This is a genomic window from Spirosoma aerophilum, from assembly GCF_054782495.1.
The window spans coordinates 467894-583236 of sequence record NZ_BAAGSJ010000009.1 but is presented as its reverse complement, the minus strand read 5'-3'; the positions used below and the strand labels follow the sequence as shown (position 1 = coordinate 583236).

93 protein-coding genes and 1 pseudogene (2 of these 94 running past the window's edge) are annotated in these 115343 nt (G+C 51.4%); 52 read left to right on the top strand and 42 right to left on the bottom strand.

Annotated elements, in window-relative coordinates; all coding sequences use genetic code 11:
• On the top strand, positions 1–101 hold the 3' end of the coding sequence (locus ACYVK4_RS10125) for a nucleoside-diphosphate kinase (protein WP_461127378.1). The gene continues 319 nt to the left of window position 1, outside the view; the window shows 101 of its 420 coding nt (coding positions 320–420); its start codon lies beyond the left edge, outside the window; the stop codon is at positions 99–101.
• A gap of 92 nt (positions 102–193) precedes the next feature.
• Here the strand turns inward: ACYVK4_RS10125 and nth are convergent, their stop codons facing one another.
• From nth to ACYVK4_RS10110, 3 genes are all read right to left on the bottom strand, one after another.
• Positions 194–850: an endonuclease III gene (gene nth, locus ACYVK4_RS10120; protein ID WP_461127377.1), complete on the bottom strand. Its 657-nt coding sequence runs from the start codon at positions 848–850 to the stop codon at positions 194–196.
• A gap of 76 nt (positions 851–926) precedes the next feature.
• Entirely contained in the window at positions 927–1178 is a 252-nt protein-coding gene (locus tag ACYVK4_RS10115) for a hypothetical protein (protein ID WP_461127376.1), read from the bottom strand.
• On the bottom strand, positions 1153–1752 hold the full coding sequence (locus ACYVK4_RS10110; RefSeq protein ID WP_381504354.1) for an RNA polymerase sigma factor: 600 nt from the start codon (positions 1750–1752) through the stop codon (positions 1153–1155). Before ACYVK4_RS10110 ends, ACYVK4_RS10115 begins: the two co-directional genes overlap by 26 nt.
• Positions 1753–2270: 518 nt before the next feature.
• On the opposite strand from ACYVK4_RS10110, the gene ACYVK4_RS10105 reads away from it, so the two are divergent.
• Positions 2271–4451, top strand: coding sequence for a tetratricopeptide repeat-containing sensor histidine kinase (locus ACYVK4_RS10105; RefSeq protein ID WP_461127375.1), 2181 nt, complete (start codon positions 2271–2273; stop codon positions 4449–4451).
• Positions 4452–4456: 5 nt separating this feature from the next.
• Here ACYVK4_RS10105 and ACYVK4_RS10100 read toward each other — a convergent pair whose 3' ends face one another.
• Positions 4457–5026 carry a hypothetical protein gene (locus tag ACYVK4_RS10100; RefSeq protein WP_461127374.1) on the bottom strand — a complete coding sequence of 190 codons (570 nt, stop codon included), beginning with the start codon at positions 5024–5026 and terminating at the stop codon, positions 4457–4459.
• A gap of 230 nt (positions 5027–5256) precedes the next feature.
• Here ACYVK4_RS10100 and lpdA point away from each other — a divergent pair, with 230 nt between their 5' ends.
• From lpdA to ACYVK4_RS10080, 4 genes are all read left to right on the top strand, one after another.
• Positions 5257–6657 (top strand): dihydrolipoyl dehydrogenase, encoded by a 1401-nt coding sequence (lpdA, locus tag ACYVK4_RS10095; protein ID WP_461127373.1) that lies wholly within the window; start codon positions 5257–5259, stop codon positions 6655–6657.
• A 101-nt stretch (positions 6658–6758) separates the two neighbouring features.
• A complete protein-coding gene (locus ACYVK4_RS10090; protein ID WP_461127372.1) occupies positions 6759–6965 on the top strand; it encodes a DUF4160 domain-containing protein in 207 nt (68 codons plus the stop codon).
• Between the two features lie 69 nt (positions 6966–7034).
• Positions 7035–7280 carry a DUF2442 domain-containing protein gene (locus tag ACYVK4_RS10085; RefSeq protein WP_461127371.1) on the top strand — a complete coding sequence of 82 codons (246 nt, stop codon included), beginning with the start codon at positions 7035–7037 and terminating at the stop codon, positions 7278–7280.
• 137 nt (positions 7281–7417) lie between these two features.
• Complete coding sequence (locus tag ACYVK4_RS10080; protein ID WP_461127370.1) at positions 7418–8782, top strand: M20/M25/M40 family metallo-hydrolase; 1365 nt, start codon at positions 7418–7420, stop codon at positions 8780–8782.
• 78 nt (positions 8783–8860) lie between these two features.
• Here the strand turns inward: ACYVK4_RS10080 and ACYVK4_RS10075 are convergent, their stop codons facing one another.
• The 4 genes from ACYVK4_RS10075 to ACYVK4_RS10060 form a co-directional block, all read right to left on the bottom strand.
• On the bottom strand, positions 8861–10054 hold the full coding sequence (locus ACYVK4_RS10075; protein WP_461127369.1) for a Gfo/Idh/MocA family protein: 1194 nt from the start codon (positions 10052–10054) through the stop codon (positions 8861–8863).
• A gap of 218 nt (positions 10055–10272) precedes the next feature.
• Positions 10273–11697 carry a glucoamylase family protein gene (locus tag ACYVK4_RS10070; RefSeq protein ID WP_461127368.1) on the bottom strand — a complete coding sequence of 475 codons (1425 nt, stop codon included), beginning with the start codon at positions 11695–11697 and terminating at the stop codon, positions 10273–10275.
• A gap of 354 nt (positions 11698–12051) precedes the next feature.
• Complete coding sequence (locus ACYVK4_RS10065) at positions 12052–13551, bottom strand: RagB/SusD family nutrient uptake outer membrane protein (RefSeq protein ID WP_461127367.1); 1500 nt, start codon at positions 13549–13551, stop codon at positions 12052–12054.
• A gap of 12 nt (positions 13552–13563) precedes the next feature.
• Entirely contained in the window at positions 13564–16584 is a 3021-nt protein-coding gene (locus ACYVK4_RS10060; RefSeq protein WP_461127366.1) for a SusC/RagA family TonB-linked outer membrane protein, read from the bottom strand.
• Positions 16585–16921: 337 nt separating this feature from the next.
• Here ACYVK4_RS10060 and ACYVK4_RS10055 point away from each other — a divergent pair, with 337 nt between their 5' ends.
• Positions 16922–18280, top strand: a complete 1359-nt coding sequence (locus tag ACYVK4_RS10055; protein WP_461127365.1) for a sulfatase family protein — start codon at positions 16922–16924, stop codon at positions 18278–18280.
• Positions 18281–18294: 14 nt separating this feature from the next.
• On the opposite strand, the gene ACYVK4_RS10050 is transcribed toward ACYVK4_RS10055, so the two are convergent.
• The 4 genes from ACYVK4_RS10050 to mscL form a co-directional block, all read right to left on the bottom strand.
• Positions 18295–19965 (bottom strand): hypothetical protein, encoded by a 1671-nt coding sequence (locus ACYVK4_RS10050; RefSeq protein WP_461127364.1) that lies wholly within the window; start codon positions 19963–19965, stop codon positions 18295–18297.
• A 76-nt stretch (positions 19966–20041) separates the two neighbouring features.
• Positions 20042–20533, bottom strand: coding sequence for an NADH-quinone oxidoreductase subunit C (locus ACYVK4_RS10045; RefSeq protein WP_461127363.1), 492 nt, complete (start codon positions 20531–20533; stop codon positions 20042–20044).
• Positions 20534–20667: 134 nt separating this feature from the next.
• Positions 20668–22617 carry a M1 family metallopeptidase gene (locus tag ACYVK4_RS10040; protein ID WP_461127362.1) on the bottom strand — a complete coding sequence of 650 codons (1950 nt, stop codon included), beginning with the start codon at positions 22615–22617 and terminating at the stop codon, positions 20668–20670.
• Between the two features lie 129 nt (positions 22618–22746).
• A complete protein-coding gene (mscL, locus tag ACYVK4_RS10035) occupies positions 22747–23226 on the bottom strand; it encodes a large conductance mechanosensitive channel protein MscL (RefSeq protein WP_461127361.1) in 480 nt (159 codons plus the stop codon).
• A gap of 388 nt (positions 23227–23614) precedes the next feature.
• On the opposite strand from mscL, the gene ACYVK4_RS10030 reads away from it, so the two are divergent.
• From ACYVK4_RS10030 to ACYVK4_RS10005, 6 genes are all read left to right on the top strand, one after another.
• Positions 23615–25204: an N-acyl-D-amino-acid deacylase family protein gene (locus ACYVK4_RS10030; protein ID WP_461127360.1), complete on the top strand. Its 1590-nt coding sequence runs from the start codon at positions 23615–23617 to the stop codon at positions 25202–25204.
• A 151-nt stretch (positions 25205–25355) separates the two neighbouring features.
• On the top strand, positions 25356–27368 hold the full coding sequence (locus ACYVK4_RS10025; protein ID WP_461127359.1) for a hybrid sensor histidine kinase/response regulator transcription factor: 2013 nt from the start codon (positions 25356–25358) through the stop codon (positions 27366–27368).
• A gap of 382 nt (positions 27369–27750) precedes the next feature.
• A complete protein-coding gene (locus ACYVK4_RS10020) occupies positions 27751–28839 on the top strand; it encodes a DUF6089 family protein (RefSeq protein WP_461127358.1) in 1089 nt (362 codons plus the stop codon).
• Positions 28840–28852: 13 nt separating this feature from the next.
• Positions 28853–30193: a hypothetical protein gene (locus ACYVK4_RS10015; RefSeq protein WP_461127357.1), complete on the top strand. Its 1341-nt coding sequence runs from the start codon at positions 28853–28855 to the stop codon at positions 30191–30193.
• 126 nt (positions 30194–30319) lie between these two features.
• Positions 30320–32551: an nSTAND1 domain-containing NTPase gene (locus tag ACYVK4_RS10010; protein ID WP_461127356.1), complete on the top strand. Its 2232-nt coding sequence runs from the start codon at positions 30320–30322 to the stop codon at positions 32549–32551.
• A complete protein-coding gene (locus ACYVK4_RS10005) occupies positions 32548–33873 on the top strand; it encodes a hypothetical protein (protein ID WP_461127355.1) in 1326 nt (441 codons plus the stop codon). Before ACYVK4_RS10010 ends, ACYVK4_RS10005 begins: the two co-directional genes overlap by 4 nt.
• A gap of 7 nt (positions 33874–33880) precedes the next feature.
• Here ACYVK4_RS10005 and ACYVK4_RS10000 read toward each other — a convergent pair whose 3' ends face one another.
• Positions 33881–35119, bottom strand: a complete 1239-nt coding sequence (locus tag ACYVK4_RS10000; protein ID WP_461127354.1) for a hypothetical protein — start codon at positions 35117–35119, stop codon at positions 33881–33883.
• Between the two features lie 461 nt (positions 35120–35580).
• Between ACYVK4_RS10000 and ACYVK4_RS09995 the strand changes: the two genes are divergently transcribed.
• From ACYVK4_RS09995 to ACYVK4_RS09965, 7 genes are all read left to right on the top strand, one after another.
• Positions 35581–38634, top strand: coding sequence for a caspase family protein (locus tag ACYVK4_RS09995; RefSeq protein WP_461127353.1), 3054 nt, complete (start codon positions 35581–35583; stop codon positions 38632–38634).
• 48 nt (positions 38635–38682) lie between these two features.
• Positions 38683–40662 carry a DUF5995 family protein gene (locus ACYVK4_RS09990; RefSeq protein ID WP_461127352.1) on the top strand — a complete coding sequence of 660 codons (1980 nt, stop codon included), beginning with the start codon at positions 38683–38685 and terminating at the stop codon, positions 40660–40662.
• A gap of 157 nt (positions 40663–40819) precedes the next feature.
• On the top strand, positions 40820–42973 hold the full coding sequence (locus ACYVK4_RS09985; protein WP_461127351.1) for a sensor histidine kinase: 2154 nt from the start codon (positions 40820–40822) through the stop codon (positions 42971–42973).
• Positions 42974–43083: 110 nt separating this feature from the next.
• Positions 43084–44619, top strand: a complete 1536-nt coding sequence (treF, locus tag ACYVK4_RS09980) for an alpha,alpha-trehalase TreF (protein WP_461127350.1) — start codon at positions 43084–43086, stop codon at positions 44617–44619.
• Between the two features lie 284 nt (positions 44620–44903).
• Positions 44904–45656, top strand: a complete 753-nt coding sequence (locus tag ACYVK4_RS09975; protein ID WP_461127349.1) for a hypothetical protein — start codon at positions 44904–44906, stop codon at positions 45654–45656.
• A 98-nt stretch (positions 45657–45754) separates the two neighbouring features.
• On the top strand, positions 45755–46375 hold the full coding sequence (locus tag ACYVK4_RS09970; protein ID WP_461127348.1) for a hypothetical protein: 621 nt from the start codon (positions 45755–45757) through the stop codon (positions 46373–46375).
• Positions 46376–46502: 127 nt separating this feature from the next.
• Positions 46503–48158 carry a glycerol-3-phosphate dehydrogenase/oxidase gene (locus tag ACYVK4_RS09965; RefSeq protein WP_461127347.1) on the top strand — a complete coding sequence of 552 codons (1656 nt, stop codon included), beginning with the start codon at positions 46503–46505 and terminating at the stop codon, positions 48156–48158.
• Between the two features lie 73 nt (positions 48159–48231).
• Here the strand turns inward: ACYVK4_RS09965 and ACYVK4_RS09960 are convergent, their stop codons facing one another.
• The 8 genes from ACYVK4_RS09960 to ACYVK4_RS09925 form a co-directional block, all read right to left on the bottom strand.
• Positions 48232–49764 (bottom strand): carboxypeptidase regulatory-like domain-containing protein, encoded by a 1533-nt coding sequence (locus ACYVK4_RS09960; RefSeq protein WP_461127346.1) that lies wholly within the window; start codon positions 49762–49764, stop codon positions 48232–48234.
• Between the two features lie 38 nt (positions 49765–49802).
• The gene (locus tag ACYVK4_RS09955; protein WP_461127345.1) at positions 49803–51263 is read right to left on the bottom strand and encodes a CsgG/HfaB family protein; all 1461 of its coding nucleotides are present in this window, start codon (positions 51261–51263) and stop codon (positions 49803–49805) included.
• A 63-nt stretch (positions 51264–51326) separates the two neighbouring features.
• The gene (locus ACYVK4_RS09950) at positions 51327–51755 is read right to left on the bottom strand and encodes a curli production assembly/transport component CsgF (RefSeq protein ID WP_461127344.1); all 429 of its coding nucleotides are present in this window, start codon (positions 51753–51755) and stop codon (positions 51327–51329) included.
• A gap of 44 nt (positions 51756–51799) precedes the next feature.
• Positions 51800–52321 carry a hypothetical protein gene (locus tag ACYVK4_RS09945; RefSeq protein WP_461127343.1) on the bottom strand — a complete coding sequence of 174 codons (522 nt, stop codon included), beginning with the start codon at positions 52319–52321 and terminating at the stop codon, positions 51800–51802.
• 4 nt (positions 52322–52325) lie between these two features.
• Positions 52326–52919 (bottom strand): hypothetical protein, encoded by a 594-nt coding sequence (locus ACYVK4_RS09940; RefSeq protein ID WP_461127342.1) that lies wholly within the window; start codon positions 52917–52919, stop codon positions 52326–52328.
• Positions 52920–53193: 274 nt separating this feature from the next.
• Entirely contained in the window at positions 53194–54228 is a 1035-nt protein-coding gene (locus ACYVK4_RS09935) for a hypothetical protein (RefSeq protein WP_461127341.1), read from the bottom strand.
• A 1495-nt stretch (positions 54229–55723) separates the two neighbouring features.
• The gene (locus tag ACYVK4_RS09930) at positions 55724–56656 is read right to left on the bottom strand and encodes an RraA family protein (protein ID WP_461127340.1); all 933 of its coding nucleotides are present in this window, start codon (positions 56654–56656) and stop codon (positions 55724–55726) included.
• 199 nt (positions 56657–56855) lie between these two features.
• On the bottom strand, positions 56856–57794 hold the full coding sequence (locus ACYVK4_RS09925) for an RraA family protein (protein ID WP_461127339.1): 939 nt from the start codon (positions 57792–57794) through the stop codon (positions 56856–56858).
• A 305-nt stretch (positions 57795–58099) separates the two neighbouring features.
• On the opposite strand from ACYVK4_RS09925, the gene ACYVK4_RS09920 reads away from it, so the two are divergent.
• Positions 58100–59524 (top strand): mandelate racemase/muconate lactonizing enzyme family protein, encoded by a 1425-nt coding sequence (locus tag ACYVK4_RS09920; RefSeq protein WP_461127338.1) that lies wholly within the window; start codon positions 58100–58102, stop codon positions 59522–59524.
• Between the two features lie 96 nt (positions 59525–59620).
• Here ACYVK4_RS09920 and ACYVK4_RS09915 read toward each other — a convergent pair whose 3' ends face one another.
• Complete coding sequence (locus ACYVK4_RS09915) at positions 59621–60532, bottom strand: TIGR01777 family oxidoreductase (RefSeq protein ID WP_461127337.1); 912 nt, start codon at positions 60530–60532, stop codon at positions 59621–59623.
• Between the two features lie 391 nt (positions 60533–60923).
• On the opposite strand from ACYVK4_RS09915, the gene ACYVK4_RS09910 reads away from it, so the two are divergent.
• Genes ACYVK4_RS09910 through ACYVK4_RS09900 form a run of 3 tightly spaced genes read left to right on the top strand, consistent with a single transcriptional unit; the run spans position 60924 to position 62595 of the window.
• Positions 60924–61538: a hypothetical protein gene (locus ACYVK4_RS09910; RefSeq protein ID WP_461127336.1), complete on the top strand. Its 615-nt coding sequence runs from the start codon at positions 60924–60926 to the stop codon at positions 61536–61538.
• Positions 61539–61558: 20 nt separating this feature from the next.
• On the top strand, positions 61559–62242 hold the full coding sequence (locus ACYVK4_RS09905) for a hypothetical protein (protein WP_461127335.1): 684 nt from the start codon (positions 61559–61561) through the stop codon (positions 62240–62242).
• Between the two features lie 38 nt (positions 62243–62280).
• Complete coding sequence (locus ACYVK4_RS09900; RefSeq protein ID WP_461127334.1) at positions 62281–62595, top strand: hypothetical protein; 315 nt, start codon at positions 62281–62283, stop codon at positions 62593–62595.
• 208 nt (positions 62596–62803) lie between these two features.
• Here ACYVK4_RS09900 and ACYVK4_RS09895 read toward each other — a convergent pair whose 3' ends face one another.
• From ACYVK4_RS09895 to ACYVK4_RS09865, 7 genes are all read right to left on the bottom strand, one after another.
• Positions 62804–62962: a type II toxin-antitoxin system RelE/ParE family toxin gene (locus ACYVK4_RS09895; RefSeq protein ID WP_461127333.1), complete on the bottom strand. Its 159-nt coding sequence runs from the start codon at positions 62960–62962 to the stop codon at positions 62804–62806.
• Positions 62947–63186, bottom strand: coding sequence for a hypothetical protein (locus ACYVK4_RS09890; protein ID WP_461127332.1), 240 nt, complete (start codon positions 63184–63186; stop codon positions 62947–62949). Before ACYVK4_RS09890 ends, ACYVK4_RS09895 begins: the two co-directional genes overlap by 16 nt.
• Positions 63187–63221: 35 nt before the next feature.
• Positions 63222–63776, bottom strand: coding sequence for a hypothetical protein (locus ACYVK4_RS09885; RefSeq protein ID WP_461127331.1), 555 nt, complete (start codon positions 63774–63776; stop codon positions 63222–63224).
• A 133-nt stretch (positions 63777–63909) separates the two neighbouring features.
• Positions 63910–64818 (bottom strand): 30S ribosomal protein S6--L-glutamate ligase, encoded by a 909-nt coding sequence (gene rimK / locus ACYVK4_RS09880; protein WP_461127330.1) that lies wholly within the window; start codon positions 64816–64818, stop codon positions 63910–63912.
• 53 nt (positions 64819–64871) lie between these two features.
• On the bottom strand, positions 64872–65360 hold the full coding sequence (locus ACYVK4_RS09875) for an ATP-dependent zinc protease family protein (RefSeq protein WP_461127329.1): 489 nt from the start codon (positions 65358–65360) through the stop codon (positions 64872–64874).
• A 102-nt stretch (positions 65361–65462) separates the two neighbouring features.
• Entirely contained in the window at positions 65463–66578 is a 1116-nt protein-coding gene (gene holB, locus ACYVK4_RS09870) for a DNA polymerase III subunit delta' (RefSeq protein ID WP_461127328.1), read from the bottom strand.
• A gap of 143 nt (positions 66579–66721) precedes the next feature.
• A complete protein-coding gene (locus tag ACYVK4_RS09865; protein ID WP_461127327.1) occupies positions 66722–67909 on the bottom strand; it encodes a putative sugar nucleotidyl transferase in 1188 nt (395 codons plus the stop codon).
• A gap of 83 nt (positions 67910–67992) precedes the next feature.
• On the opposite strand from ACYVK4_RS09865, the gene ACYVK4_RS09860 reads away from it, so the two are divergent.
• The 5 genes from ACYVK4_RS09860 (at position 67993) to ACYVK4_RS09840 (ending at position 75258) form a co-directional block, all read left to right on the top strand.
• Complete coding sequence (locus tag ACYVK4_RS09860; protein WP_461127326.1) at positions 67993–69051, top strand: hypothetical protein; 1059 nt, start codon at positions 67993–67995, stop codon at positions 69049–69051.
• Positions 69052–69332: 281 nt separating this feature from the next.
• Positions 69333–70778, top strand: coding sequence for a TlpA family protein disulfide reductase (locus tag ACYVK4_RS09855; RefSeq protein WP_461127325.1), 1446 nt, complete (start codon positions 69333–69335; stop codon positions 70776–70778).
• 38 nt (positions 70779–70816) lie between these two features.
• Complete coding sequence (locus ACYVK4_RS09850) at positions 70817–73267, top strand: alpha-L-rhamnosidase-related protein (RefSeq protein ID WP_461127324.1); 2451 nt, start codon at positions 70817–70819, stop codon at positions 73265–73267.
• A 387-nt stretch (positions 73268–73654) separates the two neighbouring features.
• Positions 73655–74725, top strand: coding sequence for an acyltransferase family protein (locus ACYVK4_RS09845; protein WP_461127323.1), 1071 nt, complete (start codon positions 73655–73657; stop codon positions 74723–74725).
• A gap of 122 nt (positions 74726–74847) precedes the next feature.
• Positions 74848–75258, top strand: a complete 411-nt coding sequence (locus ACYVK4_RS09840) for an iron chaperone (RefSeq protein WP_461127322.1) — start codon at positions 74848–74850, stop codon at positions 75256–75258.
• A 99-nt stretch (positions 75259–75357) separates the two neighbouring features.
• Here ACYVK4_RS09840 and ACYVK4_RS09835 read toward each other — a convergent pair whose 3' ends face one another.
• Both ACYVK4_RS09835 and ACYVK4_RS09830 read right to left on the bottom strand, forming a co-directional pair.
• Complete coding sequence (locus ACYVK4_RS09835; RefSeq protein ID WP_461127321.1) at positions 75358–76122, bottom strand: SDR family NAD(P)-dependent oxidoreductase; 765 nt, start codon at positions 76120–76122, stop codon at positions 75358–75360.
• A 107-nt stretch (positions 76123–76229) separates the two neighbouring features.
• Positions 76230–77123, bottom strand: coding sequence for a ChaN family lipoprotein (locus tag ACYVK4_RS09830; protein WP_461127320.1), 894 nt, complete (start codon positions 77121–77123; stop codon positions 76230–76232).
• A 90-nt stretch (positions 77124–77213) separates the two neighbouring features.
• Here ACYVK4_RS09830 and ACYVK4_RS09825 point away from each other — a divergent pair, with 90 nt between their 5' ends.
• The 5 genes from ACYVK4_RS09825 to egtD all read left to right on the top strand — a co-directional run bounded on the left by ACYVK4_RS09825 (position 77214) and on the right by egtD (position 82908).
• Positions 77214–78632: a sensor histidine kinase gene (locus ACYVK4_RS09825; protein WP_461127319.1), complete on the top strand. Its 1419-nt coding sequence runs from the start codon at positions 77214–77216 to the stop codon at positions 78630–78632.
• Between the two features lie 8 nt (positions 78633–78640).
• Positions 78641–80302: an FAD-dependent oxidoreductase gene (locus ACYVK4_RS09820; protein ID WP_461127318.1), complete on the top strand. Its 1662-nt coding sequence runs from the start codon at positions 78641–78643 to the stop codon at positions 80300–80302.
• Between the two features lie 88 nt (positions 80303–80390).
• Positions 80391–80663, top strand: a complete 273-nt coding sequence (locus ACYVK4_RS09815; protein ID WP_461127317.1) for a UBP-type zinc finger domain-containing protein — start codon at positions 80391–80393, stop codon at positions 80661–80663.
• Positions 80664–80740: 77 nt separating this feature from the next.
• On the top strand, positions 80741–81937 hold the full coding sequence (egtB, locus tag ACYVK4_RS09810) for an ergothioneine biosynthesis protein EgtB (protein WP_461127316.1): 1197 nt from the start codon (positions 80741–80743) through the stop codon (positions 81935–81937).
• On the top strand, positions 81901–82908 hold the full coding sequence (gene egtD / locus ACYVK4_RS09805) for an L-histidine N(alpha)-methyltransferase (protein WP_461127315.1): 1008 nt from the start codon (positions 81901–81903) through the stop codon (positions 82906–82908). Before egtB ends, egtD begins: the two co-directional genes overlap by 37 nt.
• A gap of 59 nt (positions 82909–82967) precedes the next feature.
• Here egtD and ACYVK4_RS09800 read toward each other — a convergent pair whose 3' ends face one another.
• Both ACYVK4_RS09800 and ACYVK4_RS09795 read right to left on the bottom strand, forming a co-directional pair.
• The gene (locus tag ACYVK4_RS09800; RefSeq protein ID WP_461127314.1) at positions 82968–84500 is read right to left on the bottom strand and encodes a SusD/RagB family nutrient-binding outer membrane lipoprotein; all 1533 of its coding nucleotides are present in this window, start codon (positions 84498–84500) and stop codon (positions 82968–82970) included.
• A 42-nt stretch (positions 84501–84542) separates the two neighbouring features.
• On the bottom strand, positions 84543–87728 hold the full coding sequence (locus ACYVK4_RS09795; protein WP_461127313.1) for a SusC/RagA family TonB-linked outer membrane protein: 3186 nt from the start codon (positions 87726–87728) through the stop codon (positions 84543–84545).
• Between the two features lie 461 nt (positions 87729–88189).
• On the opposite strand from ACYVK4_RS09795, the gene ACYVK4_RS09790 reads away from it, so the two are divergent.
• The 9 genes from ACYVK4_RS09790 to ACYVK4_RS09750 all read left to right on the top strand — a co-directional run bounded on the left by ACYVK4_RS09790 (position 88190) and on the right by ACYVK4_RS09750 (position 95174).
• Positions 88190–89011, top strand: coding sequence for a phytanoyl-CoA dioxygenase family protein (locus ACYVK4_RS09790; protein ID WP_461127312.1), 822 nt, complete (start codon positions 88190–88192; stop codon positions 89009–89011).
• Between the two features lie 90 nt (positions 89012–89101).
• Complete coding sequence (locus ACYVK4_RS09785; protein WP_461127311.1) at positions 89102–90325, top strand: sterol desaturase family protein; 1224 nt, start codon at positions 89102–89104, stop codon at positions 90323–90325.
• A gap of 34 nt (positions 90326–90359) precedes the next feature.
• Positions 90360–90983, top strand: coding sequence for a redoxin domain-containing protein (locus ACYVK4_RS09780; protein ID WP_461127310.1), 624 nt, complete (start codon positions 90360–90362; stop codon positions 90981–90983).
• Positions 90970–91902 (top strand): DUF1684 domain-containing protein, encoded by a 933-nt coding sequence (locus ACYVK4_RS09775; protein WP_461127309.1) that lies wholly within the window; start codon positions 90970–90972, stop codon positions 91900–91902. Before ACYVK4_RS09780 ends, ACYVK4_RS09775 begins: the two co-directional genes overlap by 14 nt.
• 113 nt (positions 91903–92015) lie before the next feature.
• Positions 92016–93182, top strand: a complete 1167-nt coding sequence (locus ACYVK4_RS09770) for a methionine aminotransferase (protein WP_461127308.1) — start codon at positions 92016–92018, stop codon at positions 93180–93182.
• Between the two features lie 56 nt (positions 93183–93238).
• Positions 93239–93547 carry a hypothetical protein gene (locus ACYVK4_RS09765; RefSeq protein ID WP_461127307.1) on the top strand — a complete coding sequence of 103 codons (309 nt, stop codon included), beginning with the start codon at positions 93239–93241 and terminating at the stop codon, positions 93545–93547.
• A gap of 63 nt (positions 93548–93610) precedes the next feature.
• Entirely contained in the window at positions 93611–93805 is a 195-nt protein-coding gene (locus tag ACYVK4_RS09760; RefSeq protein WP_461127306.1) for a hypothetical protein, read from the top strand.
• Positions 93798–94601 carry a mycofactocin-coupled SDR family oxidoreductase gene (locus ACYVK4_RS09755; protein WP_461127305.1) on the top strand — a complete coding sequence of 268 codons (804 nt, stop codon included), beginning with the start codon at positions 93798–93800 and terminating at the stop codon, positions 94599–94601. Before ACYVK4_RS09760 ends, ACYVK4_RS09755 begins: the two co-directional genes overlap by 8 nt.
• A 171-nt stretch (positions 94602–94772) precedes the next feature.
• Positions 94773–95174, top strand: coding sequence for a hypothetical protein (locus tag ACYVK4_RS09750; RefSeq protein WP_461127304.1), 402 nt, complete (start codon positions 94773–94775; stop codon positions 95172–95174).
• Positions 95175–95387: 213 nt separating this feature from the next.
• Here ACYVK4_RS09750 and ACYVK4_RS09745 read toward each other — a convergent pair whose 3' ends face one another.
• Together ACYVK4_RS09745 and ACYVK4_RS09740 are read right to left on the bottom strand one after the other, a co-directional pair.
• The gene (locus ACYVK4_RS09745) at positions 95388–96455 is read right to left on the bottom strand and encodes a PLP-dependent cysteine synthase family protein (protein ID WP_461127303.1); all 1068 of its coding nucleotides are present in this window, start codon (positions 96453–96455) and stop codon (positions 95388–95390) included.
• An 80-nt stretch (positions 96456–96535) separates the two neighbouring features.
• Positions 96536–97672: a redoxin domain-containing protein gene (locus ACYVK4_RS09740; RefSeq protein ID WP_461127302.1), complete on the bottom strand. Its 1137-nt coding sequence runs from the start codon at positions 97670–97672 to the stop codon at positions 96536–96538.
• A gap of 122 nt (positions 97673–97794) precedes the next feature.
• On the opposite strand from ACYVK4_RS09740, the gene ACYVK4_RS09735 reads away from it, so the two are divergent.
• On the top strand, positions 97795–98472 hold the full coding sequence (locus ACYVK4_RS09735; protein WP_461127301.1) for a hypothetical protein: 678 nt from the start codon (positions 97795–97797) through the stop codon (positions 98470–98472).
• A 224-nt stretch (positions 98473–98696) separates the two neighbouring features.
• On the opposite strand, the gene ACYVK4_RS09730 is transcribed toward ACYVK4_RS09735, so the two are convergent.
• The 3 genes and pseudogenes from ACYVK4_RS09730 to ACYVK4_RS09720 all read right to left on the bottom strand — a co-directional run.
• The gene (locus tag ACYVK4_RS09730; RefSeq protein ID WP_461127300.1) at positions 98697–98921 is read right to left on the bottom strand and encodes a hypothetical protein; all 225 of its coding nucleotides are present in this window, start codon (positions 98919–98921) and stop codon (positions 98697–98699) included.
• Entirely contained in the window at positions 98918–99124 is a 207-nt protein-coding gene (locus ACYVK4_RS09725) for a hypothetical protein (RefSeq protein ID WP_461127299.1), read from the bottom strand. The genes ACYVK4_RS09730 and ACYVK4_RS09725 overlap by 4 nt, the downstream gene beginning before the upstream one ends.
• Positions 99125–99697: 573 nt before the next feature.
• Positions 99698–100224 (bottom strand): annotated as a pseudogene (locus ACYVK4_RS09720) (hypothetical protein); the annotation flags it as partial.
• Positions 100225–100386: 162 nt separating this feature from the next.
• Between ACYVK4_RS09720 and ACYVK4_RS09715 the strand changes: the two are divergent.
• The 4 genes from ACYVK4_RS09715 to ACYVK4_RS09700 all read left to right on the top strand — a co-directional run bounded on the left by ACYVK4_RS09715 (position 100387) and on the right by ACYVK4_RS09700 (position 104393).
• Positions 100387–101463, top strand: coding sequence for a ligand-binding sensor domain-containing protein (locus ACYVK4_RS09715; RefSeq protein WP_461127298.1), 1077 nt, complete (start codon positions 100387–100389; stop codon positions 101461–101463).
• Between the two features lie 334 nt (positions 101464–101797).
• A complete protein-coding gene (locus tag ACYVK4_RS09710) occupies positions 101798–102535 on the top strand; it encodes a phytanoyl-CoA dioxygenase family protein (protein ID WP_461127297.1) in 738 nt (245 codons plus the stop codon).
• 267 nt (positions 102536–102802) lie between these two features.
• Positions 102803–103672, top strand: coding sequence for a formylglycine-generating enzyme family protein (locus ACYVK4_RS09705; RefSeq protein WP_461127296.1), 870 nt, complete (start codon positions 102803–102805; stop codon positions 103670–103672).
• A 22-nt stretch (positions 103673–103694) separates the two neighbouring features.
• Positions 103695–104393 carry a 3-keto-disaccharide hydrolase gene (locus ACYVK4_RS09700; RefSeq protein ID WP_461127295.1) on the top strand — a complete coding sequence of 233 codons (699 nt, stop codon included), beginning with the start codon at positions 103695–103697 and terminating at the stop codon, positions 104391–104393.
• Between the two features lie 171 nt (positions 104394–104564).
• Here ACYVK4_RS09700 and ACYVK4_RS09695 read toward each other — a convergent pair whose 3' ends face one another.
• The 3 genes from ACYVK4_RS09695 to ACYVK4_RS09685 all read right to left on the bottom strand — a co-directional run bounded on the left by ACYVK4_RS09695 (position 104565) and on the right by ACYVK4_RS09685 (position 109915).
• Positions 104565–105473 (bottom strand): NAD(P)/FAD-dependent oxidoreductase, encoded by a 909-nt coding sequence (locus ACYVK4_RS09695; protein ID WP_461127294.1) that lies wholly within the window; start codon positions 105471–105473, stop codon positions 104565–104567.
• 420 nt (positions 105474–105893) lie between these two features.
• Positions 105894–107921 carry a c-type cytochrome gene (locus tag ACYVK4_RS09690; RefSeq protein ID WP_461127293.1) on the bottom strand — a complete coding sequence of 676 codons (2028 nt, stop codon included), beginning with the start codon at positions 107919–107921 and terminating at the stop codon, positions 105894–105896.
• A 92-nt stretch (positions 107922–108013) separates the two neighbouring features.
• Entirely contained in the window at positions 108014–109915 is a 1902-nt protein-coding gene (locus tag ACYVK4_RS09685; protein ID WP_461127292.1) for a family 16 glycoside hydrolase, read from the bottom strand.
• Positions 109916–110036: 121 nt separating this feature from the next.
• On the opposite strand from ACYVK4_RS09685, the gene ACYVK4_RS09680 reads away from it, so the two are divergent.
• A complete protein-coding gene (locus ACYVK4_RS09680; protein ID WP_461127291.1) occupies positions 110037–110843 on the top strand; it encodes a 3-keto-disaccharide hydrolase in 807 nt (268 codons plus the stop codon).
• An 8-nt stretch (positions 110844–110851) separates the two neighbouring features.
• Here ACYVK4_RS09680 and ACYVK4_RS09675 read toward each other — a convergent pair whose 3' ends face one another.
• Positions 110852–111016, bottom strand: a complete 165-nt coding sequence (locus ACYVK4_RS09675) for a hypothetical protein (protein WP_461127290.1) — start codon at positions 111014–111016, stop codon at positions 110852–110854.
• A gap of 13 nt (positions 111017–111029) precedes the next feature.
• Here ACYVK4_RS09675 and ACYVK4_RS09670 point away from each other — a divergent pair, with 13 nt between their 5' ends.
• From ACYVK4_RS09670 to ACYVK4_RS09660, 3 genes are all read left to right on the top strand, one after another.
• Entirely contained in the window at positions 111030–111536 is a 507-nt protein-coding gene (locus ACYVK4_RS09670; protein WP_461127289.1) for a SixA phosphatase family protein, read from the top strand.
• 131 nt (positions 111537–111667) lie between these two features.
• Entirely contained in the window at positions 111668–112159 is a 492-nt protein-coding gene (locus ACYVK4_RS09665) for an FAD-binding oxidoreductase (RefSeq protein WP_461127288.1), read from the top strand.
• 137 nt (positions 112160–112296) lie between these two features.
• On the top strand, positions 112297–115343 hold the 5' portion of the coding sequence (locus ACYVK4_RS09660) for a M4 family metallopeptidase (protein WP_461127287.1). 244 nt of this gene lie beyond the right edge of the window; only the first 3047 of its 3291 coding nucleotides appear in the window; it begins with the start codon at positions 112297–112299; its stop codon lies beyond the right edge, outside the window.

Here is a 115343-nt window from a genome sequence, read left to right as displayed (position 1 = left end):
TCGCCAAGTCGATGGAAGCCAACGCCATCCACGGCTCCGATTCCGACGAAAACGCTGAAATTGAAAGCAATTTCTTCTTCGCTGGGACAGAGCAGTATTGAGTGAGTAATAAGTTACCAAGTGGTAAGTAGTAAGTGGCTGACGCATATTGAATGAGTATGCGCCAGCCACTTACTACTTACCACTTGGTAACTTACAAACTTACCAACTTACCGACTTTCTCATAATATTTACAAAACTCCTTCAGCGGGCACACGTCGCATTTGGGCGAGCGGGCGAGGCAAATGTAGCGTCCGTGCAAAATGAGCCAGTGGTGCGCTTTGGGAACGTGTTGTTTGGGAATATGCGCCATCAGCGCTTTTTCTACAGCCAGGGGCGTATTGGCCGTTAAAGGAGCCAGCCCAAGCCGGTGCGATACCCGAAACACGTGCGTATCGACGGCCATAGTCGGTTCGTTATACACGATCGACAGAATCACGTGGGCGGTCTTTCGCCCAACGCCCGGCAGTGTTTGTAATTCCTCTACCGTTGCCGGAATTTCACCCCCAAACCGATCCATGAGTGTTCGGGCCATCCCGACCAGGTGTTTGGCCTTATTGTTCGGATACGAGACACTGCGAATGTAGGCGAACACTTCATCGACCGATGCCGCAGCCAGCGATTCGGCTTCCGGAAATCGGGCGAAAAGGGCGGGGGAGATTTGATTGATCCGTTTGTCGGTGCATTGAGCTGACAAAATAACGGCCACCAGCAGTTCGTAAGGATTACTGAAATTCAGTTCAGTTTTGGGTTCCGGGTAATGTTCGGTGAAGTACTGAATAAAGCGCTGGAACCGTTCTTTTTTTTGCATGGTCATAGGGTATCGTAGCCGAATACTTAGGCCTCTAAGTATTCGGCTACGATACGCATAAAAGCCCACCTACCCGTTACGAATGTCGTACAGGAGTAGGTGGGTTTGCGGGATGGTGTTTTGAATAATCCAGAATGGACTGAACGGTATTCCTGCGGGGCTGGCGTTCAATTTTGTTCATCAAAGCACGCATTTCGAGCGCTTCGAGGAAGAACGTCATCAGATCCGGCTCCGACATCAGGGCGTCTTCAATGAGCAGATTCTCCTCTGGCGAGGTCTCCTCATAGACATACCGGATTACATCATTTTGGGTAAAGGTTTTTGTCATAACTCGGCGAACGTTTGCTTAGTTGCTTGCGTAAATTAATTAACGCGTAACGCATACGTCCCAATGCCGTGTTAATGCTGACGCCGGTTGCATCGGCAATCTCTTGGAAACTCATTTCCTCGTAGTGCCGCATGATAAGCACCTGACGCTGTTGTTCCGGCAATCGCTGAATCAATTCGCGCAAATGCTCGTGTGTTTCCTGTCGAATCTGGAGCGATTCAACTGAATCCTCCGCAAACTCAAGCGTATTGAAAACACTGCTTCCGTCTTCAAACACCACACTGGGGTAGCGTTTATCTTTTCGGAAATAGTCAATGGCCAAGTTGTGAGCAATTCGAATAATCCAGGGTAGAAATTTTCCCTCCTCGTTGTATTTACCAGACTTAATCGTATCCACGGCTTTGATGAACGTGTCCTGCATTAAGTCTTCCGCAATGTACTGATCTTTTACAATCAGGTATATAGTGGTGTAAATCTTCGATTTGTGCCGTTGCACTAATTTAGCAAAGGCTTTTTCATTACCACGGATGTACAGGGAAATCAACTCACTGTCGTTTACCTGGGCTTTTTCCATTTTCAGTAAGACAATTAGGTAACGTAGAGCAGTGTTCCGATAGTGTATGGGAGAGTTATGTTTTTAAGAAATTTTATTTTTCCAGCCTTAAAAGTAAGAAAAAAACTGGCTTAAGTGCAAGTATTTACTGCAAAAAATCTGCCAAATGATGGCTTTTTTCGTAAAAACTTAAATTTATCCAAATTAAAGAGACACCTAAGCTACGTTTTGTTAAATATGACTTATTCGCCGAATTAATTGTATTTACGTTTGATTCTTCTCTTTAGATTCCAAGTATAGTGTGTTCGTTTAATATCCGGCCGTTTTTTTTAATATATTTTTTTTAGGGTACTTACGACGCTCCCCAAAAGAGTCCGTTTGCCAATAGCGATCTGCGGGCGCAAGCTTGTATCAAACAAAATTTTATGACCGGTAACTAAACCTGGAATCGATAATTTTAAGCCAACCCATTGATTAACTGCACTAAATACTTACTTTAGAGTCTCCTATCAGCTGTTGAGTAAGTTGGTGCGCGTCCTATGAGATCACTTTGGCCTGGAGTCCTGTTGCTTGGCTGGTGCGCTACTTGCCTCGGACAAGCTTGCCCTAAACTGCCGGAACTGAACTTCGATCGGCGGGGCGATGCCATTTATATGGATAGCTTGCTGACATTAGGACGGACGCATCGCCATATTTCGGCCAGCTTGCCCCGCACTCCCCAAAACGATACCCTGCGTCTCGAAGGGCTGCGGTTCATGGCGCTGGTGTTTAAGCAAATGCGCGACTCGCAGCGCGACAGCAGCTTTCTATATGCCAGACAATTAGAAGACCAGGCATTGCGCTACCACAACACCCTGTATCGGGTGCGGGCCATGATGTTGCAGGAGTACTACTTGCGGACTGTGAAAGGCGATTTCCCTCAGGCACTGCGTATTAATCAACGGGCATCTGAACTCTGTGTCAAATTACCGAGGGAAAGTTCTCCGCGCTGGCAGGTGCAAATGAACATGGGCGATATTTATATGTTGCTGAAAGAGTATGATAACGCCCTGCAGAGTTATCAGCTTTCGCAGTCGCTGCTTGGCGTCAATACGTTGCTGACACCTAAAAATCGGAAACTACTCATTAGCCAGGCTATTACTCAAATTGGTGAAGTATATGAAATTTGGGGGCAATATGAACAGGCCCGCGAACAGTTCGAACTAAGCCGGAAAATGGCATCGGAAGCTCGCTCGCAGGTGAATGTAGCCTATACGAACGAACGCCTGGGGGATTTCTTCATTAGCCGGCACCAACCCGATCAGGCTATTACTTATTTCGAGAATGCGCTGGCCGTATGGACTCAGGTAAACGATCGGGGTGGACAGGCGGCTGTCTGGGCGCGATTATCGGAAGCCTACACATTGACTAAAAAACCAGATCTGGCGATCGATTTTGGTGAAAAAGCCATTGTCATTGCCCGGCAGGCTGGTTTTATCCGAATTCAGCAAATGGCCGCCCAGTCGCTTTATCAGGCTTATAAACTAGCTAATAAGCCCGCTCAGGCACTGGCTATGTTTGAAGAATACAGTACGCTGCGCGATAGCCTGACTAACCTTAAGCGCGTTGACGAACTGTCGGCAGTGCAGAAAAAGTACGATATTAATCAGGTACGCCTGGCTGCCGATAAAGAGCATTTTCTCCAGCAGCAACAGCTGATAAATGTTCGTCGGCAGGCGGAAATCGCTCGTTTACGGGCCGAGGCCGAACGCGACCAGTTGGCCGGCGAGACCCGGATGAACCAGCTTCAGCAGCGAATTGAAACCGAACGTCTCAAAGCCGAATCGCAGAAAAGCCGATTAGAGCAACGCGCGCATATTGCCAAACTGAGACATGACATTCAGGAGGCCAATCTTATGCGGTTAATTATGGTGGGCGGGCTGGCGATGCTGCTGGGTTTTGTTATCGTTTATTATCGAAAGAACCAGCTGATTTACCGCCAGAAACGGGAGATTGAAAGTCTGAACCTTGATCTGGAAGATAAAGTATTTGCCCGAACCGTCGAGCTGAAACTTGCCAATGATCAGTTACGGGCTAAAAACCGCGAGATCGAAGAAGCTCTTTTACGCGGTCAGACGCTCGAACGAAAGCGCATGGCGGCTGATCTGCATGATAGCCTTGGCGGATTACTGGCGGCTATCAAGACGAGTATGTCGGCCTTGAATCCGGCGCATATGGCCGAACGTGAGCAGCAGATCTATTATAACCTGCTGAACATGGCCAAAGAAGCTTTTGCGGAAATTCGTTACCTGTCGCACAACTTACAGCCCGACGAGCTGGAGAAACAAGGGCTGTCCGAGGCTTTGATTCGGCTGGTCAATAAGCTCAATCTTTCGCAGAAAATAATGTTTCGGCTGGATAATGCGGAGCTGCCCCGCCTGGATAAAACGGCGGAGTTTAATCTGTATTCGATTTGTATTGAGCTTTGCAGTAATATCCTTCGTCACTCGGAAGCCACAGAAGCTGATATTCTGTTTCGCCGGTTCAACAACGAGCTGAACATGATTGTGAAAGATAACGGCTGTGGGATGGATCCCGCCGATGCAACCGGTATGGGGCTTCATAATATTCAGGCCCGCATGGACCTGATTCGGGGTCGGTACGAAATTCACTCCGGCAAGGGTGAGGGCACCACCTTTATCTTCATCCTGCCGCTGTCATTCGATCTGGCCACGGCCTGATCGCCTTATTTCAGGCGACCGTCAACCATAAATTCATTCTTGTCGAAGTAGGGGAGCTTCTGAAAACCCGACACGGTATAGTGCTGCACGCCCCACTGCCCGTTGGCGAGGGGGCCGCTTTGTAATAGTAAATGACGTTCGGAGGTATAAAGTGGATTTTTGGTTTGTAAGACGGCTTCAATCCGGCCTGGCTTACGGGTGATGGAATCCAGCCGTACGGTAAGTGACCGAACGGTTAAGCGCTCTTCCGAATTTTTTAAGGTATACTGGTAAGTCAGCGAATCGGGGCGAGTGATCTGGTAACTGCTCCGGAGAGCGGGCTTGTTAATGTCAGCCTGCGTAAATAATTCCAGCTCACGCGTCCAGTTAATCGCCTGCGTGGTTTGTTGGTTACGCTTTTTGTTAATAGCAACAGTCTTGCTGATAAGCGGCTTTTTGGCGGATAAGACGTCAATCTGCCCCTTTACGTAGCTCAATACATCGTAATATACGTTCGGTTGATTTTGCTGATTGGGGTCGTTGCAACTGCTGATTAACAGCGTGAGGCACAGAAGAACTGGATAAACGGAACGCATAAATCGGAAAAAATAGCCTTGGATGAAGAGGGCCTTATGCAACCACCAACACGATTTTCAGGAAATCGGTTTGGGTAATCAAATTCTGAACCAAATTTGCATGCGGAATGCTTTATTTATCAGACGAAAGAGTAGGATATTCGACACAGGATAGTTTATTGAGATAACTTTGTCAATTACTGCTTTCTTTTGTCCTGCGTCTCTCTTCTCAGGTTTTTTTATCAAATTCTATGGAATACGATGTTATTGTGATTGGTTCGGGGCCGGGCGGCTACACTGGCGCAATTCGCTGCGCCCAACTCGGGTTGAAAACAGCCATTATCGAAAAGTACCAGTCGCTGGGCGGCACCTGTCTGAATGTAGGGTGTATACCGTCAAAAGCGCTGCTCGACTCATCAGAGCATTATTACAACGCTGCGCACACGTTTGCCGAACATGGCATTAAGCTGGCCGATCTGCAAGTCGACCTGGCGCAGATGATTGCCCGCAAATCCAGCGTGGTCGATCAAACAACAAAGGGCATTACCTTTCTGATGAAGAAAAACAAGATCGACGAGCTGCATGGCGTCGGTTCGTTTGTTGATCCCCACACGATCAAAATTACCAAAGACGACGGGTCGGAACAGGTCATCAAAGGGAAGAATATCATTATCGCTACGGGCTCTAAACCGATGTCGTTCCCGTCGATGCCGATCGATAAAAAACGGGTGATCACCTCGACCGAAGCCCTCACGCTTCAGGAGATTCCCAAACACATGATCGTGATTGGCGCGGGTGTAATTGGCGCTGAGTTAGGATCGGTCTATGCCCGTCTTGGCTCGAAAGTGTCGTTTGTAGAGTTCGCTGATTCGATGATCCCAACGATGGATAAAACGATGGGCAAAGAACTTCAGAAGGCCATCAAAAAACTAGGTGCTGATTTCTACTTCAGCCACAAAGTGACAAAAGTGGAGAATACCGGCGATCAAGTTGTTGTCAGTGTCGATACACCAAAAGGCGAGCAGATCACCCTCACCGGCGACTATTGCCTGGTGTCTGTAGGACGTCGGCCTTACACGGATGGGTTGAACCTGGAGGCCGCTGGTCTGAAAACGGATGCCCGTGGTAAGGTTGAAGTGGACAATTACCTGCGTACGAGCGTTCCCCACATCTACGCTTTGGGCGATGTGATCCGGGGTGCCATGCTGGCCCACAAAGCCGAAGAAGAAGGTACGTTCATTGCCGAAACCATTGTTGGGCAAAAGCCGCACATTCATTACCGACTCATTCCGGGTGTGGTGTATACCTGGCCGGAAGTGGCTTCGGTAGGCTATACGGAAGAAGAAGTAAAGCAGGAAGGTATTCCCTATAAAGTTGGGTCATTCCCGTTCAAGGCGCTGGGTCGTGCCCGCGCGAGTATGGACGTGGATGGGCTGGTGAAGGTGCTGGCGCATAAGGAAACCGACGAAATTCTGGGCGTTCACATGATTGGCGCCCGTACGGCCGACATGATCGCCGAAGCCGTTGTGGCGATGGAGTTCCGGGCATCGGCCGAAGACGTGTCGCGGATGTCGCATGCTCACCCGACCTACACCGAAGCCTTCAAGGAAGCCTGTCTGGCCGCTACGGACAACCGGGCGATCAACATGTAAGATTTGACTGATAGAAAGTAGACAGGCCCGGTTGCTGGAAAGCGGCCGGGCTTGTGTTTAGTAAAGGATTTATTTTGTGAAGTAACTTGTAATAATTTTCCATGCCCGTTATATCAATGTTTTATGGTATTATTATTCGAATGTTTTATTTCGATAATAAAGAGCACCATTTGCCGCATATTCATATAGAATATTCTGGGCAGAAAGCGGTGGTTCCGATCCCTGATGGCGTCATGCTTACGAGAGCTTTTCCCACTGGAAAATTGAAGTTAGTTCAAGCCTGGGTAGAAATACACGCAGACGAATGAATGGCAAACTGGCTACTCGCAACGGAAGGGAGTACTGTTTTTAAAATTGATGCATTAAAGTAATATACTATGAGGTTTCTTAAAAGTATAAAACCTGTTATCAACTATAGACTTGTCTGCGCATTTGACAATGGCGTTGAAAAAATTGCTGATATTACACAGTACCTGGGGTCGGAAGCGTTTAAGCCTTTAAAAGACCCTGATGTGTTCAATAATGTACAAAACAAAGAGTACTATGTTGAGTGGCTCGACGGTGAGGTGGATTTAAGTGCAGATACACTTTGGCATATTGGCGTAGTACTGCAAAATGCATGATATGTCCGTCTGGCCGCTACGGACAACCGGGCGATCAACATGTAAGATTTGACTGATAGAAAGTAGACAGGCCCGGTTGCTGGAAAGCAGCCGGGCTTTTCTGTATATTGCCCTCTTAACCAATACAACCGCCTGCCATGAAGAAAACGATTACACTTCTCTTTACCATGCTGGTTGGCTACGCCCAGGCCCAAACGGCTGATTCCGTAACCATCCGAAAGATTTATAATGAAGCGTTAGCCAATGGAAAATCTTACGACTGGCTGCGCTACCTGACCAAGCAGGTTGGCCCGCGCCTGAGCGGTTCGGAAGGGGCGCAAAAAGCCGTCGACTGGACGAAGCAAGTGATGGAGAAAGAAGGCTTCGACCGGGTGTTTTTGCAGGATGTGATGGTGCCGCATTGGGTGCGGGGTGCTAAAGAAATCGCCTATATTCAGAATGGCAAACAGAAGATAATGGTACCCATTGCCGCTCTGGGTGGTTCGGTCGCTACTGGTCCAAAGGGCGTGGAAGCGGGCGTCATCGAAGTGAAAAGCTTCCCTGAACTGCGGGCATTAGGTGCCGATAAAGTGAAGGGTAAGATTGTCTTTTACAATCGCCCAATGGACCCCACAAAGATCAACACGTTCGAAGCCTATGGCGGAGCCGTGGACCAGCGGGCCAATGGTGCTACCGAAGCGGCTAAACTGGGAGCTGTTGGAGCTATTGTCCGCTCCATGACGAATGTTCGCGATGACAATCCTCATGTTGGGGGTATGCGTTACGGGACGGGCGTTCCGCTGATTCCTACGGCAGCTATCAGCACCAATGCCGCCGATCTGTTGAGCAAATCACTAGCCGAAAACCCAAATCTGACGTTCTACTTCAAGCAGAACTGCGAAACCCTGCCCGATGCCAAGTCGTATAACGTGGTTGGTGAAATAAAAGGCAGTGAAAAGCCGGATGAGATCATTGTGGTCGGTGGTCACCTCGATTCGTGGGACCTGGCCGAAGGGGCTCATGATGATGGCGCAGGTTGTGTGCAGTCTATCGAAGTACTGCGGATTATGAAAGCACTGGGTATTAAGCCGAAGCGTACGATTCGTGCGGTGATGTTCATGAATGAAGAGAACGGCCTGCGGGGCGGTGTTGCCTATGCCGATCTCGCCAAGAAAAATAACGAGAAGCATATTGCTGCCGTCGAATCGGACAACGGTGGATTTACACCCCGTGGTTTCGGCATTGTTGGTACGCCCGATCAACGGGCCAAAGTGATGCCATGGAAACCACTGCTGGCCCCTTATGGCCTGCTGGAAATTGGCGCGGGTGGGGGAGGAGCTGATATTGGCCCGCTGGCTCAGTCAGGCACGGTATTGTTCGGCTTCAAACCCGATTCGCAGCGGTACTTCGATTATCACCATACCACCGTCGATAAGTTTGAAACGGTGAGCCAGCGGGAGCTTGAACTCGGCGCGGCTTCCATGGCGGCTCTGGTGTATCTGCTCGATCAATATGGGTTGTAAGCAGTAACAAAAGGCGTAGGGGTTTGGGCATAGGGTAGGTGTAACGATAATCCGTATCACCTCCCTATGCCCAAACTCCTACGCCTTTTGCCCCGTCAATGCTGACGTATCCAGTATCTGAACGACATCTTTGGTCGGTACTTTCTGGCCGGTTCGGGCGGCTTCGAAAATGGCTTCGATCAGTTGCACATCCCGCTTACCCAGTTCACCGGGTACAGTTGTGGGTTTGTTTTGCAGAATGCAGTTGGCAAAAGCGTCCATCTGTTGGGCCTGTTGCGGTACGTTCTCGATCTCCATTTTGCCGTTGCTTGTTTTTCCTTCCAGCCCGGAATAGGCATAGGCGGGGGAGAGTTCAAACCAGCCCCTGGCCGCTTCTGCGCGGAGTTTGTTGTATTTGTCGTTGAAACTGGCTTTGCAGGCGGCTATGCTTCCATCCGGAAAATAGAGGCTGAAATCCATACCCTCTTCGATCTTGCTAAATTTCTCGGCATCTGTTACCGGGTGCTTTCGGGCGGTAACGGCAATGGGAATCTGGCCTTTCGTATAAATGGCCCCCTGTATGCAGTACACCCCCACATCGCGCAGGGGGCCACCCCCGCCAACCCCACGGCCTAGCCGCCAGGGTGAGCTTTCATCCTGAATCTGCCCATTTTCGGCTACAATCCGGTTTACTTTTCCGAAGGCTTCTTTCTGACCGAGCCGCATCATTTCCTGATTGTGCGGTTCAAAATGCAGCCGATAGCCGATGGATAACTGCCGATTGGCCTTCTTACAGGCGTCGATCATCTGCTGGCATTCGTCGGCGTTCATGGCCATTGGCTTTTCACAGATGACGTGCTTACCTGCTTTAGCCGCTCGAATCGTGTATTCGGCATGCATGGAGTTAGGTAGGACTACATACACGATGTCGATATCCGGATTGTCGGCAATCTGGTTGAAGGTCTTATAATCGTATACGTTTTTGTCGGGGATATTGTATTTCTTTTTCCAGGTATCGGCCTTTTCGGGTGTACCCGTTACGATGCCGGCCAGGCGGCAGTTGGTCGTTTTTTCGAGTGCGGGTGCCAATTGGCCTTCGCTGTATTGACCCAAGCCGACAAGGGCAATGCCCAGCTTGCGCGTTGAACCGGTAGTGGTTGTCGTAGACGTGGCCGACTCGGCCGTCGACTTATCGCTTTTGCCCCCGCAGCTTTGTAGTAATCCGGGCAGCAGGATCGATGCAGCCCCCATATGGTGCATGAAATGGCGACGCGAATAGGTAAGTTGTTTCATAACGTAGACGGATTCAAACCGATAAATCGACAGAAGAGCCGTTGTCTTTTACCCGTTTTAACCTCCTCACAAGCTGATTGTTCGGCTACAAAGCCGCCAAGTTAGTATCTGGCCTCTGACCAATATAAACAAGTGATGTTGGGTGTTCAGACCTGATACCAGGTGCCAAAAAAAGAGACTGCTTATAAAAGCAGTCTCAGAAATAGAATTGATTCTGTTTACCGCGCCACCCAGCCGCCCGTAAACCCGGCTTTGATGAGCCCACGCTTGATATGCGGATTTTTCTGCATCAGTTTCCAGACGAACTCCGACCGCATATTTTCGGCCATGAGCAAAATTGGGCCCTGGTCAATGCCCAGGTAATCGACATCGAACCAGCCTTGCTGCGTAGAGCCGTTAGCCACGCGGGCCGGGTACCGATATGTGGGATTGAACGCATCGCGGAAACCATAATTGCCGTATAATTTCGCACCGTATTTCGCTTTCATCGCCCGTAAGGCCGGAACGCAAATTTCCGGTGCAAACGCTATCGATCCACCCGCTGCCGTAGGGGCAATGGTGCCATCGTCCACGATCTGCGTGCTGGCCGCTCCCCGCGCCCGGTATGAGAAAAACTGCTTTCCATTCACCAGCGTATCAGCGGGGCCGTCGCAGGCGGTGAGCCCCCAGATGGTCGGGCTGTAGTCCTGCCATCGGCCGGGATTGGCTACGCAATAGGCCCGGTTGGCGTAGGTGGCCCGACGTGAATTCTCAAAATAGTCGATGCCTTTGCTGCGCATGTACTCGTCTTTGATGCCCCGAAAATCAATCCAGACGTGCGAGTACTGATGCCCGAACAGCGGGTCGAAGTTCACGTGGGTCTGGTCGTAAAACGTAGCCCATGGATACGATTTGGTCCAGGCCGCCCAAACGTCGGTGCCAACCGCATGCGTGGGCGAGCCCAGCGCCAGCACATACAGCAGCATACCTTCGTTATAGCCCGTCCAGTCGCTCTTGATAAAGCCTGACTCGGGGTGCCAGCCCATTGATACAAACGGCCGGGACGCCGGACCGTTGTTATTCTGAAACCAGACCCAGTCCACGCGTCCGTAAATCTGATCGGCCAGTTGCCGTATCTCCGTTTCAACGGCGTTATTCTGGTCAAAATAACTCTGTGCGCTCAGGATGCCGCCCAGCAGCAGGGCCGTGTCGATGGTCGATAGTTCGACCTGCTTGAATCGCTCGCCGGTTTTCATATCCAGAAAATGATAGAAAAATCCTTTGTAGCCCGATACACCCGTCGCCTTATCCGACTGGGGGGCATTAGCGAAGAAACGGAGTGTTTTCAGGGTACGGTCGGCAGCTTGTACCCGCGTAATATAGCCGCGCTCTACCCCAACCAGATACGACGTCAGACCAAAGCCTACGGCGGCAATACTGGCAAAGGAGTTGGACGGCGCCCGATCGGGTACCAGCCCATTTTCGGGGTTGGTCGTTTCCCAGAAATACCGAAACGTATCCTGTTGCAGACTATCCAGAAAGGCCTGATCGGAGCTGGAGGGGGTAAACGCCGTTGGGGCGGGAGCGACCGATTTTGGTTTTGGCTGGCAACAGACGATGGTGAGGCTGGTGCAGGTGAGGAGGATGGCGAGGAGTTGTTTCATAAAGGAAGATACTTTGTTTCTACCCCGCCCCAACCCCTCCCCTTGAAAAAAGGGGAGGGGCTAGAGAAAGGAACTTCGTTACAAAATTCCCCTTGTCTCAGAAGGACGTGAATTGTGTAATGAACGTGAATTCGGAATTAGCAATGGCCTATCGAGCATGTGCAGATGCCCCGTTTCTATCTGCGCTGAACTGTAAAGATCCTAACGGAACCAAAAACAGGCTGTTAAATTCCCTATCCATATCATAATGAACGGGACAGAACAACTAAAGGGTGACGACAACTTTTTTAGCCCCTCCCCTTTTTCAAGGGTAGGGGTTGGGGTGGGGTCAGCCGCTGCCGTGGGGTAAAACCTTTAATACCCCGGGTTTTGCGTCAACTGCCCACCGCTCAGCTGAATCTGCGGCTGGGGAATGGGGAAGACTTCGTGTTTACCCGCTACAAAATTTTTGCCGAGGGCCTGGTAAACAGTCGCAGCGCGCCCCTGCCGGACCAGATCGAAATAGCGGTCGTGTTCGAAGGCGAGTTCAACCCGGCGCTCACGCCAGATGGCAAGTCGTAAATCGGCCTGGACGGTTGTCGTCACGTTTGGCAATGCCGTAGCGACGCCACCCCGCGCCCGTGCCCGGACCTGATTTAGATCTGACAGCGCTTTGGTTGGCTGTCCGAGTTCGTTGGCGGCTTCGGCATTCATCAGCAGCACTTCGGCATAACGTAAAATACGAACGTTTTTGCTGGTTTCCCAGGTATTACCGTTGTTGGTTTCCTGTGTCAAGCTCACGTACGCCTTCATGTTGTAATACGGATTTTCGGCGTTCGGACTCACGACCCGGCCATCCCACAGGGTCATGCCGCGTTGAATGATCGTACCCGCTTTTCGGGTATCGCCGGGTTCGTAGGCCTGCACCAGATTTTCGGAGGGTGTGTTGAATCCCCATCCCCAACCGTTTTCGCCCCGTGCGCCTTGCGTTTCGAAGTAGCCCTGCACCCCTTTGTTGGGGGTTACGCCCCGGCCCTGAATCTCGAAAATCGACTCGACACCATTCTCCGTCGATTCGCGCCAGAGTTCAGCATAATTAGGCTGTAACGAATACTGCCCCGAAGCAATGATTTCGTCGGTCAGTTGCAACACCACGTTCCACTTCTTCTCGTACATGGACACTTTGGCCAGCAGGGCTTTCGCGGCTCCTTTGGTAGCCCGGCCTAGATCGGCCGCGTTGTACTGCGATTTCTCGGGCAGATTGGCGACGGCCGTTGCCAGATCCGCTTCGATCTGCGTGTACACCTGCGCCGACGTCGCCCGCACCCGTCCCTGCTGAATGTCGCTGGCATTGGTCGGGTCGGCCACTTTCGTGATCAGTGGCACCCCGCCAAACGAGCGGACGAGGTTGAAATAACAGTAGGCCCGCAGGAAGCTGGCTTCGCCGATGAGCCGGTTCTTCAGCGTGTCGTTGATAGACAGGGGCGGCAGGTTGTCAAGCGCCTGATTGGCCCGCGCAATGGCTTCGTACTGACCACCCCATACTTCGTTGAACGAAACACTCGAAGGGGTAAACGTGAAATTGTCCAGCTGATCCTTGTCCGTGCCGGTATCGCCCGGCGAACTGCCTTTATCGGCATCGTCCGACGCAATGCTGGTAATACCATTCCACGAAAAGGACTGAAAGTTCCAGTCGGTCATCTTCGAATAAATGGCATTGACAAGGCTTGTTGCCGCATCGGCATTACTCGAAAAGAAGTCCGTTGGGGTCTGCTGTCCCTGGGGGGGCACATCCAGGAAGGACTTGGAACAGCCACTGGCAATTACCAGACCGCCAATGCAGGAGTATGTAATGAGTTTCTGAAAGGTTTTCATCTCGTTGTTTACTTAAAAGCCAATGTTCAGACCAGCCAGATAGGCCGATGTTACCGGATAGGTGCCCAACTCGATACCGGCATTCAGCGGATTGCTGCCGGGCAGTTCGGGCGTATAGCCCGAGAAGGCTTTGATCGTCAGGGCGTTTTGCGCCGTTACGTAGAACCGCACCCGACTCACTTTCAGTGACGATACCAACTCTTTAGGCAGCGTGTAGCCCAGCGTTATGTTGTTGATCCGGAAGAAAGACCCTGATTCAACGTAATAGGTCGACGAGATGGGGACGGAGTTGCTGGCCCGTGGTTCGGTATTGCTGGGGTTGGTGGGGGTCCAGCGGTCAGCGCGGGAGGCTTCGATGTTCTCGTTGCCAAACCGCTGTGCTTTTTTGCCATTGTAGACTTTGTTGCCAACGTTCGCGTACCAGTCGGTCGAGAAGTCGAAGTTGCTATAAGTGAAACCACCGTTGACGCCGAAGTACAGTTTGGGCTGGTACGAACCGACAAACACACGGTCATTATCGTCGATAGCGCCATCGCCGTTCTGGTCTACGTAACGGAAATCGCCTGGTTTGGTACCCTGAATTTTAGCGGCCGTGTTAGTAACCTGCTCCTGCGTCTGGAAAATACCGTCGGTTTGCCACACCCAGAAACTACCTACGGGCTGGCCCACTGCCGTGCGGGTGGTGTATTGGCCGTTACCAATGCCGCCTTCGTTGATGGGTAAGCCACCCTGCACATCTTCCAGCCGGTTCTTGTTGATGGTCGCGTTTACGCCAACGTTGTAGTTAAATCCGCTGGTTGAGTTGTTGCGCCAGTTCAGGGCAAATTCAAAACCCCGGTTCCGCACGCTGGCGGCATTGGTCAGGTAAGCCGCGTCGACATCCCCGAAAATGGCGTCGATGGGCCGCTGAAAGAGGGCATCGCTGGTGAGTTTGTTATAGTACGTGAATTCACCCGTCAGCCGGTTTTTGGCGAGCGCAAATTCCAGACCGATGTCCGTACCGGTCGTTACTTCCCAATGCAGGTTCGGGTCGATCAGGTTCGTAATGGTGCGTCCCTGTTGCAGCGTCTGGTTTGGGCCCAGCGCGTAGTCGAGGCCGCTGGCAATGGTATACTGGAAGGCACTCGGGTCGATGCGGTCGTTCCCGGTCTTACCCCAGCTTACGCGCGCTTTCAACTGATCGAACGGCGTTTTGCCGCGCAGGAAGGGCTCTTCGCTGATGACCCAGCCCGCACCCAGCGAAGGAAAGAAACCCCAGCGGTTGTTGGTGGGAAACTTACTCGACCCATCGTACCGGGCAGTACCCGTAAACAGATACCGGTCAGCAAAGTTGTAGTTGACCCGACCAATGTACGACTGCCGGGTTTGAATACTGCCCACTTCGCTGTTCGTTGCCGTTGAGGCATTCCCCGTGTTCAGATAGAAATAGTTCGACTGGGGCGGCACATCCTGTCGGGCCGAGGTCAGAATATTGTTCTGAAACCGTTCGACCACGTAACCACCCAATATTTTCACCGTATGCTGTTTCGCAAAGGTATTGGTATACTCGGCCGTGTTGGTCCAGAGCCAGCGGGAGCTGGTCGACCGGCCCACATTCAATTCACTCGTCAGGTTGCGCTGATTGGCCGATACCTGATAGACCGGGTTATAGTTGTACGCCCGGTTGGCGTTGCTTTCAATGCCGAAGTTCGATAGCACGGTGATTTTCTTTAACAGTGTCAGGTTACCGTAGAACGAACCCTGCAAACGCAGCCCTTTTGCGTTGTAATTGGTATAATCTAACTGGGCTACCGGATTCGCTACGTTATTCCTTGCCGTAAATCCGTAGGTTCCATCAGCGTTACGAACCGGCACGATCGGCGCCTGTTTGTAGGCACTCGTGAACGCTGAATAGGCCGTGGTACTGGGAATAGCCGGATCGGCGGTACCGGTCAGGTTCGAATTGTCGTTGGCCAGACTCAGGTTATGGCCCAGTTTAAGCACTGGCGACAGCGTGTATTCGTTGTTCAGGCGCAGGGTCAGGCGGTTATAATCCGTTCCTTTCAGAATCCCTTTTTCAGTAAAATAACCGGCACTGAAGAGATAGGTCGTTTTTTCGGTACCGCCACTAACGGATAACGAGTGATTCTGCTGGAAACCCGTCCGGGTGATGGCTTTGAACCAATCGGTGTTGGCCGGGTTAGTGGCCGTTGGGTCGAAGGGCAGCGTAGCGGTTGGGTCGTCGTACCGTACGGCTTCGTTGTTGTATTGAGTAAACAACTGGGCATCCGCCATCCTGACCCGATAGGCGGGCGTGCGAATACCAACGTACGCATCGTAGTTGACGCTTGGCGCACCCGACTTGCCGCGTTTGGTGGTAATCAGCACCACACCATTGGCCGCCCGTACCCCGTAAATAGCCGTCGCCGAGGCATCTTTCAAGATATCGACGGAGGTAATATCCGAGGTGTTGATGTTGCGAATGTCTTCCGTGATGATTCCGTCGACCACATAGAGTGGGTCGGCCCCGCCCAGGAGCGTACCTGTTCCGCGAATCCGGACGGTGGGAGCCTGCCCCGGTGCGCCCGAGTTGATGATCTGCACCCCGGCCACTTTGCTTTGCAACGCCTGTGTAGCCGACAGCACGGGTTGCCGCACCAGTTCTTCGCCTTTTACCTGTGCTACAGACCCCGTCACGTCGATCTTGCGCTGCGTACCATAACCGACTACAACTACCTCCTGCAAGGCGCGGGCGTCGTCGGCCAGTTCGACGTTAACCGTCGTTTGATTGCCTACGGGAATTTCCTGCGTGGTCATCCCGATCATACTGAACTGAAGCACAGCACCATTGGGAACGTTGATCTTGTAATTCCCCTCTACATCGGTAGCCGTGCCGGTTGTTGTTCCACGTACCAAAACGTTGACGCCCGGAAGCCCCTGCTTATCCGCTTTGTTGACAACCCTCCCCGTAATCGTAACCTGCTGATCCTGTGCCTGTACACTGCCGGAAACAACAAGCCAGATTACTGTTAAAAAGTAACCAAGTGTTTTCATCGTTGAGTAAAAATTTAAATTGGGGTACAAAAATAAGTAATCCTATGGGAATACTATTTAAACTTTCTTTAACCCCATTTTAACATTCAATCAGTCAGATTGTTAGGCAACAAAATTTTATTTGGTGTCCTTTTTTTGTTGGCTCCGGCCAGTGGTGTACTCGTGATGTCAGGTTCTTCAACCTGACAGGGGAGGTTTCTCAAAACCTAACCCTTTTCTATTCATTAGAGAAGGGTTTGAGAAACCTCCCCTGTCGGGTTGAAGAACCCGCCACCACAGCTACTACCGTAACCTGCTACCATAGTAGAAGCTGGGTGTATCGGCTTTTTTCGGATGTATGAAGCACGTAGTCATTCTGTTGTTGGTCCTCTTTTGCCAATCCGTTCGGGTAGTTGGTCAGGCAAAATCTTCCGTTAAAAAACCGAATATTCTGCTCATTTTGGCTGATGACCTTGGCTACGGTGATCTGAGCAGTTATGGCGCCCCCGATATCCAGACGCCCCACATTGACTCGCTGGTTCGGGCGGGGATGCGGTTTAGCCATTTCTATGCGAACTCGTCGGTTTGTTCCCCCTCACGGGCCGCCCTCCTCAGCGGACGGTATCCGGAACAGGTGGGTGTGCCGGGCGTTATCCGAACCATGCCCGATGATAACTGGGGATACTTGGCTCCAGCGACCGTTCTGCTGCCGTCGCTATTGAAGAAAAATGGCTATCACACGGCCCTGGTGGGCAAGTGGCATCTGGGTCTCGAATCGCCGAACTTACCCAACGACCGGGGCTTCGACCTGTTTCACGGCTTCGAGGGGGATATGATGGACGACTATTATACCCATCTGCGCCATGACCGAAACTATATGCGGCTCAACCGGCAGGTCATCGACCCAACCGGACATGCCACTGATCTGTTTACGCAGTGGGCAACGGATTACCTTCAGCAACGCGCGGCTCAGCCGAAACCTTTTTTCCTGTATCTGGCTTACAACGCCCCGCACGACCCCATTCAGCCCCCTGCCGACTGGCTGGCTAAAGTAAAAGCACGTCAGCCGGGCATTAGTGATAAACGCGCCAAACTAGCGGCTCTCATTGAGCACATGGATGCTGGGATCGGCAAAGTCATTCAAACCTTACGCGCCAAAGGACTCTATGAAAATACGCTGATCCTATTTGTCAGCGACAATGGTGGAAAGCTGTTCGATGGGGCGAATAACGGGCCGTTACGCAGCGGGAAAGGACATATGTATGAAGGTGGCATTCGCATACCGGCCTGTGTGGTCTGGCCCGGCAAAATTGCTGCGCAAAGCCAATCGCAGCAACCGCTGTTATTGATGGATTTGTTGCCAACGCTGGCCGAGGCATCAGGTACAAGGGTCAGCCAGGCGATTGATGGACGAAGTTTTTTGCCCATTCTGCTGGGAGCCAGCCAAACCCTGACACCCGAACGGCCCGTTTTCTTTATTCGGCGGGAAGGCGGCATCGAGTACAGCGGTAAAACGATCGATGCCGTCCGGCTCGGTGACTGGAAACTCCTTCAGGATAGTCCCTACAGCCCGCTGGAATTGTATAATCTGAAAGACGATCCGCAGGAAAAAGTCAACCGGGCAGCCGATCGGCCGGAGGAGTTCAAACAGTTAGAGAAACTCATGCGTGAGCATACGCGCCAGGGTGGGGCTATACCCTGGCAGCGAACAAATTGACTGTCGGGACAGCTCTATAAATTCTTATCAATAAGCTTACCGACTTCCTCGAAATTGCCCGGTAGAGGTGCGCTACGCTTGACAATCTTACCCGTTCGGTTGATGACCGTTCCCGAGAGGTCACCGTCTGATCGCAGGCGTTCAATGGCATCGATCAACTGACTGTCTGTTAACAGCAGGTGGTCGCCAGCCAGATTGTAACGGGCGGCAATTTCAGGCCATAATGACTGATCTGCGCCGGGCATGGGCAAGTAGACCAATGAAAAATCGCGGGCACTGTAAGCGTTTCGAAGGCGTTGGGCATCCATGGCCGCTTGCCGACCAGCCTCATCGGTCGGCGAAAACAGGAGCATATAGATCACTTTACCCCGGTTTGCGTTGACAACCTCATCGAACAGCATGGAGCCGTTACCCGATGTGGCTCGGGTGGCAAAAACACCGGGCGAAATCTCCAGCGATTTTGCTGTGTTGCCCGCTTTTCGCAGTGTTTCGATAGCGGCCCGGATGCGGGTGCTGTCTTTTACTTCGAGTCGGTACAGTTCATCAAGCGACTGTGCCAGGGCTGGGTCTTTTATCTGCGGACGCCCGTATCCGTACAGTAGCTTGGCAAAGTTAAGGGTCAAGCCCGGCAATGAAGTTGCCAGCCAATAGGCCGATACGTAATTTACCGCCACCGTGTCGAACTGGCGAATGCTGCGCTGAATGAGCATCTCATAGTTAACCAGACGTTGCAGCGTGTCGGGGTTACGCTTCACCAGCCCATCGAAGAACTTTAGATCCGATGCTTTGGCCGAGTTGGCCAGTGCATAATCGCTGAGCCGGATGCGCTCGTCGGCCGTCAGATTTTTACCGTATCGTTCGAGTAAAATCGATAACGCTCTGACCGTAAGGCCATTCGTTCGGCTATTGCCTGATTCGGCGTTAACCAGCTGGGTGGCATAATTGGCAAAGCGATTCATGGCCGACGCCCGCGCTGCCGTCAGGATAATATCATTGGCCGGACGAAGTGAGTCGGATAGCGATGTCGGAATCTTTTCCCCTTCGTAAGCGGCTTTGTCGTACAGAAAAGCCGCTGCGTTGTAGCGGTTGTTGGCCGAAATCCAGCGGGATACCAGCGGGAATACTTTTTCCCGGCCTGCGAAGCGGACGAACGGGGCGCGGTAGGCCGCAAGCAGAATATCGAAAGCTTTGACGTTGGACTGATTGGCGATCTGACCTGTTAACTTTTTACCGTCAGGTTTATCCGGAAAGGTGGCTTCGAAGGCTTTGTAACGGGCAAACTGGCTATTCACCTGCGCATTGACGCCCCCGAATCGGAACGGAACAGCCGCCGTAAACAGCGAGTCGGCATCGAGGTCGATGGTGAGCGTACCGGGAGCTGCCAGAAACGCGGTCGAAATGCGGCCGTAGTTGAAGTACATCTCCTCCTGTGGGTAAATCAATGGCAGCGAGACTCGAAAGGTGCCATCTATATTGAGCGGTGCCGGACGAACCAACTCCCGACTGGCTTGCAGAATATTGTTGCGGCTCACCAGGACCGTAGGCGACTCGCGATACAGCCGGGCCGATAGGTTACGAATGCGACCTGTAACGACAACAGAATCTGTTTGCGCCTGACTGAGCAGAGGAACCCAGAAAAGGACATTAAGCAGTAGGCGACTAATGAGCCGACAATGGTTTTTCATGGTTTTAGGAATACAGATAAAGCAATAACAAACGAAATTTAGAAACAGTCAACAATCGGCTCAAAATGTCGACAGCTTATTTCGTTTTTATGCCGTGGTATTGCTCTTCTTCCTGATAATCGGTACGAAGGGGATGGCCAACCCAGTCGGTGGGCAGCAGGATTCGGCGAAGGTCGGGATGGCCGCTGAACTGAATACCGACCAGGTCGAAGGCTTCCCGTTCGTGCCAGTCGGCAGTTCGCCAGATGTGGGCCAGGCTTGGTACTGAGGGTAAGGTAGCTCCTTTGATGTTGCGCGGCACAACGATCTTGAGCATCAGGTTATGTTCGTAGGGAATGGAAGTCAGGTTGTAAACCACTTCCATGGTATTAGCCTCCGGTCCGTTGTCGATGGCCGTTATACAAGCCAGCAGGTCGAAAAACAGCCGTTCGTCATCACGCAGAAACCGGCAGATGTCGGTCAACTGATCTATCGGAACGGTAAGATAGGGTTGTAAATTCTGCGTATTGGCCTGCAACTGATCGCCAAATTGAGTGGAGAGTAGGTCAGTTATTTCGGAAAAGGTCATATGCTTGGTTGGTGACGTCAGGTTCTCAGACCTGACGAGTACGGTTTTGAGAAACCATATGTATTGTCTTACAAAGATAGGTTTGAAAAAACACGTTTTATGGTATGCTGACCTTCATTAGAAAATGTCTGATTTCAGGCCAGCCACGCCAGCCACTGCATCCAGTTCTCGATCCAGAACAGGAATTTAACGGCAAATTTAGCCGCCGGGGCCGTCGAGGGGGATAACGTCAGGCTGTTGTTGTTCAGGTTGGTATCCATATAAATTTTCTGCGTCGGGTCAACTTTGGCCCAGCTAACCCTGGCATTTTCCGCTACCATGAACTTATGCTGCCGGTCCTCGCCATTCCAGTGTAACATCAACTCACGGTCATTATCAAAATGCACCAGTATATCGACCGGAATCTTGCCGTCGCCGTTTCGCTGTACCGTTATCACCGCTTGTTGTCGGCCGTTGGGTCGGCTATTTTTTATCGACAGGAGCTGGTAGTCGACCACATTGTCGCCGTAAAGAGCTTGGGCGAAGAACCAGTTCATGTCGGGGCCGTATTTGTTGCCGAGTCGTTTGGGAACAATCTCATTGACGATGTCGATGAAGTTCTGGCCGTTCGGGTGTTTGAATTTCCATCGAATAAAATACGTCTGCATGATCTCGTCCATCACCCGCCGACTCACCAGCCCTTCGAGCGTTCGCATCCAGGTGGCAGTTTTGGCATAGGTCAGCACACCATACTGGCCATCGGGGAGCTGCCAGGTATTACCAAACGAGGAGCCAAGGGCGGGGTTATCCTGATGAACGTAGGTATCCCGCGAGCTTTCCATATCGCCCATGCCGAAGCCGAACAAGTCAATCTGTGAGGAGCGGGGGCCATAGGTTTCGTCCATAACCCGGCCCTCGTAATACTGGTTGAAACCTTCGTCGAGCCAGGCTTCCTCAAACTCGTTGGAGGCTAGCAACTGCATAAAATACTGGTGGCCAAATTCATGGATGGTCACTTCCTCGGGGAAACGGGCTCCGGCGGGCAGAAACCAGGCCGTTCCGGCCGTAATGAACGTCGGGTATTCCATGCCAAACGAACCCTGTGCGTGTACTGGCGGATCGACGATGGTCAGGTTCGGGAAGGGGTATTTGCCCAACTGTTTATCGAAATAAGCCAGAGCAGCACGAGCCGCGTCGATATGCCGCTGGGCCTGGTGGATATGCTCGGGTTGCATGACCAGTTCTATACTCACTTCGCCACCGCCGGGGCGTTTCCATTTGTCATTGATCACCTGAAAATGGGGCGAGGCCGTCCAGGCAAAATCGACTACATCTTCAGCATGATACAGCAGTGTTTTGGTGCCGTTCGGATGGATTTTTTCGGATTGATACAGCCCCACTGCACTCACCCAATAGTCCTTCGGGGTGGTGATGTTGACATCGTAAACGCCATAGTCGGCATAGAATTCGGAGTGGGCATGGAACTGGTGGCAGTTCCACTGCCCCACTTTCGCGTAACGCGTTCCGGCAGGTTCATAAACGCCGATTTTCGGAAACCATTGACCTACCAGAAAAAAGTCGCGGCTAAAGCCCGTCCGGGCAAAAATTTTGGGCAGTTTGGCCCGAAAGGCAATGTCGAGCACGATGGTCTCGCCCGGCCCGACGGGTTTGCTCAGCGGCACCCGAATGACGGTATGGTCATCGCGATTCTGATCGTCGGGCTGAAAAAACTGGTAGGCGAGTGGTTCGCCATTCCGCACCTTCATCGACACAATATCAATGGATCCGTAGGGATTCTCTTTGGCATTCCGGTCGATGCCCTCGCCCCGCAACTGCCCGCCCGACTCCCGCATGAACGTCGAGTTTTCGTTACGAAAGGCATTCAGGTAGAGGTGAAACTGCAGCTCCCGAACAACATCGGTTGACGGGTTCCGCCATGTAAGCGTTTCGCGGCCTGTCAGCTTTTTGGTAGCGGGGTCCAGGGTCACATCAATCTGGTAATTCGCCAGACGCGGACTCAAGGGTGTGGCAAAAATGGGCTTTGCTGATTGAGCAAAACCAGTTAACGCTATACCCAGCAGGAGCAGGGGCAGAAGTGATTTCATAGCCGGGGCAATTCGGTAGAAGGGCTAAGTACCGAAAAAGCAGGCTCGATTGCAACCAGAGAGGAATAAGTACCCAGTCAATTACCTGCTTGCCATGTTGGGGAATGGCAAGCAGGTTTACACGATTGTTTACGGAATCTGCCGATTTCCAATTTCTGAGGGGCTGGCCGTGGCTGGCTGCACTCTGGGTGAACTGGCCACCAGCGCATCCCGAATTTCGGTTAGCAGTACCTCTTCTTTGGTGGGTGCGGGGGGAACGTCTGCCGAATCGGCCTTCACACGCATCAGGCGGTTCATGCCCCGAACCAGAAGAAAGATGATAAAGGCCAGAATAAGAAAGTCGATTACGATTGTCAGGAAGCTGCCGTAGGCAAAAACGGGACCCAGTTTTTTGGCTTCCACCAGGGTGAGGCCCGTCGTAACGTTCTCGGTTAGGGGGACATACAGGTCACTGAAGTCGACTTTGCCAACGGCACGGCCCACGAGTGGCATAATCAGGTCGTTCACGACTGAATCGACAATTTTTCCGAAGGCAGCTCCGATAATTACCCCAACAGCAAGGTCCATGACATTGCCTCGCATGGCAAACTCTTTAAACTCCTTGAACATGTGTGTTTGTGTTTAATGGTTGGAAATGGGAAAAGGTAAAAGCGGTAATAGACTTGTGATAGAAAACGTACAGAAAAGGCTATTGAAACAACCGGTAAGGGTTAAAACTTCAAGTAATTCTATCGGGTAACATCTTGGTATATCTTATTGTTTATCAACTTGCTTACTCCTAGGAATGTTAATTTGTACGTAGCCAATAGCTAGTTCAGCCGTACTTATCGAATATCAATCGAATTGTTTAGTTTTGGTAAAAATTGGTGTTTTCGTATAACTATTGTCAGCTAATTGGTCGGATTCGTTTATTTATATCCTTAATCAGTTTGTTGTGTGCCAAAAAACAGCCAGATTGTTGACTGATCATTATTTATTTAACAGCTTAATCTGATCTATGTCAACGCGTTTCCTGCTTCTTTACCTATGCCTTGTTGTACCTGCCATAACCCACAGTCAGCCTTATGACCTTGTTATTAAAAATGGTCGGGTTGTTGATGGAACGGGTAATCCGTGGGTATATGCCGATGTAGCCATTCAACAGGGTCGTGTTGTTAGGGTTGGTATGGTCCCTGCCAGCGATGCCAGCCGGACAATTGATGCAACCGGCCTTATTGTAGCACCGGGCTTTATTGATGTACATACGCACGTAGAAGGGAGTCTGGAAGCGCAGCCGGGCGCTCCTAATTTTATTTTCGATGGAGTCACTACCATGATCACGGGCAACTGCGGAGGGTCCAGCACCAACCTGCGCGCCTATTTCGATACCTTACGAACGCAGGGGATTTCCGTAAATGTCGGGTCGCTGATTGGGCACAATACGGTGCGGGTGAAGGTGATGAAAATGGCGTTTCGGGAACCTACCACCCGCGAACAGGCCGATATGGAAGCCCTGGTCGAGCAGGCCATGAAAGACGGTGCCGTAGGGCTGTCGACGGGCCTCATTTACACGCCCGGTACCTACGCCCGCACATCCGAAGTGGTCAATCTGGCTAAAATGGCTTCCCGGTATGGTGGGCTATATGCCTCCCATATCCGCAACGAAGGGCAGAACGTGAAGCAGGCGGTTGAAGAAGCGATTCAGATCAGCCGCGAAGCCCACATTCCGGTCGAGATTTCACACTTTAAAGTGGCCAGTAAACCCTTATGGGGCAAAAGCACCGAAACGGTCGAACTGGTGGAAGCGGCCCGGCGCGAAGGCCTCGACGTAACGGTAGACCAGTACCCGTATACGGCCTCCAGTACTTCGCTGGAGAGCATTGTGCCATCCTGGGCGCTGGCCGATGGTGATTCGGCGGTGCTGGCTCGTTTTCGGGACCCGGCCACCCGCGCCAAAATCAGGAAAGAAATGCTGGATGGACTGTCGAAGAACCTCCGCAAAAACTACGAGTACGCCGTGGTGGCCAGTTATAAACCCGATACGACGTTTAACGGGCTAAGCATCAGCGCGATCAATCAGAAGCTGGGTCGGAAGAACACAGCCGCTACCGAAGCCGACCTGATATTGGAGCTGATGGAACGCACTGAACTGAAGCGTATCCAGATGGTGTACCACACGATGTCGGAAACCGATGTAGAAACTATTTTGCGTTACCCCAACACCATGATCGCGTCGGATGCCGGGGTGGCCAAACTGGGTTCGGGTATGCCGCATCCCCGTGCTTATGGCACCAACGCCCGCGTCTTGGGCCGGTATGTACGCGAACGGCATGTGATCCCGCTGGAAGAGGCCATCCGTCGGATGACATCGCTGCCCGCCCAACGGTTCAAGCTGGCCGATCGGGGGTTGCTCCGTCCGGGCTATGCCGCTGATATTGTGCTGTTCGACGAAAAAACCGTTGCCGACAAAGCTACCTACGACCAGCCTCATGCCTACACCACGGGTATTTCGTGGGTGCTCGTCAATGGTATTCCTGTAATTGAAAACAACCAGCATACCGGCCAGCGCCCCGGCCAATTACTCATGGGGCCGGGCTATGTGAAATGATGTAGGATATAGGATGTATGATGTACGTACCCACGGACTTGAGTCTGTGTCTTTAGCTTACAGAGTAGATAGCCTAGACACGGACTAAAGTCCAGGGGTACATACATCCTACATCCTACATCCATCCCCTTTTACCACTAGATCATTTATTATGACAACAATTTTAGTAGTAGATGATGAACTTGATCTGGAGCCGCTCCTGAAAAACTGGTTTCGTCGTGAGATTCGGAAGGAAACGTACGCCTTCCGTTTTGCCCATAATGGGTACGAAGCACTGACGCTCCTTCAGGATGAACCCTCTATCGACCTGTTGCTGCTGGACATCAATATGCCGAAGATGGATGGCCTGACGTTGTTGACAGAATTGCCGACCCTCGATCGGCTGCTAGCTACCGTTATGGTATCGGCTTACGGAGATATGGAAAATATCCGTACGGCCATGAACCGGGGGGCATTTGACTTCGTGACCAAGCCTATCGATTTTTCAGACCTGAACCTGACGATCAAGAAAACAGCGGCTTACGTTCAGCAGTTACGCGAATCGCAGCAGCTGAAGGTGATCAACGAATTGAAAACTCGTTTCTTCGATAATATTACCCATGAGTTTCGGACCCCGCTAACCCTCATTTTGTCGCCTGTCGAAAAGATGTTGCAGCGTTACCAGGAGCCTGAACCCCTGCATACGGGCTTGCTCATGGTGGAGCGTAACGCCCAGCAATTACTCCGGCTGATCAATCAACTTCTCGACTCGGCAAAACTGGAATCCGGCCATCTGGTCGTATCGCCAACGATAGGTAATCTGGATGATTTTGTCGGGCAAATCGTTCAAACCTTTCAGCCTGTTGCCCATGAGCGAAGCCTGGAACTGACGTATCAGAGTGATCTGGTCGATCTGTATTCGTTTGATGCCAATAAGGTCGAGCAAATCGTCTACAACCTCATCGCAAACGCCCTGAAGTTTACGTATACGGGGGGCGTTCGGGTAGAACTGAAGCAGGGAGCATCCGTTCAGCTAGTCGTTTCAGATACGGGCATCGGTATTGCGTCAGAGAAACTGCCGTTTATCTTCAATCGATTTTATCAGGTACTCCCATCGTCTTCCAGCGACACCAGCGCACTGCCTGATTTTGGCCATTCGGGTACAGGTATCGGGCTGGCTTTGGTGAAAGAATTAACCGAATTGATGAATGGAACGGTGACGGTTCAAAGCCGCGCAGCCGACCAGTGGGGGAACCTCTCCGGCACTACGTTTACGGTAGAATTGCCCTTGTTGACTGCCGATAGAACGACACTTCCCGATTTGGGGAGCGAGCCTGCCCGTCAATTGCTGGATGGCTCAGACTATGCAGACGGTTACTCGGTTAGGGAACAGGTGGCGCTGGATACCATTGAGCAGGCGACCTCGCCCGACTCTGATAAAGCGTTGGTGCTCGTGGTTGAAGACAACCGCGAGCTCTGCGCGTTCATCGCCCGGGAGTTGTCAACGGTATACCGGGTGTTAACCGCCGGAAATGGAGAAGAGGGTTGGAAAATAGCGAAAGCTGAGTTGCCCGACATTGTGCTGACCGATGTGATGATGCCCCTGGTAGATGGGTATGAACTAACCCGACGGCTGAAAACGGATGCAGCAACCAATCATATTGCCGTGGTTATGTTGACGGCTAAAACGGCGCTGACGAGCCGTATTGAAGGGCTAAAGCAAGGCGCTGATGACTACATCAGCAAGCCTTTTCACATTGACGAACTACACTTGCGGCTACGTAACTTACTGAGTCATCAACAAAAGCTACAGGTCTATTATCAGAATATACTGACCGGTTCAGAAGCGGCTGTTCAGGCCGAAACGGTAACGGATAAATTCCTACACAAACTACAGACCTTAATTGAAGGTCGTTTGGACGACAGCCAGTTCGGGGTTACAGAGCTGGCCCATGAGATCGGGATGAGCCGTCGTACCCTTCACCGGAAACTAACGTCTATCGCGAACATGACGATTAATGATTTCATCCGCCAATACCGGTTACGACGGGCAACCCAGTTCCTGAGAGACGGACACAATATTTCCGAAACGGCTTATCTGGTTGGCTATGAGAGCCCGGCCTACTTCACCACAATCTTCAAAGAGGTCTATAAAAAGACGCCTTCCGAGTATATGGATAACTAACGGAAGCAATGGCTGAAAAGCCTGTCCCAAAATTGATACTTATTGGCCAAAAGCAGAAAGTCATTCACCCGCTTAACGCTGACCTTTGACATACTAAAAGCACTGAAGCTTTCTGCAACTATCCACATTCATGAACGTAGTTTAATTACCGTGCTCTGATTGACTTTAGTGTGCGGTAGTTGAACTACCTGGCATTATGTTTATAATCTACTCATGAATTTTCGCCTAATAGGCTGTTAATGAGAGTTTTGCCTATACTTGTGAGCGTATCCTTCTCCTAGCCCACAGAAGGTTCTCAATAGAAGAGTATACGAATGCTCTGGTTTTCTGTCACTGAAGTTAAGCTTGCCGTTGATGAATAAACCGTTCCTCTTACATAGATATGAAATATTATTCATTGGTTGGGTTTTGGCTTATGTCCATCTCGGTAGCTTTTCCTCAGAGCACCAAAGAAATTGCCAGTGACTGTGTTTCCTTGTATGAAGCCGGACTGTCGGTAGGTCGTGGCCAGTATTTTGGTGATTTCTACGGAAGTCCTGTCTATTTGTCGAAGGGAGCTAACTGGGGTGCCTACGGATTTATTCGTCGGCGTATAAGCTCTATCGTTGCCTTAAGGGGAAATCTGATGGTGGGTCAGCTATCGGCCGATGATCTTGATGAGCCCAATAAACGCTGGGACTCCCGCCGACTCAAATTTACGACGCCCGTTGTTGAGCTGGCTGCCTTAACGGAGATATACCCTTTGGCTAAAAAGGGTGGTAAGCGTCTGTCACCCTACGTTTTTGCGGGTGCAGGCGTCACCTATACAAGTCCGAAGGTGACGAAGGGACGCGATGCATCACTGCCTCCCAGTGATAGTATATTAGCCCTCGACTCTGCCCAGACCAGAAAAATCAACCTTGTATTCCCGGTTGGTGTGGGACTTAGCTACGCGGCTACGCCCGCGTTGAAAGTTGGCCTGGAGGTAGGGTACCGTTTCTCAACATCTGATTATCTGGACGGTTTTCAAGAGGCCGGTTATAAATTCTCCAAACATAGAGACAGCTATCTAACCGCCAGTGTGGTAGTGGCTTATCAACTGGGGGCTCCTGACTATGACCATGATCATGTACCAAACAACTGCGATGCCTGCCCGCATCTTTACGGGCTGGCAGCCTTGAGAGGATGCCCCGATGCCGATAATGACGGGGTAATCGATCCCGAAGATGGCTGCCCCGACGAATTTGGCGACCCGGCCACCTGCGGCTGTCCCGACGATGATCAGGATGGCGTACCGAATTCCTGCGATTGCTGCCCCAACGAAAAGGGCGATCGGGCGTATCATGGCTGCCCAAAAGCCCATAACGTTGAGTATGAACATGCACGCGTACCAGCCCGGATGCGCTATTGCCCACTTTGCCCACCCGACCTGCTCAACGCCCGCCGGACGCTGAAAACGAACCTCTCGAACCTGATTCATAAATCCCGTTAATCTGCCTGTTCATATGAGTAATCTAACCACAAGCTTACAGAATCTGACTGAGAAACAGCAGCAAGACCTGATTGCGTCCATTCGTTCGGGAGAGTGTGTCCTGGTGTTAGGCCCTTATGCAAATTTAGTGCAGGAAGAAAACGTATGCCGCTCACAACGAGTGCGGCTGGCCAATTTTCTGGCAAAAAATGACCGATTACAGACACAAACTCCTATCAATCCAGAGGACCAGGACAGTCTCAATACGGTAATCTGTCAATTGCTGCTGGACGAAAAAATTAAGGAGGGAAATATCAGGACAGAAATAAAGAACTTCTACAGCATGCAGGCTGCCCCCCCTTCCGACAGTCCCTATGAACTGATCGTGCAATTAGGTTTTCGGAATATTCTCTCAACAGACCCGGATAGTCGGCTCATTAAAGTGTTTGAAGATTTTAACCGCAGCCCTATGGGGCTATACTGTAGGTCGGACTACAACTCCAATCCCAATGCCGATCCTAAACTCGACCCCAAATCTATAATTGTTCCATTTCTTACAAGTGAACGTGAGAGTTACCCTATCATACTACATTTATTTGGCCTTGCCGAATACACTGTGAAGGTAGAGTCATCCAGTTCCCTATTGATTGGACCTGAAGACGAGTTTAATCGGATGCATATATTGACATCAGAGGAAATAATAAAAAAAATTATTGATGAATTTGGCGACCGAATCACCATGAGTCAGTGGTATCTGTTCGTGGGGTTTAACTTTAATTCCTGGTTGATGGGAGCTATCTTTTATTTCGTCAGTAAATTGACACAGAAGATAAAAGACCCCTATGTGTTCGGCCTGCATAGCAAACCACAAACGCAATTGGCCAGTCCTACCATTTCCTACTATAAAAATCTATTTCCGAGCACAAGTAAGAAGAACGATATTCAAATTGTTCAGTCTGATACTCGGAATTTCTTCATCGAATTAAAGGCTTTGTATGACAAATTCCCGACGCCCAAGCGCAAGCCTACTCGATCAGCATTCGTAGTGTATCACCGTAGTGACCAGGATAATTTTGACCGAATACGGAAACAACTCGAAGGAAAATTAACCGCTCACAAGCTGAAGGCATATTACAATCATAATAAGGAAATTAATACGCTGGACGACGCTTTCACTGAAGAACAGATTCAGGAACATATCTTGACCGATCCGGTTGTCGTGTATCTTATTTCTACCAACTGGGAAGCTGATTCTTTGTACGATGTTTATTGGGATTTAGCCCGGGAAAGAAAGAAAGGAAAAAAAACTTTCTTGTGCTGGCTATTGTACTGGATGACTATAGTGTATATGAGCCTGGTCAGGATGAAGCAATGAAAGACCCCTTCCATGATGGGTATATCAGACTGGTGAGTCAGAAAGCACTCAAGGAGGCAGCAAACATTGACGGTGTCTTGAATAAGTTGAATACTGCTTTAGAAAACTGCCCTGAACAATCCTGATATGCAGAAACGACGCTACCCTGGTATCAAGCCCTTTGAAGCCGAAGACACTCTCGTTTTCAAAGGCCGAAGCGAAGAAACACGAGAGGTTACCAACTTAATTCTATCCCAGAAAACGCTGATTTTGTTCGCTAACTCGGGCATGGGTAAAACATCGCTGCTGAATGCGGGGGTTATGCCCAATCTGAGACAATACGGTCTGTATCCGATTTTTATCCGGTTCAATCAAATCAGTTCTCCAGGCATGAACCCTCTTGAGCGGTTCATAGACACCTATCAGAAGGCCTACGAAACTTACAGTGCATACTGGTCAACAGCCGAAAAATTTGTACGGAAAGATACACTTTGGGAAACAATGTGCCAGAATCAATTTCTGACCTTGGATCAGGTACTTATCCCAACGCTGGTTTTTGATCAATTCGAAGAGTTCTTCCATACATATCCTAAACGGGAAGATCGGCAGGCGTTTCTTCGTCAATTGGGGGAGTTGATCTCTGATGCTATTCCACACCAACGACCACTGTTGAATCAGCCGGTGGAAGCTGGCAATGGGGTGCGACCGCTAAACCTGCGCATTGTGTTTTCGATTCGCGCGGATTCGCTGAACAGCATGCAGGAGGTGAGCGAATATCTGACGTTTGTGCTGCGAACCCGTTATGAACTCCTGCCCATGCTGCAGGAGCAGGCCACACTGGCTATTCAGGAGCCGGGCCTGGTTACTGGTAGTGCCTACAAAATGAACAGGATCATCTTTCCTGCAGAGGTGATTGACAATATTTTAAACGCCCTGGTAGATAAGCATTCCCTTGCAATTGAGACGTTTCTGCTCCAGTTGGTCTGTAGTACGATAGAAGAAAAATTGATTGAGGAAAGTAAACAGGTGAAAAGCGAACATGTATCCGTTCGAGAAACCGTACAACCTGCCGATTATGGAGGTGATAAAAATGGGATTAATACTATCGCTGAAAACTATTTTAGGACAGCCGTTAAAGAGGTTATACAGCATGATCACCAGCCTCAACCAAGAACAGAAGATATCCTCTATAAGCTTCTTGCTATAGGTAGCTATATCAGTGGCTGGTGGTATTACCTGAAGCGCCGTCCTGCTGTCGTTGAAGCACTTAAAAAAACGCTGAATAACGCGGGGAGTCCAATCTTAACTGAAAACAGTCAGCTACTCCTGACACCCACAGAAAAAGAGGCATTCATCGAGCGCCGAATTTTAAAGAGTGAAGAAAGAGGCCCCAATACCTACTTTGAAATTAGCCACAACAAGATTGCGCTGGCTCTGAAAAAGGAAAGAGCGCGTATTAAACAGGCCGACAAAGATCGGCAGAAACTAATACTTTTGGGTCTGGCTGGTTTGCTTATACTCGGATTGCTTGGAGTGATCATTTATCTATTGACAAGAAACAAGTCATCAAAGCTATACCTAACTAAGTATGCGCTTTTGGTTTATCGTGATACTACGCTAATAAACAACGAATGGAAAATTGGTGATACACTTTTTGTTTATCGTGACACAACAAAATCTGATGTCACCGTACCTCCTATTGGTCCTGAGTCAACTCCACCAATCGGTGCAACCGCATCAGTAAGTTCAAATACCGAATCTAGTGGAGGTGGCGAGGGCAAACCATCGAAAGATCCGACACAAATTCCGGCCTTACTTACTGTAATCAATCAGCTAAATGAAGATAGGCTTAAACGAGCCCAGGAAAAACTAGGAAATGCAAAAAAGCTGATGGAAGCCCATCTTTTTGCACAGGCCCTAAGAAGCTTGCCAACAGAGCCTGAATTTAATCCTGGCTTTCTGTCGAACGGCTTGGTAAAGTTCAGCGAGAGTTTACTAAAAGGGTTGCAAGACGTTGGCCGTGAAGTTAAAAAGGTCGAAAGTTTTTGTAAGACGATGCAGCCCGTTCAGGAGTTGGTAGAAAAAGCGGTATGTATGGAAGCTAGCCTGAGTCTCAAGTGTGCGAATAAATATTACAGAAGTGCCCAGGATAAAAATGAAAAAGCCAACGTACAGGTAAGGTATAAAGTGTATAAATATGAGGACAGGATGCTGAAGGATAAAATTTATGCAACTAATCATGCAGCCGCTCTGGGTGTTTATGCTGGATTGAACGATGAAACGCTGGATGCTAGCTATAAAAATTGGGCAGATGGTAAGTTGAAAAACATACGAAGTGATACATGTATCTGTAAATCGCTAAATCAATCAGGCCAATGAAACGGGTAGTGGTTTGCTTACTGATTCTAGTTGCTGGTTACGCTAAGGCGCAGACTGTGCCCAATACGGTGGGCTATAATCGCTCGCTCCTCGATTTGCAGACATTCGATCATGCCTTAATCCAGGGGGCAGGTCAGTATTATTATCAGGGCCGGGCTGGCGAAGACTTCCCGGGCAGAGATAGTCTACGCAAAGAGCTGGCTTTGCTACGGGAAAGCCTGATTAATTACTATGTGCTGCTGGGTAAGTTTCCACTGGCCATCATGGCCCCCAGAGCTCTGGTGGATAGTAGCCAACGCCGGGTGCCGGACCTGGTTACGGCTCCCACTCTGGCTGGTCCGACCGCTTTAAAATGGACGCCGTCGGGATGGGTTTGGCCGCATCTGACCAAAAACGATACGTGCCTGACCTACACGTTCTCTGCCGATAGCAAACTGATCGCCTTGGCTACAGCCAACCGGCTCACTGTTGAACGGGTGTCTGACGGTACGGTTGTTGGTACTCCGCTGGAGAAAATTGCAAACCCAACCTATAGTTTTTCGAAAGCTAATGACCTGTATGTCGTTGACCAGTTCAACCTGTCTGCCGTACTGAGGCTCGATCCCACTGGCAACAAGCCCGGTAAACTTCCGCTGCCCGATAGTCTGGGCAAACGTGGTTACCGCATTGACCAGATTTTGCCGGACGACAGTTTGCTGGTGATCCGGCGCGTTGTGGGTAGCCGGACGTTTGTATGTGTGTTGAATTTTATGCACCCACAAAAACAACTCCTGTCTGGCTGGCTGAATTATGTTGTAAACACCTGTCGTCTCGAGCCAGTCAAAGCAGGTTTATGGCTTCTGGCATGCCGCCAGGTCGATAAACAGGCTTACCACCTGCTTCTGGCTTCTTTTAGCCAGGTCCAATCGAATTCATTTGTGGAAGTGATACCGCAAAAATTGGTAAGCGAATATCGGCTGGATAATATAGGGAATTTGATTGCGTTACAGGCCGATAGTTTGTTGGTTATAGCGAATCTATGGGACACCAGCTCATCCACCACTACAATAGCCACCGAAGCGCGGTATTTCGACTGGCAGGATAATCGGGTCGTGTACTGGAAACGAATTAGGGAACCTGATCGGTGGGCTCTATTTCTGTATAGGATGGGTACGGAGACCAAACAGGTTACCGCCAACAGCACTCCAGCAGGTTTCTGGTATGATACTGACCTGCGCCGGGATGTGCCTCGTATCGTTCTGAGGGCAAACGAAGTTTATTTTGAGGATCGCTCAAACAACACGGCTAACCAAGTGGAAATTAGCCGACTGCCTGAAAAATAGGAACTGGTCAGCGTGGGGCTGATGCCTGGTTTTTTTTTAGTGCCCGTACATGATCATTCCATAGGCTAAACAGGTTGCCGCATAGATTGGCCAAAGCTGTTTTAGGGGAATCGTCGGGAAGACGAATTTCACTGAAAAGCTTTGCTGGCAAATGCTGACGGTCGATGTCGGTCGTTAACAACGCAATGGGGCGCGTAATCATATTACCCAGTTCAGACCGGGCTTTAACGCGTATCATGACCTGTTGTAGAACCGAGCTGGTTATGTATGCGTCGTTGATGAACGAGATGATGAAATCAGCCTGTTGTATAGCGTCCGTCAACTGGCGCACTCGTTCGTCGGGGTTGTTCAGGGTGCTGTCGTTCCAGACAGGGTCAACCGTATATTCTCGAAACGTTGATTTAATCTGGCTGACCAATTGTTTACTCACCGGCTGATCAGGCATTGTGTGAGATAAGAAGATGGAAAAGGAAAGGTTGGCACTTAAGCTGGAGGTGACCACATAGCGTTCGTTAACTTCTGTCGGTTCATAAACGACGGGCGGTATCAGTCGCCAGTTACGTTGCTCGTCCGTAAGATCGGTGCGTTTGTAGAGTTGCCAGGGGATCGCCTGGCTGTCGGCCTCATCGACCGTGGTATCGAACGCACTACGCATAGCACCCCCCTGCTGAAATACCTGTTGCAGGGCTGGATTTCGGGAATCGTTTTTTATGAAGATTTCCGTCTCGTCAAACGCTTTCTCAATCGTAGCCGGGTTGTGAGTATCGCCAAGAAGCTGGTAGAATATTCTGGCCACCTGAACCGCCTGGTCATCTTTTATTTTAGCGGTTGTGCCAATTACGTAAGGAACACCCGCTTGCCGTATCAAGTCGGCTAATTCCCGCGAACAGCAACTGTTTATAAATACTAGTCGAAGCTTATTAGGATAGGTGAACAGGCTGGTTAACGCTTCTTTATTGATCAACGAAGGCGGTTGCTGACTGTCGCCGGAGGCCAGTAAACCTTGAGCGGATGAATGCCCTACATAATGGAATAAGGTAACGCTTTGCCACTCTAAATCAGGTGAATGTACTAAATTCCAAAGGGGGCTAAAATCGATACTCCCTTTCTCAATTACCTTAATGCATTCCTTGGATATCGCCTTGCGTAAGGAAATATCCTCGATTTCGCGTTTTTCTTTGATTAGTTGATCAAGATAATCCTGGGTTTGATTGGCCGTAGCGATAACTAGTTTTTCAGTAGCCATTTGCCTGTAGAGAAAGCTTGTGAATGTGAGTAATTGAGCGGCTGTCCGGACAGCCGCTCCTGAATAAGAGAAGACCTGAGCAAGCCTTAAGTAAAATTATCTCTAATTAAAGAAAAAAGTAGTAACGCATTTTTCTAAAACAGGAATACTATGGGCGATTGACCTAAAAACGATTGAGATTGACCTGTTTTCGAAAACTCTTCCGAAAAACGGGTACTACTTTTACATGCATGATGATCAGGGAAAAGAACGTTTGATTACCCTCTTTGTATACAGGAAACATCATGGCTTCTCCTCTGACTACACGGTATAACCAATTAATTGGCAGCACTGTGTATAGCTTTAACAGGTAGGCCGTAGCCTATTGTGCTTTAAAAGGGTAGATGTCATAGATGAATGTTGTTTTATTAGTTGATTATCAGGCATATAAACAGTATGTTTGACAACCCCTTCCTACACACATGACCTCTTCTTTACCAAACTTACCTCCTGTCCCTTCGCCGAAGCCCAATTTGTATGCCCTACTCGTTGGCATTGGTGCCTATGAACGGGTTCGCCAACTGCGCGGGCCTGTTGGCGATGTCCAAACGCTTACCCGATACCTCCAGCGTCAGGTCGATTTTAATCCGAATCTGCTGGTGCTAACCGACGAGCAAGCCAGTAAGTCGGCGATCATTGATGGATTTCAGCAACACCTGACCAAAGCGACTCCCGCCGACACGGTGCTGTTCTATTTCTCCGGCCATGGGGCGCAGGAAGAAGCCGATAAATCGCTGTGGCTGACAGAGTCTGACGGTAAACTCGAATGTCTGGTTTGCCACGATAAAGGGGCCGTTAATCCCTGGGATTTTTTGCTGGCCGATAAAGAACTACGCAGCCTGATTGGTGAAGTCAGTGCAACGGGTGCCCATGTCGTGGTTATTTCCGACTGCTGCCACTCGGGCGATAATACCCGGGCGGCCGATCTGCTGGCCGAAGCGCTGGCGGGACAGGACATACGCGAACGACGGCTCACTAAATCGGCTCCCCAACGTCCGTATGAAGGTTTTTTCTTTCACCAGACCATTGCCGAAAGTCAGTTGCGGGAGCAGGGGCTGGACGAGGTGATGCCGCAGGGAACACACGTACAAATGGCCGCCTGCGAATCCGACGAAGCGGCCGTGGAAGTGAATGGAGAGGGTATTTTTACCAAGAACCTACTGACCGTGCTGGAGGCCGCTCACGGTCAGGTATCGTATCAGGACCTGCATAATCGGGTACGGCAATACATGCGGTTTGGTTACGAACAACGCCCGCGGGTGTATGTTACCGGCCAGAGCGAACAAACCAGTGTGCTGCTGAACCGGGGGTTTTTGAACCAGCCCATTGACGAAAATTCGCTGACGGCATCGGCGACGTATAACCAACGGGTTGGCTGGCTCCTCGATGTGGGGGCTATTCATGGCATGGGGCAGACCAATCAGCGTATTCAACTCTATGACTCGGTGGCGCAGGTCAGTCACACCGTTGGTATTGCGCGTTTGGGAGCCGACTATACCGTGCTGGCCATCGCCGACGACATTAAGGCCGTTCTGGATAAAGCGACCGTTTACCGCGCTACTGTAGCCGGACTACTTCTCAAACCTATTCGGCTTCATCTGCTTAATCATGGCGGGCCGTCGAACGAACTGCCCGACTTGCTGGATCGGCTGCAGAATCGGCAGGTAGCGAATGTCAGCGTAGCGAGTGAGACTTTTTTTACAATTGAAGACAACGAAGAAAACGCTGACTATACCCTGCACCTTCGTAACGGGCTGTTTTTTATTACGCGTCCCGGTGATGCGAACAGACCGCTGATTCAGCCGCTGGTCCGGTCTGATAAGGTAGCCGACGATCCGCTGCTGTTTGAGCAGTTGAAGGAGTACCTACATCATCTAAGCCAGTGGCAATACCTGAAAGAACTGCACAACCCGGAAGCCGAAACCCCGGTACTTACGATTGAGGTAACACCCGACGGGGCAATCCCTGTTCACCTGCAGAAAGCGGCTTCAGACCCGTTGCCCATCACCTTTTCGGAACAAAACGGTCGTTGGACAACCACGTTGACGATTCGGCTGACGAACCCAACGGATCAGCCGGTTTACTGCACCGCGCTCTACCTCTCGCGGGATTTTATGTCATTCCCGGATTTTCTGCCGACCAACTACCGGTTGGAGCCGGGCCAAACCGTTACGCTGGGACTGGCGGACAAAAAATCACCTACGGGTCGGCAGACATCCTTTCGATTGAAGCTGGAGGAAGTCATCAGGCAGTATAACTGGCCCCAGTCAACAGAACATATCAAATTACTGGTGACGGTAAATCCATTGTCGGAAACGACGCTGGCATTTCTGAAGCTCGATGCGTTGCCGTCGCCCCCTGTTTTGGCGGATCGGTTCAAGCCTAAAGTTGAACGGGGCGGATTTGATACGGATGAAGCAGACGTACTGCCCGAATGGAGCACGCAAACCGTTACGCTGAATCTGGTAAACCCGCTTTATAATACGGTTCAGATCGAGGAGTTGAATCAGATGCTGGAGCCCCCCGCCGACCTGCGCTACGTCGATACGATGGCTGACTTTGCGCTGGGGCTTTACTATCAGGTAGAAACCTTGGCATCGGGCCAGCCGAATTTTAAACTCCGGGATGAATTACAGATCGCTACTCCCGATGAGGGCCAGCGGGGATTATGGACCGATTTAAAACTGGCGCTTGTCAATAAAGTGGCCCATCGGGTTCAAAATCGGCAGTATGAGCAGAACCTGATCCGCTATCCCGACCGTATGCGCATCGTGGCCGAAGGAGATTCGTGGTTTCAGTACCCGTTTCTATTACGCGATGTTGTCGATTACCTGTCGGGGGTCTATTCGGTTTTCAGTGTCGCTGCGGCTGGAGCGACACTAAGCGACTATCTGAAAGACTCCACCTTCCTGGAAGCCATTGCGCAGGTCAAACCAGCCTTTTTTCTGCTGAGCGGTGGCGGCAACGACTTGCTGGGCGATACCTTCCCCGATCTCATCCGTGCCACCCCCGATCCGGACAAAACGGGCCCTGAACGCTATCTGTCCGACACGTTCACGAAAAGAATGGCTACGGTTGGCGAGCAGTACGGGCGGATTTTACGGTTGGTCAACCTGGGTTATCCGGCCGTAAAAATATTGATTCATGGTTATGACTACGTGATTCCGGTTGATGCCTCCGCACACGATACGCGCCAAAGCTGGGTTGGTAACGTTCTGATGGCGAAGGGTGTAGGGAGTCAGCCCGATCGGGAGGCTATTGTGCGCTACATGATCGACGCCTTAAATGAGCAACTACGGCAGATAGCTGCCACCTACACCAACGTGACCTACCTCGATCTGCGGGGCACCGTTCGGCGTACGGATTCAATAACTGACTACTGGTACGACGAAATACACCCCAACGACAAGGGATTTCTGAGCGTGGCCACGAAGTTTATTGGTGTCCTGACCAAAGCGAAACAGGTGGTTCAGTAATGGTCTAAAGACGTTCCCTGTCTATCCCCCGATCTTAAAAAGTCAATTATGGAATCGCAAACCCTTTCTGCCCGCTGGCCCGATGAATTTTTGTGGAGCAAACGCGCCATGGGCGACCCACTTGCCGATGCGGTGATTACGACCCTGCTGGCTGAAAACCAAAAGGGAGAAGTGGACCAGATTTTCCAGGTATTGGTTCGCAATCGGCAATTTCCGAACCCCGCTTTCGACGCCCTGCCCGATTCGGTAAAGCGCGTCGTCGAGAATTATTTTGTGAAGACGCGTCAGCTACCCGCTTATGCCGAGCCGTTCAAGCTGATGGTGGCCGCCGATGTGTTCCGGCAGCATGGCCCCAAAATGCTGATGATCCTGCTCTGTAAATCGCTGCCGCTTTGCTACACCTGCTGGCGCGGGGCCAAAGTGCTCTATCGAACCGGACGGCTGCGGGTACACGATGGTTCCCTCGATGCATTTAGCCGACGGCTCATGGAAACGGCGCAGTTTGTGGTCGATGTGCTCACGCGGAATAACTTCGAGCAGGATGGTACGGCGGTGGTAGCCACCCAAAAAGTGCGGCTTATGCACGCCGTTATCCGGCACTTTGCTCAGGAGCGCAACTGGGATACGGCTACCTATGGTGTGCCCATCAACCAGCAGGATCTGGTGGGTACGCTGCTGTCGTTTGGCGTAGTGATCATCAATGGTCTGGAGCAGCTTGGCATTACCCTTACCCCGGAAGAACGCGAAGCGTATCTGCACCTGTGGCACGTAGTGGGCGAAATGATGGGCATAGACGCTGACCTGCTGACCGAGAATGAAGACGATTGCCGAGCGCTCATGAACGCCATTCTGGCCCAGCAGTCGGGGCCGTCGATGGAAGGGACGGAGTTGACGGAAGCCTGTATCGACCTGATGAACAAGCACATGATTGTGGGGCCGCTCAAACGACTATCGCCATTTTTCGTGCGGTTTTTCGTGGGCGATCACTACGCGGATATGCTCAAGGTACCTGCCGCCACCGACGCCGACGATTCGTTTGTGATGGAGGCCGTGCAGTGGTTCGACCGGAGCATCCGTAACCTGGATCAGAAACACGTCCTGATGGCGGCCATGGGGCGGGCATTCAGCCATGGCATGATCGGGCAGATTCTGGAGTTTACCAACGCGGCCAAAAAGGAGCAGTTTTACCTGCCGTCGGCACTGACAGACGACTGGGATGCCGTTCAGCCCGATTTCCGTATTCCCCCGCTTGAGCATATCGACGACGTTATCTTTTACCTGGATAAATTGTCGCGGCATTTCCGGGCCCAAAACAACCCCATGGGCCTGTTTACGGCGGTTTACCGGGTCGTGACCAAACGCGTAGCCGATGGCCTGAAACAGGGAATATTTGCCAATCCGACGGATATGGAACGCCTGGATGTAGGCTTCGGGAACCGCTATTTTGAGGCTATTAACCAGTATTTCGATGGCAAACCGGCAACGGGGCCGTGGCAGGTATCCTTCGATGCCGCCCGACAGCAACTGGTGACCAATCAGCACGTTTTTGCCGCGGCCAACGCCCATATTACGTTCGATCTGCCTATCGTACTGGCCGACGTCTTCAAAGGGCAGGAGTTAGCCAGCATTACCGCCGACTTCGACCTGATGAACCAGCTGTTCGATGACATGTACGACCAGATGAACGATAACGTCGGGCGTATTTTTCGACCGTTCGGGCGGGTGCTGCACCTGATCGACGAGCGTTTCAAAAATCTGGAACGGACGATCATGAAAAAGAACCGCGCCTATGCCTGGCAGGTCAGTACCGAGCTGCACCAGGCAACCGACGAAGCTACCCGCCAACAGATCATGGCCCGTATCGAATCGCAATCGGCGGCTATGGGCTTAAAAGTCGTTCAACTGCCCCCGTTGGTACGGAACGTTGTCCAGCTCATGGCTAATAAGGAGTTTGGCACACCCGCCCAAAAAATTGATGTTATGCTGCGTACCGCCCTGCTGCCTGCCATTGGTCAAACAGCGACCTGATTTTGATAGGTCCGTGGAAAAGGCTGTTGATAATTGTGCGTATTCGCATCCGCTGATAACGAATTACTTACTGATCGACACCATTAATGAATGAACGAACGATGAATAAAGAAATCGTAAAGTCGGCTCCCCGAAAGGTGGGCTGGTCTGATGACCTATGAAATACGTTTTCCTGCTCTGGTTTGTCTGCCTGCTTAGTTCGGCTCTGAACGCCGAGCCAGTCCCCCTGCAGCATGTATCGCAGACCTACGACCTGTTCAAGGCCAGTTCGCTGCTGGAGGTGAGACCGGGACAAGTGACGATTGACTCGCTGCTACACGCGCCGGGCCGGTATTCGTTTGTGCCAACCCGAAACAGCTTAATCGTGCCCTATGACCGGCAGCGGGCGTATTGGTTTCGGGTCGATTTGACCAACCTCACCTCCGAAACGTTTTTTCTGCATGCCATTTACTCGGGGACGGAGCGGATTAAGGTGTACGAAGTAGCCAACAACCAGGTTATTGCGCAACACCACTTAGGGCGGTTTGATCCGTTGGTGGGGCGGAGTTTTCAGCGGAGCCTGTTATACTGTCCGCTCCTGGTTCGTGCCGATCGGACCGCATCCGGGCAGACGCATACCCTTTATATTTATATGGAGGGGATATACACAACCTGCCTATACTTCTATGGACAGTCGGCACCAACGCTGCTGGAGGCCGTTCACAACAAAGACCTGTTCTATGGTCTTTATTACGGCTTCATCCTGATGATTGTGGCCTATAGTCTGATCATGTTTATCCGTTTGCGCGACCAGGATACCATCCGGTATGCCGTTTGGGTAACGTGTATTGGCATTCAGCTGGCGTTGTATCGGGGCTATACCGGAGAATACCTTTGGCCCAATACGCCATCTATCGAACGTTATGCTACCGCGCTGGCAGGGGTGTCTGGTATATTACACGTCCTGTTTACCATTTCATTTCTGCGTCTTCAAAAGAAATCAAGCTGGTTTTATCGGATCGGTATTGGCATGATCGCGGCTTATCTGATCGGTATTATTGTCAATCTTTTTACGGTATATGCGGCCACCCAAACCAGTAAGCAGCTCGATTGGGTACCACAGATTGCCCTGTTTGAGGGTATATTCAGTGTAACGGCGGGTATCGTCACATATCGGCGCGGCTTTAAGCCAGCCCTGTTCTATTTTGTCGGCAACCTGGTCTTCTTTTTCTCTATCTTCATCTTTCTCCTCTACGCCGGTGGGCAGTTGCCACACTCATTCTGGTCATACAACAGCATTCATCTGGGGTCGGGTATTGAGATCATGCTCTTTGCCATGGCGTTGACCTACAAAGTGAATATGCTCAAGCAAAGTCAGGAAAGGGCTGTTAGCGAGCAACTTCGGCTCTCCGAAGCAAACGAACGGCTGATACTTGAGCAGAATGTACAACTGGAAGAAAAAGTAAATCAGCGTACTCAGGAATTGAACCAGCAGAAAATGGGTCTGCAAACGACCCTGGCGCAGCTTCGGGCCACGCAGGACCAACTTATCCAACGGGAAAAAATGGCTTCCCTGGGCGAACTGATGGCCGGGATTGCGCACGAAATTCAGAATCCACTCAACTTTGTCAACAATTTCTCGGAAGTAAGTGTCGATATGCTCGGAGAGTTGAAAGAGGAAATTGCGGCCGACCGCAAAGTCGATGCGCTGGCAATTGCGGATGAGCTGGTGCCCAATCTCGAAAAAATCAGTCATCATGGCAAACGGGCCGGCAGTATTGTACGGAGCATGCTTCAGCACAGCCAAAGTAGTAAAGGCAACCATCAGCCAACGGACTTAAACGCACTCGCCGACGAATACCTTCGACTCACCTACCAGGGAATGCGCGTGAAAGACATTGATTTCAATGTGAAGCTGACAGCGGAATTTGATGCGAACATGGGTCTGGTCAATCTGATGCCGCAGGAGATAGCTCGTGTATTGTTGAATCTCTACAACAACGCCTTTTATGCCGTTCGGGAAAAGAGCAGACAACAGGGAAATACGTTAGGCTATCAGCCAGAGGTTTGGGTACGAACACATCGGCAGGATAGTCAGGTAAGCGTAGTGGTAAAAGACAATGGAATCGGCATTCCGCAGGAGATACTGACGAAGATCTATCAGCCTTTTTTTACAACCAAGCCAACCGGCGAAGGAACAGGGTTAGGTTTATCGTTGAGCTATGACATCATTACCATGGGCCATGGAGGTGAATTGGTGGTTCGTACCGAGCCTGGTCAGTTTGCGGAGTTCGAAATCAGGCTGCCCAGCCCGGGGGTATCGAACGGGTAGAATAGACCATTCCGGTTTCCACGGTACGTCATAATTTTGTGTACTGGCCAAACATAAACCACAAACCGGATTGTTTTACCCTAAACAATCTGAAACGTCTTCTTTTTATCTTGGCAAATTCTCCCTTCCCCAAATCGCCTGACCAGCTTTTCGGCAGCTTATTTCGTGACGTGCAGTTAGGACATATTTTCGCTGACTCAAAAACTTTCGTCGACTGTGTGCCTATGCAGTCGCCCGCCGAGGTCGTTGCCCGGTATGAAGCAGAGAAGCATAGCCCCGATTTTGACCTTACCCGCTTTGTTCATTCATCGTTTACTGTTCCGGAGAAAATGGCGGGTGGGTATGTCAGCGACACGTCCGTTTCTACGGTCGAGCATATCAACGGCCTGTGGGACCGGCTCACCCGACAGGCCGATACACCGGTTGAGGGAAGTTCGCGCGTACCACTCACGCACCCGTACGTAGTGCCCGGCGGGCGTTTTCGGGAGATATTCTACTGGGATACGTATTTTACCATGCTGGGTCTCAAAGAGGCAGGACGGGTTGATCTGATTGAGGACATGCTCGAAAATTTCGCCTACCTGATCGACCAGTTCGGCTTTATTCCCAATGGCAACCGAACTTATTTCCTGAGCCGGTCGCAACCGCCTTATTTCGCTCTAATGGTCAGTTTACGGGCTGAGATCAGCGAGACGTTGCCCGATGGTACGGATGTTCTTATAAAATACACACCACAACTACAGCGTGAATATGACTTCTGGATGCAGGGTCAGCGCGACCTGACGGCCGAAACTCCCATTGTCCGGCGCGTAGCGAAAGCCCCCGACAACCGGATCGTTAATCGTCATTGGGATGACACACCCGCCCCCCGGCCGGAAGCCTATCGGCAGGAAGTCGAGCTGATGGAGGCCTCCCGGTCGCTTGGCGTCGTACCGGAAGAGCTGTATAGTCATATTCGGGCCGCCTGCGAGTCGGGTTGGGATTTTAGCAGCCGGTGGTTTTCGGACCGGCACACGATGGCGACGATTCAAACGGCAGATATTGCTCCGGTCGATCTGAACTGTTTGTTGCATTTTCTGGAACTGACCCTACAAAAAGCGTATGCCCACGCGGGCCAGACCGATCAGGCAACCGAGTTCGGGCAAGCCGCATCGGTTCGTAAGGAGCATATCGAGGCCCTTTTCTGGAACGAAGAAGCTGGTTTTTATTATGATTATAATCTGGTAACGAATCAGCAAATAGCCGTTCCTACGCTGGCAGGTGCCTTTCCGCTGTTTTTTCAATTGGCCACACCCGAACAGGCCGCCCGCGTTCACAACCAGCTCAAAACGGATTTTCTGCACATTGGCGGCTGGGTCACAACGCTCGACAAAACGGGGCAGCAGTGGGACTGGCCCAACGGCTGGGCCCCCTTGCAGTGGATTGTATACCGTGGATTAATGGACTACGGATTCACTGAAACTGCCCGAAAAGGGCGGGACGCCTGGATGGATCTGAACGATAAAGTATTCCGGGCAACGGGCAAAATGATGGAAAAATACAACGTGGTCGACGCGGCCCTCACCACAGGAGGAGGGGAGTATCCCAACCAGGATGGCTTTGGCTGGACCAACGGCGTGTACCTGGCGATGGAGAAAGGAAGGTAGTTGGTAAGTTGGTAAGTTGGTAAGTCGGTAAGTGGCTTCGCCCAAGTCTGTAGTGCTGAACGCAACGGGGGACCGGCAAGTGTATTTCTCCGGCGTTAGCCACTTACGGACTTACGGACTTACGGACTTACGGACTTACCGACTTACCGACTTACCGACTTACCGACTTACCGACTTACCGACTTACCAACTTACCGACTTAGGCGAAGCCGCTTACCAACTAAAAATGTGGCATTGAATTTGTAGAGTGGGTTCACACAACTTACTTAACAATCCATTTCGCCATGAAAAAGCTCTTCATTACTGTGCTGGCTGCGGGTATGACCACCGCTGCTTTTTGCCAGAAGACGTTTATTCTATCGCATCAGGATAAAAAAGGATTCTTTGCCGTATCGGCGGGGGCCAGCTTACCCGTTGGCCGATTCGCCAGTTGCGTACCTTCCGATAACGAGGCCTGTATGGCCGGGCAGGGGCTTGCTTTCAACGTTTCAGCCGGGTTTAAGGTAGCGGGCAACGTGGGTCTGATGATCCGGGGAGAACAACACCGCAACACCGTTAATACCAATGCGATGCTCAATGCGCTTTATCGCAACGATACCGATGTCTGGACCGCGAAGGCCGACAACTGGTCGGTGCTGAGCGTGATGGCGGGGCCGTATGTGTCGATTCCGATGGGCCGTTTTTCGGTCGATGGCCGACTGCTGGCCGGGCGCGCGCTGGCTGTTCTGCCAAACACCGATATGAAGGGTAACTTCGGTACAACGGAGATGTCGGTGAAAACAACGGGCTCCCAAAGTACAGCCTTATCGCTGGGCGGTGGGTTGTCGTTACGGTACCGGCTGGGCCGCAGTACATCGGTTCACGTGAATGCCGACTATAGCCAGGCTGAATTTACCTTCAACAACCTGACCTCAATCGCTACCAACGGATCTGTCCGTTCGGAAAGCTCCGCTTACAGCAGCACCCGAATGGTGAGCATGGTCAGTGTATCGGCCGGTTTCGCTGTTTTGTTTGGAACGCGGTACCGTCCGTTCTAACGACCGTTGATTGGCTTGGCCGACAGTTCATCCACATTGGGTTGTAACCATCGGCTTCGCGCCGTAGTTTAGTGGTCGAACATCTTATTATTCAGGCCATGACACCTTTTCGTCGGCATGCCGTTCTTCGGCGCATTAAAGACATTACGTTCAGTACCACCCTTAGTCTGGCCCTGCTCAACGGGAGCGCCATGCTGCAAAGCTGCGGCAGCAACAATTCCGATGACGACCAGGCCGAACGCACCGAAACCAGTTTTAATAAAGGTGTTCGGACATACATCACTGAAACGGCACCCGGCAATTTTAAAATCACTGATGAAGTCCAAACGGGTCCCGGTCAGGCCGGAGCTATCGTGAGCTACTTCGACGGCCATCGGGATACGCTAAGTGTCGAAGCCGCCAAACGGCTGGTAGAAACCGATAAATCGACCAGTACCTATTTAAATAATCCGGGCGCGTACCAGGCCCAGCACCACAATGGGCTGGCCAATGCGTTACTGTGGGGCAGCCTGGGCTATATGCTGGGCCGAAATAACTCCTCGCGATATCAGGAGGACCAGCGCCGGTATGGGTCCGGTTTTTATGCGAACCGGGGCCTTTATGAACGCTCAACGCGGGTGGGCGACAATGTCCGCAGTTCGCGCGTAACCCGCACTGTTCGGCCATCGGGCGGACGTAGTGGCTTCTTTAGTGGACGTGGCCGTAGTTTTTCGGGCTAAACTGAATTCTCTGGTCGATGCCAGCGTTTATTCAGGGAAGAAAGGGGTTGGTTAACAAATTGTTAAGAGAAATCTAACGAACCTGTTAACCTATTCACTTACTTCACCATTAAACGTACCTTTGTGCATGAATCGGCAAAAAAACCAGGAGCGGCTGCGGCAGGAATCTTTTGATATTTGTATAATCGGGGCGGGAGCCAGTGGTGCCGGGGCGGCTTTGGATGCTGCCCTGCGCGGTTATCGGGTCGCCCTGATCGACAAAGGCGATTTCGCCGGAGAAACCTCTTCCCGGTCCACCAAGCTGATTCACGGCGGAGTCCGCTACCTGGAGCAAGCCATTAAAAAGCTTGATCTGGCGCAACTGCGGCAGGTTCGTCACGGGCTGGCCGAACGCCGGACCGTTATCCGGAACGCCCCTCATCTGGCCCACCCACTCGCTATTCTGACACCCGTATTCAGTTGGTTCGAAGGCATGTACATGACCGTTGGCCTGACACTTTACGATTTTATTGCGGGTCATGATGCGTTTCCGAAAGGAGCCTGGCTGAATAAGGCACAGGCACTCGACAAAAGTCCCATGCTGACGCGCCAGATGCACAGCGCCGTTCTCTATTACGATGGTCAGTTCAACGATGCCCGCTATGCGCTGGCGCTGGCGCACTCGGCCGACGAAGGGGGTGCCGCCGTGGTCAATTATGCCGCCGTTACGGGCTTTGGCCGTGAAAAGGGCAAACTTGCCACCGCTACAGTAAAGGATGAGCTCAGCGGAGAGACGCTGACCGTTCGAGCCAGTGTGTTTCTGAACTGCACCGGCCCCTACGCCGACAGCATCCGCCTATTGGCCAACCCATCGGCCGACCCGCGCATCCGACCCAGCAAAGGTGTTCATATTGTGCTTCCCCGCGAAACCCTGCAAACGGATTATGCCGTGCTGATTCCGAAAACGACGGATGGCCGGGTCGTGTTTGCCATTCCCTTTGGCGAGAAAGTTTTTGTCGGTACGACCGATAATGATTACTCTGATCTGACGCAGGAGCCGGTTTTGGAATCGGCTGAGGTCGATTATCTGCTCGAAACCGTCCGGCCTTATCTGGACAAAATGCCCACCCGCGCCGATGTACAGTCGGGCTTTGGCGGGATTCGTCCGCTGATCGTGAGCAGCCGCGCCGATACCAAAACGCTCCTTCGCGACCACGAAGTAGAGCATGATTCGGAGTCTGGACTGCTGAGTTTGCTGGGTGGGAAATGGACCACCTACCGGCTTATGGCGCAGGATGCCGTAGACCGCGCGGGCGAACTGCTGAAGAAAGACGTGCCGGGCAGCACCGAATCGCATTATCTGATTGGTGGCGAAAACTACCGCTTTGATGATTGGCAGCAACTGCAAAGTCAGTATGGATTAGCGGCCAATGTGTGCCAGCACCTGATGCGTACCTACGGCAATCGCGCCGAGCGGGTCGCTCAATTGACAAAAGAACAACCCTCTCTGACCGAACCCCTGCACCCTGGCCAGCCGTTCATTAAAGCCGAAGTGGTGTATCAGGTTCGTGACGAAATGGCCGTTACGCTGCGCGATGTGCTGGCGCGCCGGTGGCGACTCGAACTATATAACTGGCAATTGACCAGCCAGATCGCACCCCTCGTTGCCGACCTGCTGGCCGCTGAACTGGGGTGGACAGAAACTCAATGCCTCGAACAGGTACAGGCTTACCAACAGTTACTTGTCGCCTTCTCCCGACAGGCCGGACTCACCACCGAACGGTCGGCGATGGCAACGAACTAGCTTCTGTCTGGGCATAGCTCTGGCTTGGCCCAGACAGAAGCTAGCCCCTCTCTCCGCATAGCAGTTCTGCTACCTACTGCCGCCAGTAGGGCATTTCGGCGGAGGTAAATAATAACTTCCGATTCTGGGTGGGCTGACTGGTACCCGTCAAATCAAGGGTATATACCGAACCGGGCGTAGACCCCGTGTTATCGACGTTCGTAAAAATGATTTGTGCGCCGTTTGGCGAAAAACGGGGCTCTATGTCGTTGGTACCAGCCGGTTTGTTGGTTTGGGTGCTATTGCCGGATGACGTTTGCGCAGCCGATAAATCGGTAACGCCATTCGTGGCCAGATCGAGCAGATATAGGCGGGCGTCGAGCTGACGGCCCTGTTCATTCATAAATCCACTGGCATCGGCCGAAAAAACCAGTTGCCGTCCATCGACCGAAAAGGCCGGATTCCCTACCCGATTTTCACGACGGCTATAAACTGTTCGAACGTTGGCGCCATCGTTCTGAAGGACCATAATCTCATTGTCATAAATACTGGTTCCGGTGGTTCTGGCCGCAATCCGGTTACCCTGCGGGGTCCAGTCGCAATCCGCAAATACGCGTCCCGATGGGGCTTTAGCCACCTCGCGTAAGCCCGTTCCATCGATGCGGACGGCATAGAGCCGGTCGTTGCTGGGGTACAGCAGCTGCGTGCCATCCGGCGACCAGCAAAAGGATAAATCTGTGGGGTATAAACCGGTAATGGGTACGTTAGTCACCTGCCTGATGTTGCTGCCATTGGCGTTCATCAGGAACAACTGCGGCTCTGTTGTGGCGTTCGAGATAAACGCGATCTGTTGTTTATTGGGGCTAACCACGGGTCGCCAGTTGCTGCCCGTAGTTGTCAGCTGCACAGGAGGGCCGGTTGTATTGGCCGCAAAAATCTGATACTGCCCATTGATGCGTCGCGCAAAGACGAAGCTGTAATCGGGTACGGCACCGGTTGTGAAGGACCATACTGGCCCATTGACGGTGTTGACCTTATCGCTGACAACCACCTGCCACAGATAGGTCGTGTTGTAATCGAGGTTAGTAACGACCAGCGAATCGGCCGTCAGGCCCGTGTAGGATGACGTTGGCGTTGCACTCCCGCTTTTAAAGAGCAGCACATTGTAGGTCAGGCTATCCCGGTTCGGGTCGGTAGCTGTCCATTTCAGCGTTAATGATGTCGATTGAATGCGGCTGCTGGTAGCGGGCGAAACCAGCGTTGGGGCCGTTGGCGGACGGTTTTGCGTCTGGTCGTCGGTTAGTAAAACCGTCACAATGGGCGAGGCATCGGCGCTCACGGTGATCGCCGACGATTCGGTGCCGTAACCAACTTTTGATACCCGCAACGTGTAGCTGTCGACCAGCACGCTATCGAAACGGAAATTTCCCAGGGAGTCGGTGGTAACAACGCGGCTGGTGGGTGATAGCGTTACGGTGGCGTTGCCAATAGGCCGCTGGTTGACGCTGTACAGCACGCGCCCGCGTATCGTACTTAGTTGTATGGGGTCAACATACGTATCTTCATTACAGCCCCAAAAGGCGAAAAGGCTCAGGAGAAGGATAGTCCAGGAAACGAAAGATTTCATTAACGTAAAGTCAGTTAAACGGTGTGACGAAGCGACATTTATTTTCTCGGCACCGAAGGAGGGGTGGTTTGCTGTTGGGGAGTGATCGCCGATGGGGTTACCGGTCGGGATTTGGGAGATTGAAAACGGCCGATGTGGATCACCAGCCCGAGTGTACCCCGCAGGTAATAATCGTTGCGGGCGCCTGTAATCCGTCCGTCCAGCGCATCGGTAAAGGGTTGATTATACGAGATGGTAGACCGGAAACCGATGGCTTTGCTCGCCGTGAACTGAACGCCCAAACCGCCCTGGGCCTGTAAATAGCTGGCACCCTGAAACTGGAACGGCGAAGAACCGCGCTGCGACACGGCACCGGCACCAATAAACAGCAGGGGTGTCCAGCGTTCGTAGGGCATGGGCCGCAGAATTAAATTGCCTTCCAGCGAGGTTATATTCCGTGAAAAAGCCCCTTCGCTGGCCAGAGCGCCGGTAGCTGCATTCACCTGCACACCGAAAACGGGCGTAATATGAAAATCCAGCGACGCCCCATAACTGCCTTTGTGCGTGTGCCGGGCGTAGTCGCCGTAGTAGCGCATTACCCCGGCATAGGTATGCAGGCTAAGGAAAGGAGGGGTCAGTTCCCGGCGAATACCAAATACGTCCGTCTCGCTCATGATCGTTTTCTCTTTCTCATAAGCGTCGAGCGTGGCTTTCATCGCGCCTGCCGATTTATCCTCGGCCATCCATAAGCCATCCCGGGCCCCTTCGATAATCAGCCCTTCGACCGCTTTTTCAATAGCCTCCGTCACGGCCAGCTGGCCGGGTTCGGTGGTGGTGAGGCCCGTTTCGGTTTCGAGCAGGCGTTTGAACGTCACATACCGGAACAAGCTGGCGTTGATGGTCTGCGACAGGATGGTTTTTGACGTGTATATCGTTTTGAGGATTTTGCCCGACTTAGTCGAAACGGCGCGTAGGTAAACCGTCACCCGATCCTGCCGATACTGTGTGGCCCCCCCGGCCCCGAAATACTGAATACCCCCGCCCCCCGTAATGATGTTGGCGTCGTAGGAAACCACGCCCCCTTCCAGAATAATACCCGCAAACAGCAGGGGAGGGAGGTTTTCGCCTTCTTTGAACTGGGCCACGCTGGAGCGGACAATTTTGCGTTCGTTGAGCAGATTGCTCACATTTTCCCGCTCGATGGCTACAAACCAGCCACTTTCCTCCAGAGCTTTGAGCAGTATATTGGTCGTTCCCTGCGTAACCGCCGTCGAAAAGCCGGTACCGGTTTCGGTTTGTTTGTACTGACCCGTCAGATCGCGGAATTTATAGACGGCAGCGACTATTTTTTCTTTGGCGGGCGGCAGCTGACGAAGGGAGGTAGTAGCGGGGGTTTCTTCGCCCAACCGGGCACGCCGGGCTTGCGTAGGCTGATGAAAAAACGTCGTACAACTCGATAAAACACTAACCAAACCGCCCAGAATGATTATGTGCAGGGTTCTGGATAAACCTGTTCTCATGAATGAAGCAAAAAGAGATAAAAGAGGAACGTGTGGCTGATAAGGCCAGATAGACGGAAGCAATTAAAAATAGGGGATAGTAATGGATGTTTCGCCCCCTTTCCCGTCCACAATCCGGACAACCACGCCATCGGCGCCGTTATTGATCTGAACCTGAAACTCACCGAATGTATAAGTGCCGGGTTTTAAGGTGCCCTCGCCGAACTGATTGCCAATCAAACTGTTGGTAATCCGGTTCAAAAGCTGGTTCTGTAAGCTCTGTGCGAAGTTGTTGAGGGTGTTGGTATTGGTCGATGTGGTGGTGCGGCCGGTTGCTGTCAACGCGTTAGGATCTTTCGTTTTGTCCTGGGCCTGCGCCGAGCTTAGCATCCAGGCGTAATTGAAGGTGTTACCGCCAAAGTTTGGGTTATTGGGATGATAAACGAAGGCTTGTGCGGAGGCCCCGACAATAGCACCGAAGCAAAGAAATAGAGCCAGTAGCGTTTTTTTCATGTTGAGTAAGGATAAAGTAGCTGGGTATTGGGTTGGCTGGATTGTCAATATACCCCCGTCCCTTTTTGATCTTCGCTTTCCAGCGATCGCTGCACCTCCTGGTAGTTCAGTACGTATTGATTAATGACCTCGGCCGCATTGAACGCATACAACTCAAGAACCTCCTGCCGGATCTGAACATAATTCTGCCAGATCAACTGGTCGTTCAGCGACACGGAGATGATGCTGGTGCCCACGCCGAAAGCCGGCAGCTCATCAATGGTGACGATGTAGGCGTTGATGTCGAGGTCGAGTTTGGGGGTTATTTTTACGGTCGAATCGGCCAGGGTCAACGGAGATACCGATTTGGGTAGCTCGGCATAATGCCGAAAAAAAGCTTCATAAAAATCACGGCCAATTTTCGACCGGGTGTTGTCGAGCAACAAGGTTTCGGTGCCTTCTTCCGTAATAACCGCTTCGCTTAACACTTCTTCGTCGAGCTTACCTTCCAGCTCCGGGTCCTGCGCCCATACGGACATACTCAGCAGCATCAGCAGAATAGCGAATAGACCTGATCGTTTTTTCATTCTGTCAGTTGCCGAAGATTCGTCCGTTTTGAATGATGGCTGCGGCCCCCCCGCTTTGTTCGATCCGCAGATTGGAAATGCCTGTGCCAACGGCATTCTGAAGCTGTGTCGTGTTACTAATCGTCAGGGAATTATTGCCGTTGCCCTGGCTAACATCGAGCCGGGTATTGTCCACCTGTAATCGCTGCATCTGGATGCGGTCGCCCCCGTCCTGCGTGAGCGAGATACGGTTATTCGTACCACCCAGTCCAATCGACACACTGTTATTGTTGCCGGTTTGATTCAGCAGCAGGCTGTTGTTCAGGCCCGACAGGTTAGCCTCCGTATAATTGTTATTGCCCGACTGCCCGACTTCCATGCGGTTTGGCGTATTGCTTATAACAGACAACAGGGCTGTGTTGTGGACGCCTTCCTGTTTCATCCGTACCTCGTTCAGAGAAGGATCCAGAGCACTGACGGCACCCAGCGTAAGGGTGGCCTGGGTCTGGCTACGAATCGTCGTTACCTGCCAAAAGGCATCCTGACTACTGCTCGTAGTCGATTGGGCCCGCACATCGATACTGGCAATCACCAATAAAAGTAATAGAAGTCGACTCATGAGTGCGGTTGAATTGTAAAGTAAAATACTAAGATACTAGGCTTAGGCGAGATTTTATTGCTGGTTATTTTAAGAATAAGGACATATTTACTGTAGGCCGTTTGTCCACTTTACTTTTGGCCTTCTTTATTGCTTCTTGCCAGGCATGCGGCCAGCGGGATTTTGCGGTGACGATTTGGCCTGGACAGGCTCGATGATCGAGCCTGTCCAGGCAGAGTAGAGTAGCGTACATCGACAGCTACCATTGTACTCTGGGCGCAACTACCCCAGGTGGTTAGTAGCTTTGTGAAATAATACCCGTGTTGCCGTTGCCAAGCTGTTGCACCTGAGCGAATTGCCCCTGGCCACTTGAAAACCATGTCTGCGTGATGGTTAGTGAGTTATTACTACCAACCTGCATTCCTGAAGAGCCAGTAAGTCCCTTCACCGTATTCTGATCACCCGTTTGAACAATGGTGGCTATATTAGAGGTCCCACCGTACTGCGTTAGATTAGTATAGTTGAAATTTCCTGTCTGCGTAACAGTTGCTATTGAACCACTCGTGAAGGAGCCACTTCCTTTTTGATACAGGAAAGCCTCGTTGTTGTTACCTAATTGAATAACTGTTCCTTTGGTTGATACAGTAGCTATGCTCGACTGGTCAACGAGACTGCTGTTGTTGTTGCCATCCTGATTAATAAGGACAACGTTGTTAGGGCCAGCGTTGTTATTCTGAAAGATTTGCGCACTATTAGTGTTCCCTAGTTGATTGATGGTGGCATCCTGAGGACCGAATACGCTGAACTGTTGGATGGTGGCCACGCTATTCTGGCTTGATCTGGAACCGTTCCCCTGGTTAATAGTTGCATGATTTTCGTACCCAGTCTGCTCGGTTACGGCTATATCTTCGTACGCATAGAGTTGCTTAATGGTTGATTTTAAGTTTTGGCCATTCTGCTGTACTGTTGCCTCTGAACTGATAGTGCTATAGTCCGATTGATTCACTAAAGCGGTGTTTCCACCAGCTCCGGTGCCATTCTGAGTAACAGTAATTATATTGTATGGGCCAGCAAATGCATTTTGAAGAGTGTTGGCTGTGTTGCCTAGGCCTGTCTGAGTGATGCTGGCTTCTTGTGCATACCGGCTAGTCTGCTGGTTGTTGTTGACGTTGCTGGTCCCATTCTGAACCACACTAACTGTTTGAAGAGTACCAGTCTGGGTTGATTTAGAACTATTTTGAGAACCTGTTTGGTTAAGCGATGCTGTGTTTTGAGCAGCAACCGTGGCTATGGAAAAAGCACCAACGAGCGAAAGGATTATGTTTTTCATACTGTTTTGGATGGAATAAGATTGAAAAGAGTGAATTGAGTATAAAGGGTTTTGGGAAGGCATCGAGCCTGTTTCATCGTAGTGCATTCCTCGTGGATGGCTGAACTCCCGGCCAGTAAGTCTACCACCGTTTCCTGTTGCAATGGCCCTGTTGGCTTAGCTGATCATTCAGATTCCAATTGCTTACTAACCGGAATCTGAATGATCAGTTGTCGTTTGAAAACCCATTGGTTTTCGAGCTACTTCACTAAAAGTCCGTTCTTGTATCGTATCATAAAATTCATTAATACAGTATAAATAGTAGACACTCTATATGAATTATTATAATTAATTTAACCGATAGAAAATATCGACTATGAGCCCATGACGTAGACAGGGCTTAGTTCATCGTTGTCCAGAAATTCAGGAAGTGATTGGGAACCTGAACCGACCGTTTGTGCGGGGTCGGTTAGCTGGTAAAGCAAACAGACTGCCGGAGGCAGTAGTAGTCAGTGGGTAGCCGACCGGGCGATAGGGTAAAAGAGCGTTCATACGTTGTGTGGATATCAATATCTGAAAAACAAACGACTTGCCTAAGGCTGCCTCGCTTTCGTTTTGCCATGGGCCAAAGGTATAAGCTGTCCATGAAAAGTCAATCGGACGTTTCCCTAACCTGCTTCCCAGTTGATGGATAATGAATAGCCGGGATTTTGTACATTTTATCTAATCGAAAGCTGATGACACGCGATACTTGCCCTGTATAATTTATTTATTTTCAGTTCATAAAACCGTTCACTTAACAAGCTATCTTCTACTGATAATTGTATTTATTAATTGTCTTTGGTTAAGTTATATGTATGTATATTCAATGAAAATAACTTTCATATTTAGTAAGTGGTAGCCGACTTAAAGGTTTGTTGTAGAGGCATTTATAAGATAAACTGGAATTAATAACAACTAAATTTATGTATATTTAATAAGATAAGTACGAGTTTATTTGTATCAAGAGTTTTTGAAATGATCGTTTCGAATAGTCAAAGTTTTCTATCGATATCTTTTGTTCCTTCGCAAGCTTAGATAAACTACCGGCATACAATCCGTTTTGAGGAAACGTCAGCAACACGCGAGTTCAGGTTAATGGCTTGTCTGATCAAAGTGATGACTTATTCCAGGTACAAATTAATTACCCCCATCGACCCACGCTGCAGACAATCGCTGAAGCCGTTCGATGGGGGTAGTTAATATAAAAAGGGACCTGCCCTGCCCGTCAGCCATTTACACTTAACGTTCCATGACTGAACCTGCTCTGACGCTTGACTAACCTAAACAGGAGGCTATCAGAACATGCTAAAGGCTGCTGGTTTCATAACCATCCTGATTGGTAATGATGACGTTAAGTGGGCGGTACTGAGACTCAGCCAGATTTGGGTACTGTTGGTATCATCCAATTGATTGATGGCAGCATCTTGGGGCCAACTCGATTACACTTGTGTAGAATTGATGAAAAATGCAGACTTTACCAGGTACGCTTGCTCATCACTTTATCCAGTTCAGGACGGGTCATGGTGCCTAACTCCGGGTGTTTCTTCAGCCAGTTCAGGAAATCTACTTTGATCTCGTCCGTCCACTGGCTGTCGATCTGGCCCGTGGTGTACTTGCCCGACTTAACCGTTTCGAAGCCAAACTGATCTTTGCGTACCACAAACTCGGCCGTGCTCACGACCTGTTCGGCCATGTGGGCGGGCACAAACAGGACGCCTTCCCGCTGGGCAATCACCAGGTCGCCGGGCATGACCATCACGTTGCCAATGCGGATGGGTGAATTGAGGCCCATCAGCACCATCTCTTCCAGGAAAGACGGGTGGAAATCGCGTACGAAAGCGTTAAAGCCTTTGATATTCTGAAGTTCCTGCAAGTCGCGGGCGGCTCCGTTAAACACAACGCCATTGCCGGTTTTGCTGAAGATTGCATTGCCCAGGGTAGCCCCCATGAGCGTGCCACCACCAATTTTACCAAAGCCATCGGCCACGTACACATCGCCTTTGGTCAGGGTTTCAATCGGCCAGGTGTTGGTGTTTCCTTTGCGGCCCTGTTTCGAGATACCCCGCTCCTTAATGAGTTTTTCGACATCGGGTCGGCTGGGCATATACATGGCCGTTACGGCGCGGCCCGTTACCGATACATCGTTGTGAATCAGTTTCCAGTTGCCGTCAAACTGGTTGGTGTATCCTTCGTTTTTCAGGACGGTCCAGGCGTCGTCGATACCAATGTTTTTGGCCCGTTCGATCAACTCATCCGACACTTTGGGTCGCCCGTCCGGGTAGCGTTCGCCTTTCCATTCGGAGGTTAAAAAAGTCAATTCGTCTTTTGGAATGGTTTGGGCGTGGAGGATAGTGCTTAGGTAAAAGCCAGCTAGTAATGCCAGAAAAACGGTACGTCTGAATGTCATGGATTGTAAAATAAAATCTTAAACAGCTTCGATAGCTAAAAATAGGAACTGCATGGGCGGCCCCGACAGATGATATAGATTGAACGGATTTTTACGGCAATGTAGGCAGGTCATCGATTTTATCCGTAAAGATTCGTTCAATCTGTTTTATCCGTGTCCCTTCATTTCATAAGAAAGTCCTGATGGGTGTTGCTCGCAATCAATGGCCTTCCTTCGCCAGATAGGCGTCAATATCTTTGGCTGTAATAGCCAGTTTTTTCGGGTACTTACCCACCCAGGTCCTGAATTCGCCTTTGATCTTGTCGGACCAGTCGCCGTGGATTTCGCCGGATGGGTACTTGCCCTGTTGCAGAAGCACCCGTTCGAACTCGTCGCGGAGGGCGGTCATTTCCGAGGCCGATACCAGCCCTTCGACCAGGTGCGCCGGAATGAAAACCGTACCGTATTCATTGGCAAACACCGCATCGCCGGGAATGACGGTCACGTCGCCAATGCGAATGGGCGCATTGATCGAGGTGGGGGTCATGTCTTTGATATACGACGGGTCGTGGCCTTTTACCCAGGCGTTGAACCCTTTGGTATCTCTCAGTTCCTGCATATCCCGCACGGACCCGTAAAAGATGACGCCCTTGCCCGTTTTTCCGTAAATGGCGTTGCCTAAACTCGAACCGATCAGGGTACCATCTTTGATTTTACCGAATCCATCGGCTACGTAAATATCGCCCTTGGTAAGGATGTCGATGGGCCAGATATTGATGCCGCCTTTCTGCGAACGGCCTTCGGCTTTGCCCTGCGCCCGTACCAGACTGTCGAGGTCGGGACGCATGGGCATGAACTGGGCCGTTACGGCACGGCCGGTCATGGTTTCGCCGGGCTTCAGGATGATCCAGTTTTTTTCAACCTGATTTCGGTAGCCTTTTTTGCCAAGGTAGCCCCAGATCTGCTCCAGCGTGCAGTTGGCCAGGCGTTCCATGACAATGTCCGGAATCTTCGGACGGCCATCGGGAAAACGCTCGCCTTTCCAGTCGGCGGTTAAAGCCTTAACGTATTCCGGCGATGAACCGACTCGCTGCGCCTGGGCTAAATAACCTCCCGAGAGCGTAAGTATTGACAAAAGTAGAAGTGTTCTTTTGATCATTGCGGTAGTTCTTGATTGACTGTTGAAAAGGGTAAGAATGGACTTGTAAGGTTTAGGATAATGATAATCATTTACTGACCAGTGAATAAGGTTCGTTTCGCATCGAACAACAACGAGGGTTTTTGGGGTAATTCTGGGTAAAAAGACTATCGCATAAGTAAAATACTGGCATTAACTTACTTATATGCGAACAGAATGCCCCGTAACGTCTGCTGAAGCGCGGCCTCCGGTTGTCGGGGCACTCCGGTTGACCTGAACCAAAAATCTGTCCTAAATACCTATAAACCCTGACATCTTCTTTTACTATGAAAAACATCTTCTCCCGATTGGCATCTTCGGGAAAATCATCCGATCGGCGCGACTTTCTGCGTAATGCTGGTTTAGGTGGTCTTTCGCTCGGCATGGCCTTTGATGGCCGGCACGAACAGGAAATGGAGTTTATCACCCAGAAAGTCCCCCGCGACTCGAAACCCTCCGATCTGAAAATTACTGACATGCGGGTGGCCGTGCTCAACGGCGTTCCGTTTAGCAGCCCGATCATTCGTATCGACACCAACCAGGGTCTTGTAGGCTGGGGTGAGGTGCGTGACGGCGCCAGTGCCAACTATGCGCTGATGCTGAAAAGCCGCCTGCTGGGCAAGAATCCCTGTAATGTGGAGCAGATTTTCAAGCAGATCAAGCAGTTTGGTGGACAAAGCCGGGCTGCCGGTGGCGTTTGTGGCGTCGAAATGGCGCTGTGGGATTTGGCGGGTAAAGCCTACAACGTACCGGCCTATCAGTTGCTGGGCGGCAAGTATCGCGATTTCATCCGACTCTATGCCGATACGCCCGAGTCGAACACCTACGAAGGCTTTGCCGAGAACATGAAGAAACGCCGGGATCAGGGCTACTCGTTCCTGAAAATGGACTTCGGCATTGGTATGCTGGCCGATCAGCCCGGTATGCTGGTGAATGCCAGTAACTGGAGTGTGAAGCAGCAGTGGAACGACCGCGAATCGGGCAAACTGGGCAATTACGCCAATACAAAACACCCGTTCACCCGGATTCAGGTGACGAAAAAAGGACTGGACCGGCTGGTAGAGCACGTGGGTAAAGTGCGCGATATCGTTGGCTACGACACCCCGCTGGCCGCCGACCACTTTGGTCACTTCGATGTGAACACCGCTATTCAAATTGGCAAAGCGATGGAGCCTTTCCGGCTGGCCTGGCTGGAAGACCTGGTCCCCTGGTTCTACACCGACCAATGGAAACAAATCACCGACGCCATCGAAACGCCGACGCTGACGGGCGAAGATATTTACCTGAAAGAAGGGTTTATTAAGCTGATTGACGCGAAAGCCATCGACATGATTCACCCTGATCTGGCAAGCTCGGGCGGACTTCTGGAAACCAAGAAAATTGGTGATTACGCTGAAGAGAAAGGGATTCCGATGGCCATGCACTTTGCCGGTTCGCCCATTTCGATGATGGCCAACGTGCACTGTGCAGCTGCTACGGAGAACTTTGTTGCCCTCGAACACCACGGCGTCGATGTAGCGGGTTGGGAAGACCTGATCACTGGCATGAAGCCTATCGTCGAAAAAGGCTTCGTCCGCGTGCCCGAAAAACCCGGCCTCGGTGTGGAGCTGAACGAAGAGGTTGCCAAGAAATTCCTGAAGAAAGGCGCCACCTGGTTCGCCCCAACCGACACCTGGAACACAAAAGACTCCGCCGACCGGGAGTGGAGTTGATGTTTACTGGCGCGGGCATTTGCCCGTGCCTTTCCATGAAGCGAGTATATACTCGCGTTTATGCAAAGGCACGGGCAAATGCCCGCGCCAGTAAGCTTATAGTAATAAATTCTCCAGTGCCTTCGTCAAATCGGCGTATTGATACTGGAAATTCGTTTCGTCGGTGATGCGTTTGTTGAGCACGTAATTGCCGCCCGTAACAACAATCGCCATTTCGCCGTACATCAGCTTAATGACGAAATTCGGGATGTTAGGCAATAGGATAGGCCGGTGAAGCGCTTTGGCTATCGTTTTTGTCAGTGTCTCGTTGGTAACGGGCGTTGGTGCTACGGCATTGTAAACGCCCTGCCAGGAGGTATCGGCAAGACTCCGAATAAAGAGCCGACAAAGATCATCGAGGTGAATCCAGGAAATGTACTGCTGGCCCGAACCGATGGGCGCACCCGCCCCCAGCTTGATAGGCTGAACGAGTTTGGGTAATGCGCCACCGTCGGCGATCAGGACCACGCCAATCCGAAATTTGACGGTTCGGATACCCAGGGCCGCTACCTGCTCTTCGGATCGTTCCCAGGCCCGCACGGTCTGCGCCAGAAAATCAGAACCGCCCTGGCTGGTTTCGGTCAGTGGCCGGTCGGCGGTGTCGCCCCCGTAATAGCCAATGGCCGACGCACCAATAAATGATTTTACGTGGTGCGGGTTTTTAGCCAGAGCGTCCCTCAGCAAGTCGGTCGATTTTGTTCGGCTGCTGATGATGGCCTCTTTGCGCTCATCCGTCCAGCGTTCATCGGCGATGCCTTCTCCGGCAAGGTGAATGATATGATCGGCCGTGGCAATGGCCTGCGGGTCAATATGCCCTTTGTTAATATCCCACTGATAGACACGTACATCAGGAATCGTTTTGGGCGACCGGCTCAGTAAAGATACCTGATAGCCTTCCTGCTGAAGTAATTGGGTGAGTCGGCGGCCAATAGACCCGGTGCCGCCTGTAATCAAAACTGTTTCGTTCATGTGTTATGGAGTTTGTTGGTGGGTGTAAGAATATAACACCTCAAACGGCTAAGGTGTTCTCGTCACGACTCTTGTATCTGCATCGGATGTGTCTCCTCTGTTACAACTCCCGGTGGTCAATTCAAACATGTATTGCTGCCTGACTGTATTGAAGAACATCGTTAAAAGCGTATCGAGCGGGCTGGAATCGAGTGCTGACGCTAAGTAATGAAATAGAGACGGCTACATTCATGAGCCTACTCAATTAAATCGAGTTTATTTAATGGAACTTGTACTATAGGTTTTAACGGTTAATTTCCAACTGATTTGCGCCGGGAAGACTCATATGGTTTTCACTTGAATAGGCAGGCCAATGGGGTTATGTAAAGCATCACTACTAATTTTCTTTGCCTTGTATTCCTTCGAGGGAGTGTATGCGCAGCAGATAACCGATTTTTACCAGAAGCCTAACCAATCGTCTAAATCAATTGGCTACCGAGCGGGGGTAAATTACTCGATTCCGACCGTTACGGCAGCCGTCGTTAGTAATTCTTTGACAACCTCCTATCTGGCTGGCGTTAATCCACAGCTCGGATTTTTTCTGGGCGGGTTCTACCTTAAAGAACTACTGCCCGACCGGTTAACCTTCAGAGTAGATGCTACTCTGCAGATGAAGGGAACAGAAGCTATGTATAATGGAAAACCGGTCAAGAAATCCAGATACTATTCATTGGGATTAACACCTATGGTGGGCATACATCTGACCAATAAGTTGATCGCCTACACGGGAATTGAAGCGAATTGGCAGGCAGGAAGACAAAATGCCTGGGGAAAGGGCCATCCATTTGAAGTCGGTACAACATTACGTTTCACCTATCCAATTAAGGAAGTTAAGGTCGAGATTGGTTATTTCAAAGGCTTCACTCGATTCGACACATTTGAAGCGTATAATTTCGCTGGCGGCCCGGCTATTAACGCCTTTTACAATCAAAATTTACAGGTAGGCATTTTATTCAACTTGAGATGATGATAAGGTATTCACTGCTTTTGTTCGTTATATCAACCCTCTCATTTGGCCCAACGGTCGCTCAGCATAAGGGTTATAGTCTAACCTATGATTCGACTCAAAAAGCTCCTGGCTCCGTTCGTGGATCAACCCAACTCATCAAAACGGGTATCGGTTTACCTTTATTCCGGCAAAGTACCATCTCGCCTATTTGGAAGAGCGTGGCTTTAGATGTAACCGGTGAACGTAAGCTAAACCGGGCACTGTCGGTCATTGGCGGCCTGGAAACAAATTTTAGCTTTAGTCGGGAAGGTCAATTATATAGCCTGGAAATGCCGCTGGGTTTACGGTATTATTTTTCAATCGGTAAACGAATGAAAAGCCGGGCGGATCGACATGATTTCTTTAGTCCTTACATCGCTTTCCAAACCCATAATGTGCTCTTTACCAGTTTGTCATATGATTCTCCCAAAACCAATATAGAACGGTATGACAGGGGGCAATTTCTCGATCACAGAACAAACGTGGGTAGGCTGGATGAAGCGTTCAACATGTTGCAATACGCTTACTTTCAGGCTGGAAGTCAATTTAAACTACCTAAAAACAGGTATGTCGACGTAAACTTCATTATCCCGGTATCTAAGCTGATTTATAACAAGACAGAATTGACATTGGCGACACCGGCTGTAGTCAACCTTAAATACGGTCTGTTCTGGCAGCGATGAATCCTGCTCCTCAACGTAGTTAAAAACAACTCAAGTTTATGAAAAAAAGCTTTTTGCTTATTTATTGTATTGGATGCCTCCTGACGGGCTGTATATCCAACCACATCACCTGGAGTGCGAATGCCAATATTAAAAAGATAGCTCTTGGCATGAGCAAAGATCAAGTGATCCAGATTTTAGGGGATGATTACATGATTGCGTCTTCCTCTAAAGATGAAAGAGGGAACCGTATTGAAGTACTGGCGTATAAAAGTGATGCCTACGTAGAATATAAACTCAAATTCGTTAATGCTCTACTGGCGGAATGGAACCGGGAGCACATCAATAAATATATTGTAAAAGATCCCTCTTGACGTTTTTACCGCAGGCGTTAATCCTACACCAGCCACTCTTTGGGCAGGCTCAGTTGCCCGGCGTAGTGCGCCGAAGCCGCTAGTATATTGGGCTTCGCCGGCTGTCGAGAATATTGAGAATGACGATCTGTCGTCCTACAACAGCATAATAAATCATGCTGTAAGGCTGAAGCGGTAACTTTCGAACGGCTGTCAGATCGTCAAGTTGTCAACCAATAAACGGCATTGTTTCCAAAATATGAAGCTTGCCATTAATGGTATCGGTGAACCGATCCGCAATCATGAAGCCAAAAGCATCCAGTAGATACAAGGCAATTTGCCGGTAGTTTTCTTTTGCTTCGTCGGCCCAAACTATTGTGTAATCCATTGTTTGGCTTCATTGGCTACGGCATCATGGGACGTAAGGCGACCAGATTGCGATGACGACAAGGCTTGCTCCAGTTGAGCGAGCAACTCAGGGGTTTCGATAAAAATAGTTGTCCGCTGGCTGATGAACTCACTTACCGTCAATAGTAGATCCTGAACGTCTTTAGGGTCTTCAAGACGGTCAATTTGTTGGTGTAGGATGGACTTTACCTCTGGAATAGACATGGCCTGAACGTTTTTATCAAATATAACCCATAATCCTACACCAGCCACTCTTTGGGCAGGCTCAGTTGCCGGGCGTAGTGCGCTGAAGCGGTCGTGTTTACCCAGCCGAGCAGTTTGTTGATCTCGTCCATAAATTCGACGTAATAATCGGGGTCGAGTTTTACGGCTTTCTTGAGCACCTGTTCCGTGCGTTTGGCAATGTACTCGGCGGCTTTGTCGGTGCGGGAGTTGTACTTCTGGAGCAGGTGGGCGTTGTTATCGTAAAACGTGTTGAGCATGTAGAGCATCAGCTCCACCTCGCCGTATTTGTCTTTCGTCACTTTCAGGTGGCGACTGATGTGGCCGCTCACCGTCCGCATATCCATCATGAGCCAGCCGGGCGTGTCGGCGTGGAGATTGGCGGTTCGGTCGATGAACGCCCGAATCGTGTGGCGCCGTTCGTCGATGGTGCGTCCTTCTTCGACCAATTCAAACTGAAGCCGTTCGGTCAGTACTGCGTCTTTGGTGATCAGGCGCAATAGCAACTTGTCTTTCTCCGTGCCCGGCATCCGGACAATGGCTTTTTTGAGTTCAGGGTCGAGAGCTGGCATTTTTTAAGGATGAATAAGTGAATGCGTTAATGAGCGAATGGCTTCTCAGGCTGCTAAGTTATCATTTTACAGGTACACATGTCTACTCCAACTTATTCACGCATTCACGCATTCGCTCATTCGAAATTCACAGTTAAACCCCCACCGTGTCGCCTTCGTCGGTGCGGATTTTGTCTTCGATGTAGGCGATAATTTCCATGGCAAGGTCAATGCCGGTTGCATTTTCGATGCCTTCCAGCCCCGGCGAGGAGTTGACTTCCAGCACCAGTGGGCCACGGTCGGAGGGGAGCATATCCACCCCGGCCACTTTGAGGCCCAGCGCCCGGGTGGCTGCAATGGCGGTATTTTCTTCGTCGGGGGTGAGCTGAACGGCCACAGCGTTGCCGCCCCGGTGCAGGTTGGATCGGAACTCGCCATCCAGGCCCTGCCGCCGAATGGCACCCACCACGCGTCCACCTACCACAAACGCCCGGATATCGGACCCTTTGGCTTCGGCGATAAACTCCTGAATCAGCACGTTTTTCTTCAGGCCATAAAACGCTTCGATGGTCGATTTGGCGGTTTTAGCGGTTTCGGCCAGTACGACCCCAATGCCCTGGGTGCCTTCCAGCAGTTTGATAACCACCGGCGGGCCACCCACCAGTTTGATGAGCTGGGTTACGTCGCCGTTTTTGGGGTGGTTGGCAAAAATGGTTTTGGGTAGTCCTACACCGGCTTTGGAGAGCACTTGCAGGCTGCGCAGCTTGTTGCGGGCCCGCATAATGGCCTGCGATTTGCCCGTTGTGAAGACGTTCATCATTTCGAACTGACGGACAACCGCGCAGCCATAATCCGTTACCGATGCCCCAATACGGGGAATGATGGCGTCGAGGGATTCCAATTCCCGACCTTCGTAGAGAATGGAGGGCTTGCCGCCCTCAATCATGACCTGGCAATTCAAATGGTTGACAAGGACGCCCTCGTGGCCGCGCTGGTTGGCGGCTTCGAGAAGTCGTTGCGTTGAATATAAATTCGGATTGGCCGATAAAATGGCAATTCGCATTGATTCAGTGTTCAGTTATTTGTTGGTAGTTGGCCGCAAACGGGTGAAAGAGGCTAGTCGTTTACGGACTGAGTTGATGAAGCCAGGGATTGGCTCGCTAGTTTAGCATCGTAGGATAGATTTTTCTGCGATACATCGACGAGAAAGCGGTTACGGAGCAGTTTGCGGCCTAGCAAAACCGGGTTTTTTAACTGCTCACGGTCGGCAAGCGTAAACTCAGTCCGGATCGAGCGTCCAAATAAAACGATGCGGGTGGTGATCACATAGCGTCGTTCGGCGACACCAAAGGAATTTTTGATCATGCGCTGGCTAAACTGATCGCTGCGGAATTTGCGGGCGGGCAGGCCCGTTTTGTCGATCAGCCAGAAGCTCAGTTTCTTCTTCAGGCCCGCTTTCACCAGCCGCACATCTTTGCAGTGCAGGGCTGAGGTAAACGCGCCCGTGTCGACTTTCGCCTGTATGTCGAACAAACCCAAATCCGGAAAATCGACCAGATCGGTCATACCGATGATTTGCTTGGGCTTAGGCGTTGGGGCTTTCATGGACCGCTGATCTTTATGATCGGTATAGTATAATTATGATTTTTAAATCATTCTTCATCTTAATAAACATAAAGATCAGCCGGTCCGTCGGTGCAGTTCTATTCACCGTATCAACCGGCTAAAGGTAAGCGACATATCCAGCATAATCATTTTGGCACGGGCGTTTCGTTCGAGGTGATACGCGGCTTCGTTGAGGTCATGAACGATGCGTTCAATATGATCAATGGTCAGAATTTTAGCGAAATTTTTCACAAAAGCCATTTCGTCGTCAGGTAAGCGTAGCAATTCGGCGGCTCCCTGCTGCCACAAAAACAGATCGCGGTAGAGCCGGATGCTGTAATCGAGCAGCCCCTTTTGCTTCTCCTTGCTGAAACCATCAAACTGGTCGGCCTGTTTGACCAGCGAAATTAAATCCTGCCGGTAACAGGTACGCATCCATTCGGCAAACCAAACGTGTTGATCTGTTGAACTGGTGTCGTGCTGGCTCAGTTGGAGGGCTTCGGCCAGGTTTCCATCGGCGAGGTACGCAAACCGGCGGGCAGTCGTTTCGTCGATGTTCTGGTGCTGACGTAGGTAGGTCGCCACTTCCTCATCCGTAAACGCCCGAATGGCCACCCGCTGTGTCCGCGACAAAATCGTGATCAGCAGCTTGTCGGACTGGTTGGTCACGAGCAGAAACAGCGTTTGCGCCGGGGGTTCTTCCAGCACTTTCAGCAGCGCATTGGCCGAGGTCACGTTCATGAGTTCGGGCAGCCAGATGAGCATGATCTTGTAGGCGCCCTCATAAGCCTTCAGCGACAGTTTTTGCAGGATGCTCCGCGCTTCTTCGGCCGAAATATTCCCCTGCTTGTTATCGGCCCCCAGCGATTCAAGCCAGTCGGGGAGGGTGCGGTAAGGTGTTGTGATCAGAAATTTCCGCCAGTCGGTCAGGTACGTTTCCGATGTTTTGCCTTTCCCCTGATTCGTGACCGGAAAAACCATGTGCAGATCGGGATGCACGAGTTTCTGAACCTTTATGCAAGACGCACACCGCCCGCAGGAATCCCCCGCCTGCTTGTCTTCGCAGTTGACATACTGCGCCAGCGCCAGGGCCAGCGCCAGATTTGCACTTCCTGCCGGGCCATCGAACAGCAAAGCATGCGCCAGGTGGTTGGTTTGTACCGCCCGCAGCAGCATCTGCTTTGTTTCGTCCAGGCCAATGATTTCGTTAAATAGCATAAGAGGGGGAGGAAAGGGAATAAAAGGAGGAAAGGGTGTAACGGGAGGAAGGGGAGTAGAGGGAGGAAAGGGGGAGGAGATGCACACGAGCATTTTCCTTTATTTCCTTTCTCCCTTTCGTCCCTCTACTCCCCTTCCTCCCGTTACACCCTTTCCTCCTTTTTATAAATACTTCGTAAAATTCCTTCTTCCACCGCATCAAACGGCTTATCGCGTCGGATGAACGCTTCACGGGCTACCTGCAGGGCTTTCTCGATTCGGTAGGGCGTCAGGCCGGTATCGGAACCACCCCACGAAAACGAGGGGATGTGTTTATGCTGGAAACCGCCCCCGAACACGTTGGCGCTTACGCCCACTACCGTACCCGTGTTGAACATGGTACTGATGCCGGCTTTCGTGAAGTCGCCCATCATCAGCCCGCAGAATATCCGCCCGGTATCTTCCAGTTGGCCGGTAGCATAGGAATGGAGTTTCACGTTGCTATAGTCATTCTTGAGGTTCGAGTTGTTGACGTTGGCGCCTAAGTTGCACCACTCGCCGATGACCGAATTGCCCAGAAAACCATCGTGGCCTTTGTTGCTGTAGCCGAAGAAAATGGAGTTGCCCACTTCGCCACCCACTTTACAAAACGGCCCGATGGTGGTATTGCTCCGCATTTTGCCACCCCAGTTCACCGTTGCCCCTTCGCCCAGCGAGAAGGGACCAATAACGATGGACCCTTCACTGATGGTCGCGTTCTTGCCGATGTAAATGGGCCCTCCTTCTGCATTCAGAATGGCCGCCCGAATGGTGGCGCCGGGTTCGATGAAAATGTTCTCCGGGGCGTAGCAGCGTGTAAAGGGATCGGTAATGGGTTCGGAGGTGCGTCCGGCGGTCAGTCGGGCAAAATCGGCCCGGAGCTGGTCGCCGTTATTCACAAAAATATCCCACAAATGGCGCACAATCGTCAGCGGTTCCATAAACGTGCGGAACGGGAAGTCGTCGTTGACGACCGGGGCAGTGGTCAACGGGGTATTGGTCCGCAGAGCCAGCAGCAATCCGTCGTGAGTAATCAGGCCCGTGTTGGGAGGAAGCGCCAGAATCGTTTCTTTTAAGGCATCGGTTGGGCAAACGGCTCCATTTATATACCAGTTATCAGCGCTGCTGCGTTGGGGGAATTTCGGTTGTAAGTAGGGCTCGGTCAAATACGACGGCGTTTGTTCCAGCGTATCAGCCCATTTTTCGGCCAGCGTTAGCGTGCCCATACGAATGCCCGCCACGGGCCGCGTAAAGGTGAACGGTAACAAAGCCGTGCGGATGACCGGGTCATCAAAGAGAATCAAAGTTGGCATTGATTGCATCAGGGAAATCAGGCGGCAAATATCCAACCTTAATCTGAAAAATAAGAACGTATGAAACGGTACTTTTGCGAAATATGGCGGCTTTATCCCTTGACGAGATCATCCGGCGGATTGCTTATTTGCAGGACGAAAACGGCCTGTTTCCGTCGTTTCGCCATAATCCAGCTATTTTCTACCGGCGTCCCGATACCAATGTCTTCTTTACGGCCGTCACGGTATTTGCGTTGCAAAAGCTGCGTGCTGTTGTATCACCCGACGGCCAGTTATTGATTGACCGTATGGCTAGCCGGGCGGTAGCGGCCTATGCTGTTTTTCGGAACAAAGACGGGCTGAATACATACAATTTCTGGCCCACGCGCCCCTCGCAGCACTTTTCCAACGGCTATATTTTTCGCCATTTCGACCATTTTCGCATCCCCGACGATATTGACGATACGGCGATGGTGTACCTGACCACTACACCTACACCCGACGAACAGCGTTGGCTAAAGGAGAAACTGGCGCAACATGCCAATGGGAGTCAGCCGCAACGCATTCGCAACACCTACCCCGACTACCGGGAGCTTCGTGCTTATTCAACCTGGTTCGGCAAGAATATGGGCGTTGATTTCGACGCCTGTGCGTTGAGCAACATGCTGTACTGCATCTATCAGTACGACCTGCCTCACAACGAGCACGACGCCGATTCACTGGGTTATCTGCGGTCTATTGTCGAAACGGGTCGGTATGTGTCGGAGCCGTTTCGATGCGCCCCCCACTACGCCCGAACATCGTTGATCATCTACCATCTGGCGCGATTGATGGCCGCTTTCGATATTCCCGAACTGGAACCCATTCGCCCGCGCCTGATCGCCGATGCGCACTGGCAATTAGCCAGCGTACCAAACCGGGTTGAACAAATATTGCTGGCCACGGCGCTGGGGTGGCTGGGCGAATCGGTGCCTACCCTCAATCTCGACGGCATCGAACAGGATTTCGACACCTTTCACTTCTTCATTGCGGGTTTACTCACCGCCTACGAACAGCCGTGGTTACACCGTTTCGCCAACCGCCCGCTCACGCAGATGCGCTGGCAGTGCGAAGCCCACTGCTGGGCACTGGTGGCGGAATATGTGGGGATGTATGATGTATGATATAGGATGTATGAACGTAGACCGTGGAGGCAGATGGAGTAGGGGGAAGGGTGTAAAGACTTGGCTTTACGAACGTTTTATGGATGACGTTAATTGCCAAAGACAACGATCGATCTAGTTTTCGACAAGTGGGTACCGTTCGTTTGGCTAAGAGTTTTGTTGAACGCTTGTTTTTTAATAATTGCCCTAACCACCGTACACGAAATCGTCAACAAGTCTATAGGTCATTCGCAGAATAGTTAACTATATTTATCGTTTTAATCCTGAATCAGCGATTTGATATGAAATATATAGGATTCCTAATCTGCCTTTGTCAGATCAGTAGACTGATTGCCCAAGATGTTCCTGATTTTACAATTAAGCCGAACGGTACAGCGGTCATTAAGATCATTTACAATCACAATATACAGTCGCGCTCTATTTTCAGTTTTGTGGGAAGCGTCTTGCCGAATGATACTGGAACCCGCATCGATATAGAAACCCGTATCGAAGACTCTCTGCCAGCAGGCAGTGGCGAAAAATACCTGGTTTACCGATTAGCCGCTCCGCAGACAGGCTTCTTGACCATAAACCAAATTGGTGGCCATGTGTATCTGGTACCTAATGATACAACAACGCTTTCGATCGATTTAGCGAAAGCGAATCCCTGGTCTTCTTATCAATTTATAGGGCGCTATTCGACAATTGATCAGTTTTACTTTGCTCAGGCAAAAACGCTAAAAGTGGTGCCTTTTGCCTTTCGTGGTTATGCGGCTAATGAGGCCGTCTCGCTGAAAAAATATAAAAGCCAGATGGACTCGTTGTTACACGTTGAACAGCAGTTCCTGATAACGTATTCAAAACAGCATCAGTTACCGGCCTGGTTTATGCAACACGAGCAGCAACGAATTTTATACAGTGATGCTTCGTCACGGGCGAATACGATTCATTATCGACGATTTATAAAGAAAGATTTGGCAAAAGATCTGCCAAAGAACTATTTCAGCTTTGTCACGCCTACGTTGATCAATAACCCGTCGTCAGCCTATTTAGTTGATTACCAACACTTCCTCAAAGACTATTTTTATCACCTGTTTAACCAACAGCAAGCCACCAAAAACAGCATCAGCTATATAGCCCAAGTAGCATCAAAAAAACTGACCGGATTAGCCTGGGATACATTCATGAGCCGGTACCTGGACGAAATACTCGCCGGGGCCCCAACGCTGGGCGAGCAACTACTTGCGAAGTATTATCACAGGTTTGGTAATAAACAATGGATCAATGATCGGAAGCTTTACTACCTGGATGCTTATACACTTAAACCGGGGGAGATAGCTCCTAACTTCGCTCTGGAAGATCACCTGGATTCATTAGCCTATTTGAAAGACTTTCGTGGTCAAGTGATCTACCTTAGTTTCTGGTTTACAGGTTGTGCCCCTTGTCGGCAGGAAATGCCGCTTGAGAACGAGTTGGTTAAGTACTTCGACGGTAAGCCGGTGAAAATTGTCAACATCTGCGTAAGGAGCTCACGGGCCGATTGGGCCAAAGTAAGTAAGTTATACAATTTACAAACGGTGAATCTGTACGCGAATAAGGCTTGGGAAAACACGTTGATCAGTAAGTATAATGTCAAGGCCTTTCCTCATTACGTCCTGATTGATCAGGAAGGTAAAATTGTCAGGAACAATTGTAGTCGCCCAAGTGACAATGCAAAAGCAGAAATAGCCGCCCTTTTAGAACGGTAACTTTTGCGCAAATTTGCGAGTGCACAAATGAGCAACTTATGAAAACACTCGGTCAGTCGGCTTTACGGATTCTTGGCAGACATAAACTCGTTACAGCCGGTTTGGCTGCGGTTATTCTGCTAATAACAACCTGTATTCAAAAAACAGCCGCGCAGCAACCGCTTCAGGGGCTTGTGAAGCAGGTCGAATCAATTTCCGGGAAAAAAGAGTACCTGGCATCGCCCTTTGTAACGGCTGGTAATCGGTTGTATATGGTTGGCCATCAGGACGGTAAATTTCCGGATCTGGGCTGGCACATAACGGGTGAAATGGGCGGCATCTGGGATCATCCGATCAAACTGGTGGATGGATTTACGGCGGCTGTGTCCATTGGTCAACAATCGGTTTGCCTCGATAAAGCCGATGCCTTCATCAACTATCCCTTTGCCAATAAGCACCTGTACCAGCGGGTAGCCGACGGGCTGGACATGGAGCGTTTTCAGTTTGTGCCCGACAATAAAGAGGGCATGGTGGTGGAGTATACCTTCATCAATAAGCAATCCCGGCCACTCACGCTTCAGTTTACCTGGACAGCTCACACGGATCTACGCCCGACCTGGCTGGGCGAACGGACCAACATGGTCGATGCGCCGGATGCGGCAACCTGGCAGGCAAAAACGCAGACGTGGCTGGCTAAAGACCAGAAGAACGACTGGTTTGTGGTGTTCGGCGCCAGCGTGCCCGCCCGTCAGCACCATCAGAACAAATCCTGCGTGTTTGTATCGGCAGGGCAGGGGTGCGCAGCTTCGCTGGTGTACACGATCACAGTGCCCGCCAACGGAAAAACACAGTTGCCGATTACCATTGCCGGTTCGTACAAATCGGCGGAAGCGGCCAACCGGACCTTTGCCGACGTTCAGAAAAATGCCTATGCGTATCTGGCCAGCAAAAAAAGCCGCTACGCCACCATCGACCAGCTGGCCTCGGTACAGGTACCGGACAAGAAGCTGGAACAGGCGTTTCGCTGGGTGAAATACAATACCGATTGGCTGATTCGCGAAGTGCCCGAAATCGGTCGGGGGTTGTCGGCGGGTCTGCCCGATTATCCGTGGTGGTTTGGGGCCGATGGTTGTTATACCCTTACAGGCCTGATCGCAACGGGAAACCGGCAACTGGTCTATGATTCCGTCGATCTGCTGAATAAAATCTCTGAAAAGGAAAATGGCAACGGCCGGATCATCCACGAAGTGTCGACGAACGGCGCGGTTTTCAATCCCGGCAATTTGAACGAGGTGCCCCAGTTTGCCAGCATGATCGCTGAAGTATACCGGTGGACCGGCGACAAAGGGTTTCTTCGCAAGTATTTCCCGACGGTAAAAAAAGGGATGACCTGGTTGCTGGCGGAAAATGATAAAGACAAAAACCTGCTCCCCGATGGCTTTGGCATGATGGAAATCCACGGCATGAACAGCGAGATGATCGATGTGGCGGTATACACGCAGGATGCCTTTGCCAGTGCGGCCTACATGGCGGCAGAACTCGGCGACAAAACCTTGGCGATGGATTACCAGCGCAAAGCGGATCAGCTGAAAACGAAAATAAACACCGATTTCTGGGTGCCCGAAAGCGGTTCGTATGCTGATTTTATCGGGACAAAAGCCGAGGCTTTGCAGCTTGTGGAAGGGGCTATTGTTCGGGCGGATACCCTGCACAAACCCTGGGCCGTTGAGGAACTGAAAGCCACCCAACGCAAACTTCGGTCGCTGCCCGACGATACCAAAAAAGGATTTGTGCTTCACCATAACTGGGTGGTCAACACGCCCATGGAAACGGGTGTCGCTGATCCCGACAAAGCCGCTATGGCGCTTCGGACGGCCAGCAAATTCACGAACCCGTTTGGGCTTTTCGTCACGGGTATCGACCGCGACGAGTCGGCCGGCACCGACGAGGGATCGTTCAATCTCAACAAAAAAGTCTTTACCTATACCGGGGCGGTAATGACCCTGCCAACGGGTGTGGCGACGATTGGGGAAAACAATTACGGGCATCCCGACGAAGCGCTGGGCTATCTGAAACGGATGACCAAAACGTTTAGCTACGCCTTTCCAGGCTCTATTTACGAAGTGTCGCCCGACTACGGCATGGTCACGCAGGCCTGGAACATGTACAGCTATGCCGTCCCGATCATCAAGCAGTTTTTCGGTATTCGCCCGGAAGCGTCCCGTCAATTGATTGTTGTTCAGCCGCAAATGCCTGACGCCTGGGACAAAGCCAGTGTAGAAAAGGTGGCTGTGGGCGACAATATGCTATCGATGGACTATGCCAAAACGGGCGGGCAATTGACGTTATCGATTCGCCAAAAACAGCCAAACTGGACCGTACGGCTAACTTTCCCCAAAGGCAAATACCGGAACTGGCAGGTAAATGGCAAAAAAGTACCTGTTCAGGGTGATACAAAATCAGATTTTGTCGAGTTAAAAGGAAGTTCGTTAAGGATTCAGCTTCAGTAAAAGCACGAACAGGCTGAAGGGTTAGTTATACCTGTTGATCAAACGCGACCCGTAGCCGATGATTCACAAACCGGCGCTTATCATTAACGTAAACAATGGGGTACAAAAAAACTCAGGTCAACTCAAAACTCTATTTTTTTAACCACAGAGCCACAGAGTACACAGAGGTTTAGCGCGATAGAAAGTTTCTCTATAATCTCTGTGTACTCTGTGGCTCTGTGGTTAAGCCTTTTTAAGCCGGCAAGTCATTTATGGCAAAAGCTGTGTATAGGCTAAGTTTCAATCTGTCAACGTATTGTTCACGTTAACAGTAGGGGTATTGATTTGGGCGTACAATCGAGGAAGTCGTATAAATTTTGCGCCGGTTTCTGGCGAAAACGCAACCGCATGGGAGAACTAAATTCGGCGATCATCCACACGAAGCCTCACTTTGCCATTCTGGATGGATTGCGCGGGGTAGCAGCCCTGGCCATTGTTATCTTCCATTTTATGGAGTGGGTTTATCCCGACCCCAGCGGAAATTTTATCGCCCACGGGTTTTTAGCCGTCGATTTCTTCTTTTGCTTATCGGGCTTTGTTATCGGCTACGCCTATGATGACCGAATTCGTCAAATAGGGCTGGCCACGTTTTTCAGACTACGACTCATCCGATTGCATCCTCTGGTGATAGTAGGATCGGTATTGGGATTGCTGGGATTACTGTTCGATCCCTTCGCGACTACTCCCGATTTGGCTGGTCGGGCAAATCTGTGGGTGACCTTTGTTTGTTCGCTATGCCTCATTCCGCTGCCCATTATGAAAGAGCGGGCATTCAATCTGTTCAGTTTGAATGCGCCCGCGTGGTCATTATTCTGGGAATACATGGCTAATATTCTCTATGCTCTTGTATTTTACCGAATCAGTCGTCGCTATTTGTCCGTGTTGATGGTACTGGCCGCCGTCGTATTGTGTTGGGTTAGCTACCGGGCAGGTAATCTGCTGGGCGGGTGGGCAGGGTCAAATTTCTGGGATGGTGGTGCCCGGGTAGCCTACTCGTTTCTGGCCGGGTTACTGCTTTACCGGGCCAACTGGATTGTAAAAAATAACCTTGGCTTTGTGGGTATGACGGTACTCCTCCTCGTTGCCTTTCTAATGCCTTATACCAAATGGAACTGGTTGGTCGAGCCGATCATTGTGCTGTTCTATTTTCCAACTCTGATTGCGGCTGGAGCTGGAGCTGTTCTGTCGCCCGGACTTAAAAAATTGTGCGTGTTTCTGGGCCGGCTTTCCTATCCGCTCTATATGACTCATTATGGGGCTATGTGGATTTTCGGCAGCTATCTGGCCAGTCATAAACCGGATACCCTGCACCTGTCACTGATTGTGGTTTCCGGAACGATTTTACTTGGAGCGTTCGCTTATCTGGTGCTGGTCCTGTATGATGAGCCCATTCGACGTTACTTAACGAGCCGTCGGTAGCCAGACTGACTTGTGGTTAGGTGATTAAAAGCTTTACCACTCGGGAGTCCATTGAGCGCGCGTAATCGTTTGCCTGATTATGGAAAACGAAGAATAGCCATTAATACCTCATCCACAAGATTATGAACACAAATACCACAACGGATATCGATACATATATTGCCGCGTTTCCGCTCGAAACCCAGGAACTGCTGCAACAAGTGCGGCAGACTGTTCGAGGTGTCGCTCCCGATGCCGAAGAAGCTATCAGCTACGGTATTCCTACCTTAAAACTGAACGGGAATCTGGTTCACTTTGCGGCCTTCAAAAACCACATAGGCTTTTATCCGGCACCACAGGGACTTGACGCGTTCAAAGACGAGTTGTCCCAGTACAAAGGCGCAAAAGGGTCGGTCCAGTTTCCCATCGATCAACCGCTTCCTTTAGAGCTGATCGCGAAAATTACCCAGTTCAGACTGGCGCAGAATCTGGCCAAAGCCGAAGTGAAAAGTAAAAAGAAAACACCTGCCACTACCAGCAAACTCTCCGATTAGGAGATGGTAGCGGTACAATGTACCCACTGACTTTAGTCCGTGTTTTTTACTCGTGTATACGCCAGCTAAAACACGGACTAAAGTCAGTGGGTACATTATCTACAATCCCATTCCTCCATCCACAAAAATGGTTTGTCCGGTAATGTAGCGCCCGGCGTTGGAGCAGAGCAATACGGCCATGCCCGCAATGTCTTCCGGCTGGCCTTCGGAGCCGATGGGGATGGTCATGCGCTGGCTGATGCGGTCGGGAACGGGGGGCGTTGGCTCATCGGTGCGGGGTGTTTCGATGACACCGGGCGAGAGATTATTCACCGTAACACCCCGGTCGGCGAGTTGCATGGCCAGGTTACGAACCGTATTCGCTACGGCCGCCTTAGTCCCGGCGTAGACGATCATGGTAGGGTGGGGTTTCAGTTCCTGCACGCTGCCAATAGTCAACAGCCGGCCCCAACCGCGTTCAGTCATGCCCGGTGCAAAACGCTGCATCAGCAGCAACGTCGATTTCCAGTTGGCAGTAACCTGCGTGTCGAACTCGTCGGGTGTTGTCTCCTGCCATTGTTTCGGAAGCTGTACCGACGCGTTGGTGACCAGAATATCAATGGCCCCCAGTTGATCACTGGCCTGTTGAAACAGGTCGTCGGCTTCATCGGGGCTTGACAGATCAGCGCCAATAATGCCGGTCTTTACGCCGAACGCACTCACCTGATCGGCTACGGCCTGGGCTTCGTCTTGATCGCTTCTGTAGTGCACCAGCACATTAGCCCCGAATTCAGCCAATGCCAGCGCAACGGCTTGTCCGATCCCCTGACTAGACCCCGTGACAAGTGCATTTCTACCTGATAAGTTGAGTAAGTCCTTAATCATGGTTAATTTGTTTGCGGTTTTAGGCAGGCTGGTCAACGTTCTGCCAGCTATTCAACACAAAACCTGAAACCGGTACCAAAAGATTAAAAACTTATTAAAGACAGTCGTTAATACGTCTTTGTCATATCGGCCGGGATCGCCAGTACGAAATCAGCCAGATTTCGGTTGTCGCCAGCGGGTTTTTCGATGTCCGAAAGTTCGACGGAGGAGAGCGTAAGAATTTTTAAGGCGGGTTGCTTCTGACGAAGATACCAAACGATCCCTTCGAAGTTTTTGGAGTGATAGTCGCCGTTGAAGTGCAGCACCGTTTGGCCCGGCTTCCAGTTTTGCAGAATGAAATAGGCCATAGTCGCGTCTTTAATGGCCTGCGCACGCGCAAAATTGGCGGTCATGTCGGGCTGTGTGCCATGCTGGCCCGCCCCCGCTTTGCCATCGGTTCCGCCCATCATATCCATCATGGCTTTATAGCCGGGCAGGGTCAGGTCGACCGAAATAGGGAGTGGAGCCATCTGCCGTTTGCCTTCGGCCGAGATCGTGTCGAGGGCTGATAACCCCTGGCGGGACACCAGGCGGGCGTATCGACGGGGAACATTCGTGGCCACAAAAGGAATGTGCTGCTCGCGGGCGAAATCGGCGATGGGTTTGTAGTCGGTGTCGAAGTTGGGCCAGAGTCGGGCCTGAGTGGCCAGTTCCTTGCTGGTTGTCCGGCCCTGTACGTAATCGCTGAGGGCGGTCTGGTTGTCGGCTTCGAACATTTCGGCACCGAGAACAAGGTTGCCTTTCCGGGTAGTTTGTAAGTCTTTTGTTAGTTGAAATTCAAGCCAGTGACAAATGGGATTATTATGTAACTCGCCAAATAAAATAACATCGGCTTCTGACGCCTGACGTAGTAATTTAGCGTAAGAAGTTGACTTTAGGGTAGGCGTATAGAGACGGTAGGCTGGCTTATCGGCTCGGAAAGCCACAGACATAAAACAGAGTAACAAAATTATGTGACGCATTAGCCAGATAGTTAGTCGATAGTGCTGTAACCAATCTGTCGTAAAATTGGTTACCCGTCTGTCTGTCAATGCCTTCCTTTTTTTACGAATATGTTAGAAACACTACAGAAATTTCCTGCCTTTGCGGGTGTTCCTGATGAACAGCTGCAGTGGCTTATCGACCGGGCCGAGGACGTCTCCTACCCCAAAGAAACCATTCTTTACCGCGCCAGCGAACCGGCTGATCACCTGATCATGCTGCTGGAAGGCCGCATCCGCATCGATAATGGGTCCAATGGTGTGGGCGACGAGTTGTTTGTCTATGACCCATATTCCATTATTGGGGTGCTGCCCTTTTCCAGGATGAAAAGCTTCCCCAATCGGTTCGTTACGAACACCGTGGTCCGTATCCTTCGCCTGCACCGCGATCAGCTGCCTGCAATGATTCAGCAGTGCTATGATCTGACAGCCTCGCTCGTACAGCAAATGACCAGCCGGGTTCGGTACTTTACCAAACAGGCGCAGCAGGACGATAAACTGGCGTCGCTGGGCCGGTTATCGGCTGGTCTGGCACATGAACTGAATAACCCCGTGGCGGCTGTTGTGCGGTCGGTTGATACGCTCAGCACCCATCTGCGGGCCACCCCCGAATCGTTCAAGAAGGTGATGAGCCTGCATTTGAACGATGAGCAGGTGGATCGGGTAAAAGCTGTTTTCTTTGCTAAAATGGATGCGAAATCATCCGTCGATACGCACAAGTTGACGCTGATGGAACGGACGAGCCTGGAAGATGACCTGACCGACTGGCTCGACGATCATGGGATTGACGATAGTCTGGATCTGGCCGGACCGCTGGTTGAATTTGGGTTTACGACGGATGATCTGGACTGGCTCCTCGAAAAAGTGGGCGACGATAATCTGGCCGGGGTGTCGAACTGGATCGTTAATAATCTGGTGACCGAAAAGCTGGTTTCCGACATCAGCGAAGCCTCCAAGCGCATTGCCACGCTCATTGATTCGATCAAGAATTACACCCACATGGACCGTGGGGGCGGCAAAGAGCAGGTACTGCTGTCTGATGGGATTCGGAATACGCTGACGCTGCTGAACCACAAAATCAAAAGCAAGCACATCGACCTCAAGCTAAACATCGCCGACGATCTGCCCGCTGTTTGTGGCTGGCCGGGTGAGCTGAACCAGGTCTGGACCAACCTGATCGACAATGCCATCGATGCCATGCCCGACGGGGGTAGACTGGAAATCATCAGTCAGCCCGACCATCGTTCGGAAGGAGAGACGCCCAATAGCTGGGATTTTGTGCTGACCCGAATCATCGACAATGGCAGCGGTATTCCAGACGATATTCGCGATAAAATATTTGAGCCCTTTTTTACCACCAAAGAGATTGGTAAAGGCACCGGCCTGGGCCTCGATATTGTGCAGGGCATTGTGAAGCACCACAATGGGTCCATCAAAGTACAGTCTAAGCCCGGTCATACCGAGTTCAGTGTTTGTTTACCCACACAATAACTTCCTTCATGAAACTACCCATTATTTTCTCCATTGACGACGACGAACAGGTGTTGCAGGCTATTCAGCATGATTTGCGCCAGCAGTATCGTAAGAAATACCGTATTCTGTGCACCAGCTCGGCGCAGGAAGCCCTCGACTCCTTGCCGGAGCTAAAGAAAAAGGGCGAAGAAGTTGCCCTCTTCCTGTCCGATCAGCGGATGCCCAGCATGACCGGGGTGGAGTTTCTCTCCAAAGCCAGGAAAGTGTTCCCGAACGCCAAGCGCGTGTTACTCACGGCCTACTCCGACATTGATGCGGCAGTGCGGGCCATCAACGAAGTACAACTGGATTATTACATTGCCAAGCCCTGGGACCCGCCCGAAGAGAAGCTTTACCCGGTACTGGATGATCTGTTGAGCGACTGGTTCTCGGATTACAGACCTGCTTTTTCGGGATTGAAGCTAGTGGGCTATCAATTTTCTCCGCTGTCGCACAGCCTGAAGGATTTTCTGGCCGGTAACCTGTTTCCTTATCAATGGCTCGATATTGAAACCGATGATCTGGCCAAGGAGATGCTCGAATTGCACGGCTTCAGCACAACCGATCTACCCGCCGTTATTCTCGACGATGGTACGGTACTGAAACAGCCAACGCTGGCTGATCTGGGGGCTAAGCTTGGTCTTCAACCCAAAGCCTCCGGTGGTCTATATGATTTAGCCATTATAGGTGCTGGTCCTGCCGGACTGGCTGCTGCCGTATACGGCGGTTCGGAAGGACTCAAAACGATTTTGATCGACAAACGTGCACCCGGCGGGCAGGCCGGTACCAGCTCCCGAATCGAAAACTACCTCGGCTTCCCCAACGGGCTGAGCGGGGCCGACCTTACCCGGCGGGCCATCACACAGGCCCAACGGTTTGGCGTGGAGTTTCTGGCTCCGCAGGAAGTTCAGTCGATTACGTCGCAGGGGCAATACAAGCACATCAAGCTGGGGGGCGGCAATGAGATCATTGCCCGTTCCATCATCCTGAGCACCGGCGTTTCCTACCACCAGCTGGACAACGAAAGCCTGAAGAAGTTTACAGGAGCGGGTGTATATTACGGAGCCGCGACCACCGAAGCCTTTGCCTTTAAAAATCAGCCGGTCTTTGTGGTTGGTGGCGGGAACTCGGCCGGTCAGGGCGCTATGTACCTCTCCCGGACAGCCTCGCAGGTGTACATCTGCGTGCGTCGGCCCGATCTGACAGAAACCATGTCGCAGTACCTGATCGAGCAGATTGAAAAGACGCCCAACATTACCGTACTCGGTTGCACCGAAGTGGTGGAAGGCCTGGGTAATGAACGGCTGGAATGCCTGGTACTGGAGGATATGAACACCAAAGAGCAGCGGACCGAAAAAGCGGGCGGCCTCTTTATCTTCATCGGTACCAAACCCCTCACTGACTGGATCGAGATGGACATCATCAAAGATAACAAAGGGTTTATTGCCACGGGCCGGGACTTAGCCAAGTACGCTGACTTCAAGCAGGTCTGGCGCTATAACCGGGAGCCGTTCTCCCTCGAAACCTGTAGCGCGGGCATCTTTGCTGCCGGCGACGTGCGGGCGGGAGCCATGAACCGCGTGGCTTCGGCCGTCGGCGAAGGGGCCATGGCCGTGAGTTTCGTTCATAAATACCTGGCCGAAAGTTAATTAGAAGTATGATACAGGATGTATGATGTATTAATGGCTAATACATCATACATCCTATATCATACATCATTCACACTAGTCAATTCTTATGCTCAACCAATCTATCTGTTCTCACCTCTCCGCCATCACGGAACTTCGCGTGGAAAAGGAACACGTCTGCGAAGAATGTATCAAAATCGGTAGCCCGTGGCTGCACCTGCGCACCTGCCAAACCTGTGGCGTAACGCTCTGCTGCGACTCGTCGCCGAATAAACATGCTACGAAGCATTTTCACGCCAGCGGGCACCCGGTCGTGGCCTCCGCCGAACCCGGCGAACGCTGGCTCTGGTGCTATGAAGATGAACAAGTTGTCGGATATTAAACAAGAGCCTTACTTTATCGTTTTCTATACTGAAGTTGTCTATAGACTACTGGATGACTTGTCATGACAAACGGAGAATGATTGCCGAACAAACGCTTACCGAACAATATTACCGCGTACGGCTTCATTCCGAAGCTATATGCCGGGGGCTCGAAACCGAGGACTATGTTGTCCAGCCGGTTGCCGACGTTAGTCCGCCTAAATGGCATTTGGGGCATACGACCTGGTTTTGGGAAACGTTTGTGCTGGTCCCCAATGCTCCCGGTTACCGCATCTTCCACGACGATTTTAGTTTCGTTTTCAACAGTTATTATGAAACTGTTGGCAAGCGTGTGCTGCGCACCGATCGGGGCAACCTCAGTCGCCCGACAGTGGCGGGTGTATATGCCTACCGGGCGTACGTCGATGAGCAGATGAGCCGGTTTCTGGATACCGTCGACCTGTCGCCCGAACTCTACGCGCTCATTGAACTGGGGCTGAATCACGAACAGCAACACCAGGAGCTGCTCATTACGGACATCAAATACATTCTGGGCCATAACCCCTTGCTGCCCGCTATCCAGATGCCGGTGCTGGAGCATCTGACACAGGCCAGCCGCCCGCCCATCCTCATCAGGGAGGGCGTTTATCGAGTTGGTTATCAGAGCCGGGATGGACAACGGAACGGATCGTTCTATTTCGATAATGAAGTTGGGGCACATAACGTCTATATACATAAAACAACGCTGGCTGGCAATCTGGTCACGAACGAGGACTATCTGGCTTTCATCAAAGCGGGCGGCTATCAGAACTTCCGGCATTGGCTTTCCGATGGCTGGGCGTGGGTAAAAGCAAACGACGTGAAAGCCCCTCTATACTGGCATCAGGTCGATGGCGAGTGGTGGCAGTATACCTTCGACGGCCTGAAACCCGTTGATCCGGATGCCCCGGTTTGCCACGTAAGTCACTACGAAGCTGATGCCTACGCGCGCTGGGTCGGCCAGCGACTACCCACCGAATTCGAATGGGAAGTTGCCGCCGTGGATTCGGCCGCTGAATCCCTCAACTGGGGGGCGCGGTGGGAGTGGACCAACTCGGCTTACCTGCCGTATCCCAGCTTTGTTACTGCGGAGGGCGCTGTGGGTGAATACAATGGCAAGTTTATGAGCGGACAGATGGTGTTGCGCGGAGCTTCTGTAGCGACGCCCGAGGGGCATTCCCGGCCAACGTACCGCAATTTTTTTCAACCAGACAAACGATGGCAGTTTACCGGAATACGTTTAGCGAAGGGATAAATGGTGCTGGAACGGACACAGCTGATGTTGATCCAGCCTTAGTGGAGGAAGTACGGACTGGTTTGCAGCGAATCCCCAAGCGCCTGTCGTCGCGGTTTTTTTATGATGCCGAAGGGAGCCGCTTGTTTCAGGAAATTATGCACGCGCCGGAATATTACCTGACCCGTTCGGAGTATGAGATTCTGGATACGTACAAAGCCGATCTCCTGGGCCAGTTTTTGCCCGACAAGCGACCGTTCGAACTGGTCGAGCTGGGTGCGGGCGACGGGCTGAAAACGAAAATTCTGCTTAGCTTTTTCGTCGATCAAGCCGCTGACTTTACTTATGCACCCGTCGATATTTCGGTCGATGCGCTGGAGGATCTGGTGGTCGATGTGCGGCAGAAATGGCCCGATCTGCGGCTTAATCCCCGTCACGACGATTACTTTAACGCCCTCGAACAGCTGTCGGAAGAGTCGGATGCCCGGCGGGTGGTGATGTTCCTCGGCTCAAACATTGGCAACTTCGCGCCCGACGATGCCATCGACTTTTATCAGCAATTGCATGACCGGCTTCGGCCCGGCGATCTGGTACTGACTGGGTTCGACTTGCAAAAGCATCCCGCCATTATTCATGCGGCCTACAACGACCGGCAGGGATTGACAAAGGCGTTCAACCTGAATCTGTTGCGCCGGATCAACCGCGAACTTGACGCTGACTTCGATCTGGCAGCTTTTGACCATTACGAAGTGTATAACCCCGAAACGGGGGAGGCTCGGTCGTATCTGGTGAGTCAGCAGGCACAGACCGCAACGATCAGCGCGCTCGACATGCAGGTGCCCTTTCAACACGGCGAAATCATACATACCGAAATATCCCGAAAATTTACCCGCACTCAGATTGAGCAACTGGCGCAGCAAACCGGTTTTAGGGTAGCGGGCTGGTTTTCCGATAGCAAAGGCTACTTTGCTGACGTGGTATTTGAACGATAAACAGAAAGGCCCGGCTACATGTAGTCGGGCCTTTCTGTTCGATTAGATTGGTCAGCAATTTACTTCTTATCCCACCAAACGCGGGTGTCCAGATCATCGGCACCCTGCCGGGCTACAGCTTCCTGCCGGTTGGCCGTGTTCACCGCGATTTCGGAATCCGGATAGGATAACCGACTAATGAAGCTGCCTTTGATCTCTTTGCCCGGATAGGGGTTAGGCGTCAGGGCCGGGAAGCCACTCCGCCGGAAGTTGGCGAATACCTCAGGACCATTCAGGAAAGAAGCAACCCAGTACTGGGTGTTGATCAGTTCAAGACCTTTGGCCGGACTATACGGATTCTTGGCCAGATAAGCGGCAATATCGGCATCCGCTACCAGCGACGAAGCCGCATAATCGCCTAACTGCTTCATGTGCGCTGTAACGCCGGCATTATAAAAGTCGGCAGCATTACCGGTTGTCCAGGTACGCTGGGCGGCTTCGGCCAGCAGGAGCTGCGTTTGCGCGTAGGTGACCAGATAGCAGGGCGCGAACTGGCTTCCCATACGAGTCCGGTCCAACTGGCTATAGTCGTAAAAACTGGCCAGGCCATCCTGAGTAGCCCGTGCTGTAATGGTGCCATTGTCAAAGCCCAGGGGCATGCCAATCTGGGTAGCCGTTTCGCGATTGGCGCGGGCGGCTGTCTGCTCCGGACCACTTTTGGCTCCCACATACCGAACGGCGATGGATACAAGGCGTGGATCGGACGTCGATTTCAGGTAATCCACGAACGTCTTGGTCAGGTAGTAGTTGGCCGCTTCGGTAGAATTAAGCGTAGCACCTACACCGTTGGTGTAGTTGGCGTTGTTCCGGACCAGGGCATTATCGGCGTTGGACTGCATCAGGCCACCGGCAACGGCTTTCTGAACGGTAGACTGTGCCAGTGTCGGGTTTACTTTCGTCAACCGCATGCCCACCCGCAGCAGGAGCGAATTGCCAAAGCGTTTCCACTTCGTAATGTCGCCACCATAGGTAACTTCGCCGGCTTCGGTTGGTTTCGATGCATCCAGAGCGGCCGTTGCTTCGGTCAATTCCTTGATGAGGTCGTTATAAATGCTCTCCTGTGTATCGTATTTTGGCGTTACATTGTTCGCGATATAGCCAATACCCGCCTGGCTGTACGGAACGTCGCCGTAGGTGTCGGTCAAGACAGAAAACGTATACGCTTTCCAGATACGGGCCATGTTGTAGAGGTTGGCCCGGTTGGGGTCGGCTTTCGTCTGGTTGATTACGTCGACCAGATACCGCACTACGTTTTGATAATACTGCCGCCAGATACCCCCATTGACACCTGAGGGCCCCCGGTTGTCGATGTTGTAATTACCCCCGGCAACGATACCCGAGTTGGGTGTGAACATCTGTTGAACGATAGGCTCCTCAAAGGTTAGTATGCTGCCCGGAAAGGAGGTACTGATCATGGCATTGTTGAACGTAAACACCGGGTTGAGTGCCGTGGCTGCCGTTGGGTTAACGTTCAATTCATCGAACCCTTTGTCGCAACTGCTTGTCGTAAAAAGCAGGGCAATCAGGGGTATATATAAGAGTGTCTTTTTCATGGAAGTAATAAGATTTTTGGCCCCTCCGGGGCGTAGGGGCTTTTAGAATTTAACATTCAGGTTAAAGCCAATGCTGCGGGTAGTCGGCAAACCGGTTGATTCCAGACCAATCAGGTTGTCGGAACTGAAGCCAAACTGCTCGGGGTCGATGTTTGGCACCCATTTCTTGATGATGGCCACGTTGTTGGCTACAGCACTCAACCGAACGCCTTTGATAAACAACGTTTTGGGAAGCATCTTGGTGAAGTCGTAGCCAATACTGATCTGGCGGAGTTTCCACAGCCCTGAGTCATACACGACCTGCTCGCCCAGGCTCTTGGAGCGGCCTACCGAGTAGTAATCCTGAACGAATGCCCGAACGGCGTTTGTTTCGCCTTTGTCGTTCACGCCAACACCCACCATCTTGTTGTCAGCTTCGCCCCGGCCTATTAGTGTTTCTTTGTGTAAGCCATGACGGAAAGCGTTCAGGTTAGTACCCGAGATCATTTTTCCACCCAGTTTGAAGTCGATCAGGAACGAAAGGTTCAGGCCTTTGTAGTTGAATGTATTGGTGATACCGCCGGTGTACTTAGGCAGCGCCGAACCAAACGAAATGGGAGCGGGTGTACGCACGGGTAAGCCATCGCCCCCGTGAACGATTTGTCCCGCTGCGTTCCGTACATAACCAAAGCTATACAGCTGACCCAGTTCTTCGCCCACAACCTGCCGGAGGTCACCCACGTAAATGCCGTTCCCCACAACAATCTGTTCGCCTGGTTTATCGGTCAGCAGTTTGAGCAGTTTGGTTTTGTTGTAAGCCCCGTTCAGGGTAATATCCCAGGAGAAATCCTTGGTACGAATGGGCGCCAGGTTGAGCAATACTTCGATACCCTGGTTCTGGCTCTGACCGTTGTTGATCAGCGTGCTGGTATACCCGGAGGCATCGGACGACTGAGCCTGTACGATCTGATCGCTGGTAATCTTGCGATAAACGGCCATGTCCAGACCAACCCGGTTGTTAAACAACTTCAACTCCAGACCCACTTCGGTCTCAGCCGTACGGCTTGGTTTGAGGGTGGCGCTCGGTACGGTATTGGACGTAATGTTGCCCACCGGCTGGCCCTGTCCTGCCGGATTGGGGAACAGGTTGGCGTTGACCGAATAGAACAGGTTGTTTGAGTAAGGCGCTACGTCGCCGTCGCTGCCGACTTCCGCATAGGCTGCCCGGATCTTACCGAAATTTATAAAAGAGGGAAGATTCTCGAAAGCCTGTGAGAAGACGAAGCTACCCGTTAACGAAGGGTACAGGATGCTGCGATTAGCGGGTGAAAGGGTAGAGAACCAGTCGTTCCGTAAGGTACCGTTCAGGAAGAGGACATCTTTGAACGAAAACTCAGCCGCCGTGTATAATGAATTCACTTTGCGCTCACTCAGACCATAAATGGGGTCTTTCACGCGTCCGTTCTGCGGCACGTATAAGCCCCGCACAATGAAGTCCGTGACCTGTACGCTGTTAAGGTCGCTGCGACGGTATAACTGGTTGCCACCCACGGTGAGGTCAATACCAAACGCGCCAAACTTACGATTGGCACCAACCAGGAAGTCGGCGTTGATTTCGCGGAAACGGCGGGCGTCCTGCACATAGGCACCATTGACGAAACCAGCCGGTGCCGCTGCCAGTGAGGCCTGCCCCGTTGGGAAGTTATAATCCTGATCGCGCGACCAGTAATCCTGCCCGATCCGGCCCTGCACATACAGCCAGTCGGTTACGTTATAGCGAGCGGTGAGGTTGCCGAACAGGCGATCCCGGCGAATGTTCTCGAACTTGTTGTTGAGGACAAAGTAAGGGTTCGTACGGTTCATGAAACGGGAGTACACAAATTCGTTGCCGGTAGCCGGGTTGATCTGGTTGGCTTCCAGCACGTCGAGCGGCATGGAGTTTGCCAGGGTATAGATAACCGTTGGCGTACTGTTGTCCTGCTGGGCAATCTGAGGTGGGTTCTTGTTGTACTCGTTCGAGTAGTTGATCGTTCCCGTAACGGTTAGCCGTGGCGACAGATTGTAGCTGAAACCCAGGTTGATCGTTTTGCGGCTGAACGTGTTGTTGCGGGTGATGCCTTTGTTGTCCAGGTTGGCGATCGACAGGTTGAAACCGCCTTTCTCATTGCCCGACGATACCGCAATTGAGTTGGTCCAGGTGGAGCCATCCCGGTAGAAGGTGTTGATCCGGTTCCGAACGGGTGCATAGGGCACCGTTACGCCCCCGAAGAGTACTTGTGTCTGACCGGCAAACTTCTCACCGAAGCTCCACACGCCCGAAGTTGGGTTGGCCGCCGTTGGCCGCACACCGTACTCACCCTGCCCGTACTCATACTGGTAATCGGTAAAGTCCATCGGATGGTCTGACGTAAAGTTGCTGTTGAACGTTACGCCAATACCCTGGCCGGTGCCTTTGGTTTTGGTCGTGATCAGGATGGCGCCGTCTTTGGCACGGGAGCCGTACAGAGCCGCTGCCGTACCGCCTTTCAGCACCGTCATGCCCTCAATATCGTCCGGGTTAATGGACGAAAGACCGTCGCCACCGTCGGAGTAGTTCCGGTCGCGGTTGCCGATGGAGTTGTCGCCACCGGTATTGCCGTTGTTCTGGCCGAAGTTCGTGTTGTCGATAGGGACGCCGTTCACAACGATGAGCGGGCTGTTCTGCCCGGAGAAGGACGACTGACCCCGAATACGAATCTTACTCGTACCGGCGGCACCCGTACCCAGGCTGCTGATGTTAACACCCGCAATTTTACCCTGCAAGGCATTGATGAAGTTAACCGTACGGTTGGTGGTCACCTGCTCCGGATTGACAATGGCGGTGGCATAGCCCAGCCGTTTGGCTTCTTTCTTAATACCCAGAGCTGTCACGACCACCTCGCCCAGGTTCTGCTCGGCTTCCTGAAGGGTAACGGTTAGCTGTGTCTGGTTGCCAATGGTGATTGTTTGACCGGCAAATCCGATGGCGCTGAACACCAGGGTTGCATTGGCCGGAACGTTTAAGGTAAAATTGCCACCACCATCGGTAGTCGTTCCTAATTGAGTATTTCTAACTAAAATGGTTACGCCCGGAACGGCTTGCTGATCTTTGGCAGCTATGACCCGGCCCGTGACGCGCCGGTCCTGTGCCAAAGCTGTATGACTAATCAGGAAAATGGCCCATACCGCTAACAGACAGGCGCTAATCCTTATTCGTAAATTTTGTCTCATTTCGAGTTAGATTGGTTTTGAGTTTCAGTGTTCAGATTAATCCAAAAAATTCTTCATTAAATGACAGAACAGTAAAGATAACAGTTTGCTGTATTTACCATGAACTTTTTCTACATAAAACATGAATTTTCTTACGCTAAATAAAAATTTGGAAATATTAGAATTCATAATCACCTTTGCCTATCAAACTAGGGGATTATGTGATTTCCCCCTGCCCTTCACCCTATGAAATTGGATCAACAACCGACGTCGTTACCCACAAACGCCCATCTCATGCGAATGACAATGGGGATGTGTTGCTAAATCCATCAAATCCACCTGGACATATCTGAACAGGTCAACTCAATGCTAAAAACATAAACTTCCAACTGCTGCTTTTTTGATTCTATAATACTATACTAAGTAGATAGAATAAGTAGTAATAAATTAACAAACCTAATCAACACCAATATTTCAGTTTTATGGTAGCCTTATCTGACAACCTGATTCTTACTCGTTCGACTCCGCTTTTAACCGCCGACGAACGGAGTTCTTTCGAGAAAAATGGATTTCTTCACATCAAAAATTTTGTAGACCGGGACACCGTACAGCTTTTTTTGCGTGAGTTACAGCGTGTGGAAGCCGAATGGATTGACGAAAACGTTGATAAGGTCAATGGTATCCCCATCAAATTCGGACGGGATGAAAACGGGCAGCCTATCGTTCAACGCTTTGCTTTTGCCTCCCTGTTCAGCCCGGTGCTGCATGAGTTCCTTCAGGACGACCGGCTCAAGGAATTAACCCAATTGCTACAGCCCTACGATGGCCGCATTGGTGAAGAAGAGAAAGACGGGCTGGTAGTGAATCACTACGTTCGGACACCGGACAGCAACTTCTCGAAGATGGGCTGGCATACCGATAGCCCGCGCGATCTGTTTCTGGGACAGCGTATCCGGCCGATGCTCAATGTGGGGCTACACCTCGACGATTGCCCCATGAGTAATGGTGGCCTGCGGGTGCTGCCGGGTACCCATAAGCAAAACACGCTGATGACGCTGTTCCGGAAGCGCCAGTTCATCGACCACCGCCCCGACCCGCGCGAAGTTGGGTTCGATATTGAAGCGGGTGACCTGACCATCCACAATGGTAGTTTATGGCACCGCGTAGAGCAGTCGCCCAACATGGGAGCCGCCAGCCGTCGCCGGGTCATGTATGTTCCTTTGGTGACGGGGGATTACCAGCCAAAGACGGCTGCCAGCAAGACGCCCTTTTATCACCGGCTGGGGGCCAAAATATTTCGTTAAGCATTGGTTATTAGGCTATTCGTTATTATTTAACAGGGTTGGCAGTCAGCGAATAACTTAATGGCAAATAACGTATAACCAGTACTTGCTATGCACCTCAACTGGCTTGCTTTAGCTGTTCCGTTCTTCCTGCTTTTTATAGGCGTGGAATACCTTGTGACAAAACGACTGCAGAAGAACTTCTTCCGGTTTAACAGTTCGGTAGCGAACCTCAACGTCGGTGTTGCCGAACGGTTACTGGACACGTTCACTACGGGTGCGTTCTACTTCGTTTATGATTACCTGCACCGTCATTACGCCCTGTTCGATATTCGGGCTAATGTGTGGGGATGGGTCGGGTTGCTGATTGCCACCGATTTTGTCTGGTACTGGTATCACCGGCTGGCGCATGAGATCAATGTGTTCTGGGCGGTTCACGTCGTGCATCACCAGAGCGAGGAATTTAATTACACGGTTTCGGCGCGTATTACGGTATTTCAGGCAGTAGTGCGTACGGGTTTCTGGGCCATTTTGCCCGTCATTGGTTTTCCGGCCGAGATGATTACGGGGGTGTTGCTGCTACATGGACTCTATCCGTTTTTCATTCATACCCGAACGGTGGGGAAGTTGGGCTGGCTGGAATATGTCTTCGTAACCCCCTCGCACCACCGGGTACACCACGCCAGTAATCCACAGTATCTCGACAAGAACTACGGCGATATGTTTATCATTTGGGATAAACTGTTTGGCACCTTCGCCGAAGAGCAGGAGGAGCCTGTGTACGGCCTGACCAAACAACTGGACAGCCACAGTTTTTTGTGGCAGCATTTTCACGGCTGGCTTGAACTGGCAATGGCAGTGCAACGGGCAACGGGCTGGCGGGAAAAACTAGCTGTATTATTTGGTCGTCCCGATACCATTGATCCTGCCATTCGCAACGAACTGGAACGCCAGTTTCTGTCGGCCGATGCTGCCGGGCGTTCGGTCAGTCACAATAACAGTCGACGGTTTCGGGGCTATGTGGTAGGGCAACTGGCTGGTACGCTGCTGCTTTTGTTCACCTTTCTGCTCGTTGAACAGCATGTGCCCGGTTACTTTCAGTTGTTGACGGCCTTGTTCATTCTGCTCACGGTCATCAATTGTGGTGCCTTGCTGGAGCAGCGTCGGTGGGTGTTATACCTCGAAATTGGTCGGGTAGGGGTGTTGTGGCTGGCGCTATACGCCTTGCTGGGTTACCCCATGTTTATTGTGCTGGCCTACATTGGTGGGCTCTCTATCTGGGCTTATTTCTCCCTGGTTCAGAAACGGTATTTTCAACTGGTATACGGGAGTTGATTTCATTAGTCGTTCAAAGTTAATAGCCATACGTATGACACTCGAATTCCAAAACGAATTAGGCGATATCCGGTCTGTAACGACCCAGCCTCGCGCCAAAACAGTTCCGGTTCAGCCGTTGCTCACGGGCGATCTGGCTCCGTTTTTCAGCCTGTCAGGTGCATCAACCAATTGGCGTGCTTCGGTCTTTGGCCAGAAACTGCCCGACGCAGCTACGTCCATCCTCGATCTGGTGACTGTGCGGCCGCTGGTCGTGAGCTTTTACTGCCCATGCTGGGGGCGCTATGCCCGGCCTTATCTGGAGTCGCTGGTTCGGCTGAATCAGGCACTACTGGCTGTTGATGCTGAATTAGTTGTGTTTTCCAACGAATCGCCTGGTATATTGGCCCGTCAAGTGGATGGCCTCGATTTTCGGGTGGCCTACGATGCTGAATCGACGGTGGCCCGGCGGTTTGGCGTATACAGCGAAGACTATCCCCTCTGGGAGCGCGTGTCGGGTATTTCGGAAGACGCCTTTACGCCCGCTTTATACGTCGTAGGTCAGGACCGCCGGATTGCGTACCATTTTCTGGATGAAGATTTTGACCGGACGCTTGATTCGGGACACATTGTTTCTGTTATTGAAAATTTGAATTATGCCCCCTATGCCATCTGCTGAACAGCCTTCCGGCCGATTTAAAGGTTACTCACACTGGTTTTTCGGCCTGTGGCTTCTGGCTCTACCGGCCGCTGTTGGCTGGCGAAACGCCGATGGACCGTCCTATAAGGCGCAGATTGATGAGTGGCACCAGAACCGGGTAAACGCCCTGAAAAGCGAAACCGGCTGGCTGAACCTGGCCGGGCTGTTCTGGCTTAACAAGGGCAAAAATTCACTCGGGCGCGGCACAGACTTCGATGTTTCGTTTCCGGTAGCCGAGGCTCCGTCCGATTTCGGCTTGCTTCAGCTGGAAAACGGACAGGTTCGTTTCGTGCCCAAAGCCGGGGTGTCGGTGTTGGCTGATGGGAAGCCCGTTAGCGAGCCGCTGGTTATTTTTGCCCCTGATGAGAAGCCTGTTGTGCTGGCACATGGCTCGCTTCGGTGGTTCGTTATCAAGCGTGGTCCTAAATATGGCGTTCGGCTCCGCGATCTGGACAGCCCCAATCTAAAGGATTTTCAGGTCATTAACCGATACCCCGTTGAGGAAAGCTGGCGGATAAAGGCACGCTTCGAAACGCCAAAATCACCTGCAACCATTGCCATTACGGATGTGTTGGGACTCACGTCGCAGCAGCCTCTGGCGGGTACGCTCGTCTTTGAGCGGGCGAAAAAAACGTACCGGCTGGATGCTGTTAGCGAAGGCGACAAGCTATTTATTCTGTTCAGCGATCCGACAAACGAGCATGAAACATATGGTGCCGGCCGGTTTTTGTATGCCGACCGACCGGCGGGTGAGCAGGGGATGGTCATTCTAGATTTCAACCAGTCCATCAATCCACCCTGCGCTTTTACGCCCTACGCTACTTGCCCCATTCCGCCAAAGCAAAACAAACTGGCAATGGCTATAACCGCTGGCGAAAAGCGCTACGGTGAGCATTAGGGTAATGGGTTCAGGCTGGCACGGGTAAATACCCGCGCCAGCAAAATAGTGTAACTACAATAGCGGATCGTCACCGTAGTTAAAACCCTGATTTTTGTAATCATTGATTATTAATGAGTATCCCATCCATAGCCAGAGCCGCACTTACCTCTAAACTGCCCAACGTAGGCACCACGATTTTTACCGTCATGTCGAAGCTGGCGACCGAAACGGGTGCGATCAATTTATCGCAGGGGTTTCCTGGTTTCGACTGCTCGCCCGAACTGGTATCGCTGGTTGAGAAGTATCTCAGAAATGGCTTCAATCAATACGCGCCGATGACGGGTGTTCCGGCCCTGCGGGAAACCCTGGCCCAGAAAACCTTCGCCCAATACAACGTAGCCTACGACCCCGAAACGGAAGTGACGGTCACTTCCGGGGCGACAGAAGCCATCTTTGCCGCTATAGCGGCCGTCGTGCGTCCCGGGGATGAAGTGATCGTGCTGGAACCAGCCTACGATAGCTACGTTCCGGCCATTGAACTCAATGGAGGGGTACCCATTTACGTTACGCTGACCCCTCCGGATTACACCATCGACTGGCAGGCCGTTCGTGAAAAAATAACGGATAGAACGCGACTGATTCTGGTCAATACACCCCATAACCCAACCGGGCATGTCTGGACAGCAGACGACCTCAACCAACTGGCCGATCTGGTCCGCGACCGCACTATCTGGATCGTAAGTGATGAAGTCTATGAGCATATTCTGTTCGATGGACGGACCCATCACTCGCTCATGACCCACCCCGAACTTCAGGAGCGGACGTTTGTGGTGGGTTCATTCGGTAAAACGTTTCATATTACGGGCTGGAAAATCGGCTATTGCCTGGCTCCGAAAGAATTGAGTGCCGAGTTTCGGAAAGTCCATCAATACCTGACGTTCAGCACCGTTACTCCCATCCAATACGCGCTGGCCGATTACCTGAAAGAACCGGCACACTATCAGCAGCTGCCTGATTTCTACCAGCGCAAACGCGACCTTTTTCTGGCGGGTTTGGCAGGCTCGCGCTTTACGTACACCCCCGCCGAGGGCAGTTTTTTTCAAACCGTTTCGTATGCCGCCATCACCGACGAGCCGGATTATGACCTGGCCATACGGTTAACCAGAGAGATTGGCGTGGCGTCGATTCCGGTTTCTGTATTTTACAACCAGAAGAACGATTATAAGATATTGCGGTTCTGCTTTGCCAAAGACGACGCTGTGCTGCAACAAGCCGCCGAGCGGCTGCGTGTGCTGTAAAGCGGTCCAACCTATGCGGTCCAACTTATTCGGTCCAACCTATTTGAGCTTGACGGATGCCTCGAATTACCCCACTCCCCAAAAACGAAGCGACACCTGATGTGCAGGCCGCTTTTGATGCGCACGTTGCCGACCATGCCGGTAGCCGCATCACGAATATGAAAGCTACGCTGGGGCGGTCATTGCTGTCCTTCCAGATTTACATGCAGTGGTACCCGCTTTATGAACAAGTGAAAGCCCTTGTGGGCGGCCGACTGGCGTATCTCTACGCACACGCCATTTCGGAGGGTTCCGACTGCCCCGTTTGTACCACCTTTTTCCGGCGGATCATTATCGACAACGGCGAACGTCCCGAAGATCTTTAACTGACCCATGAGGAGCAACAGCTTATTAACTTCGGCAGCGCCATAGCCCAGCATAAAGGCGAGGTGCCGGATAACCTGTACGCACCCATTGCCGATCGGTTTACCGACGAGCAGATCGTTGTTCTCGTCGCCTTTGCCGGGCAGATGATCGCCACTAACGTGTTCAACAACGTGCTCAATGTCGACATCGATGAATACCTGTATCCCTATCTTCCCTTAACTCAGTCTGCCGAAAACCCCATCAATACCCATGGCTGATCTACACGGTCAAGTAGCGTTTATTACCGGAGCTGCTCACGGGCAGGGGCGGGCTGTAGCCCTGGCGTTAGCTCAGGAAGGCGTTCACATTGTTGCTTTCGACCTGGCCAAACCAATGGCCTATCCCGGTTACGCCCTCGGTTCAGAAAGCGAATTGGATTCCCTAAAGCGTGAAGTGGAAGCATTCGGCGTCTCCTGTCTGACCGCACAGGGCGATGTTCGGCGGGATGCTGACATAGTACAAGCTGTTAATGAGGCAACGGATAAATTGGGACGAATTGATATTCTTTTTAACAACGCAGGCATCTGTGCGTACGGGCTGGTGCACGAATTACCGGAAGAAGAGTGGGACGCCATGCTCGACATTAATTTGAAAGGGGCATGGCTGGTCGCTAAACGAGTTATTCCGGTCATGATGGCGCAGCGGTCCGGGGTAATTCTCAACAATTCGTCCATTGCGGGTTTGCGGGGCATGAATCGCCTGAGCCACTATGCGGCTTCCAAATGGGGACTCGTCGGCCTGACGAAGTCATGGGCTATTGAACTGGCTCCGTATAACATTCGCGTCAACTCCATTCACCCAACGGGCGTTAACACACCCATGAACGACGGCCTGGCCGAACTGGAAGGCACTACCACGCAGGAAATCGCCGAACGCTCGGCGGGAAATCTGCTGCCCGTGCCTTGGGTAGAGCCGGAAGACGTATCGGCAATGGTGCTGTTTCTGGTATCCGATAAAGCCCGTTACGTAACCGGGTCACAGTTTGTGCTGGATGCCGGTCTACTGACGCGGTAGTAAATCCCGGAACCGTTCAATCAGTCATCCTTATTTTCCCGCCACTCATCAAGTTGCCTGACCGTTCTAGTAGTTTGTAATGCATAGTACCGGCTGTGACCTATATCTTTGTTTCACCAATCGGGAATAACCCGACTAGATTTTAAACTGAAACAGAAAAACATAAAAGTCATGAAAACGCTCGTCAAATCACTCGCATTAGCTCTCTCTTTAGGTTTCATCACATCGGTAGCTTCGTTTGCTGAAACTAATCCCGGTGGTCGTCCTGCAGCAGCGGCCGTATCTTACCAGACGGGTATCTATACCTCTGTAGATGGTAAGCTGAACATTGGTCTCGATAAACAAACCGGTGGTACGGTTGAAATTCGTCTAAAAAGTGCCGACGGCAGCGTATTATTCACCCAACGTGTGGGTAAAAACGAAAGCAAATACCGGACCCGTCTGAATCTGGACGAACTTCCCGACGGTGTTTACAAAGTAGAGATTAGCAATGGTGTTGAAACGACTACGCAGAACATAACCCTGTCGACCCAACGGCCGGAAGTATCCAGCCGCCAGGTGGCCATTAAGTAACATAACCACTCACCTTCCTCTCTACCTAAAATGTAAAGCCGCTCCTGCTAAAAACAGGGGCGGCTTTTGTGTGTACCGTAGTAACTCACCACAATCTCTCCCCTTGAAAAAAGGAAGGGGCTACAAAAAGGCAACCCGTTACTGAGCCCCTCCCCTTTTTTTAAGGGGAGGGGTTGGATAGGACGCGTGGGGCTTCCGCCCACGATACTTAACTTAAAACACCCCTGGTCTTCCTACCAACAGTCGGCTGATGGGGCGGTAATCGGTAAACTCGATATCGGGGGCGACGTAACCCGGCTTCAGAGGCTCTTCCCGTACCAGATCGGTGCTCAGGTATTTCTTGTTGCTGTCGCACAGAATGGTCACTACGCGGGCGTCGGGTCCCATTTCACGCTGTAAATTGATCGCTCCGATCAGGTTGGCTCCCGACGAGATGCCCACCGCGACGCCCAGTTGAAGGGCGAGTTTTTGCGCGATCAGGATAGAGTCGCCATCGTTGGCCTGCACAATCTTGTCCAGTTCGTTTAGCTTGAGAATATCCGGGATGAATTCATCGAAAAAGCCCTGAATCCGGTGTGTTCCGGTTTTATACCCCACCGACAAGGTTGGCGATTCGGCGGGTTCGAGCGGGTGAATACGAATGTCGGGTTTGCGGGATTTCAGATACCGCCCCACACCCATGACCGTTCCACCGGTACCGACACCCGCCACAAACGCATCGGGCGTAATGTCGACACTCTGAAGTTGCAGCCAGATTTCTTTGCCGGTTGTCAGCCGGTGTGCGTCGGCGTTGTATTTGTTGGCGAACTGACGGGGCAGGAAAACGAGCGGGTCGCTGGCGGCCAACTCCTCCGACCGGCGAATGGCACCCATGAACCCACCCTCTTCTTTGGTGAACAGAACAATGTCGGCTCCCAGGCTCCGGATGATGTCGATACGTTCCTGGCTGATACCGGCTGGCATGATGATCGTAACGGGGTGGCCCAGCGCTCGCCCTACCGCCGAGAAGGCAATGCCCGAACTTCCGCTGGTGGCTTCCACAATACGGTCACCGGGTTGAATATTGCCCTCCCGATAAGCCTGATGCAGTACATGAAGCGCCATCCGGTCTTTCATGCTGCCGGTCAGGTTATAATGCTCACATTTTACGTAGATCGAACGGGGCTTCCCCTGGTCGGTGTAAAATAACTCCAGCATGGGCGTGTTGCCCACCAGATGCCAGAGGTGTTCAAATTTTTCCTGCGTTGCCGGTTTTATGGCGTTTTCGGTGGGTGACATCATGAAGTTCATTAAAAAAACTACCCGCAATGGCTTACACACGTTGCGGGTAGATGAAGCATATAAATGTAGGCGGTTCCCGGTTAGGGTTTGGCGGTCAGGATTTCTTCCAGTTTTTTGCCTAGTTCCTCACCCCGAACATTCTTGGCGACGATTGTTCCATCGGGACCAATCAGGAAGTTCTGCGGAATGGCCCGGATGCCGTATTGCTTCGCTACTTCGTTGTCCCAGAATTTCAGGTCCGACACCTGGGTCCAGTCCAGCCCGTCTTTATGAATGGCTTTCAGCCAGGCATCTTTCGCGGTGGGCCGATCCAGCGAAACGCCGAGCACCGTAAAGTTTTTGTCTTTATACTGGTGGTAGTTCTTCACTACGTTCGGGTTTTCGGCCCGGCAGGGACCGCACCAGCTGGCCCAGAAGTCGACCAGCACGTATTTGCCCCGGAAGCTGCTCAACGAAACGGCCTTGCCCGACGTATCGGCCTGGGTAAATTCGGGAGCTACGGACCCAATGGATGTTGCTTTAACTGTGGCCAGCAACTTCGCATACGCCTGGCCCGATTTGCTGTTCTTCAAGTCGTCGGATAATGCGTTGAACATAGGACTCACTTCGGCGTAGTTGGGGGCGTAGTCGTACCGTTGCAGGGCATCGAGGCTAACCAGACTTTTAGGGTTTTCCTTAATGAATTGCGCCTTTACTTTCTTCTGTTCGGCTTCAATGGCCTCGTAGCGTTTATCCAGGCTTTCTTCCAGCTCTTTCGATTTCTTTTGTTCGGGTGTCATTGCCCGATATTCCTTCATCAACAACGCCATTTTAGCCGATGTTGGCTTGAGCATGTTCGTTAGTTTCTGATAGTCTGCATTTAAGGGGGTACCGCTGGACACGGCATTATCCAGCGAATCGGCACTGGTCAGGGCAATGGTACCGGGTTCAAGGTAGAAGTTGGCTGACGCTACGGGGCGGGTCCGGCTCAGGCCCGTTCCTGCTTTATCGACCAGTACGGTCGCCTGGGTAGCATTGTCGATGGTTCCTTTGAATGAAAACGTCCCGTTCTGAATTTGGGCCGAGTCCATTTTGGCGGTTCCGTTGTCCATATAGCGCAGGTATGCTCTGGCCGGTGCTTTGTAGGCGGGCAATTTCCCGTTGAGCGTATAAGTCCCGGTTTGCGCCCAAAGCAGGGAGGGGGCCAGGAGCAGAGCAGGCATGAAGAAAAGTTTCATAAGGCCGATTTGTTTGTTGGTTGGCGGACTTAAACATAGCAGAAAAAAGGCAATTTTTGCTTACCCTTAGGGACGAAAGCTGTTTAATCAGGACTTTTGCCAAACCCAAATCCGGCCTACTCATGAGTGCCCAACTCCTTATATTGACAAAACTCAAACAACAGCTGCTCAGTCAACTCTTTACTATTTACCTCCGCTATCTGATTGGGGGTGCGTTTGTCTTCGCCAGTATTGTCAAGATTCAGGGGAAGCGATTTACGACCGATTCGGGGGCCAATGCGCCTATAAACGACAGCTGGCACTTTTTTGAAACGCTTTATCAATCAGGTATTTACTGGAAATTTCTGGGCTGGGGGCAGCTAATTGCCGGGCTTCTGTTAATGACACAGCTCCTGAGCACCCTGGGGGCTATGATGTTCCTGCCGATTATTCTCAACATATTCGTTATTACCATTTCGTACTCTTTCGGTGGAACACCCCTCATTACGTTTTTGATGCTACTGGCCAATATATATCTACTCCTGTGGGATTGGGGCCGCATTAAAGTAGCTGTATTGCCTAATTCGCCAGCTCTGGTGTTTGATACCTACCCGCTTATGAGCCTGCATCGGTGGGCGTATCTGGGCCTGTTTTATTTCGCGCTAACTGTGTATGTTAAGCTGGCCATTCACTCCTTACCAACGTTGCTGATTTGCTTTGGCCTTGCCGTTGCCGTTGGTTTAGGCGTGATAGTGTACAGTAGGAAAGCCTGGCGTCAGGCAGACATACGTAACCAGGTCGATACGGGTCCGGTAATCTGAGCTTCGAAGCCATTCAGGGGAAGGAAAACCCACATAGTGTTCTGGATTAACTTTTTTCTCAAAAAAGCTTGGGCCTATGAGCTGCTAATTGCCTCTGGATGAGTGTTTTTGACGGATACGTCCAGTCGTGATATTAACGTGAAAAGCCGCTATTCCCGGAGCCTGATGGGAAGTCTTTAAAAGACTGGGGGAACAGTAAGCTGCTCCAGGTTGCCCACAGTTCGTTATTCTGGGGCCTGGGCCTCATCGACTTGGGAAAGATGCGGTAAGTACCGGATCACTAATTGGTAGAGTTGTTGGGCTAGCTTATCCACCCCCGCCGATTTAGATAGGTATTCGCTGGCTCCCTGGGCTAAACAGGCTTGCTGTTCCTGAGCATTCGCCTGCGCTGACCAAACAACCAGCGGAACATTTTCCATGCCGGCCTGGGCCCGAATGTAGGGGATCAACTCCGTAGCCGTAGTAGGGGTAAATGGTAATCCAGCAGAATAAGGCTGATTGGTGGTTCCCCCTGGGACAGATGCGCCAGAAAGTCGGTCTGGTTGATAGTGCAAACCAGCAAAAGGCGCTCGCCAAAAAGTGCCTTGATCAAATACGTGAGCATCACGCAGTCATCTACACGATCGTCCAGAACCAGTAGACATGAAGTCAACGTTGTCAGTTAAAAAAAGAGGGTAATACAAGACAAGAACACAGACTATATGATTGCCTTTTAGATGAAGAAAGGAAAATTCGGCTCCGGCGTTTAGCGATAATCCAACTGGCCATGAACTCACCCGGATAGGCCATATTTAGACAACGCTGCTCTATCAGGTATGTGAGTAGAAATAGGGATGCTGGGTTTGCATATTTACTTAAATAAGTAAAGGTGTCACATTTAGAATATGATCCTATGTGATGTTTGCTTTACTTTATTGCCACTCAGCCTGTCACTAAAAAACTGTATTTTTGTGATTCATTGACTTGATTAGCAGCTCATTGGCAAGGTGTTGTTATCTCGAAATGTATTGACTGTCCAATCAAAATCAATGACTCCCTCACATGACGGAGTCAGGCAAATCAAACGCACCGTAGCATGAATTATGGATTCCGCAACAGGGTCTCGCAGGAGGCATCTTTGGTTAGTGGTCGTGACTCAAGTTGCCGCGCCCATGCTTTCGCCTATTTTGAAATGAGACCCGCAAACAACTTAATCATATGTGAAAAAGCCGATCTGCCCATCAACTTATCCAGCGTCGTTCCTTTGGATATTTCCTGGTGGGATGGCTACCGCCGTAATTGGCAGATCAGGAGTACCCCCCTGCTGAGAACGCTCTTGCGTAAGTTGGGGCACTTTCTCCGAGGAAGATTTTAGAATCGCTTTCACTTCGGCCATGTTGATGACGGGCAGCAATTTGGCAAAAAGCAGTAACAGCGTAAAGAATAAACCCATTGTAAACAGGAAGTCGCTAATGTCGAAGCGGGTAGGATGAAACATGGCCCGGCTGGAAGGCAGCTAGTCGCGGTGGAGCGAGGTAACAATGATAACGAACCGCTCGAACCACATACCGATGTTGACCACTACGGTCAGACAACACTCCGCCGGATGGGCGTTGACCAGAACAGCTGGGGCGTAATGACATTGCAGGTCATCATGGTGGCATAAGCCCACCAGTAGGGTCCCGTGGCTCGATTGAGAAAGGCGAACCGTTCAAATTCATTGACCGAATACCAGGCGATAAATAACTCCGTGATATAAGTCACCCCCACGATGAAGTTGTGTCTGCATTCGTCATCATGTTCAATGCCTGGGAGGAGAGTCCACAGCCCACAGGTAAAGCTACTTTTACGTTTTGGTAACATTCTTTTACAAGACTTGAGTTAGATACCACTATAAAGACGTGTAGATTGCTGCAAATCAATGGTATCTAAAAGATGAAATACATACCTGTATATGCACTGTTATTGATGGCCGTTTTTTACACTGCTTCTAAAGGACAAGGTAAAGCTGACATCTCAAAAGAAAGGACAAAGTCGGAAAATAACGAGGTAATTACCTCCTACGGACCTAAAGCGATAACCCGAAATATCATACAAGACCGGAAGGGCAATATGTGGATTGCTGCATTCGATGGGATTTTTCGATATGATGGAAAGTCGTTTACCAATATAACCAGCAACGTGAGCTCAGCCCGCTTCTTCTCCCTTTTGGAAGATAGAAAAGGGACTTTATGGTTCGGCTCTATAGGCTCAGGAGTTTTTCGGTACGATGGACATTCCTTTCAGCATTTTACCATAAAGGATGGTCTTCTCAATAATGATGTTGGCAGTATTTATGAAGATGAAAAAGGGGATATCTGGTTTGGTGTTTTTGGAGGAGCCAGTCGTTATGATGGAAAATCCTTTCGGAACTATATCATAAATGGAGATTCGATGGATGAAGACCGGACCGGGGAGACTTTTTCGCAAAGACCCCCTTACGAAGTGAATTCTATCATTGAAGACAAAACCGGGAAGCTTTGGTTCGCTACCAGAAGCCATACGTTCGTGTATGATGGGCATACATTTACCGTATTCAGGAAAAAGGACGGTAAACCCTTTACAAATGTTCGTACGATTATCGAAGATAGAAAAGGGGCCATCTGGCTCGCTGGTAACGATGGCCTTTGGCGCTATGACGGCCGTTCGTTCGCCAACTTCATAGTGGCTTTTGCTGGTTATGTCTACGAGGATAAAAAAGGAAACATCTGGACTAGTTCAGATAGTGATAATAAATCGAATTTTAGTGTTGGTTTACAGGGTGTTAGCGGTCAAAAGGGCTGGCTCCTTTCCCGATTTAATGCCCATTCCTTATCTACTAATACCGGGGTGCCCACTATAATAAGGGCAAATGAAGGAATGCTTTTTGGCATACGCGAAGCCAATGATGGCAGTATTTGGTTTGGGTCACTGAACGGAGTATCTCGTTATGATGGAAAGACAATCACGGACTTTAACAGTAAAAAGAATTAGAAATAATATCGATGCTATCGCTTCAGACGCCCGGATGATAAAGCATCCATCATCTCAAGTAGAGGAATTTTGTAAGGCATTGATTTTTAAGTAGCTGTCAGCTACTTTTAATCACATACGGCTAATGGCCCTGAGCAACTATTGGAAACCAGCTTTCTACTTGCCAGGGCCTGATTTGGGGTCGGTTTTAGCCGGTAATAGTTAATAAGATAGATCGAAATTTCCAGAGTGCCTGCCCCACACCGTACCTGACGTAAGAGAAAAATGAAGTAAATGAGCTGGTTTTCGGCCTTAATCGTTTAGCAACACAATCCGGTTATCAAACCAGCTGGCCATGCTTACCCAAGAGGAAATCGATTTTTTAGACACCTTCGGCTACCTGAATATAGGGCAACTGCTGACCCCCGAACAGGTGGAACAGGTTAATGACCGGATAAGCCAATTGCTGGCATCGGAAGGCGAAGAAGTCGGCCATGAACTGGCGCAATCCAAATACATCCGCCATCCTAAAGAAGAAGGGGCTGACCGGTTGGCCGATTTGGTCAATAAGGGGTACGTTTTCGATGTCTTTTACACCCACCCACGCGTGCTGGCGGGTATCGAAGCCGTTCTGGGACAGCACTACAAGCTGTCGTCACTGAACTACCGGGCCGCCAAACCGGGCAAAGGACATCAAAAACTCCATGTCGACTGGAAAAATACGGTGGTTAATGGGGCTTATCAGGTCTGCAACAGCATCTGGTTGTTAGACGATTTTACCGAGTCCAATGGGTCTACGCGCATCGTACCGAAAACCCATAAACTGAATCGTTTACCCGACCAGGTCATGGCTGACCCGAGTGAAAAACACCCTGACGAAATTCGGATCATCGCGCCCGCCGGTTCGGTCTTTATCTTTAACTCGCACGTTTGGCACGGAGGTACCACCAACTTGACCGATAACGACCGGCGCAGCATTCACAGCTATTTCTGCCACCGGGACCAGCCGCAACAAATCGACCAAAGCCGCTATATTACCCAGGAAACGCGGCAACGAATCGGTGATAAAGGCCAGTTTATACTAGCTGTCTGATGTTATTGGGCATTGGCTTTCAGTTGGTTGTAAACAGGTGGTGTGTCGGTTAGTTATAGTAGGTTCACGGGTTGAGTGGCTCTTTACACCATCAATAACCGGTGGGGTTTTCTGGCTACTTTGTTGAACGTGACAGCAGCAGCCTGTAATCCATAAAATACGGTCCGACAATACGTACAATTATAGGGGAGTCGGGCGTCTGCTCAACGGAGCGCATCAAGACGCTGTCGTCAGTGAATCAGTTATCGTCCTTAATAGAATTCAACTATGTCTGGAAACCGAATTAGCCTTGTTCTACTGGGCGTACTTTGGGGATTCAACCTGTATGCACAGGCACCAACCTATACCAGTCCGCAGGGCATCGAGTTCATTCTTATTCAACCCGGCAGTATGGTCGTCGGCAAGTTTCAGCCAACGGTCAACCGGGGCGGTTTTGGTAGTTTTGGCGGCCCACCGCCTACGAGCCAGGCTGGGCCATCCCCCGTTGCCCGGCCCGCCCCGCCCCGTCTGCCAGAAGCAGACTATCAGCTGGCAGAGGAACTGGCCCGCAAAGATGCCATGCCCGGCTTTCGGGTAACCCTGCCCAAACCCTATTATATAGGTAAGTTTGAGGTGACTCAGGCCCAGTGGAAAAAAGTGATGGGGGCAAACCCATCCACTTTTCAGGGAGGGCGAGTTCAGGATGATGCCGACCAGCATCCGGTTGAGACCGTAACCTGGCAGGATGCTCAGGCTTTCATCCGAAAACTCAATGCATCTGATAAAGAACACACCTACCGCTTACCCACCGAATTTGAATGGGAATATGCGGCTCGTGCCGGTGCTGAAGACGATATAGCCTGGAGCGCTATCCGGGCCAGTGCCGTCATTGCCACCCAGACAACCAGTCCGGTCGGTACCAAAAAACCCAATGCCTGGGGGCTTTATGATACGTTGGGGAACGTTTGGGAATGGGTGCAGGACTACTATAACGAAAAGATTTTTGCCGACTCTAAACCGCCTAAATCAGGAAAAGAGCACGTGTTGAAAGGCGCTCCTTTCTACGGCGACGTAAAGAATGCGACCTATCTGACCCATGCTGGTGGGCCGGGCAGCGGCTACGATGTAGGTTTTCGGGTAGTGATGGAAGTCAAATAACTTGGTTAAAATCAAATAAATTATGTCTTTTCGAAGAATTACTTTTCTATTGATGGCTCTGGTAGTCAGTGGGTTGGCAAGAGGTCAGGTAGGTAAAATTCCTGAAGGCTTTAAGCCCATTTTCAATGGTAAAGACCTCCGGGGCTGGCACATCAGCCGGACCACGCACCAGGGGACAACACCCAGCTTTACGGTAGAGAATGGCGTCATCGTGGGGAAAGAGAAGCCGTATGGGCAGGGCGGTCTTTTATTGACCGATAAGCGCTACAAATCCTTTGAGTTTTATGCCGAAGTCAAGCTCGATTCCTTCTGCAATAGTGGTCTGTTTTTACGCTCCAACGAAGGGGGCTCGGCTTACCAGATTGAATTGGTCCTGCCCGGTAATACAGGCGACTTATTGGGTGAACGGATCAATCCGAGTGTTGGGGCTAAGGCGCTGGATTGGGGGAAAGTCTGGCGGGCCGGAGATTGGAACTCGTTTCGGATTCGTATGGAGGGTGAAGTCCCACATCTGACATTATGGATCAATGGGGCGCAGATGTGGGATGTGACAGAACCCAAAAATGACTTCATTGCCGGCGCAACAGAGGGTATGATTGGGTTGCAGTGCCATTGGACGGCGGTGTATTCGGCGGCAGCGGGGAGCGGTATGCCCTTAAGTAGCTGGCGCCCCGACGCGGCCATTCAATTTCGCCATCTGGCCATTAAAGAACTGCCGTAACGGCCCCAGGTTCACCGGCCTTAAATGTCTATTTTTAACGGTAGATTTGGCATTTTGCCGGGATGATAAATTGCACTTATGGCCAACTTATTCATTCAAGTATAACCAGCTTCACCAAGTATCATACGTAGCCTATTCCCGTTTTATTTAAAATTGCTCATCTAGTTTTACTTAAAATTGCTCATCTATGAGCTCTTTATTGAGCATGGCCCCGGTCAAATTGCCGCTCGAAACGGCACTGGCTACCGACCGCATCATGGACGTGGAATCACCACAGGCATACACCCCGGCTACCGTGGTTTTCTGGAAAGCATCCACGTAAAAATAACCCTGTTCGGTCAGTTCACAGCCCAATGAAACCGGAATATCTGAATGCTGCACAAATGGGATAGCCGCATAAGCAGCATCGAAGTCCCGATTATGGCCGTCCTCAAAAAGGATCTTGTTTAGGTGACCGTTTTGGTGCTCAAGTTCAACAATTTTAGCTTCTTCAATGCTGATTCCGTGCCGGGTCAGTTTCACCAGTTGCGCTGAGTTAAAGGCCGCTTTACCGGACGTCAAAATGGTCAGTTTAGGGGTCAGATTATTGATCAGGGACGCCAGGTGAAGCGCCCGGTCACCATTGGCGATCAGGGCCGTGTTTTGCCCCCGAAATTCGTAGCCGTGGCAGTAAGGGCAATGGATCACCGAGATTCCCCAGCAGTCGGCAAACCCCTTGATATCGGGCATAATATCTTTAATGCCGGATGCAAAAATCAGCTTCCTGGCCTGGAATGATCCATTCGACTGCGTGGTGATGGTGAAGCCGGATTGATTTTTCTGCCCGCTGATGGCTAAGTCACTCAGAAAGGTCACGGTGCTGTAGCGAAGAACCTGCTCTTTTGCTTTTTGAGTAATCACGCCGGGCTTTTCCCCATCCTGGGTAATGAAGTTATGGGAAAGGGGTGTTTGTCGGTTGCAAGGCAGTCCGCTATCAATAATAAGTACAGTCCGCAGCGAACGCCCCAGGGCCATGGCCGCGGCCAGCCCGGCATAACTACCACCAATGATAATTACCTCATAACCCGTGTTATCATTCATACACTTCGATTTTGTAAAAGCGGGTAGAAACCGTGGTCATGCTGTGATGACAAACCCATTTAGCTGAATGGCTTCTGTTCAAGTCATTGATGTCGATAACGACAGGCAAATGTAGGTAATAATTTGGTAAATGCAACAATGTTGCATTTACCAAATAAAGAAAAATATAATTGGTAAGGAATCGGTTCGATGGTCTCTCTTGCTATCAGTCAGCGCAATGAGTCAGAGGATCATTTATGCAGGTGGGTTTATTAATAGTCATGTACGAGTCATACCGTATGAGCTTCAATCTCAACTAGTAGCCGCTCGGGCGGCACCGTCCTTTGCCGTCGAACGAGCGGGTATTGTCGTACCGCTCCGGATTATAACAGACAAGGGCTCGTGAGAGCCCTTGTCTGTTAACCAATATATCGAAACCAATTACGGCTTTGGCGCGTCGGCCGATTCACTGCCACCAGCAGCACTGCCACTAGCGGGTGCCAGTGAGTTGATCCAGGCGGCAATCTTCAGTGCGTCAGGTCGGGGAACCTGCGGCATGGGCGGCATCTCGGTGGCGTAGTCGGGCCAGTGGGTAGGCTTGGGGTTATAGATCAGCTCTACAATCTGGTCGTTGGTGTATTTACGCTTGGCCACGTCGGCGAAAGCCGGACCCACCTGCCGTTTGTTGGCCTGGTGGCAGGCCGAACAGGTATGGCGGGTCAGTAAACCTTTCACCTGGTCGTAGGTAGGCGCTTTAGCCATCGTTACCGCTTGGCCTTCTACCAGTTTTGGTTTGGCTCCCGTTGTGGCTTTAGCCGGAGTGCCTTTTTTGCCCGTTGCCGGGGCCGTAACGGGTGCAGCAGTTGGGGCGGCTGGTGTAGCGGCTGAGTTTTTCGTGCTCACCTCGCTCATGGCCAGTTTCTCGCCCGTCGGAATGTTGTTCAGCGTGTAATACGCGATCGGGTGAACGAGCGAATAAGACCCCTCAACGCCACGAACGCCATCCAGCGTCAACTGGTGGATGTAGTACTTCCGCAGGTCGGCAACGATAAGCCGGGCTTTCATTCCATCGGCCGATACTTTCACCCCTTTAAGCGGCAACGCTTCCTTGTTGATAGTCGGGCTACCGTACACTGCGTGGTATTTGTACAGGAAACTCTCCACCCGGTAGGAGGCCAGATCTTCGGCGGTTTTGCGGTCGACGGGTTTGGTGAATTCGATCTCGAACCCATCGGGCATGGCTTTCACGGTACGCATCTCAAACGGCATGGCACCATTCCAGGCTACCCGCTGCAAGCCATCATTGGCTTCCCCGGCCGAACCCCAGCCCCGGTTGGTTTCGCCTACGAACAGCGAGCCATCTTTGGCAAAGGCCATGCGGAGTACACCCGACCGGAATCCGTTGCGGAATTCGATGGCACCGCCCTGATACTCGCCGTTCACCTTTTCCATGAACACGCGCGAGATTTTGCTCATCCCCTGGTCGCCCACCAGCAACTGTCCGGAAAAAGGTCCGAAGGCACCATCCGGAATCTGAAGGATTTCGGAGTTCGAGATACCCAGAATGCCATGAGGTAACCAAACGGCAGGTGTCTGAACGTCCACACTCGGGAACATTTCTTTCAGGCCATACAGCAAGGTAGGCGTTTCGTTGACCACGTTCTCGGGTTTGATAGCCCGTCCGTTTTCATCCCGCCGACGACGTTCATCAATCTTGGCAACGAATTGTTCGGTCGTGAGCTTAACGGGTGAGTTGGCCATGCCCGTCCAGCGTAAACCCGCCGGGTGACCCGTAAAGGCACCATTTTTAACGTGGAAAACACCACCGGAGCCCATCCATTCGCCCTGGTTGTCGGTGTAAAAGAGTTCACCTTCGTAAATACCCAGTCCGCAGGGAGAACGCATGCCGGTAGCCCAGGGCTGCATGGTGCCGTTCTCACTGATTTTCATAGTCCAGCCACGCCAGGGGACACGGCTTTCGCCCCGCCACCATTCTTCGTCGCCAAAGGCTACGTTGCCGGTTACGAAAAACTTGCCGTCGGGCGCAATCTTCGGTCCGAAGCTGTATTCATGGTAGTGCCCCGACAGTGGCCAGGCATACACCGTTTCGAAAATATCAGCCTTCCCGTTTTTATCGGAGTCGATCAGTTTGGTCAGTTCCCCGCGCTGGGCGCAGTAGAGTGCACCGTCTTTATAGGTGAGTCCGAGAATTTCGTGAAGCCCCGAGGCAAACTTCCGGAAAAACGGCTTGCGGCTGGTTGGGTTTTCAATGATCCAGACATCACCGCGCCGGGTAGCAACGCCCACGCTGCCATCGGGCAGTGTCGTTAAGCCGCCCACTTCGAGCAACGTCCCTTCGGGAGCCGTCACTTTCAGGATCTTGAAGAAATCTTCTTCCTTCGGCGACTCCTGCGCCATAGCCGCCGTGAGAGAGGCTGTGGCCAATAGAGATATAAATAGCTTTTTCATCGGATGATGGATGGGAACACGGATGGAACGGATCAAAACGGATTTTATCTGTTTATATCTGTCGAATCCCTTCAAGCCGCGTTCCTATACGTTTAAAACAGGATTGAGTAAATAACTTTGCCCTTAACCGGAACAATCAACTCCTGCCGGCCATTGGCATCGCGAATGGCGGGTTTGGCTCCGGCTACATCGTCGATACGCAGGTATTCCTGTCCGTCAACGAGATACGTGTTATTGTCTAATGGGGTAATGGAGACTCCGCTGATCAACCGGGCATACAGATCGCTCGCCGGACTGGCGATGGTCACTTCCCGCTGAACACCTTTCCCGCCGGGCAGCACCCGAACTTTGTCGTCTACCGACGAGCCATAGCTCTGGTATTTAAACGTTGGCCGGTCACTTTCATCGAATACGTATCCTTTGGGTCGGTAGCCGGAGCCGGTGGTGTCGGCCGTCCAGGCGGCTTGCGGAGAGGCCAGCTTGCTCAGGAAAAGTACGGGGGCGCCCAGTCGCTGTACCATACCCATTGGTCGCGAGGAGCCATCGCCCCGGTCGTGCCACATGGGCGTCGCATCCAGAAACATACCCCGCCAAACCTGCACCAACGCCCCTTTATCCAGATCGTAGGTGTAATGGATCTGCTCAGGGCTACCTACCGAAATGGCGTGCACAACACGAAGGGTACGCCCCTGTGCGTTCCGCTCGCCGGGCATATCCATAAAGCTCCGGAGAACGGTGTTGTTGGGGGCGTCGATAATGATCGGGTCGACCTCCTCGCCGTTGCTGCCCGTGCCTTCGCTGATCACGAATTCCCGAATGCCGGGACCGGCTACGGCAAGGCCAAGCGCCGGTTGCGCCCAGTCCATAAATTTGGAATAGAACAACTCGAAAGGCAGATCGCCTTTGGGCAGCGTCGCTTTCCCGTTTCCACTCCGGCCACCGGGTGCTACAACCACCTGGTTATTGACTTTGAGCATGCCACCGCCCCCCGGAGCCCCGAGATTGAAGCGGTATTCGCCGGGTTCAGATACGCGCAGAGTACCCGTGTACCGAATCAGGAACTCGTTAGGAATACGGTTTACCGAGGCCGTGAGCACTTTGGTAGCGCCTTCCGATTCGGGAGCTGTTTTGTCGTAATCCGGTTCTTTTTCGTATTTACCTTTATAGACGGCGTATTTCAGATTCAGTAATTCGGGCCGTGGTTTGTCGTAGGCGACGTAGCGGATGTTGCGCAGGGCTACGGCACCATGATCGCCCTGGATGCGGAGGGGGCCAAGGGGCTTCTCATCGTTATACAAAGAGCCACGCGTTGGGCCGGTCATTTCCACATCGTCCTGAATGGGAACACCGTTCAGCTCAATACGAATGATGCGGGCGTTTTCGGTCTTCTGCGGTGCCCCGCCGGGACCACTGGCGCTGAACCGTGGGGCCTGAAACGAGATTTTCATGTGCTGCCATAAACCGGGGGCACGGCTGGCGTTCTGACGGGCTGCGTGCCCTTCATAGCCTTTCTGACCCTCGGGACGTTTGTCGTCCCAGCGTTCATAGATCCCACCGTTGTCATGCACATTCGGCGTGCGAATATCCCAACTGTCACGCAGCTGGATTTCGTAGCGGCCCTGCAGATACACACCCGAGTTGGACTGCGACGCCATCATGTAATCGAATTCCAGATCTACGTCGCCATGTTGCAGCGTGGTCAGTAGATCGTATTTGAAGGGATTTTTAGCATCCTCCGGCATTTTTGCCAACGGAATATTGGCCAGAATACCGGTGCCTTTATCGGTCGTGAGCGTGTTGGTTTTGTTAAGGTCAGCACGAACGTTACCGACAATACGCCAGTTTGGGGTTGGCGAAGAAAACGCACTCAAGTCGTTGAGTGGTAGCGTGATGCCGGGCGCGGGAGCGGGTTGGGCCATTGCCAATCCGATACTAACGGCCCAGCCCACGCCCAGCAGCCAGGAGACACGGGCTGTACGGGATGGGGTTACCATGATAATGAGAAAAGAAGTTTGAAGGTCGAAATTACATTTTTTCCATGTAAAAGAGTGCTAATTGACATTTACCCTATCTTTGAACGTTTAATATGCGTAGGCATTAACCCTAATCATTTCTATGAAAAACGTACATGTATCGCTGGCTGTCTGCGTTGGCCTTGTTAGCCTCGCGCTGGCAAATCGGGCTGTAGCACAAACACAGCCCAGCAAACAAACTCCCGAGTCGACCGAAATATGGGAGCCTGTACCACCCGTTGTTACACCCGGCACCGTTACCGCCAATACCAGCGGCACAACGCCACCCTCTGACGCTATTGTGCTTTTCGATGGTAAAAACACCGACCAGTGGGTAGCTATCAAAGGCTACGCGCCCTCCAGCTGGGAAAAAACCAACGAAGGTCCGCTGAAATGGCCGGTTACGGACGGTATCATGTATTCGACCAAAGGGTTCTCGGCCCGTTCGAAAAAGGAGTTCAATGATTTTCAGCTTCACCTCGAGTTCAAAACACCCGAAAAGGTAGAAGGCAACAGCCAGGGCCGGGGCAACAGTGGTGTCTTTTTACAGGGCCGCTACGAATTGCAGGTGCTCGACAACTACAACAACCCGACGTATGTCGATGGTATGGTTGGCTCTATTTACAAGCAGGCAATTCCCTTGGCGAACCCAAGCCGCAAGCCGGGTGAGTGGCAGACCTATGATGTGATCTATCAGGCTCCCCGCTTCAACAAGGCCGGTATGATGACCGACTACGCCTATGTGACTGTGTTATTGAACGGCATCCTTGTACAGAACCATGCCGCCATTCGCGGTACAACCGAGTACATCGGCTACCCAAAAGTGCAGCCCCACGGTGCTGGTCCAATCCTGTTGCAGGACCACGGCAACCCGGTTGGTTTCCGCAACATTTGGGTTCGTGAGTTGTAGTAATACCCTCACGTTGACCATTTAGTAAGTGCCCCCGGTATGGCCGGGGGCTTTTTTGTATCATTGTAGGCCGTACCTACGGGTCGGGCCGCGTTCGGTTTCAACCCGTATAATGTGTAAAAGCCAAATACGGGTTGAAACCGAACGCGGCCCGACCCGTAGGTACAGCTCATAAATCTATACACTATGCGTTTTTTTACACTTTTCATTTTGCTGATTGCCGTCTCCACCGCCTGCTCAACAACAACCGTTTACATTGTTCGTCATGCCGAGAAGGTAAACGAAACCGATACTACCGACCTCACCCCGGCGGGCTATGCCCGGGCAGCGGCTTTGGCCGAAACGCTGGCCGACAAAGGCATCGACTCTATTTTTTCGACGCCCTATTACCGCACCCGTCAGACGGCCCAACCCCTTGCCAAACGCGTGGGTCTTCAGATCGTCGATTATCCAGGTAAGCCAACGGACGCGATCGTTGAACGGGTTAAACATATACGGGGGAAAAACGTGCTGGTGGTGGGGCACAGCAACACCATTCTGGAAATTGCCCGTGGACTGGGGGCCAGCCCAACGATGGCTAAAATAGAATCAGGCGACTTCGATAACCTGTTTCGGGTAAAGATGCATCGGGGACCTTTCCGGCGGTCGGTTACGTTCGCTCCATCTACCTACGGTCAGCCAACCCCTCCCTGAAGTAGTGACTGAGCGGCTTTATTTACCGTCTTATCCGGTGTTTATACCGACTCATACAACTAGCCTTGGCTGCTGTCGGTCACTAATTTTATTTTCACCTACCCGAACGACGTATCATTCACTATTTACTAATGAAACAAATACTTTTGATTGCCTTGCTGGCCAGCTCAACATTACTTGTTCAGGGGCAAAGCATTCGGGCTGCGGGCGATAAAATGCCTGTCGTCCGTCAATCCGCTACGGCCGGTACACCGGCATCGTATACCGGACGGCAGATTGCGGTGGGGGGCGGAGGTGGGGTTACGGGTTACTCCATCGCCTATTACCTGCTCGAGAACGGTAAGCTCTTCGGCAAGCGCAGCCGCGATACCACGTTCACCTTCATTGGTCAGCAAACAGCGGCCAACACAAAGCGGGTATTTTCGGCTGCCGAAGAGAAGTGCAGGATCAAGACCACTAAATTCGACAACCCCGGCAACATCTTTAAGTTTGTTCGATGGCGAAAAGCCAAACAGGAATATATCGTTACCTGGGGTGCTGCCGGCAAGACTGTACCCGCCAATTACCCGAAATTCTATGACTCGTTCATGGCGATGATACCCGCTGTGTCGAAGCTGAAGTGAAGTCCTATACCACCCCCAATCCCCTCCTAAAACAGGAGGGGGCTATGCAGAAGTGTGCCCCGTTACTTAGTCCCCTCCTTAAAAGAAGGAGGGGGTTGGGGGTGGTAAAATGCACCATAAACGTTTCCCAATCCCTTATGAAACCACTTCTCCTCTTCCTGACTTTCCTGACCACCAGCGCCCTGGCTCAGCAGTCCGCTCCGGGTTTCGGGGCCAAACACAAAAGCAAACTGTCGTTGGCGGGGCTGGCTAACCGGCTCAATGCGGTGGTGATACCAGTACCCAAAGGCCGCACGGGCCGTCAATCGCTGATGGCGACGGCTGGTGCCGGGCGGGCTATAGAGGCCCTGCGGTTGCGCGTTGTCAATGACTCGGCAACGGGTTTGCCGGTGTTCATCGAACGGAAATTGGCGAAAACAACCAGTACGAATGCGGCCAGGAATAGCGGTGCCCGGCTTTCGGCGGCCGCGGCTGCTTCGGCTACCTTCGCCTTCATGGGGCAGGTGCGCGGACTGCTGAAGCTGGAGAATCCCGAGTCGAATTTTACCGTGGCCCGCACCGAAACCGACGACCTCGGACAAACGCACGTTCGTCTGACGCAAACCCACCGGGGCGTTCCGGTGCTCGGTGCCGAGCTGGTGGCCCACCTGACAGATGGCGAGGTGACCCTTCTGAACGGACGTTATCAGGCCATCCCCAACAATCTGACCACAACGCCCAGGCTGGCACTGGCCGACGCATCGGAACGGGCACTGGCCGATGTACGGAAGGTGTCGCTGGTACGGTCGTTTGGAGATAACATTCTGAAGATGAAATCGACAGAGGGCGAGTTGTGCGTATTTGCCGAAAATGGAGTGGCTAAACTCGCCTACCAACTGACGGTGCGCCCCAATATGCTGGATCGCTGGGAGTACGTCATCGATGCCCAAACGGGCGAGGTGCTGGATAAATATAACCATACCTGCACGGTTGTTGGCCCCATTAAAGCATCCGGTAAGGATTTGAACGGGGTGACGCGGTCTGTGCAGACGTACCAGCAGAGCGGCAGTGCGTATTATTTGATTGATGCCTCACGGCCGATGTTCAATGCCACGACCTCCAAAATGCCCGGTGATCCGGTGGGTGCCCTCTGGACCGTCGATGCCAGGAACGTGAAGGGTGATAACCCTAAAATCTATCAGGTAACATCCAGTAACAATACGGACTGGAGCCCCACGGCGATTTCTGCCCATTATAACGCTGGCATTGCGTATGACTACTACAAAAATACGTTCAATCGAAATGCGCTGAATGGCAATGGGGCGACGATTGTCTCCCTTATCAACGTGGTGGATGACGATGGAAAAGGACTCGATAATGCCTACTGGAATGGACAGGTGATGGCGTATGGCAACGGCAAACTATTTAAACCGCTGGCTGGTGCGCTGGACGTAGCAGGGCACGAAATGACGCATGGCGTGATTCAGAATACGGCTAATTTGCAGTACAAAAGCCAGTCAGGAGCCATCAATGAATCCTTTGCCGATGTATTTGGCGTTATGATCGACCGCGACGACTGGACCGTCGGTGAAGATATCGCCACCCCGAGTATATTGCCGTCGGGGGCGTTACGTAGTTTCTCGAACCCGAACCAGGGTGGAAAAAGCAAAGATCCGAACGGGTACCAGCCTGCCACCATGACGCAGTACGAAAACACCACCGAAGACAATGGCGGGGTGCATATCAACAGCGGTATCGTCAATTTTGCCTTCTATAAATTTGCGGTGGCTGTCAGCAAGGAGAAGGCTGAAAAAGTGTACTACCGTGCCCTGTCAAACTACCTGGTTCGTACCTCGCAGTTTCTGGATTTACGGTTGGCCATTATTAAAGCCGCTGGTGACCTGTATGGGGCCACCGGTACCGAAGTAGCCGCTGCCAAAGCCGCTTTCGATGCGGTCGGCATCACCGAAACAACCCAGTCGACGCCCGGTAAGCAACCTGACGTGCCGGTGGCTGCGGGGCAGGATTTTCTACTGTTAGCCGATGCCTCTACCTCGAAGCTCTATTCAACGACCATTGGGGCGGGAACACCCAAATTTGATCTGAAGTCGACGCTGGGCATGCGCCACCGTCCGAGTGTTACGGATGATGGTAAAACGGCCTATTACGTTACGACCGATAAGCGCATCCGGGCGGTGAACCTGACGGGAACGCCCACCGAAACGATCATCTCCGACGAGACGATCTGGGACAATGTGGCCATTTCCAAAGACGGTACCAAACTGGCTGCCCTTACCGCCGATCAGGATGGCTCCATTTATGTGTACAGCTACGCCAAGAAGAAATGGGCCGAGTTTAAGCTTTATAATCCGACTTATACCGAAGGAATTCAGACGGGCGAAGTGCTGTATGCCGATTCCTTCGAGTGGGACTTTACCGGCGAAAATATCGTTTACGACGCCTACAATGAACTCCAGAACAATAGTGGCGACGCCCTTGATTATTGGGATGTTGGGTTCATCAATGTCTGGAATAACAAAACGGCTGATTTTGCTGCGGGCGACATTGAGAAGCTCTTCTCCGACCTGGAGGAAGGCGAAAGCATCGGCAACCCATCGTTCTCGAAAAACTCACCCGATGTGATTGCCTTCGACTATGTGAATGAGAATGACGATACCTATTATGTAGTCGCTACGGACCTGAGTACGGGCACTTTAAAAGCGGTGTACAAGAACAATACGCTGGGCTTCCCGAGCTACTCTCGGCTGGATAACCGGCTGGTGTTCAGCACCGAGTCGTCGGGGCCAAGGGAGGATGTGTCGGTGATTAATCTGGGTGCCGATAAACTGTCGCCGTCGGGATCGGCTTCTGTTCTGTACACCAGTGCGAAATGGCCCGTCTGGTACACCCAGGCCACACGAACACTGCCCGCCAAAAGCACGCAGACCATTACGTTCAACGCCATTGCCGACCGCTACACGAATCAGGGCGACCTGACCCTAAGCGCCACCTGCTCCTCTAATTTGCCCGTCAGTTTCGCTGTCAAAAGCGGCCCCGCCACCCTGACGGGGTCGACGCTGAAGTTCATCGGAGCGGGTACGGTGACGATTCGGGCTTTTCAAACGGGCAACGATCTGTTTTATGCGGCCACCGATGTCGAACGATCCTTCAATGTGCTGACCGTTACCGGTAGTGAGCCGCTCTG

Coding starts and splice junctions, on each gene's coding strand:
- nth (WP_461127377.1), bottom strand. CDS start 850: ATGCAAAAAAAAGAACGGTTCCAGCGCTTTATTCAGTACTTCACCGAA.
- ACYVK4_RS10115 (WP_461127376.1), bottom strand. CDS start 1,178: ATGACAAAAACCTTTACCCAAAATGATGTAATCCGGTATGTCTATGAG.
- ACYVK4_RS10110 (WP_381504354.1), bottom strand. CDS start 1,752: ATGGAAAAAGCCCAGGTAAACGACAGTGAGTTGATTTCCCTGTACATC.
- ACYVK4_RS10105 (WP_461127375.1), top strand. CDS start 2,271: ATGAGATCACTTTGGCCTGGAGTCCTGTTGCTTGGCTGGTGCGCTACT.
- ACYVK4_RS10100 (WP_461127374.1), bottom strand. CDS start 5,026: ATGCGTTCCGTTTATCCAGTTCTTCTGTGCCTCACGCTGTTAATCAGC.
- lpdA (WP_461127373.1), top strand. CDS start 5,257: ATGGAATACGATGTTATTGTGATTGGTTCGGGGCCGGGCGGCTACACT.
- ACYVK4_RS10090 (WP_461127372.1), top strand. CDS start 6,759: ATGCCCGTTATATCAATGTTTTATGGTATTATTATTCGAATGTTTTAT.
- ACYVK4_RS10085 (WP_461127371.1), top strand. CDS start 7,035: ATGAGGTTTCTTAAAAGTATAAAACCTGTTATCAACTATAGACTTGTC.
- ACYVK4_RS10080 (WP_461127370.1), top strand. CDS start 7,418: ATGAAGAAAACGATTACACTTCTCTTTACCATGCTGGTTGGCTACGCC.
- ACYVK4_RS10075 (WP_461127369.1), bottom strand. CDS start 10,054: ATGAAACAACTTACCTATTCGCGTCGCCATTTCATGCACCATATGGGG.
- ACYVK4_RS10070 (WP_461127368.1), bottom strand. CDS start 11,697: ATGAAACAACTCCTCGCCATCCTCCTCACCTGCACCAGCCTCACCATC.
- ACYVK4_RS10065 (WP_461127367.1), bottom strand. CDS start 13,551: ATGAAAACCTTTCAGAAACTCATTACATACTCCTGCATTGGCGGTCTG.
- ACYVK4_RS10060 (WP_461127366.1), bottom strand. CDS start 16,584: ATGAAAACACTTGGTTACTTTTTAACAGTAATCTGGCTTGTTGTTTCC.
- ACYVK4_RS10055 (WP_461127365.1), top strand. CDS start 16,922: ATGAAGCACGTAGTCATTCTGTTGTTGGTCCTCTTTTGCCAATCCGTT.
- ACYVK4_RS10050 (WP_461127364.1), bottom strand. CDS start 19,965: ATGAAAAACCATTGTCGGCTCATTAGTCGCCTACTGCTTAATGTCCTT.
- ACYVK4_RS10045 (WP_461127363.1), bottom strand. CDS start 20,533: ATGACCTTTTCCGAAATAACTGACCTACTCTCCACTCAATTTGGCGAT.
- ACYVK4_RS10040 (WP_461127362.1), bottom strand. CDS start 22,617: ATGAAATCACTTCTGCCCCTGCTCCTGCTGGGTATAGCGTTAACTGGT.
- mscL (WP_461127361.1), bottom strand. CDS start 23,226: ATGTTCAAGGAGTTTAAAGAGTTTGCCATGCGAGGCAATGTCATGGAC.
- ACYVK4_RS10030 (WP_461127360.1), top strand. CDS start 23,615: ATGTCAACGCGTTTCCTGCTTCTTTACCTATGCCTTGTTGTACCTGCC.
- ACYVK4_RS10025 (WP_461127359.1), top strand. CDS start 25,356: ATGACAACAATTTTAGTAGTAGATGATGAACTTGATCTGGAGCCGCTC.
- ACYVK4_RS10020 (WP_461127358.1), top strand. CDS start 27,751: ATGAAATATTATTCATTGGTTGGGTTTTGGCTTATGTCCATCTCGGTA.
- ACYVK4_RS10015 (WP_461127357.1), top strand. CDS start 28,853: ATGAGTAATCTAACCACAAGCTTACAGAATCTGACTGAGAAACAGCAG.
- ACYVK4_RS10010 (WP_461127356.1), top strand. CDS start 30,320: ATGCAGAAACGACGCTACCCTGGTATCAAGCCCTTTGAAGCCGAAGAC.
- ACYVK4_RS10005 (WP_461127355.1), top strand. CDS start 32,548: ATGAAACGGGTAGTGGTTTGCTTACTGATTCTAGTTGCTGGTTACGCT.
- ACYVK4_RS10000 (WP_461127354.1), bottom strand. CDS start 35,119: ATGGCTACTGAAAAACTAGTTATCGCTACGGCCAATCAAACCCAGGAT.
- ACYVK4_RS09995 (WP_461127353.1), top strand. CDS start 35,581: ATGACCTCTTCTTTACCAAACTTACCTCCTGTCCCTTCGCCGAAGCCC.
- ACYVK4_RS09990 (WP_461127352.1), top strand. CDS start 38,683: ATGGAATCGCAAACCCTTTCTGCCCGCTGGCCCGATGAATTTTTGTGG.
- ACYVK4_RS09985 (WP_461127351.1), top strand. CDS start 40,820: ATGAAATACGTTTTCCTGCTCTGGTTTGTCTGCCTGCTTAGTTCGGCT.
- ACYVK4_RS09975 (WP_461127349.1), top strand. CDS start 44,904: ATGAAAAAGCTCTTCATTACTGTGCTGGCTGCGGGTATGACCACCGCT.
- ACYVK4_RS09970 (WP_461127348.1), top strand. CDS start 45,755: ATGACACCTTTTCGTCGGCATGCCGTTCTTCGGCGCATTAAAGACATT.
- ACYVK4_RS09965 (WP_461127347.1), top strand. CDS start 46,503: ATGAATCGGCAAAAAAACCAGGAGCGGCTGCGGCAGGAATCTTTTGAT.
- ACYVK4_RS09960 (WP_461127346.1), bottom strand. CDS start 49,764: ATGAAATCTTTCGTTTCCTGGACTATCCTTCTCCTGAGCCTTTTCGCC.
- ACYVK4_RS09955 (WP_461127345.1), bottom strand. CDS start 51,263: ATGAGAACAGGTTTATCCAGAACCCTGCACATAATCATTCTGGGCGGT.
- ACYVK4_RS09950 (WP_461127344.1), bottom strand. CDS start 51,755: ATGAAAAAAACGCTACTGGCTCTATTTCTTTGCTTCGGTGCTATTGTC.
- ACYVK4_RS09945 (WP_461127343.1), bottom strand. CDS start 52,321: ATGAAAAAACGATCAGGTCTATTCGCTATTCTGCTGATGCTGCTGAGT.
- ACYVK4_RS09940 (WP_461127342.1), bottom strand. CDS start 52,919: ATGAGTCGACTTCTATTACTTTTATTGGTGATTGCCAGTATCGATGTG.
- ACYVK4_RS09935 (WP_461127341.1), bottom strand. CDS start 54,228: ATGAAAAACATAATCCTTTCGCTCGTTGGTGCTTTTTCCATAGCCACG.
- ACYVK4_RS09930 (WP_461127340.1), bottom strand. CDS start 56,656: ATGACATTCAGACGTACCGTTTTTCTGGCATTACTAGCTGGCTTTTAC.
- ACYVK4_RS09925 (WP_461127339.1), bottom strand. CDS start 57,794: ATGATCAAAAGAACACTTCTACTTTTGTCAATACTTACGCTCTCGGGA.
- ACYVK4_RS09920 (WP_461127338.1), top strand. CDS start 58,100: ATGAAAAACATCTTCTCCCGATTGGCATCTTCGGGAAAATCATCCGAT.
- ACYVK4_RS09915 (WP_461127337.1), bottom strand. CDS start 60,532: ATGAACGAAACAGTTTTGATTACAGGCGGCACCGGGTCTATTGGCCGC.
- ACYVK4_RS09900 (WP_461127334.1), top strand. CDS start 62,281: ATGAAAAAAAGCTTTTTGCTTATTTATTGTATTGGATGCCTCCTGACG.
- ACYVK4_RS09895 (WP_461127333.1), bottom strand. CDS start 62,962: ATGGATTACACAATAGTTTGGGCCGACGAAGCAAAAGAAAACTACCGG.
- ACYVK4_RS09890 (WP_461127332.1), bottom strand. CDS start 63,186: ATGTCTATTCCAGAGGTAAAGTCCATCCTACACCAACAAATTGACCGT.
- ACYVK4_RS09885 (WP_461127331.1), bottom strand. CDS start 63,776: ATGCCAGCTCTCGACCCTGAACTCAAAAAAGCCATTGTCCGGATGCCG.
- rimK (WP_461127330.1), bottom strand. CDS start 64,818: ATGCGAATTGCCATTTTATCGGCCAATCCGAATTTATATTCAACGCAA.
- ACYVK4_RS09875 (WP_461127329.1), bottom strand. CDS start 65,360: ATGAAAGCCCCAACGCCTAAGCCCAAGCAAATCATCGGTATGACCGAT.
- holB (WP_461127328.1), bottom strand. CDS start 66,578: ATGCTATTTAACGAAATCATTGGCCTGGACGAAACAAAGCAGATGCTG.
- ACYVK4_RS09865 (WP_461127327.1), bottom strand. CDS start 67,909: ATGCCAACTTTGATTCTCTTTGATGACCCGGTCATCCGCACGGCTTTG.
- ACYVK4_RS09860 (WP_461127326.1), top strand. CDS start 67,993: ATGGCGGCTTTATCCCTTGACGAGATCATCCGGCGGATTGCTTATTTG.
- ACYVK4_RS09855 (WP_461127325.1), top strand. CDS start 69,333: ATGAAATATATAGGATTCCTAATCTGCCTTTGTCAGATCAGTAGACTG.
- ACYVK4_RS09850 (WP_461127324.1), top strand. CDS start 70,817: ATGAAAACACTCGGTCAGTCGGCTTTACGGATTCTTGGCAGACATAAA.
- ACYVK4_RS09845 (WP_461127323.1), top strand. CDS start 73,655: ATGGGAGAACTAAATTCGGCGATCATCCACACGAAGCCTCACTTTGCC.
- ACYVK4_RS09840 (WP_461127322.1), top strand. CDS start 74,848: ATGAACACAAATACCACAACGGATATCGATACATATATTGCCGCGTTT.
- ACYVK4_RS09835 (WP_461127321.1), bottom strand. CDS start 76,122: ATGATTAAGGACTTACTCAACTTATCAGGTAGAAATGCACTTGTCACG.
- ACYVK4_RS09830 (WP_461127320.1), bottom strand. CDS start 77,123: ATGCGTCACATAATTTTGTTACTCTGTTTTATGTCTGTGGCTTTCCGA.
- ACYVK4_RS09825 (WP_461127319.1), top strand. CDS start 77,214: ATGTTAGAAACACTACAGAAATTTCCTGCCTTTGCGGGTGTTCCTGAT.
- ACYVK4_RS09820 (WP_461127318.1), top strand. CDS start 78,641: ATGAAACTACCCATTATTTTCTCCATTGACGACGACGAACAGGTGTTG.
- ACYVK4_RS09815 (WP_461127317.1), top strand. CDS start 80,391: ATGCTCAACCAATCTATCTGTTCTCACCTCTCCGCCATCACGGAACTT.
- egtB (WP_461127316.1), top strand. CDS start 80,741: ATGATTGCCGAACAAACGCTTACCGAACAATATTACCGCGTACGGCTT.
- egtD (WP_461127315.1), top strand. CDS start 81,901: ATGGCAGTTTACCGGAATACGTTTAGCGAAGGGATAAATGGTGCTGGA.
- ACYVK4_RS09800 (WP_461127314.1), bottom strand. CDS start 84,500: ATGAAAAAGACACTCTTATATATACCCCTGATTGCCCTGCTTTTTACG.
- ACYVK4_RS09795 (WP_461127313.1), bottom strand. CDS start 87,728: ATGAGACAAAATTTACGAATAAGGATTAGCGCCTGTCTGTTAGCGGTA.
- ACYVK4_RS09790 (WP_461127312.1), top strand. CDS start 88,190: ATGGTAGCCTTATCTGACAACCTGATTCTTACTCGTTCGACTCCGCTT.
- ACYVK4_RS09785 (WP_461127311.1), top strand. CDS start 89,102: ATGCACCTCAACTGGCTTGCTTTAGCTGTTCCGTTCTTCCTGCTTTTT.
- ACYVK4_RS09780 (WP_461127310.1), top strand. CDS start 90,360: ATGACACTCGAATTCCAAAACGAATTAGGCGATATCCGGTCTGTAACG.
- ACYVK4_RS09775 (WP_461127309.1), top strand. CDS start 90,970: ATGCCATCTGCTGAACAGCCTTCCGGCCGATTTAAAGGTTACTCACAC.
- ACYVK4_RS09770 (WP_461127308.1), top strand. CDS start 92,016: ATGAGTATCCCATCCATAGCCAGAGCCGCACTTACCTCTAAACTGCCC.
- ACYVK4_RS09765 (WP_461127307.1), top strand. CDS start 93,239: ATGCCTCGAATTACCCCACTCCCCAAAAACGAAGCGACACCTGATGTG.
- ACYVK4_RS09755 (WP_461127305.1), top strand. CDS start 93,798: ATGGCTGATCTACACGGTCAAGTAGCGTTTATTACCGGAGCTGCTCAC.
- ACYVK4_RS09750 (WP_461127304.1), top strand. CDS start 94,773: ATGAAAACGCTCGTCAAATCACTCGCATTAGCTCTCTCTTTAGGTTTC.
- ACYVK4_RS09745 (WP_461127303.1), bottom strand. CDS start 96,455: ATGATGTCACCCACCGAAAACGCCATAAAACCGGCAACGCAGGAAAAA.
- ACYVK4_RS09740 (WP_461127302.1), bottom strand. CDS start 97,672: ATGAAACTTTTCTTCATGCCTGCTCTGCTCCTGGCCCCCTCCCTGCTT.
- ACYVK4_RS09735 (WP_461127301.1), top strand. CDS start 97,795: ATGAGTGCCCAACTCCTTATATTGACAAAACTCAAACAACAGCTGCTC.
- ACYVK4_RS09715 (WP_461127298.1), top strand. CDS start 100,387: ATGAAATACATACCTGTATATGCACTGTTATTGATGGCCGTTTTTTAC.
- ACYVK4_RS09710 (WP_461127297.1), top strand. CDS start 101,798: ATGCTTACCCAAGAGGAAATCGATTTTTTAGACACCTTCGGCTACCTG.
- ACYVK4_RS09705 (WP_461127296.1), top strand. CDS start 102,803: ATGTCTGGAAACCGAATTAGCCTTGTTCTACTGGGCGTACTTTGGGGA.
- ACYVK4_RS09700 (WP_461127295.1), top strand. CDS start 103,695: ATGTCTTTTCGAAGAATTACTTTTCTATTGATGGCTCTGGTAGTCAGT.
- ACYVK4_RS09695 (WP_461127294.1), bottom strand. CDS start 105,473: ATGAATGATAACACGGGTTATGAGGTAATTATCATTGGTGGTAGTTAT.
- ACYVK4_RS09690 (WP_461127293.1), bottom strand. CDS start 107,921: ATGAAAAAGCTATTTATATCTCTATTGGCCACAGCCTCTCTCACGGCG.
- ACYVK4_RS09685 (WP_461127292.1), bottom strand. CDS start 109,915: ATGGTAACCCCATCCCGTACAGCCCGTGTCTCCTGGCTGCTGGGCGTG.
- ACYVK4_RS09680 (WP_461127291.1), top strand. CDS start 110,037: ATGAAAAACGTACATGTATCGCTGGCTGTCTGCGTTGGCCTTGTTAGC.
- ACYVK4_RS09675 (WP_461127290.1), bottom strand. CDS start 111,016: ATGAGCTGTACCTACGGGTCGGGCCGCGTTCGGTTTCAACCCGTATTT.
- ACYVK4_RS09670 (WP_461127289.1), top strand. CDS start 111,030: ATGCGTTTTTTTACACTTTTCATTTTGCTGATTGCCGTCTCCACCGCC.
- ACYVK4_RS09665 (WP_461127288.1), top strand. CDS start 111,668: ATGAAACAAATACTTTTGATTGCCTTGCTGGCCAGCTCAACATTACTT.